The 113,523-nt window shown below is 65.9% G+C and carries 97 protein-coding genes, 1 tRNA gene, 1 rRNA gene and 1 pseudogene (1 of these 100 only partly in view); 50 read left to right on the forward strand and 50 right to left on the reverse strand.

Annotated elements, in window-relative coordinates; all coding sequences use genetic code 11:
* A 5S ribosomal RNA gene (rrf, locus tag ACN0V4_RS05745) occupies positions 1–80 on the forward strand; the annotation flags it as partial.
* A 113-nt stretch (positions 81–193) separates the two neighbouring features.
* Here the strand turns inward: rrf and lpxK are convergent.
* The 6 genes from lpxK to ACN0V4_RS05775 form a co-directional block, all read right to left on the reverse strand.
* The gene (gene lpxK, locus ACN0V4_RS05750) at positions 194–1,195 is read right to left on the reverse strand and encodes a tetraacyldisaccharide 4'-kinase (protein WP_417673935.1); all 1,002 of its coding nucleotides are present in this window, start codon (positions 1,193–1,195) and stop codon (positions 194–196) included.
* Complete coding sequence (locus ACN0V4_RS05755; RefSeq protein WP_417673937.1) at positions 1,182–2,432, reverse strand: 3-deoxy-D-manno-octulosonic acid transferase; 1,251 nt, start codon at positions 2,430–2,432, stop codon at positions 1,182–1,184. The genes lpxK and ACN0V4_RS05755 overlap by 14 nt, the downstream gene beginning before the upstream one ends.
* 4 nt (positions 2,433–2,436) lie before the next feature.
* Entirely contained in the window at positions 2,437–2,679 is a 243-nt protein-coding gene (locus ACN0V4_RS05760; protein WP_417673939.1) for a DUF4170 domain-containing protein, read from the reverse strand.
* Positions 2,680–2,746: 67 nt separating this feature from the next.
* A complete protein-coding gene (locus ACN0V4_RS05765) occupies positions 2,747–3,562 on the reverse strand; it encodes an inositol monophosphatase family protein (protein WP_417673941.1) in 816 nt (271 codons plus the stop codon).
* Positions 3,549–4,895: a TldD/PmbA family protein gene (locus ACN0V4_RS05770; protein ID WP_417673943.1), complete on the reverse strand. Its 1,347-nt coding sequence runs from the start codon at positions 4,893–4,895 to the stop codon at positions 3,549–3,551. The genes ACN0V4_RS05765 and ACN0V4_RS05770 overlap by 14 nt, the downstream gene beginning before the upstream one ends.
* 151 nt (positions 4,896–5,046) lie before the next feature.
* Complete coding sequence (locus ACN0V4_RS05775; RefSeq protein ID WP_417673945.1) at positions 5,047–6,561, reverse strand: DUF2125 domain-containing protein; 1,515 nt, start codon at positions 6,559–6,561, stop codon at positions 5,047–5,049.
* A gap of 152 nt (positions 6,562–6,713) precedes the next feature.
* On the opposite strand from ACN0V4_RS05775, the gene ACN0V4_RS05780 reads away from it, so the two are divergent.
* Positions 6,714–7,463 (forward strand): SDR family oxidoreductase, encoded by a 750-nt coding sequence (locus tag ACN0V4_RS05780; protein WP_417673947.1) that lies wholly within the window; start codon positions 6,714–6,716, stop codon positions 7,461–7,463.
* Positions 7,460–8,074, forward strand: coding sequence for an enoyl-CoA hydratase/isomerase family protein (locus tag ACN0V4_RS05785; protein ID WP_417673948.1), 615 nt, complete (start codon positions 7,460–7,462; stop codon positions 8,072–8,074). The genes ACN0V4_RS05780 and ACN0V4_RS05785 overlap by 4 nt, the downstream gene beginning before the upstream one ends.
* A gap of 92 nt (positions 8,075–8,166) precedes the next feature.
* Here the strand turns inward: ACN0V4_RS05785 and ACN0V4_RS05790 are convergent.
* Positions 8,167–8,457 (reverse strand): annotated as a pseudogene (locus ACN0V4_RS05790) (HNH endonuclease); the annotation flags it as partial.
* A 25-nt stretch (positions 8,458–8,482) separates the two neighbouring features.
* On the opposite strand from ACN0V4_RS05790, the gene ACN0V4_RS05795 reads away from it, so the two are divergent.
* Positions 8,483–9,694 (forward strand): TIGR03862 family flavoprotein, encoded by a 1,212-nt coding sequence (locus ACN0V4_RS05795; RefSeq protein ID WP_417673949.1) that lies wholly within the window; start codon positions 8,483–8,485, stop codon positions 9,692–9,694.
* On the opposite strand, the gene ACN0V4_RS05800 is transcribed toward ACN0V4_RS05795, so the two are convergent.
* Positions 9,691–10,281, reverse strand: a complete 591-nt coding sequence (locus tag ACN0V4_RS05800) for a glutathione S-transferase family protein (RefSeq protein WP_417673950.1) — start codon at positions 10,279–10,281, stop codon at positions 9,691–9,693. The genes ACN0V4_RS05795 and ACN0V4_RS05800 overlap by 4 nt on opposite strands.
* Before the next feature lie 140 nt (positions 10,282–10,421).
* On the opposite strand from ACN0V4_RS05800, the gene ACN0V4_RS05805 reads away from it, so the two are divergent.
* A complete protein-coding gene (locus ACN0V4_RS05805; protein ID WP_417673952.1) occupies positions 10,422–11,513 on the forward strand; it encodes an Acg family FMN-binding oxidoreductase in 1,092 nt (363 codons plus the stop codon).
* 15 nt (positions 11,514–11,528) lie between these two features.
* On the opposite strand, the gene holA is transcribed toward ACN0V4_RS05805, so the two are convergent.
* The 4 genes from holA to ACN0V4_RS05825 all read right to left on the reverse strand — a co-directional run bounded on the left by holA (position 11,529) and on the right by ACN0V4_RS05825 (position 16,118).
* Positions 11,529–12,554, reverse strand: coding sequence for a DNA polymerase III subunit delta (holA, locus tag ACN0V4_RS05810; protein ID WP_417673954.1), 1,026 nt, complete (start codon positions 12,552–12,554; stop codon positions 11,529–11,531).
* Positions 12,551–13,042, reverse strand: a complete 492-nt coding sequence (gene lptE / locus ACN0V4_RS05815) for an LPS assembly lipoprotein LptE (protein WP_417673956.1) — start codon at positions 13,040–13,042, stop codon at positions 12,551–12,553. The genes holA and lptE overlap by 4 nt, the downstream gene beginning before the upstream one ends.
* Complete coding sequence (gene leuS, locus ACN0V4_RS05820; protein WP_417673958.1) at positions 13,029–15,575, reverse strand: leucine--tRNA ligase; 2,547 nt, start codon at positions 15,573–15,575, stop codon at positions 13,029–13,031. The genes lptE and leuS overlap by 14 nt, the downstream gene beginning before the upstream one ends.
* Positions 15,576–15,647: 72 nt before the next feature.
* Entirely contained in the window at positions 15,648–16,118 is a 471-nt protein-coding gene (locus ACN0V4_RS05825) for a DUF3576 domain-containing protein (protein ID WP_417673960.1), read from the reverse strand.
* A gap of 339 nt (positions 16,119–16,457) precedes the next feature.
* Between ACN0V4_RS05825 and ACN0V4_RS05830 the strand changes: the two genes are divergently transcribed.
* Together ACN0V4_RS05830 and ACN0V4_RS05835 are read left to right on the forward strand one after the other, a co-directional pair.
* Positions 16,458–17,513 carry a porin gene (locus ACN0V4_RS05830; protein WP_417673962.1) on the forward strand — a complete coding sequence of 352 codons (1,056 nt, stop codon included), beginning with the start codon at positions 16,458–16,460 and terminating at the stop codon, positions 17,511–17,513.
* Positions 17,514–17,645: 132 nt separating this feature from the next.
* Positions 17,646–18,302 carry a YggS family pyridoxal phosphate-dependent enzyme gene (locus ACN0V4_RS05835; protein ID WP_417673964.1) on the forward strand — a complete coding sequence of 219 codons (657 nt, stop codon included), beginning with the start codon at positions 17,646–17,648 and terminating at the stop codon, positions 18,300–18,302.
* A 59-nt stretch (positions 18,303–18,361) separates the two neighbouring features.
* On the opposite strand, the gene ACN0V4_RS05840 is transcribed toward ACN0V4_RS05835, so the two are convergent.
* Both ACN0V4_RS05840 and ribA read right to left on the reverse strand, forming a co-directional pair.
* Entirely contained in the window at positions 18,362–18,862 is a 501-nt protein-coding gene (locus ACN0V4_RS05840) for a L,D-transpeptidase family protein (protein ID WP_417673966.1), read from the reverse strand.
* On the reverse strand, positions 18,859–19,947 hold the full coding sequence (gene ribA / locus ACN0V4_RS05845; RefSeq protein WP_417673968.1) for a GTP cyclohydrolase II: 1,089 nt from the start codon (positions 19,945–19,947) through the stop codon (positions 18,859–18,861). The genes ACN0V4_RS05840 and ribA overlap by 4 nt, the downstream gene beginning before the upstream one ends.
* Before the next feature lie 161 nt (positions 19,948–20,108).
* Between ribA and ACN0V4_RS05850 the strand changes: the two genes are divergently transcribed.
* Positions 20,109–20,795, forward strand: a complete 687-nt coding sequence (locus ACN0V4_RS05850; RefSeq protein ID WP_417673970.1) for a response regulator transcription factor — start codon at positions 20,109–20,111, stop codon at positions 20,793–20,795.
* A gap of 192 nt (positions 20,796–20,987) precedes the next feature.
* Here ACN0V4_RS05850 and ACN0V4_RS05855 read toward each other — a convergent pair whose 3' ends face one another.
* Positions 20,988–21,503: a hypothetical protein gene (locus tag ACN0V4_RS05855; protein ID WP_417673972.1), complete on the reverse strand. Its 516-nt coding sequence runs from the start codon at positions 21,501–21,503 to the stop codon at positions 20,988–20,990.
* A gap of 133 nt (positions 21,504–21,636) precedes the next feature.
* Between ACN0V4_RS05855 and ACN0V4_RS05860 the strand changes: the two genes are divergently transcribed.
* A complete protein-coding gene (locus tag ACN0V4_RS05860) occupies positions 21,637–22,425 on the forward strand; it encodes an exodeoxyribonuclease III (protein WP_417673974.1) in 789 nt (262 codons plus the stop codon).
* A gap of 25 nt (positions 22,426–22,450) precedes the next feature.
* On the opposite strand, the gene ACN0V4_RS05865 is transcribed toward ACN0V4_RS05860, so the two are convergent.
* Positions 22,451–23,293 carry a transglutaminase-like domain-containing protein gene (locus ACN0V4_RS05865; protein ID WP_417673976.1) on the reverse strand — a complete coding sequence of 281 codons (843 nt, stop codon included), beginning with the start codon at positions 23,291–23,293 and terminating at the stop codon, positions 22,451–22,453.
* A gap of 244 nt (positions 23,294–23,537) precedes the next feature.
* On the opposite strand from ACN0V4_RS05865, the gene ACN0V4_RS05870 reads away from it, so the two are divergent.
* From ACN0V4_RS05870 to ACN0V4_RS05885, 4 genes are all read left to right on the forward strand, one after another.
* Positions 23,538–24,458 carry a tetratricopeptide repeat protein gene (locus ACN0V4_RS05870; protein ID WP_417673978.1) on the forward strand — a complete coding sequence of 307 codons (921 nt, stop codon included), beginning with the start codon at positions 23,538–23,540 and terminating at the stop codon, positions 24,456–24,458.
* 27 nt (positions 24,459–24,485) lie between these two features.
* A complete protein-coding gene (locus tag ACN0V4_RS05875) occupies positions 24,486–25,127 on the forward strand; it encodes an LON peptidase substrate-binding domain-containing protein (protein WP_417673980.1) in 642 nt (213 codons plus the stop codon).
* A 5-nt stretch (positions 25,128–25,132) separates the two neighbouring features.
* Positions 25,133–25,342, forward strand: coding sequence for a Trm112 family protein (locus ACN0V4_RS05880; protein ID WP_417674826.1), 210 nt, complete (start codon positions 25,133–25,135; stop codon positions 25,340–25,342).
* Between the two features lie 195 nt (positions 25,343–25,537).
* Positions 25,538–25,714: a hypothetical protein gene (locus ACN0V4_RS05885; protein ID WP_417673982.1), complete on the forward strand. Its 177-nt coding sequence runs from the start codon at positions 25,538–25,540 to the stop codon at positions 25,712–25,714.
* Between the two features lie 138 nt (positions 25,715–25,852).
* On the opposite strand, the gene ACN0V4_RS05890 is transcribed toward ACN0V4_RS05885, so the two are convergent.
* Both ACN0V4_RS05890 and ACN0V4_RS05895 read right to left on the reverse strand, forming a co-directional pair.
* Entirely contained in the window at positions 25,853–27,061 is a 1,209-nt protein-coding gene (locus tag ACN0V4_RS05890) for a winged helix-turn-helix domain-containing protein (protein WP_417673984.1), read from the reverse strand.
* Between the two features lies 1 nt (position 27,062).
* Positions 27,063–28,088, reverse strand: a complete 1,026-nt coding sequence (locus ACN0V4_RS05895) for a LacI family DNA-binding transcriptional regulator (protein WP_417673986.1) — start codon at positions 28,086–28,088, stop codon at positions 27,063–27,065.
* Between the two features lie 124 nt (positions 28,089–28,212).
* Between ACN0V4_RS05895 and ACN0V4_RS05900 the strand changes: the two genes are divergently transcribed.
* A tRNA-Arg gene (locus tag ACN0V4_RS05900) sits at positions 28,213–28,289 on the forward strand.
* Between the two features lie 147 nt (positions 28,290–28,436).
* Here the strand turns inward: ACN0V4_RS05900 and ACN0V4_RS05905 are convergent.
* From ACN0V4_RS05905 to ACN0V4_RS05915, 3 genes are all read right to left on the reverse strand, one after another.
* Complete coding sequence (locus tag ACN0V4_RS05905; RefSeq protein WP_417673988.1) at positions 28,437–30,317, reverse strand: TniQ family protein; 1,881 nt, start codon at positions 30,315–30,317, stop codon at positions 28,437–28,439.
* A 566-nt stretch (positions 30,318–30,883) separates the two neighbouring features.
* Positions 30,884–32,176 (reverse strand): DUF6882 domain-containing protein, encoded by a 1,293-nt coding sequence (locus ACN0V4_RS05910; protein WP_417673990.1) that lies wholly within the window; start codon positions 32,174–32,176, stop codon positions 30,884–30,886.
* A 539-nt stretch (positions 32,177–32,715) separates the two neighbouring features.
* Entirely contained in the window at positions 32,716–34,014 is a 1,299-nt protein-coding gene (locus ACN0V4_RS05915) for a hypothetical protein (protein ID WP_417673992.1), read from the reverse strand.
* Positions 34,015–34,369: 355 nt separating this feature from the next.
* Here ACN0V4_RS05915 and ACN0V4_RS05920 point away from each other — a divergent pair, with 355 nt between their 5' ends.
* Positions 34,370–34,987 carry a GNAT family N-acetyltransferase gene (locus ACN0V4_RS05920; protein ID WP_417673994.1) on the forward strand — a complete coding sequence of 206 codons (618 nt, stop codon included), beginning with the start codon at positions 34,370–34,372 and terminating at the stop codon, positions 34,985–34,987.
* 164 nt (positions 34,988–35,151) lie between these two features.
* On the opposite strand, the gene ACN0V4_RS05925 is transcribed toward ACN0V4_RS05920, so the two are convergent.
* Positions 35,152–36,615, reverse strand: coding sequence for a caspase family protein (locus tag ACN0V4_RS05925; RefSeq protein WP_417673996.1), 1,464 nt, complete (start codon positions 36,613–36,615; stop codon positions 35,152–35,154).
* Between the two features lie 781 nt (positions 36,616–37,396).
* On the opposite strand from ACN0V4_RS05925, the gene ACN0V4_RS05930 reads away from it, so the two are divergent.
* The 4 genes from ACN0V4_RS05930 (at position 37,397) to ACN0V4_RS05945 (ending at position 42,891) form a co-directional block, all read left to right on the forward strand.
* Entirely contained in the window at positions 37,397–38,518 is a 1,122-nt protein-coding gene (locus tag ACN0V4_RS05930) for an AAA family ATPase (RefSeq protein ID WP_417673998.1), read from the forward strand.
* Positions 38,519–39,063: 545 nt separating this feature from the next.
* Complete coding sequence (locus ACN0V4_RS05935; protein ID WP_417674000.1) at positions 39,064–39,648, forward strand: hypothetical protein; 585 nt, start codon at positions 39,064–39,066, stop codon at positions 39,646–39,648.
* A complete protein-coding gene (locus ACN0V4_RS05940; protein ID WP_417674002.1) occupies positions 39,645–41,966 on the forward strand; it encodes a hypothetical protein in 2,322 nt (773 codons plus the stop codon). The genes ACN0V4_RS05935 and ACN0V4_RS05940 overlap by 4 nt, the downstream gene beginning before the upstream one ends.
* On the forward strand, positions 41,881–42,891 hold the full coding sequence (locus ACN0V4_RS05945; RefSeq protein WP_417674004.1) for an ATP-binding protein: 1,011 nt from the start codon (positions 41,881–41,883) through the stop codon (positions 42,889–42,891). The genes ACN0V4_RS05940 and ACN0V4_RS05945 overlap by 86 nt, the downstream gene beginning before the upstream one ends.
* Before the next feature lie 316 nt (positions 42,892–43,207).
* Here the strand turns inward: ACN0V4_RS05945 and ACN0V4_RS05950 are convergent, their stop codons facing one another.
* The 3 genes from ACN0V4_RS05950 to ACN0V4_RS05960 all read right to left on the reverse strand — a co-directional run bounded on the left by ACN0V4_RS05950 (position 43,208) and on the right by ACN0V4_RS05960 (position 47,084).
* Positions 43,208–44,104, reverse strand: a complete 897-nt coding sequence (locus tag ACN0V4_RS05950; RefSeq protein WP_417674006.1) for a DMT family transporter — start codon at positions 44,102–44,104, stop codon at positions 43,208–43,210.
* Positions 44,105–44,184: 80 nt separating this feature from the next.
* Positions 44,185–44,976, reverse strand: coding sequence for an AraC family ligand binding domain-containing protein (locus ACN0V4_RS05955; RefSeq protein WP_417674008.1), 792 nt, complete (start codon positions 44,974–44,976; stop codon positions 44,185–44,187).
* 83 nt (positions 44,977–45,059) lie between these two features.
* Positions 45,060–47,084: a bifunctional DedA family/phosphatase PAP2 family protein gene (locus tag ACN0V4_RS05960; RefSeq protein ID WP_417674010.1), complete on the reverse strand. Its 2,025-nt coding sequence runs from the start codon at positions 47,082–47,084 to the stop codon at positions 45,060–45,062.
* 348 nt (positions 47,085–47,432) lie between these two features.
* On the opposite strand from ACN0V4_RS05960, the gene mprF reads away from it, so the two are divergent.
* A complete protein-coding gene (gene mprF / locus ACN0V4_RS05965) occupies positions 47,433–49,850 on the forward strand; it encodes a bifunctional lysylphosphatidylglycerol flippase/synthetase MprF (protein WP_417674012.1) in 2,418 nt (805 codons plus the stop codon).
* Complete coding sequence (locus ACN0V4_RS05970; RefSeq protein ID WP_417674828.1) at positions 49,774–50,010, forward strand: phosphatidylglycerol lysyltransferase domain-containing protein; 237 nt, start codon at positions 49,774–49,776, stop codon at positions 50,008–50,010. The genes mprF and ACN0V4_RS05970 overlap by 77 nt, the downstream gene beginning before the upstream one ends.
* A 139-nt stretch (positions 50,011–50,149) precedes the next feature.
* Here ACN0V4_RS05970 and ACN0V4_RS05975 read toward each other — a convergent pair whose 3' ends face one another.
* From ACN0V4_RS05975 to ACN0V4_RS06020, 10 genes are read right to left on the reverse strand one after another with little or no spacing between them, the layout of a single operon-like run.
* Positions 50,150–53,614 (reverse strand): indolepyruvate ferredoxin oxidoreductase family protein, encoded by a 3,465-nt coding sequence (locus ACN0V4_RS05975; protein ID WP_417674014.1) that lies wholly within the window; start codon positions 53,612–53,614, stop codon positions 50,150–50,152.
* Entirely contained in the window at positions 53,608–55,215 is a 1,608-nt protein-coding gene (locus ACN0V4_RS05980) for an AMP-binding protein (protein ID WP_417674016.1), read from the reverse strand. The genes ACN0V4_RS05975 and ACN0V4_RS05980 overlap by 7 nt, the downstream gene beginning before the upstream one ends.
* Before the next feature lie 57 nt (positions 55,216–55,272).
* Positions 55,273–56,427, reverse strand: coding sequence for an ABC transporter substrate-binding protein (locus ACN0V4_RS05985; protein ID WP_417674018.1), 1,155 nt, complete (start codon positions 56,425–56,427; stop codon positions 55,273–55,275).
* Between the two features lie 22 nt (positions 56,428–56,449).
* Positions 56,450–57,610, reverse strand: a complete 1,161-nt coding sequence (locus ACN0V4_RS05990) for a CaiB/BaiF CoA transferase family protein (RefSeq protein WP_417674020.1) — start codon at positions 57,608–57,610, stop codon at positions 56,450–56,452.
* A gap of 10 nt (positions 57,611–57,620) precedes the next feature.
* Positions 57,621–58,757 carry an acyl-CoA dehydrogenase family protein gene (locus tag ACN0V4_RS05995; protein ID WP_417674022.1) on the reverse strand — a complete coding sequence of 379 codons (1,137 nt, stop codon included), beginning with the start codon at positions 58,755–58,757 and terminating at the stop codon, positions 57,621–57,623.
* 15 nt (positions 58,758–58,772) lie between these two features.
* Positions 58,773–59,957, reverse strand: coding sequence for a CaiB/BaiF CoA transferase family protein (locus ACN0V4_RS06000; RefSeq protein ID WP_417674024.1), 1,185 nt, complete (start codon positions 59,955–59,957; stop codon positions 58,773–58,775).
* Between the two features lies 1 nt (position 59,958).
* On the reverse strand, positions 59,959–61,494 hold the full coding sequence (locus tag ACN0V4_RS06005) for an ATP-binding cassette domain-containing protein (protein WP_417674026.1): 1,536 nt from the start codon (positions 61,492–61,494) through the stop codon (positions 59,959–59,961).
* Positions 61,491–62,435, reverse strand: coding sequence for a branched-chain amino acid ABC transporter permease (locus tag ACN0V4_RS06010; RefSeq protein ID WP_417674028.1), 945 nt, complete (start codon positions 62,433–62,435; stop codon positions 61,491–61,493). The genes ACN0V4_RS06005 and ACN0V4_RS06010 overlap by 4 nt, the downstream gene beginning before the upstream one ends.
* Positions 62,432–63,283, reverse strand: a complete 852-nt coding sequence (locus ACN0V4_RS06015; protein WP_417674030.1) for a branched-chain amino acid ABC transporter permease — start codon at positions 63,281–63,283, stop codon at positions 62,432–62,434. The genes ACN0V4_RS06010 and ACN0V4_RS06015 overlap by 4 nt, the downstream gene beginning before the upstream one ends.
* A 4-nt stretch (positions 63,284–63,287) precedes the next feature.
* On the reverse strand, positions 63,288–64,325 hold the full coding sequence (locus ACN0V4_RS06020; protein ID WP_417674032.1) for a glycoside hydrolase family 88 protein: 1,038 nt from the start codon (positions 64,323–64,325) through the stop codon (positions 63,288–63,290).
* A gap of 214 nt (positions 64,326–64,539) precedes the next feature.
* On the opposite strand from ACN0V4_RS06020, the gene ACN0V4_RS06025 reads away from it, so the two are divergent.
* The gene (locus tag ACN0V4_RS06025; RefSeq protein WP_417674034.1) at positions 64,540–65,175 is read left to right on the forward strand and encodes a TetR/AcrR family transcriptional regulator; all 636 of its coding nucleotides are present in this window, start codon (positions 64,540–64,542) and stop codon (positions 65,173–65,175) included.
* Between the two features lie 67 nt (positions 65,176–65,242).
* Here ACN0V4_RS06025 and ACN0V4_RS06030 read toward each other — a convergent pair whose 3' ends face one another.
* The 3 genes from ACN0V4_RS06030 to ACN0V4_RS06040 all read right to left on the reverse strand — a co-directional run bounded on the left by ACN0V4_RS06030 (position 65,243) and on the right by ACN0V4_RS06040 (position 68,353).
* Positions 65,243–65,569 carry a hypothetical protein gene (locus ACN0V4_RS06030; RefSeq protein WP_417674036.1) on the reverse strand — a complete coding sequence of 109 codons (327 nt, stop codon included), beginning with the start codon at positions 65,567–65,569 and terminating at the stop codon, positions 65,243–65,245.
* Positions 65,570–65,774: 205 nt separating this feature from the next.
* A complete protein-coding gene (gene dmdD / locus ACN0V4_RS06035) occupies positions 65,775–66,581 on the reverse strand; it encodes a methylthioacryloyl-CoA hydratase (RefSeq protein WP_417674038.1) in 807 nt (268 codons plus the stop codon).
* Between the two features lie 26 nt (positions 66,582–66,607).
* Positions 66,608–68,353 (reverse strand): acyl-CoA dehydrogenase, encoded by a 1,746-nt coding sequence (locus tag ACN0V4_RS06040; RefSeq protein WP_417674040.1) that lies wholly within the window; start codon positions 68,351–68,353, stop codon positions 66,608–66,610.
* Between the two features lie 118 nt (positions 68,354–68,471).
* Here ACN0V4_RS06040 and ACN0V4_RS06045 point away from each other — a divergent pair, with 118 nt between their 5' ends.
* Both ACN0V4_RS06045 and ACN0V4_RS06050 read left to right on the forward strand, forming a co-directional pair.
* Positions 68,472–69,521, forward strand: coding sequence for an AraC family transcriptional regulator ligand-binding domain-containing protein (locus ACN0V4_RS06045; protein WP_417674042.1), 1,050 nt, complete (start codon positions 68,472–68,474; stop codon positions 69,519–69,521).
* Between the two features lie 143 nt (positions 69,522–69,664).
* Positions 69,665–70,957: an NAD(P)/FAD-dependent oxidoreductase gene (locus ACN0V4_RS06050; RefSeq protein ID WP_417674045.1), complete on the forward strand. Its 1,293-nt coding sequence runs from the start codon at positions 69,665–69,667 to the stop codon at positions 70,955–70,957.
* A gap of 7 nt (positions 70,958–70,964) precedes the next feature.
* On the opposite strand, the gene ACN0V4_RS06055 is transcribed toward ACN0V4_RS06050, so the two are convergent.
* Positions 70,965–71,864, reverse strand: coding sequence for a LysR substrate-binding domain-containing protein (locus tag ACN0V4_RS06055; RefSeq protein WP_417674047.1), 900 nt, complete (start codon positions 71,862–71,864; stop codon positions 70,965–70,967).
* A gap of 112 nt (positions 71,865–71,976) precedes the next feature.
* Here ACN0V4_RS06055 and ACN0V4_RS06060 point away from each other — a divergent pair, with 112 nt between their 5' ends.
* The gene (locus ACN0V4_RS06060; RefSeq protein ID WP_417674049.1) at positions 71,977–72,624 is read left to right on the forward strand and encodes a peroxiredoxin; all 648 of its coding nucleotides are present in this window, start codon (positions 71,977–71,979) and stop codon (positions 72,622–72,624) included.
* Between the two features lie 69 nt (positions 72,625–72,693).
* Positions 72,694–73,566 (forward strand): MBL fold metallo-hydrolase, encoded by an 873-nt coding sequence (locus ACN0V4_RS06065; protein ID WP_417674051.1) that lies wholly within the window; start codon positions 72,694–72,696, stop codon positions 73,564–73,566.
* Between the two features lie 58 nt (positions 73,567–73,624).
* Here the strand turns inward: ACN0V4_RS06065 and ACN0V4_RS06070 are convergent, their stop codons facing one another.
* The gene (locus tag ACN0V4_RS06070) at positions 73,625–73,852 is read right to left on the reverse strand and encodes a DUF1674 domain-containing protein (protein ID WP_417674053.1); all 228 of its coding nucleotides are present in this window, start codon (positions 73,850–73,852) and stop codon (positions 73,625–73,627) included.
* A gap of 87 nt (positions 73,853–73,939) precedes the next feature.
* Here ACN0V4_RS06070 and ACN0V4_RS06075 point away from each other — a divergent pair, with 87 nt between their 5' ends.
* From ACN0V4_RS06075 to ACN0V4_RS06105, 7 genes are all read left to right on the forward strand, one after another.
* Positions 73,940–75,205 carry an RsmB/NOP family class I SAM-dependent RNA methyltransferase gene (locus ACN0V4_RS06075; RefSeq protein WP_417674055.1) on the forward strand — a complete coding sequence of 422 codons (1,266 nt, stop codon included), beginning with the start codon at positions 73,940–73,942 and terminating at the stop codon, positions 75,203–75,205.
* An 83-nt stretch (positions 75,206–75,288) separates the two neighbouring features.
* Complete coding sequence (locus ACN0V4_RS06080) at positions 75,289–77,034, forward strand: heparinase II/III family protein (RefSeq protein ID WP_417674057.1); 1,746 nt, start codon at positions 75,289–75,291, stop codon at positions 77,032–77,034.
* Between the two features lie 131 nt (positions 77,035–77,165).
* Positions 77,166–78,755, forward strand: coding sequence for a bifunctional phosphoribosylaminoimidazolecarboxamide formyltransferase/IMP cyclohydrolase (purH, locus tag ACN0V4_RS06085; protein WP_417674059.1), 1,590 nt, complete (start codon positions 77,166–77,168; stop codon positions 78,753–78,755).
* 6 nt (positions 78,756–78,761) lie between these two features.
* Positions 78,762–79,253 (forward strand): signal peptidase II, encoded by a 492-nt coding sequence (gene lspA, locus ACN0V4_RS06090; protein WP_417674061.1) that lies wholly within the window; start codon positions 78,762–78,764, stop codon positions 79,251–79,253.
* Positions 79,254–79,379: 126 nt separating this feature from the next.
* Positions 79,380–79,817 (forward strand): DUF3035 domain-containing protein, encoded by a 438-nt coding sequence (locus ACN0V4_RS06095; RefSeq protein WP_417674063.1) that lies wholly within the window; start codon positions 79,380–79,382, stop codon positions 79,815–79,817.
* Positions 79,818–79,949: 132 nt separating this feature from the next.
* Positions 79,950–81,356: a M16 family metallopeptidase gene (locus ACN0V4_RS06100; protein ID WP_417674065.1), complete on the forward strand. Its 1,407-nt coding sequence runs from the start codon at positions 79,950–79,952 to the stop codon at positions 81,354–81,356.
* Positions 81,353–82,666 (forward strand): M16 family metallopeptidase, encoded by a 1,314-nt coding sequence (locus ACN0V4_RS06105; RefSeq protein WP_417674067.1) that lies wholly within the window; start codon positions 81,353–81,355, stop codon positions 82,664–82,666. The genes ACN0V4_RS06100 and ACN0V4_RS06105 overlap by 4 nt, the downstream gene beginning before the upstream one ends.
* Before the next feature lie 28 nt (positions 82,667–82,694).
* On the opposite strand, the gene ACN0V4_RS06110 is transcribed toward ACN0V4_RS06105, so the two are convergent.
* The 6 genes from ACN0V4_RS06110 to ACN0V4_RS06135 all read right to left on the reverse strand — a co-directional run bounded on the left by ACN0V4_RS06110 (position 82,695) and on the right by ACN0V4_RS06135 (position 90,223).
* Positions 82,695–83,570, reverse strand: a complete 876-nt coding sequence (locus ACN0V4_RS06110; protein ID WP_417674069.1) for a glycosyltransferase family 2 protein — start codon at positions 83,568–83,570, stop codon at positions 82,695–82,697.
* Positions 83,567–84,268 (reverse strand): polysaccharide deacetylase family protein, encoded by a 702-nt coding sequence (locus tag ACN0V4_RS06115; RefSeq protein ID WP_417674071.1) that lies wholly within the window; start codon positions 84,266–84,268, stop codon positions 83,567–83,569. Before ACN0V4_RS06115 ends, ACN0V4_RS06110 begins: the two co-directional genes overlap by 4 nt.
* Positions 84,269–84,398: 130 nt before the next feature.
* A complete protein-coding gene (locus tag ACN0V4_RS06120) occupies positions 84,399–86,741 on the reverse strand; it encodes an aldehyde dehydrogenase family protein (protein WP_417674073.1) in 2,343 nt (780 codons plus the stop codon).
* A 51-nt stretch (positions 86,742–86,792) separates the two neighbouring features.
* Positions 86,793–87,782, reverse strand: a complete 990-nt coding sequence (gene deoC / locus ACN0V4_RS06125; RefSeq protein ID WP_417674075.1) for a deoxyribose-phosphate aldolase — start codon at positions 87,780–87,782, stop codon at positions 86,793–86,795.
* A gap of 190 nt (positions 87,783–87,972) precedes the next feature.
* Positions 87,973–88,527, reverse strand: coding sequence for a hypothetical protein (locus ACN0V4_RS06130; protein WP_417674077.1), 555 nt, complete (start codon positions 88,525–88,527; stop codon positions 87,973–87,975).
* A gap of 208 nt (positions 88,528–88,735) precedes the next feature.
* Positions 88,736–90,223 (reverse strand): ABC transporter substrate-binding protein, encoded by a 1,488-nt coding sequence (locus ACN0V4_RS06135; RefSeq protein WP_417674079.1) that lies wholly within the window; start codon positions 90,221–90,223, stop codon positions 88,736–88,738.
* 223 nt (positions 90,224–90,446) lie between these two features.
* On the opposite strand from ACN0V4_RS06135, the gene panB reads away from it, so the two are divergent.
* The 7 genes from panB (at position 90,447) to ACN0V4_RS06170 (ending at position 98,952) form a co-directional block, all read left to right on the forward strand.
* Complete coding sequence (gene panB, locus ACN0V4_RS06140) at positions 90,447–91,280, forward strand: 3-methyl-2-oxobutanoate hydroxymethyltransferase (protein ID WP_417674081.1); 834 nt, start codon at positions 90,447–90,449, stop codon at positions 91,278–91,280.
* Complete coding sequence (gene panC, locus ACN0V4_RS06145) at positions 91,277–92,128, forward strand: pantoate--beta-alanine ligase (RefSeq protein ID WP_417674083.1); 852 nt, start codon at positions 91,277–91,279, stop codon at positions 92,126–92,128. The genes panB and panC overlap by 4 nt, the downstream gene beginning before the upstream one ends.
* 83 nt (positions 92,129–92,211) lie before the next feature.
* Positions 92,212–93,708, forward strand: coding sequence for a glycerol kinase GlpK (gene glpK, locus ACN0V4_RS06150; RefSeq protein WP_417674085.1), 1,497 nt, complete (start codon positions 92,212–92,214; stop codon positions 93,706–93,708).
* A gap of 51 nt (positions 93,709–93,759) precedes the next feature.
* On the forward strand, positions 93,760–95,685 hold the full coding sequence (gene mutL, locus ACN0V4_RS06155; RefSeq protein ID WP_417674087.1) for a DNA mismatch repair endonuclease MutL: 1,926 nt from the start codon (positions 93,760–93,762) through the stop codon (positions 95,683–95,685).
* A 78-nt stretch (positions 95,686–95,763) separates the two neighbouring features.
* The gene (gene rmuC / locus ACN0V4_RS06160) at positions 95,764–97,221 is read left to right on the forward strand and encodes a DNA recombination protein RmuC (RefSeq protein WP_417674089.1); all 1,458 of its coding nucleotides are present in this window, start codon (positions 95,764–95,766) and stop codon (positions 97,219–97,221) included.
* A 2-nt stretch (positions 97,222–97,223) separates the two neighbouring features.
* Positions 97,224–98,555 (forward strand): adenylate/guanylate cyclase domain-containing protein, encoded by a 1,332-nt coding sequence (locus tag ACN0V4_RS06165; protein ID WP_417674091.1) that lies wholly within the window; start codon positions 97,224–97,226, stop codon positions 98,553–98,555.
* Positions 98,556–98,637: 82 nt separating this feature from the next.
* Positions 98,638–98,952 carry a DUF3775 domain-containing protein gene (locus ACN0V4_RS06170; protein ID WP_417674093.1) on the forward strand — a complete coding sequence of 105 codons (315 nt, stop codon included), beginning with the start codon at positions 98,638–98,640 and terminating at the stop codon, positions 98,950–98,952.
* 121 nt (positions 98,953–99,073) lie between these two features.
* Here ACN0V4_RS06170 and ACN0V4_RS06175 read toward each other — a convergent pair whose 3' ends face one another.
* From ACN0V4_RS06175 to ACN0V4_RS06185, 3 genes are all read right to left on the reverse strand, one after another.
* On the reverse strand, positions 99,074–99,727 hold the full coding sequence (locus tag ACN0V4_RS06175) for a histidine phosphatase family protein (protein ID WP_417674095.1): 654 nt from the start codon (positions 99,725–99,727) through the stop codon (positions 99,074–99,076).
* A 153-nt stretch (positions 99,728–99,880) separates the two neighbouring features.
* A complete protein-coding gene (locus tag ACN0V4_RS06180) occupies positions 99,881–100,582 on the reverse strand; it encodes a response regulator transcription factor (protein WP_417674097.1) in 702 nt (233 codons plus the stop codon).
* The gene (locus ACN0V4_RS06185; protein ID WP_417674830.1) at positions 100,579–102,450 is read right to left on the reverse strand and encodes a PAS-domain containing protein; all 1,872 of its coding nucleotides are present in this window, start codon (positions 102,448–102,450) and stop codon (positions 100,579–100,581) included. Before ACN0V4_RS06185 ends, ACN0V4_RS06180 begins: the two co-directional genes overlap by 4 nt.
* A 317-nt stretch (positions 102,451–102,767) precedes the next feature.
* On the opposite strand from ACN0V4_RS06185, the gene ACN0V4_RS06190 reads away from it, so the two are divergent.
* From ACN0V4_RS06190 to ACN0V4_RS06225, 8 genes are all read left to right on the forward strand, one after another.
* Positions 102,768–104,708, forward strand: coding sequence for an AMP-binding protein (locus tag ACN0V4_RS06190; RefSeq protein WP_417674832.1), 1,941 nt, complete (start codon positions 102,768–102,770; stop codon positions 104,706–104,708).
* A gap of 75 nt (positions 104,709–104,783) precedes the next feature.
* Complete coding sequence (locus ACN0V4_RS06195; RefSeq protein ID WP_417674099.1) at positions 104,784–105,602, forward strand: ABC transporter ATP-binding protein; 819 nt, start codon at positions 104,784–104,786, stop codon at positions 105,600–105,602.
* Positions 105,603–105,679: 77 nt separating this feature from the next.
* Entirely contained in the window at positions 105,680–106,666 is a 987-nt protein-coding gene (locus ACN0V4_RS06200; RefSeq protein ID WP_417674101.1) for a branched-chain amino acid ABC transporter permease, read from the forward strand.
* A gap of 4 nt (positions 106,667–106,670) precedes the next feature.
* Positions 106,671–106,925, forward strand: coding sequence for a hypothetical protein (locus tag ACN0V4_RS06205; RefSeq protein ID WP_417674103.1), 255 nt, complete (start codon positions 106,671–106,673; stop codon positions 106,923–106,925).
* A 3-nt stretch (positions 106,926–106,928) separates the two neighbouring features.
* Positions 106,929–108,005 carry a branched-chain amino acid ABC transporter permease gene (locus ACN0V4_RS06210; protein WP_417674105.1) on the forward strand — a complete coding sequence of 359 codons (1,077 nt, stop codon included), beginning with the start codon at positions 106,929–106,931 and terminating at the stop codon, positions 108,003–108,005.
* Positions 108,006–108,086: 81 nt separating this feature from the next.
* Positions 108,087–109,370, forward strand: coding sequence for an ABC transporter substrate-binding protein (locus ACN0V4_RS06215; RefSeq protein ID WP_417674107.1), 1,284 nt, complete (start codon positions 108,087–108,089; stop codon positions 109,368–109,370).
* 105 nt (positions 109,371–109,475) lie between these two features.
* A complete protein-coding gene (locus tag ACN0V4_RS06220) occupies positions 109,476–110,300 on the forward strand; it encodes an ABC transporter ATP-binding protein (RefSeq protein WP_417674109.1) in 825 nt (274 codons plus the stop codon).
* A gap of 43 nt (positions 110,301–110,343) precedes the next feature.
* Positions 110,344–111,516, forward strand: coding sequence for a phenylacetate--CoA ligase family protein (locus ACN0V4_RS06225; RefSeq protein WP_417674111.1), 1,173 nt, complete (start codon positions 110,344–110,346; stop codon positions 111,514–111,516).
* Between the two features lie 48 nt (positions 111,517–111,564).
* Here ACN0V4_RS06225 and ACN0V4_RS06230 read toward each other — a convergent pair whose 3' ends face one another.
* The gene (locus ACN0V4_RS06230; protein ID WP_417674113.1) at positions 111,565–112,176 is read right to left on the reverse strand and encodes a LysE family translocator; all 612 of its coding nucleotides are present in this window, start codon (positions 112,174–112,176) and stop codon (positions 111,565–111,567) included.
* A 115-nt stretch (positions 112,177–112,291) separates the two neighbouring features.
* Between ACN0V4_RS06230 and ACN0V4_RS06235 the strand changes: the two genes are divergently transcribed.
* Positions 112,292–113,263, forward strand: a complete 972-nt coding sequence (locus ACN0V4_RS06235) for a cupin domain-containing protein (RefSeq protein WP_417674115.1) — start codon at positions 112,292–112,294, stop codon at positions 113,261–113,263.
* A 33-nt stretch (positions 113,264–113,296) separates the two neighbouring features.
* A protein-coding gene (locus ACN0V4_RS06240; RefSeq protein WP_417674117.1) for an ABC transporter permease crosses the window boundary here: on the forward strand, positions 113,297–113,523 show its 5' portion. The gene runs 1,459 nt beyond the window's last position; only the first 227 of its 1,686 coding nucleotides appear in the window; it begins with the start codon at positions 113,297–113,299; the stop codon falls past the right edge of the window.

Consider the following 113,523-nt stretch of genomic DNA (forward strand, 5'->3'; position numbering starts at 1 on the left):
CATCCCGAACCCGGAAGTTAAGCGCTGTCGCGCCAATGGTACTGCGTCTTAAGACGTGGGAGAGTAGGTCACCGCCAGTCCTAATAAGCGCTCTATTCTCTCTATCACGATCAATCAGAACATTAAGCCCTCGGTCGATAACTTCGACCGGGGTGTACTCGTTCCAAATCCCAGAATGTCAATTAAGTCTGGCTCATGGCGCGGGTCCCGCAGCCTTGAGCAGAAGCTCGCGCAAGCGATCGCCCTCCCTGACCCGAAGCCGCACCGGCAGGGGCGTCACCGAAAGCCGCAAGGCCTCGGGAAGGCGCGCCGCATCCTTTTCGGTGGTGACGAGCTGGGCGTCGAGAGCATGGGCCTCGGCCAGCAGCCGCCGCATCAGCGCCGGGTTGAGCGGTTGGTGATCCGCAAGTGGTTCCGCGCGGACCAGATCGGCGCCGAGGCTGCGCAGGGTTGCGAAGAATTTTTCCGGATAGCCAATCCCGGCGAAGGCGAGCACCCGCGCGCCATGCCAGTCCATCCCGGTTTCGAGCGGTTCGAGGCTGGCGGTGAAATGCGGCAGCTTATGCCCGGTGCCCCAACCGGCGCGGAAGCTCTTCTGCGCGGGCTCATCGCCCAGGGATAGCAGCACATCGGCGCGGCGGAGGCCGGTGGCCACCGGTTCGCGCAGCGGGCCCGCGGGAAGACAGCGGCCATTGCCCCAGCCACGGGACGCATCGACCACGACGATGGAGAGATCCTTTTTCAGGGCGGGGTTCTGGAACCCGTCGTCCAGCACGATGACGCTGGCGCCGGCCGCAACGGCGGCATGGGCACCGGCGGCGCGATCGCGCGCGACCCAGACCGGGGCGAAGGCGGCAAGCAGCAGGGGTTCATCGCCCACCTCGGCGGCGCTGTGCCGGCCGGGGGTCACCTGCACCGGGCCGGTCAGGCTGCCGCCATGGCCGCGGCTAACCAGATGCGGGCGGTGTCCGGCGGCGCGCAGGGTTTCGACCACCCAGATGGCGGTCGGGGTCTTGCCGGTGCCGCCGGCATTCAGATTGCCGATGCAGATCACCGGCACGCCGGCAGAGATGCCGGGATCGCGGGCCAGCCGGCGGGCGGTGGCGCGGGCATAGAGCGCCCCGAGCGGCGCCAATAGCCGTGCCTGCCAGCCGGGGCGATCGGGCGGGTTCGACCAGAACTCAGGCGCGCGCATGGGCGGCGGCCTCGCGTTGGTCAAGCCGGTCCTGGATCATCTCGATGAGATGGTCGGTGAGCGCGGCGCTTTCGGTCACCGTTTCCCAGCCGGCCAGCGCCATGGCAGCGGCATGATCGGGGGCGGAGAGCTGGATCACCGCCGCCGCGAGGCTGGCGGTATCGCGGACGCAACGGGCGGCGCCGGCCTCGGCCAGTCGGGCATAGGCGGCGGCATGATCGGCCACATGGGGACCGTAGAGAAGCGCCGAGCCGAGCGCCGTCGCCTCATAGGGGGTATTGCCGCGGGCGGTGGGGCGCAACGAGCCGCCGATGAAGGTCAGGGGCGCCATCCGATACCAGAGGCCAAGATCGCCGCTGTCGTCGCAGATCAGAATCTGGGTCTCTTCGCCGATCGGATCGCCGCCATGCCAGTCGGCAGAGCGCAACCCGTTGTCGCGGGCGGTGGCGATCAGGTTTGCGGTGTCATCGGCATCGGCCGGCACCGCCACCAGCAGCAGCCGGTGCTGGAACCTGAGCGCATCGCGATGGGCCGCGAGCACCGGCGCGATCTCGTCGTGATCCAGCAGGGCGGCGAGCCAGAGCGGCCGGGCGGCAAGCAACTGGGTGGCGGCATTCAGCGCGGTGTCGGGGCAGGGCGGCGGGCTGGCGCCGGTGCTGAGCCGCCCCATCGCGGCGATCCGACGTCCCGGCAGGCCAAGGCGGCGCAGATGGGTCGCGGTCTCGGCGGTGTCGGTGAGGATGGCGTCAAAGCGCATCAGGCAGGGACCGGTGACGTCTGACAGCCAGCCGCCGCGTCGCCGCGGCAGACTGGCGGCATTGACGTCGGCCAGGATCATCTCGGTGCCTTGCTCCGCGGCCATGCAGATCAGATTGGGCATCAGATCGCCGCCGGTCCAGAGGCAGATATCCGGCCGCCAGTGATTGAGAAAATCGCGGATCAGCCCGGGATGATCCGATGTCAGCGCCAGCACCGGACCAACCCGCCCCGAGGCGGTGTGCAGCGCGGCCGGTTCGGTCGGCGCGACCGCCGCATTGACGGTGAGCAGCAGGTTTACGCCCTGTCGCTGGGCGCAGAGCCGCTGGCCCAGATCGGCCAGCGCGGCAAGTCGTTCGGCACTGGTGGCATGCAGCCAGAGCAAGGCACCCTCGGGGCGGGGCGCGGACGGTTCCTGCGCCGGCTGGGCGGCCCGCCAGGACAGCGCGCGATAGGCAGCGAGCCCCAACGGCAACCGCAAGGGATCAGCCCAGTTCTTCGGTCGAGGAGGCCTCGCGCTCTTCATCGCGCAGGCGGTGGATATGGGCGATGTAATAGCGCATGTGGGCATCGTCGACGGTGCGTTGCGCCTCGGCCTTCCAGGCGGCATAGGCCGAGGCGTAATCGGGATACATGCCGACAATGTGAATCTTGTCGACGTCCTTGAACGCGCTCTTCGACGGATCGACCAGCTCGCCTCCGAAGACGAGATGCAGACGTTGGACCATGGCAGTTTCCTTTCCGCTTGTCAGCCGGTCTGAGGCTGGGCGCACCCTACGCCTTGGGCGCCGGGGGTCAAGATGCCGGGTGGGTGGCTCCGGGCAGCACCAGCTCGGGGGCCAGTGCGGCGGCAATCCTGTCGTGCAAGAGCGGGCCGGCCGCGACCACGCCGTTGATCTGCGGATGCGGGTTGTTGAACCGCAGCGGTGCGCCGCTGCGATCGGTGCAGCGTGCCCCGGCCTCGCGCAGGATCAGATCGCCGGCGGCGATATCCCACTCCCAACTGGGTCTGAGCGTCAGCATGCCGTCGAAGCGCCCCTGCGCCACCAGGGCCATCCGATAGGCGAGAGAGGAGCGGTAGGCGCTTTTGAAACCGGGAAAGACGCCACCGCGCCAGTGCTGCGGGTCGAGATGGGGGCGGGTGGCCAGAATGGTGGCGCGGGCCAGATCGGCGGCATCCTCGGCCCGGATCGCCTCGCCATTGAGGCGCGCGCCCATGCCCCGCGCGGCGGAATAGAGCAGATCGCGCATCGGCAGGTAGATCACCGCCGCGGTCACCTCGCCGGCCTCGATCACGGCCAGGGCATGGGCCCAGTTCCGATCCCCCTCGGCAAAGCTGCGGGTGCCGTCGATCGGATCGACGATGAAGACACGCTCGCGCGTCAGGCGCTCGGTGCTATCCTCGCTTTCCTCGGACAGCCAGCCATAGTCGGGCCGTGCCCGGCGCAGCCGATCCTCCAGCATCTCGTTCACCGCCAGGTCGGCCTCGGTCACCGGGCCGGCGCCGCCGGGTTTTTCCCAGCGCTTGGCCTCGGGGCCGGAATAGCGGGTGGCGATGTCTCCCGCGGCGCGGGCGGTTTCGATCAGCAGGGGCAGGTCAGTTGCCGGCAAGCGTCATTCCTTCGATCAGCAAAGAGGGGACCACGCGCGACAGATAGGTGCGCGCATCATTGGCGGGAATGATCCGCATCAACATGTCGCGCAGATTGCCGGCAATGGTGCATTCGTTGACCGGATAGGCGATCTCGCCCGCCTCGACCCAGAAGCCGGCGGCGCCGCGGGAATAATCGCCGGTATTGGGGTTGATGGTCGATCCGATCATCGAGGTGACCAGCAGCCCGGTGCCCATGTCGCGGATCAGGTCGTCGCGGCTGGCGCGGCCCTGGGTCAGGGCCAGGTTCCAGTTCACCGGCGAGGGGCCCGAGGAGACGCCGCGCGCCGCATTGCCGGTGGGGGTCATGCCCAGCTTGCGCGCGCTGGCCAGATCGAGCGTCCAGCCGGTCAGCCTGCCGTTCTCGATGATGGCGCGCCGCGCGGTCGGCAGCCCCTCGGCATCGAAGGGGCGAGAGCCGGCGATGCGCGGGCGGAACGGATCCTCGATCACCGAAAGGGTCTCGGGCAGCACCTGCTGGCCCAGGCTGTCCTTCAGCCAGGACGACCCGCGCGCCACCGCGGCGCCATTGGCGGCGGCGAGCAGATGGCCGATCAGCGAGGCGGCGATGCGTTCGTCGAAAAGCACGGGATAGCTGCCGGTGACCGGCTTGCGCGGGGCGAGCCGTTCGATGGCGCGTTCGCCGGCACAGCGGCCGATATCCTCGGGGCGTCTCAGATCGCTTTGGAAGGTGCGGCTGTCGCCGTCATAGTCGCGCTCCATCCCGGTGCCGGTGCCGGCGATCGCCACGCAAGACGTGGATCGGCTGGTGCGCTCGTAGCCGCCGGAAAACCCGTTGGTGGCGGCTAGATGCACCCGGCTGCGGCCATAGCCGGCGCCGGCGGCCTGCACCTGGGCGACGCCGTCGATGGCCAGCGCCGCGGCCTCGGCCGCCAGCGCATCGGCCTGCAAGGCCTGCGGATCGGGTTCGGGCGCGGGGTCGGAAAGTTCGAGCGCGGCCAGATCCCAGCCGGTCGCAAGCTGGTCGGGATCGGCCAGCCCGGTATAGGGATCCTCGGGCGCCTCGCGGGCCATGAAAACGGCACGCTCGGCCATCGCCGCCAGTGTTTCCGCCCGCACGTCCGAGGCGGAGACGATCGCCTGCCGCTTGCCGACGAAGACGCGCAGCCCCAGATCGGTGCTTTCCGATCGCTCGGCCTTTTCCAGGGCGCCGGCGCGGATGTCGATTTCGACCGAACTGCTCTGGGCCACGATGGTATCGGCGCTTTCGGCCCCCGCAGCGCGGGCGGCGCTCAGCAGCGCATGGCAAAGCTCTTCCGGGGACTGGGTCATGGGGGCTCCTGCGTGCGGATGAACGGGGCGGGTCCCGATCGGGACCGCATCAGGAGGTAGCCCCGGAACCACGCCACCGCAAGGGAGGCGGGGGATTTAAGACAGGTGGCAGGGCGGGGCCGGCGCTGACCGGCCCCGTCAGGGTCAGGCCTTATTTCAGGCGCTGGCCATTGGCAAAGATCTGGCCCGAGGGCTTCACCTCGATATGCGAATTCAGCGTGTCGTCGCCCTCGCCCGGGGTGCCGAGCATGCCCATCATCATCCGCGCGCCCATCGCGTCCTGGTCCGAAATCAGGCCCATCGCGATCAGCTTGTCGACCAGGCCGTTGCCACCGACCAGTTGGATGTCGGCGGCGCCATCCGGCGCGGGCATGCCGTCAAAGGTGGTCGTGTCGCTGTTGTCGAAGGTGAAATCCCCCTTGCCGGTCAGGCTGGTGCCGGCCGCCGAAAGCTGCAGATCCTTGATCGTCAGGCCGGTCAGCTCGGCCGGGGTATCAAGGCTCTCGGCATAGTTCGGGTCGAAGATATTGGCCAATACCTTCACCGTGCCGGTCAGATCCAGCATCGCCGTGGCCGGATCGCGCGGCAGGACCTTGCTCGGATCGAAGATGCCCCAAAGCTCTTCGGGCATGGTGAAATCGGCCAGGGTCAGGCCGAAGGCAAAGGACTGATCGGCGTCCGACTTGAGCAGGGGAATGTCCAGCTTGAAGCCGACTTCCTTGCTGGCCAGCGCGATCGGGAAGGGCAGGTCATTGGTTTGCAGCATGATTTCGGTGTCGGTCTGCGACACGTCATAAGACAGCTTGCCGTCCTTCATGCCGCTGGCGAGGTTGCCGCCGGTCGACGTCGAGGTCATCATGAAGTCCTGATCCTCGGCCTTGCCGGTGAGCCGCGAGCTGCCGCCGCTGTATCCGATGCGCCCGGTATAGCCGACCCCCTTTTGCAGCATCTGCGAATAATCGAAGGCCGCGATCGCATTGGGAATCGTGCTCTGGCCTTTGAAGGTCAGATTGCGCAACGAGGTGGTATAGAACATCTCGTCGGTGTTCTTGGGATCGTTGAAGAACAGGTCGATCCCCATCTCTCCCATGCTGCCGGACTGATCATAGGTGCGGTTCTGATCGTCCTTCAGGCTGTGGAAGGTGGTGACGAGCTCCTTCAGCGCGAGGGTGGCGCGCAGGGCGTCGGCCGGCATCGGTTCGCCATTCACCGACAGGCTGGAATAGGAGACGACCGTCTCGCCCGAACGATAGCTCTGGGTGATGTCCTGGGGCGAGCCGGTGAAGACCATGCTGGCGCCCGATTGGGTCACGGTGACCTGAAGGTCGATGTTGTCCTCGCCGCCCTTGGTCTGGACGTGCAGGGGCATCACATGAGGCATGTCCAGCGATACGCTGCCGTCGCCATTGTCGCGGAACACCAGCGTGCCGAGCCCGATGATGACAGAGCCTTCGCCGCCGGGGCGTTCCATCACGGCGGAAAGGTCGCTGACGGTCAGCGAATTGCCCGAAATCGTTTCTTTCGCATTCAGCTCATAGCCAAGAGTCGTCAGATAGTTCTGCCAGTCCGACCACACGTCCTGAGGGGCCAGATCGGCCAGCGCAACCTGGGCTGAGCAGGACAGGATCAGCGCCGCGGCGGTTCCCTGCAAAAGACGTGTTCTCATGAAAATGATCCTCCTGGAAATTTCGGCTCATGCTCCGCTCTGGGTGGCGGGGCGTCAAGGGGAAGTCAAGTGTCGACCAGAGGCCGGGGGCTGGACCAGCGCCGCGCCGCACAGTACCACGGTCAGGGACCGGGACAGTGGGGAATTTCGCAATGGATATGACAGGTAAGACGGTTTTGATCACCGGGGCGAGCCGTGGCATCGGGGCCGAGGCGGGGCGGGTTTTCGCCGCGGCCGGGGCCAATGTGGTGCTGCTGGCGCGCAGCGCCGCGGCGGTCGAGGCGCTGGCGGCCGAGATCGGGCCGAAGGCGCTGGCGCTGAGCGCCGATGTCAGCCGGTTCGCGGATATGGAGGCAGCCGTCGCCCGTGCGGTCGAGACCTTCGGCGGGCTCGACGTGCTGATCGGCAACGCCGGGGTGATCGAGCCGATCGCCCGGCTGGGGGAGGCCGATCCCGAGGCCTGGGGCCGGCTGATCGACATCAACCTGAAGGGGGTCTTCAACGGCATGCGCGCGGCGCTGCCGGTGATGCGCGCGGCCGGCGGCGGCACCGTGCTGACGATCAGTTCCGGCGCGGCGCATCGCCCGCTGGAGGGCTGGAGCGCCTATTGCGCCTCGAAGGCCGGGGCGGCGATGCTGACCGCGGCGCTTGATCTCGAAGAGCGCGGCAACGGCATTCGCGCCCTGGGGCTGAGCCCGGGAACGGTGGCGACCCAGATGCAGCGCGAGATCAAGGCGAGCGGTCTCAATCCGGTCAGCGCGCTGGACTGGTCCGACCATATCCCAGCCGATTGGCCGGCGCGGACGCTGCTGTGGATGTGTTCGGCCGCGGCCGAGGAATTCGTTGGACAGGAAATCTCGCTGCGTGAGACGGCGATCCGGGAGAAGGTGGGGCTGCAATGATCAGACTGGAGCAGGAAGATGGGCTGTGGATCGTCACGATCGACCGTCAGGACAAGGCCAATTCGCTGACCGAGGCGATGCTGGACGAGCTGGTCAGCATCGCCGAGAGCGCCGGAGAGGCCCGGGCGCTGATCCTGACCGGGGCCGGCAAGGTGTTCAGCGCCGGTGCCGATCTCGAGGCGGCGCGGGCCGGGCTGGCGACCTCGGATCTGTGGGAACGGCTGTCGGGCGCCATTGCGGCCTTGCCGGGGCTGACCGTGGCGGCGCTGAACGGCACGCTGGCGGGGGGCGCCTCGGGCATGGCGCTGGCCTGTGATCTCAGGATCGCGGTGCCCTCGGCCAAGTTCTTCTATCCGGTGATGAAGCTCGGGTTCCTGCCGCAGCCCTCCGACCCGAAGCGGATGGCGGCGCTGATCGGACCGGCGCGTACCAAGCTGATCCTGATGGGTGGCCAGAAGATCACCGCGGAAGAGGCGCTGGCCTTTGGCCTGATCGACCGCATCGTCGCGCCTGAGGCGCTGATCGAGACCGCCCGGGCGTTGGTCGCCGACAGCTGCGCCGCCGATCCCGATCTGGTCCGCCGGATCGGCGAGATGTGCAGCGGCGCCTGATCCTGCGACCGGTGGGGCCGCTCCGGTCGGGGGAGCCTCCGGCGGGAGTATTTTGGCAGAAAAGAAGGCGCGGGCGCGGTGCCGGTTCTCTCGCGCAGGCGCCGGTTACCCGGCACTTTCGAGCGGAAGCCGGGCGGGCGTCTTTGCACCCAGGTGATGAATTTCGCCAGCCGCGGGTGGCCGCGCAACGCGGCAAGAGTGTTGAACTCCCGTGCCAGCTGGGCCTCGGTCAGGGTGGCGTGGATTTCGCGGTGGCAGATATCGTGGAGCAGCACAGTGGGCCCGCTCTTGCCGCCTTTGAGTTTCGGGATCAGGTGATGCAGGCTTTGCGGCGCCTCAGGCGGGATCGGCCGCAGGCAGAGCGGAGCGTCGGTATCAGGCATCGGTGCGGCCGCGGATGACAATGGAGTGGCAAGGGTGACGGAACTGGCGGCAGAGGACAATCCCCGGGCGGTGGTGATCGGCGGCGGCCCGGCCGGGCTGATGGCGGCCGAGATGCTGGGCCGGGCCGGGGTGCCCAGCCTCATCGCCGAGGCCAAGCCCTCGCTGGGGCGCAAGCTTTTGATGGCGGGGAAATCCGGGCTGAACCTGACCAAGGACGAGCCTTTCGAGCCGTTTCTGGCGGCCTATGGTGGGTCGGCCGGCTGGCTGGCGCCGATGCTGCGCGCGTTCGGTCCGGAGCAGGTGCAGGATTGGGCGCGCGGACTGGGGCAGATGGTGTTCACCGGATCGACCGGCCGGGTGTTTCCCGAGGCGATGAAGGCCTCCCCCCTGCTCAGGGCCTGGCTGGCGCGGCTGGAGGGGCTGGGGGTGACCTGGCGGACCCGCTGGCGCTGGACCGGCTGGCAGGGGGAGGCGCTGGCTTTCGACACGCCTGAGGGGGCGGTGAACCTGCGTCCGGAGGTGGTGGTGCTGGCCCTGGGCGGGGCGAGCTGGTCGCGGCTCGGCTCCGATGGGGCCTGGGCTGGGCAACTGGCGGCGCAGGAGGTGGCGCTTGCGCCTTTCGCGGCCTCGAACGTCGGGCTGCGGGTGGATTGGTCGGCGATGATGCGGGCGCGCTATGGCTCCCCGATCAAGGGGGTGCGGTTCAGCGCGGGTGGGCTGTCGTCGCGCGGCGAAGCGGTGATCTCTGATCGCGGGCTGGAGGGGGGCGGGCTCTATCCGCTGACCCCGGCGCTGCGGTCGGGGGCACCGCTCACCGTCGATCTGTTGCCCGATCTGTCGCTTGAGGTGGTGGCGGAGCGGCTGGCGCGGCCGCGCGGCAAGACCAGCCTGTCGAACCATCTGCGCAAGGCGCTGAAGCTCGATCCGGTCCGCATGGCGCTGGTGATGGAATTCGGCCGGCCATTGCCCGAAAGTGCTGTGGCGCTGGCGCGCAGGCTGAAGGCGCTGCCGATCCACCATTCCGGGCTGCGGCCGATGGAGGAGGCGATCTCGACCGCCGGCGGGGTGCGGCGGGCTGCGCTCGATGCCGATCTGATGCTGACGGCGCTGCCCGGCGTCTATTGCGCCGGCGAGATGCTGGATTGGGAGGCGCCGACCGGTGGCTATCTGCTGACCGGCTGTCTGGCGACGGGGCGTTGGGCGGGCCGCGCGGCGGCGGCCCGTCTGGTCGATTAGGCCATCTGCGCCATGGTGCGCTTGTAGGCGTCGCGGTCGCGCAGCCTCTTGGCGTAGGTCATCATCACCTCGTTGTCGGTGGGGAAGCCGGCGCTTTTGGCCCAGCCCAGGCAATGAACGCAGAGGATATCGGCGATGGTCATCTTGTCGCCCTGCAGGAAGGGGCCGACGAACCGCTTGGCGAGCCGTTCGAGATTGCGTTCGAATTCCCACTTCAGGCTGTCGGAGATGCCCGGCATCCGGAGTTCTTCCGGCAGGAAGGCGCGATGGCGCGCGGCGGTCCAGAGCACGGCGTCGAATTCATCCAGCAGCGTGTGGATCAGTGCATCCTGATGCGCCCGTTCGATGGTGCCGGCCGGATAGGTGAGCGCGTGATGCTTGTCGGCGAGATAGGTCATGATCGCCACCGAATCGGTGAGCACGGCGTCGCCCTCGACCAGCGCGGGGATCTTGCCCGAGGGGTTCAGCGCCAGCGCCTCGGGGCTGTGCGGCTTGACCTGAAAAAGCTCATAGGGTTGGCCGATTTCCTCGAGCAGCCAGATGACGCGGAGGGCGCGGCTGGCGACGGCGCCATAGACTTTATACATCGTTGGGTCCCATTTGTTGTTGGTTGCGCGCAGTCTCGGTTGCGGCGCGGGCGGCCGCAAGGGGCGGTTTGCGGCAGGTTAGCCCAATGTCACTCTCGACGGCTATGATGCGGGGGCGGCAGGGCAAAGGACGGAGGGTTATGGTGAGATGGACAAGGCGCGCCGCGCTGATCGGCGGGGGAGGCGTTATCGCCGGTCTGGGCGTGGATACGGCGCTGCAGATGCGGCGGGGCGGTTATGACGCGGCGCTGGCGCGAATGGGGCGCCCCTTGCCGCAACGGCCCGATCTGGCCGATCTGGTGCGCTATGCGACATTGGCCGCGAATGGGCACAATACCCAGCCCTGGCGGTTCGTGGCGCAGACCGGTGGCCTGGTGCTGCGGCCCGATCTCAGCCGGCGCACGGCGGTGGTCGATCCGGACGATCATCATCTGTTCGCGAGCCTTGGCTGCGCCGTCGAGAACCTGTCGATCGCGGCGCAGGCGCGGGGGCTTGGCGGTGCGGTTCAGGCAGAGGGGCCGGAGGATGGGCTGCAGGTGGAGCTGCGGCCCGGCGCCGAGGTGCCGCAGCCCCTGCTGGCGGCGATCCCCGAACGGCAGAGCACCCGGGGCCTCTATGACGGCAGCCGGTTGAGCCCGGAGGAGGTGCGACGGCTGGAGCAGGTCGCCACGGCGCAAGGGGTGGAGATGATCTATGTCGATGCGCCGGAGCGGGTCGCGCAAGTTCTGGCGCTGGTGATCGAGGGAAACACCCGCCAGGTGACCGATCCCGCCTTTGTGGCCGAGCTGAAGGCATGGCTTCGGTTCAATCCGGTGCAGGCGGCGCGGCACGGCGATGGGCTGTTCACCGGCGCCTCGGGAAATCCGTCGCTGCCCGGCTGGCTTGGGCCGCGGCTTTTCGATCTGGTTTTCACCGCTACGGGCGAGAACGACAAATACGCGGCTCAGGTCCGCTCCTCCGCTGGGCTGATCGTGCTGGTCGCGCCAGAGAACGCGCCGCGCGGTTGGGTGGCCGCAGGGCGCGCAGCGCAGCGGCTGATGCTGCAGGCGACGGTGGAGGGGCTGAAATGCGCCTTCCTCAATCAGGCGGTCGAGGTGGCGGAGGTTCGGGCCGAATTGCGCGGCCTGCTGGGGCTGGGGGACCGGCGGCCGGATCTGGTGCTGCGGGTGGGGCGGGGGGCGACGCTGCCCAGATCGTTGCGCCGTCCGGTGGCCGAGGTGCTGGAGGTCTGAGCGCGACCGGGCCGTTCAGCGCCGGCCAAGCATCGCCAGGCGGATCAGCGTGCGCTCCATCAGCGCCATCGCCGGTGCCGTCTGCTGGGCCGAGCGCAACAGAAGGTCGGTGTCGGTGAGGATGGTCAGCGCCGATTCCAGCCGCATCGCGCCCCAGCTCTGCGCCTGCCTGACGATCTTGTCGCGGCGCTTGCCATAGACCGGCGGGCGCAGCCGGCCAACGCCCGAGGCCGGGCCGCCGGGATCGGCGGCGGCGGTATAGAGGGTGCGGAAATGCCGGGTCGCTCCGATGCAGAGCGAGACCGCGTTGGTTCCCTGTGCCTGCAGGCGGCGCAGCAGCGGGCCGATCTCTTGGCTGCGGCCCTCGGCCACCACGTCGAACATGTCGTCGAGCGCGGCCTCGGTCGAGCGCGGCGCGCAGGCGGCGATATCCTCGAGGCTGAGCGGGGTCTGATCCTGAAACTTGTAGAGCGCGATCTTCTCGGTCAGCCGGGCGAAATCCCCGGGGCCGAGATCATTGGCCAGGTCGGTCAGCGCCGCCATGGAATCGCGCGGCACCTCGCGGATGCCGGCATCGGTCAGGGTACGTTCGATCTCCTCCCGGCTGGGAGGATCGTCGTAAAGACCCACCGCATAGGCGTTCGGGTGCAGCTCGAAGGCCTTGCGCAGTTTCGACGTCGCCTTGAGCGCGCCGGCGCTCACCACGATCTGGGCATCGCCCGGCGCCCAGTCGTCGAGCGCGGTGTCGATCGGGCCGGCGACGGTATCGGTGGCGTCTTCGACAAAGACCGCACGGGCGCCCGGGAAAAAGCCCACCGCCTTCACCGCGTCGAGAAGCTGGGCCGGATCCTTGCGCAGGTCGCCGCCCTGCAGGCGGGTCAGGCGCATTTCCTCTTCGGCGCCGGGGCCGAGCAGAGCCTTGAGCATCTGTTGGCGCTTCAACGCCACCCGCATGGTATCGGCGCCATAGATCAGCAGGCCGGCGCGCCCCGCCTCAGGCTTGGCGAAATAGCGCTCGGCCTCGCGGGGGGAGAGTTTCATTTCGCCAGAGCCGGCGTCGAATAGAGCCGGGTGACGATCTGATCGGCGAGGATGACCATCAGCCGCTTGGCCGCGTCGCGTTCGCCCGCCAGCGTTTCGACGGTGGAGCCGGTGGCGGAATAGCCGGTGAAATTCTCCACCTGGCCGGAGGCGACGATCTGGCCGGTGTCCCGCGCGGTCAGCGTGTAATCGACCTGACCCACCCGGCTGTAGCGGGTGGTTTCATTGGTGACGGTCAGGGCCTGGCCTTCGGTCCTGACCGTCAGCTTGAAGGCCAGATCGTACCGCGCGGCGGCGTCGGCGCGGCCCAGGCGATCTTCGAGCGTGCGCACCAGCAGGTATTCGTCGGGCGAGTCGGGTTCCTGCACCCGGACCCGGTTGCGCAGGGCGGTGCCGACACCGCCCGGGCCATAGACAGGGGTAAAGCCGCAGGCGGCGAGCGCCGCCAGCGGCAGGATCAACAGGCTTCTGCGGTCAAGCGACGACATTGACGATCCGTCCGGGGACGACGATCACCTTCTTCGGCGCCGCCCCGTCCAGCGCCTTCTGCACAGCCTTCACTGCCAGCGCGATTTTTTCAACCTCTGCCTTGTCCATATCCTTCGGCACGGTGATTTCCGCCCGCCGCTTGCCGTTGACCTGGATCGGCAGGGTGACGGTATCGTCGACCAGCATGGCCGGATCCGGCTGCGGCCAGGGCGCGGTGGCGATCAGCCCCTCGCCCTTGAGCAGGCCCCAGATCTCTTCCGACAGGTGCGGGGTCATCGGCGCCATCAGTTGCGCCAGCGCCAGCGCCGCCTGCCGTTTCGCCGCGCCGCCGGCCTTGGATTTGGCGAGCGTGTTAGTGAAGGCATAGAGCTTGGCGATGGCGGCATTGAAGCCGAAGCTTTCCACCCCGCCGGTCACGTCATTGATGCATTTGTGCATCTCGCGCAGCAGCGCGGTGTCTTCGTCGGTGGCGGGCGCCTCAACGTCGATCTCGGCAGCCAGGCGATGGACGCGGCTGAGGTGCTTGAACGCGGCCTCGGCGCCGGCGGCGGTCCATTCGACGTCGCGTTCCGGGGGGCTGTCGGACAGCACGAACCAGCGCGCGGTATCGGCACCGAACTGGCTGATGATCGACACGGGGTCGACCACGTTCTTCTTCGATTTCGACATCTTGGCCGAAGGGATGATCTCGACCGCCTCGCCGGTGGCCTTCAGCTTGCCGGCTTCGACCTCTTCGGGCAGGTGATAGACCGGGCGGCCGTTGGCGTCGCGGGTCTGATAGATCTCATGCGTCACCATGCCCTGGGTGAACAGCGCGTCGAAGGGTTCGATCGCCTTCTTCGGCAGGTGGCCGGTGATATGCATGGCACGGGCGAAGAAGCGCGAATAGAGCAGGTGCAGAATCGCGTGTTCGATGCCGCCGATGTACTGATCGACGTTCATCCAATACTCGGCCTCTTCCGCCACGGTCGGCGTGGTCGCATGCGGCGCGGTGAAGCGGGCATAGTACCAGGACGAATCGACGAAAGTGTCCATCGTGTCGGTTTCGCGCTTTGCCGGCTTGCCGCAGGACGGGCAGGCGCAATCGCGCCAGGTCGGGTGACGGACCAGCGGGTTGCCGGGGATCGAGAAGTCGATCGGCTTGCCGCCCTCGTCATAGGGCAGCAGGACCGGCAGGTTTTCCTTTTTCTCCGGCACCACGCCGCAATCGGCGCAATGCACCACCGGAATCGGGCAGCCCCAATAGCGCTGGCGGGACAGGCCCCAGTCGCGCAGGCGGAACTTGGTGACGCCCTGGCCCCAGCCCTCGGCCTCGGCCTTGTCGACAGCGGCGTTCACCGCCTCTTCGCCGGTCTGCAGCTCTGCGCCAGCGAAGCCCGCGACATAGCGCACCTTCTCGGCCTTGGTCGGGGTGAAGGCGGCTTTCAGCTCGGCCCTTCCATCGACGGGTTCGAAAGTCGCCTTGATCGGCAGGCCGTACTTGGTGGCGAAATCGAAGTCGCGCTGGTCATGCGCCGGGCAGCCGAAGATGGCGCCGGTGCCGTAATCCATCAGGATGAAGTTGGCGATCCAGACCGGCAGTTCCCAGTTGGGATCAAGCGGATGCTTGACCCGGATGCCGGTGTCGAAGCCCAGCTTCTCACCGGTCTCGATGGCCTCTTCAGTGGTGCCGCCCTTGCGGCATTCGGCCACAAATTCAGCCACTTGCGCGTCATTGGCCTCAAGCGCCTTGGCGATCGGGTGATCCGGCGAGATGCCGACAAAGCTGGCGCCCATCAGGGTGTCGGGGCGGGTGGTATAGACCTCGATCGGCTCGCCGCCATCGGTGCGGGTGAAGGAGAATTGCAGGCCGCGCGACTTGCCGATCCAGTTCTCCTGCATCAGCCGCACCTTGGCCGGCCAGTTGTCCAGCCCGTCGAGCGCGTCGAGCAGTTCCTCGGCCATGTCGGAGATCTTGAAGAACCACTGGGTCAGCTCGCGCCGCTCGACCTCGGCCCCCGACCGCCAGCCTTTGCCGTCGATCACCTGTTCGTTGGCCAGCACGGTCATGTCGACCGGATCCCAGTTCACCACGGCGTTCTTGCGATAGACCAGCCCGGCGGCGAGCATGTCGAGGAACAGCGCCTGCTGCTGGCCGTAATATTCCGGATCGCAGGTGGCGAATTCCCGGCTCCAGTCGATCGACAGGCCCAGCGGCTTCATCTGGCCGCGCATGTCGGCGATGTTGCTATAGGTCCAGTCCTTGGGATGGCCGCCGGAGGCCATCGCGGCATTCTCCGCCGGCATGCCGAAGGCGTCCCAGCCCATCGGATGCAGCACGTTGTGGCCGGTCGCCAGCTTATAGCGCGCGATCACATCGCCCATGGTGTAGTTGCGCACATGCCCCATGTGAATCCGCCCCGAGGGGTAGGGGAACATCTCAAGCACGTAATACTTCGGCTTGTCTGCGCTGCGTTTGGCTGTGAAAATTCCGGCCTTGTCCCAGGCCTGCTGCCATTTCGCTTCGATTTCAGCGGCAGAGTAACGCGACATCGCTGCGGTCCTTTAGAATGAAAACGCCGGGCGCGAACCCGGCGTGGTGTTACTGTGGTTTCGAACGGCTTGCTAGAGCTTCTTGTCGCGCACGCGCAACTGCCGGGCGCGGGTCAGGATCGCATCCTCGATCGCGCGGGCGGTGGCGGGGGCGACGGCATGACCGCCCTGCGATTGCAGCGACACGTTCAGCGACCGGGCATCCAGCGCCGGATCGCTGATGTGCACCACGGCACGATAGGCGCGGCCGCCGCCCGGCGGGGTGCCATAGCCGGTGATGATCACCCCGGTGAAGGGGTCGACCGATTGCACCGGCAGGAAGTTGAGCACGTCGAGCGAGGCGGCCCAGAGGTATTTGTTGACCTTGACCGTCTGTTCCGTCTTGTTCGGGCCGAAGACGTCCCAGATCGAGGATTTGTCAGTCCTGCCAGCGTTTTCCGGGTTGTTGGCGATGGGGTCGAAATTCGAGGCAGTGGCCCCTTTCCCGCGCGGACCGCAGGCCGAGACCCCGGCGCAGAGCGCTAAAACCACTGTCAATTTCATGCAATCTTGCAGGTTCATCGTCATTCCCGGCGCTAGGCTGTCGATGAGAAGTCCTATCCAAGCTGCCGATCTGGAGCAAGGCCTTAGTTCCTTACGCATCCTTACGCGCGCCCACGCGCAAGGGGGCGCCGGCCTCTGGTTCCGCCGCATGGGCGCGCCGGGGGGGGGCGGGGCGGGGAGTGTCATCTCACTGTGGCAAAGCTGCACCATCCGGCGCGACTTTGAGCGCTCAACCCTCGCGAGCCTTGCCAAAATGGTCCCGAAAGAGCGAAACCCCTTTCCATACCCACACCGGATTCCCCGGTTTGGGCGTATGAATCGAAAAACCGAGGGAAAATTATGAAAAAGATTCTCTTCGCTACGACCGCGCTGGTTGCGACTGCCGGCATGGCCGCTGCCGATGTGAAAATCAGCGGTTATGGCCGTTTCGGTCTGGATTACAACAACGTCCACTCCGACGACAAAACCGACGCCAAGTACGACGGTGTGAGCTCGACCAACATCACCAGCCGTCTGCGTCTGCAGTTCGACATGTCGACCGAAACCGACGGCGGTGTGGGCTTCAACGCTCGTATGCGCATGCAGTCGGAAAACCGTGATGGCGCTCCCAAGACCGGTGCTTGGAACGGCGCTCGCTTCGGCGTGACCTATGGCGGCCTGACCGTCAACGTCGGCAACATCATCGGCGCTGTCGAAAACATGCCCGGCCTGTACACCACCGGCATCTCGTCCGGCACCGGTATCGACGGCATGGGCTTCTACTCGCTGGTCGTCCAAGGCGCGTCGTGGGATGCTTACTCCTCGGCTGGCGTTGGCGCGAACGGTGTTGAAGCCCTGTACACCTTTGGCGGCTTCACCGGTCACATTTCGTACTCGAGCAACAACGACACCCTGGCGAAGGCCGCGACTCCCTACTCGCCCGCCGTTCTCCCCGCAGTGGGTGAAGACCGCACCGCTCTGATGCTGACCTACAACTTCGGCGATTACTATGTCGCTGGTGCTTACCAGTGGTCGTCGAACGGCCCGGTTGCTGACACCGGCGAAGAGCTGAACGACGGCGTGGGCCTGGTTGCCTTCGGTGGCGACTTCGGCCAATTCGGTGGTAAGCTGGCCTACGGCACGACCGAAGCTGCTAACACCGTGACCCTGGAAGGCTATGCCAACATCGGCGCCGCCAGCACCATCATGGCGTGGGTGTCGAACCTCGACAGCCAAAACCTGACCCAAGGCGGCACCTCGATCTTCCTCGACAAGAACGGTGCAGCTGCTGACGGCACCAGCTGGGGCCTGAACTACCAGTACGACCTGGGCGGCGGCGCCACCCTGGTTGCCGGCTATGTCGACAGCTATGACGACATCCAGCAGTTCCAAGCCGGTGTGTACTTCAAGTTCTAATACTTGAAGTCATTCCGCAGGGAATGCGAGGGGCAGGTCTTCGGACCTGCCCTTTTCCGTTCCGACCCTTCCCTTTTGTCGCCAACTGGTGTTTTCCTGCCTCCGACCCGCGTGCCGGAACAGGAGGCCCCCATGTCGTTGCAAGAGATCAAGACCCGTATCGCCAAGGCCGAGCAGGAGGCCGGGCGCGCACCGGGATCGGTGACGCTGATCGCGGTATCCAAGGTGCAGCCGCTGGAGCGGGTCGAGGCGGTGCTTGAAGAGGGGCAGCGCATCTTCGGCGAGAACCGCGTGCAGGAAGCGGCCGGAAAATGGCCCGCCTTCATGGAGCGGTTCGATGGGGTCGAGCTGCATCTGATCGGGCCCTTGCAGACCAACAAGGCGCGTCAGGCGATGGACCTGTTCGACGCGATCCATTCGGTTGACCGGCCCAAGCTGGCCACCGCGTTGGCGCGGCTGGCCCAGGAAGAGGGCAAGTGCCCCGAGCTGTTCATCCAGGTCAATACCGGGGAAGAGGCGCAGAAGGCCGGCATCCTGCCCGCCGAGGCCGACGCCTTCATCGCCGAATGCCGCGGGCTCGACCTGCCGGTGAAGGGGCTGATGTGCATCCCCCCGGTCGAGGAGGAGCCGAGCCTGCATTTCGCCCTGCTCGCCAAGATCGCCGAGCGCAACGGGCTTGCTGGCCTCTCCATGGGGATGAGCGGCGATTTCGAGACCGCCATCGCGCTGGGCGCCACCCATGTGCGGGTGGGCTCCGCCATCTTCGGGGATCGCAGCTACGCCGCCTGAGGCGGGGGCCAAATTTCTTCGAAGAAATTTGCCCGGAAAATTCGAATTTTCCGGTTTGCTCAGCGGGCGGGGATGATCACCCGCGTGCCGGGCATGACCCGCGCGGCGAGCCAGCGTAAATCTGCGCGGGACAAGGCGATGCAGCCCTCGGTCGGATATCCGGGCCGGCGCCGCTGGTGCAGGAAGATCGCCGAGCCACGTCCCGGCTCGGCCTCGGGCCAGTTCCAGTCGGTCACCAGCACCAGATCATAAAGCGGATCGGCCCGCCGCAGCCTTTCGTGGCTGGGGCCATAGGGGGCGCGGACCCAGTGGTTATAGGCGGGATCGCCGCTGGCGTCGGACCACAGATCGCCCGGCCCGATCGGGATCGCCCAGGGCGCCGGCATCGCCATCCGGTCCGGGCGGTAGAACAGGCCGACGATCCGGTGCACCCCGGCCGGCGTCGCCCCGTCGCCCTCACGCTTGTCGCGGGTGACGCCGCCGCGCCCGATCGAACAGGGCAGCCGCCGACCATGGAACCGCACGCCCTGCGGGGTCAGGACGATGTCGGCGGGGCTCACAGCAGGTGCCCCGATTTCTTCGCCTTGGTCGCCAGATACTGACGATTGAACGCGGTCTCGCCCACCTTCAGCGGCACCCGTTCGGCCACCGCGATGCCGGTCTTCTCCATCATCGCGATCTTCTTCGGATTGTTGGTCAGCAGCCGAACCGAGGAGAAGCCCAGGGCGCGCAGGATGTCGGCGCCAAGGCGGAAATCGCGCTCGTCATCCTCGAAGCCGAGGCGGTGATTGGCCTCCACGGTATCAAAGCCCTGATCCTGCAGCGAATAGGCGCGCATCTTGTTGGCAAGTCCGATGCCGCGCCCCTCCTGATTGAGGTAGAGCAGCACACCGGCGCCCTCGGCCCCCATCTGCTCCAGCGCGGCATGAAGCTGCGGGCCGCAGTCGCATTTCAGGCTGCCCATCACGTCGCCGGTGAAACAGGCCGAATGCAGCCGCGCCAGCACCGGTTTAGACCGGTCGGGACGGCCGATCTCGACGGCATAATGTTCTTCCGCGCCATCCTCGGGGCGATAGATATGCAGCCGCCCGGCTTCGGAGGCTGCCATCGGCAGCCGGGCATGGACCACCTCGTTGATCGGACTGCGCTCGCCCAGATGCGGCACCGCTTGCGCATGGTTGATCCGGGTCAGCCCGTGGTCGGCCGCGAACCGCGCCGCATCGCCAACCGGCACCAGCACCACCGCCGGCAACAGCCTTGCGCTTTTCGCCAGGGCGATGCCCAGCCGCGCCAGCGCCGCAGAGCCGCCCCGCTGGCTGTTGAGCGGCCCCTTCATCGGCGCGATCAGATCGTCGGCTGGGTCGGCAAGGGCACGGATCCAGGCCAGGTCGGCATCCTTCGGGATCACCACCCGGGCGACATCGCCGTCATAGGGGCGCGCCTTGAGCGTCTGGGCCCGCCAGGCGGTGATGGCGATCACCGGATCGCCCAGGGCGCGCAGATCGTCCAGCCGCTCGGCCGTCAGGGCCTCGGCCGCCACGGCCAGCATCGCCTCGGTCTCGCCCTCCAGCACCAGGGGTACGCCCATGCGCAGATCAGCCCGAGCGCGGGCGAGGAGTTCGTTTATGTCAGGTAGCAGGCTCATGAGACGGGTCCGGATGATACGCCCCGATGTATCTAAGCACTTTTGTCGAAATGTGAAACAAAAGCCGCGCCTGAGACACGACAGCGTGAGGGTTTTGCAGCAATACTTGCCCCACGCGCCAGTCACACGCATTTGAAATCCCAACAGACAGGAGAGCCAATATGCCGCAAACCAAGAAAATCTTGCTGGTGGACGACGACGAGGATCTGCGTGATGCGCTGGGCGAACAGCTCATCATGACGGAAGACTTCGAGGTGACCGAAGCCGGCGATGGCCATGCCGCCATGGAGAAGGTGAAGGGAAACCTGTTTGACCTGGTGATCCTCGATGTCGGTCTGCCCGACACCGACGGGCGGGAACTGTGCCGGCTGATGCGCAAGCAGGGCGTCAAGGCGCCGATCCTGATGCTGACCGGCCACGACACCGATGCCGACACCATCCTCGGGCTCGATGCCGGGGCGAACGATTATGTCGCCAAACCCTTCAAGTTTCCGGTGCTGCTGGCCCGCATCCGGGCCCAGTTGCGCCAGCACGAGCAATCGGAGGACGCGGTCTTCCAGCTCGGGCCCTATACTTTCAAGCCGGCGATGAAGATGCTGATCACCGGCGACGACCGCAAGATCCGGCTGACCGAGAAGGAAACCAATATCCTGAAATACCTCTACCGCGCCCCTGAAAGCGTGGTTCCGCGCGATATCCTGCTGCACGAGGTCTGGGGCTATAACGCGGGGGTTACAACTCACACGCTCGAGACCCATATCTATCGTCTGCGGCAGAAGATCGAGCCCGATCCGTCAAATGCGCGGATTCTGGTGACCGAGGCGGGCGGATATCGCCTGGTTGCATAAGGGGCAGAAAGGATCTACCATAAGATGACTTGACGCAGATCAAAGCGGACCTGGGGTCAAGTCGCTAGCCATACACCATCCCGCGCATGTCCGGGTTATGACATGCACCTCCCTGTTGGACCTGGGCCGGGCTATGTGCCCGGTCTTTTTTTGTCCGGTCATCTCGCCTGCGCCGATCGGGCGCGGCGGTCATCATTCCGTCGGCAAGACCGCCTCGAAACTGCCGTCGATCTGGATGGTGCGCAGCTTGTCCGTCAGACGCAGGTTGATCTGCTCGCTGAAACCGGCCCGGGCGGTGAATGTGCCGGCAAGATGCAACCCGTCTGCCTGGGTCTCGGCACGGGTCACCGTGATGTGGGTCAGGCCGTCCTCGACCGCCAGATAGCCGCTCTTGTCGCCGTTCTGCAGGTATTGCAGCGTGGCATCGGCCGCCTTGGGCGTCTGCCCGATGGTGATCAGACTGAAGTGGAGCCGCAGCGCGCCGACGGGCGTGGCCGGATCGGCGGCCGAGACCGCCCCCCAGAGCAAGATATCGTCCAGGCCGTTCATCACCACCCGGGCGGCATTGCGCGGGCTGCCGGTTTCGTTGATCAGAACCCAGTCGTGTCGGTTGCCGTCGACCATGGCGGTGATCCGGCCGACCTCAGCCGCCGATGCCTGGGCGGGAAGCAACAGAACCAGGATCATTGCGCGTGCAAGTCGTTTCACCGAAGCGCTCCTTTGCAGCGGGGGCATCCCGCGACCTGCAGCAAGCTATCATCCCGATCGGTCAGGACAAGCCCCGGGTTGAGCCCCGCCGCCCGAGCGCCTAGGGTACCGCCACCCTGTCAGGAGAGACGAAATGCCCTTCACCCTCGCCACCTGGAACATCAACTCGATCCGCCTGCGCGAACCCATCGTGCTGAAGCTTCTGCAGGAGGAGGCGCCCGATGTGCTCTGCCTGCAGGAATGCAAGAGCCCGGTCGAGAAGATCCCGGTCGAGGGGTTCCGCGCGCTGGGCTACAGCCACATGATCGCGCGGGGGCAGAAGGGCTATAACGGCGTGGCGATCCTGTCGAAACTGCCGATCGAGGATGTCGGCGACATGGATTTCGCCGATCTGGGCCATGCCCGCCATGTCGCCGGGCGGCTGGAGAACGGGGTGGTGATCCACAATTTCTATGTCCCGGCCGGCGGCGATGTGCCCGACCGCGCGGTGAACGAGAAATTCGGCCAGAAGCTCGATTACCTGTCCGAGATGCGCGACTGGTTCCAGGCCGAACAGTTCGGCAAGTCGATCCTGGTGGGCGATCTGAACATCGCCCCGCGCGAGGATGACGTCTGGGACCACAAGAAGCTGTTGAAGATCGTCAGCCATACGCCGGTCGAGGTCGAGGCGCTGGGGGCTGTGATGGAGGCGGGCAAATGGGTCGATGTCACCCGCGCCGATATCCCCGAGGGCAAGCTCTATTCCTGGTGGTCCTATCGCGCCAAGGACTGGGACGAGGCCGACAAGGGGCGCCGGCTGGATCACGTCTGGGCAACGCCCGATATCGCGCCCGCCGCCCATGGCAGCCGCATCCTGCGCGCCGCCCGCGGCTGGGAGCAGCCCAGCGATCACACGCCGGTCTTCGCCAGCTTCGATCTATAGGCGTCGCCTTGCGGGCTCGCCGCGGTCACACGGGGCGATCCGGTGACTGCGGCGGGCTGGTGTCCCCGATTTCCTCGATCCACACCTCGAACCCCTTGAGCTGGTGGCGACCGAAGCTGTGGGCCAGCGGGACATCGGCGGCATCGCGGCCGCGGGCGATCAACACGCGGCCAAAGCGGATGTCGTTATTGCGCGGGTCGAAGACCCACCACCGATCGTTCAGATAGACCTCCATCCAGGCGGCGAAATCCATCGGCGCATAGGGCGGCGGCTGGCCGATGTCGCTGATATAGCCGGTGCAGTAGCGCGCCGGGATGTTCAGGCTTCGGCAAAGGGCGATGGCAAGATGGGTAAAGTCGCGGCAGACGCCGATACCTTCGTTCAGCGTCTCGACGGCGGTCCGGGTGGGGCGCGAGTGCTCGTATCCGAACCGCACATGATGGTGCACGAAGTCGCAGACCGCCTGCACCCGTTGCCAACCCTGCGGGGCGAGGTTGAATGTCTGCCAGGCGAAGTCGGACAGGACGTCGCTTTCGCAATAGCGGCTTGGCAGCAGAAAGCCGAGCACCTCGCTCGGCAGGTGTTCGACCGGGTGCTGTCGGGCCGATTGGTCGACTGGATCGGACAGCCCCGCGTCGCGGATGATCCCCTCGGTCGAGAGGGTCAATATGCCGGCCGGCGCCATCAGCCTGTTGCACCAGTTCCCGAAGCCATCGCGATAGGCCTCGATGGTGACTGCGGGGTCGGTCACCAGCAGGTCTGGTCGTTCGAGATCGCTTGCCCGTGAATAGTGCACGTTGAGCAGAAGGATCATTGGCGTCGGCGCCGGCAGGTCGAAGGACAGCCGGCACCCCAGTCGCATACGCATCATCGCTCTCCGGAAGGTTTCTGATCTCCAGCCTAGGGGAAAGCCTCGCAAATAGCGAACGCTGTGGCCGGTGTGCTTCAAGATTCTGCGACGTGATGGTCGATCCCGGCAGGTCAGGGGCGGGCCGAGCGGTTCCGGCCTGTGCTGCATCGGGGGATTCTGCTCCGGAGCGCGCCATTCCTCCCTTGGTTTTTCCGGCCCGTCCCATCATATAGAAACCCAAGCTGAACGCGGAGAGGACAGAATGATGGATATACTCTCGGGCAAATCCCCGGCCCCAGGGGCCGAACTGGTCAAGGATATCACCGAGGCCACCTTCATGGCCGATGTGGTCGACGCCTCGAACGAGGTGCCGGTGATCGTCGATTTCTGGGCGCCCTGGTGCGGGCCCTGCAAGACCCTCGGGCCGATCCTGGAACAGGAAGTCAAGGCCGCCAAGGGTGCGGTACGCATGGTCAAGGTCAACGTCGATGAAGCGCAGATGATCGCGGCGCAGCTGCGCATCCAGTCGATCCCGACGGTCTATGCCTTTTATCAGGGCCAGCCGATCGACGGTTTCCAGGGCGCTCTGCCCGGATCCGAGGTCAAGGCCTTCATCGACCGGGTGATCCAGGCCGCCGGCGGCGAGGCCCCCGGTGCCGGCCTGGACGAGGCCGTGGCCGCAGCCGAGGAAATGCTGGCGGAAGGCGCTGCTGCCGATGCGGCGCAGACCTTTGCCGCCATTCTGGGCGAGGACCCCAACCATGCCGCCGCCTATGGCGGTCTGGTGCGGGCCCATATTGCGGCGGGCGAGCTTGATCAGGCCGAGGCGGTGCTGAACGGTGCCCCGGTCGAGATCGCCCACAGCCCCCAGCTTGAGGCGGCGCATGCGCAGCTCGAACTCGCCCGTCAGGCCGCCGATGCCGGTCCCGTGGCCGAACTCGAGGCCGCGGTAGAGGCCGATCCCAGCGATCCGCAAGCCCGCTTCGATCTGGCGCAGGCGCTCTATGCCGCCGGCAAGGTGCAAGAGGCGGTCGATCAGCTGCTGGAACTGTTCCGCCGCGATCGGGACTGGAACGAAGGCGCTGCCAAGACCCAGCTCTTCACCATTTTCGACTCGCTGAAAGCCAATGATCCCATCGTGTTGCATGGCCGGCGCAAGCTCAGCTCGATGATATTTGCCTGATCGGCTTTCAGGACTAGATTCTCCGCCATGATGCAAGCTGCCGATCTGCCGGAGACCATTGCCGTCTTTCCCTTGCCCGGGGCGCTTTTGCTGCCCCGGTCACGGTTGCCGCTGCATATCTTCGAGCCGCGCTATCTGCAGATGCTGGAAGATGCGCTGAAGACCTCGCAACGGTTGATCGGCATGGTGCAGCCCTGCCCGCAGCCGCGCCGCGCAGATGCGCTCTATGCGATCGGTTGCGCCGGGCGGGTCACCCAATTCTCGGAGACCGAGGATGGGCGCTATCTGATCACGCTGACGGGGATCAGCCGGTTCCGCATCCAGCAGGAGGTCGAGGGCTTCGCCCCCTACCGCCGCTGCACCGTCTCCTGGGACGGCTTCGGCCGCGATCTGGGCGGGGCGGAGACGGATGTCTGTTTCGACCGTCGCCGTTTTCTGGACGTGCTCGGCCGATTCTTCGCCTCCCGCCATCTGCAGACGGATTGGAGCGCGTTGAAGGAGGCGGAGGATGAATTGCTGATCAATTCGCTGTCCATGCTGCTGGATTTCAGCCCCGAAGACAAACAGGCGCTGCTGGAGGCGCCGTCGCTGCAGACGCGGCGCGAAACCCTGATCACGCTGATCGAATTCCAGATGCGCGGCGGATCGGGAGAGGAGACTTTGCAATGACCGAGATGACCGAAACGGTGCCCGAAATGGGCGTGGCGCCCCAGGCGGCCTTTGACCGCCGTATGCTCGAGGCGCTGATCTGCCCGCAGACTCACGGCTCGCTCGACTACGATGCGGAACGGCAAGAGCTGGTCTCAAAGGCCGCCGGTCTCGCCTTTCCGATCCGCAATGGCATCCCCATCATGCTGGTGGACGAGGCGCGCAAGCTGGACTGAGCCGGCGCCGCTGCCCAGCTTGCAGGCAAAACCCTTCCCGGTCCGGGGCATGGCAGGCTCAGTCAGCCGGGATTTTCGATCCCGGCCCATAGTGGTTTTGCATGATGGGGTCATTTTGTGCTAGGTTGAGATCTAGTCGCAGTCGCATCATTAGGGCTGTGTCCCCGTCGAAGCCACGCTAGCCAGAGCCGCGCCATGAATATCAACCGGTCCAAGGCGGAAACGCCGCGTCTGAATGCCCTGTCGGTCGAGATTTCCCAGCTGAACGGCCCCTGTGTCGGCTGTTCGGATTGCCTCGGTCTGTGCATGGCGCTGATCGACGCGCTGACCCTGCCCGAGGTGGTGCTGCGCAAGAAGCGCGACGGCGTCTGAAGCCGGGCAGGTTCGGCGGACGAAGGATGGGGCTGTCTGCCTCCATTTGGCCTGTGTCGGGCCAAGTCCCTTTGAGAGTATTTTCGCAGAGATGACGGGCAGGGCGCGGTCTTGCCGAAGGGCGTCGCTTTAGGGCTGTCAGCCGGGCGCGCGCAGCCAGTCATTGGCAAAGCTCACCTCTGACACGCCGGCAAGCCGGGTGAGGCGGGCCAGTTCCGCCTCGAGCCGGGCCTGGCGCGGCGCGGTCCAGCGGATGCCCGGTTCGGGCCAGAGCGCGGTGACCCTCAGAAGATCGGCGGCGCGGTCGGCCTTCATGTCGATGCGCCCGACGATCCTCTCGCCCTCGAGCAGCGGAAAGACGTAATAGCCGTATTTGCGCTTTGGCGCGGGGACGAAGACCTCGATCCGATAGTCGAAGCCGAAGAGGCGGAGCGCCCGGGCCCGGTCGCGCAGCGCCGGGTCGAAGGGGCTGAGCGCGCGCAGCCGCCCCGGTGCCGGCGGCAGGGCGGCGGCCTCTGCCAGCACATCGGGTCGGGCAAAGGCCCGGCGGGGGCTGCCGTCCTGGCCTTCCACCTCGATCTCGATGATCTCGCCCCGGGCGAGGGCGCTGGCGGCCCAGTCGCGCGCCTCGGCCAGCGTGGCGATGTCCCAGAAGCCGGCCAGTTCCTTGGCGGAGGCAAACCCCAGCCGGTCGAGCGCGGCAGAGGCGGCCCAGGCCAGGGTCTCCTCTGCCGGGGGCGTGCTCTGGCGCAGGGTTTCGTCGATCACCCGTTCGGTCAGGTCATAGCGTTTCTGGAACCCCGTCCGCCCGGTCACGCTGAGCGCACCGGTGCGCCAGAGATATTCCAGCGCCGTCTTCGAGGGGTGCCAATCCCACCAGCCGGTGCTGCCCTTCTTCTCGTCGCCGCCGACGTCGGAAGAGGTCACCGGCCCGTGGTCGCGCACATGTCGCAAGACCGGGGCAAAGCGGTCTTCGAAGCCATGGCCCTGCCAGTTGCGCCAGCGCGCCTTCAACCGCTCCGCATCGCGGCGAAAGCGCAGCTGCCAATGCGGAAACTGCGCCACCGGCAGGACGGCGGCGTCATGGGTCCAATGTTCGAACGGCGCCCGGTCGTCTTCATAAAGCCGCTTGAGCGCCGCGGGCCGATAGGCGGGGCGGCGCGAGAACAGGATCAGGTCATGGGCGCGGGCCACGGTATTGATGCTGTCGATCTGCACGAAGCCCAGGTCCTGGATCACCCCCAGAAGATCGGCGCCCTTGCCGGGGCCCGCGGGCGCCTGGCCCAGCCCGTGGCGGTGCAGGAACAGCCGCCGCGCGGCGCGGTGATCAAGGCGGGGCAGGGTCATCTCAGCCTCGCTTCAGCGTATCGCCGTAGCTGATCGTTGGGGTCAGGGTGATCAGGCTCTCGATCTCGCGCGGCGGGGTTTCCAGCCGCGCGGCGATGATCTCGGCCGCCTTGCGCCCGATCTCCAGCCGGCAGGCGTCCATCGTGGCAAGCTGGCGCGGCAGCCCCTGCAACAGCTCCACCCCATTGAAGCCGGCAAGCCCGATCCGACCGGGGATGTCATAGCCCTTATCCAGCAGGTAGAGAAGCCCGCCGGCGCCGATCATGTCATTGGAATAATAGAGGAAATCCAGATCGGGCGAGCGGGCCAGCATGTCCGCCGTCATCTCGCGCCCCTTGGCCAGCGCCGAGCCGCCGGAATAGAAGGCGCGATCCTCGATCTCGATCCCGTGTTTGGCAAGCTTCTCGGTAAAGCCTTCGAACCGTTTCCGCGCCCGGTGGTCCAGTGGCATCTTGGTGCCCATGAAGCCGATCCGGCGATAGCCGGCCTCGACGATGGCGCGGGCCATTTCGCGCCCGGCGCGGCGATGCGAGATGCCGACCATCGCATCGACCGGGGTGCCATCGGTATCCATGATCTCGACCACCGGGATGCCGGCGGCCTTGAGCATGGCGCGAGAGGCGTCTGAATGTTCGAGCCCGGCGATGATGATGCCGGAGGGCCGCCAGGAGAGCATCTCGTAAAGCACGCGCTCTTCTTTTTCCGGCAGATAGTCGGTGACGCCGACCACCGGTTGCAGGGGCGTATCTTCCAGCACCTGGTTGATGCCGGTCAGAACCTCGGGAAAGACCATGTTCGACAGCGAGGGGATGATCACCGCCACCAGGTTCACCCGGTTCGAGGCCAGGGCGCCGGCGATCTTGTTGGGCACATATCCCAGCGCCTTGGCGGCGGCGAGCACCCGGGCCCGGGTCGCCTGCGAGACGTCGCCGCGGTTGCGCAGAACGCGGCTCACCGTCATCTCCGAGACGCCCGAGGCCTCGGAAACATCGCGCAGGGTGAGCGGGCGTTTGTTCTCAGCCGTCACGGTCTGTCCTTTGTGTCGGAATGGCGCGAGGGTACAGCGAAGCGGCAAGCATGTTCAAGCGGCGCAGATAACAGCGCATAGGGCGGTGACAAGCTCGCTGATCCGGTCTAAAGAAGGCCCCGGCGGCCCCGTGGCTCAACTGGATAGAGCGGCCCCCTCCTAAGGGGCAGGTTACAGGTTCAAGTCCTGTCGGGGTCACCAGAAACCCTAAACGTCAATTGTCGTTCGACATCCAAAGGCCGTTTTTTCGACAAAAGACGGGTTTTGCGATCATGGTGCCGTTCTGGCGGCAGGTTGGCCAGTTTTGCCCCCCGCTGGCCGCCTTCTCCCGTGATCAGATGTGTGACGTCAGTCCGCGTCGCTATTTGCGGCCCTTCGCAGAACAGGTTCTGCCTCCTGACGCAGATAAAGGGGGCCGAAATCCGCCCCTCCCGGCGAGAACGGTTCGACGCCGGCGGCGCGCAGCCGGGCCGTGCAGGTCTGGCGGTGGAGCCCGAATTCGCGTTGCATCATCATCGGGGTCAGGAAACGGCGGTGGAATTCGGCGATGTCGTCCGCTGAGACATAGAGGACGGCCCGCCGCGTCACCGGGTGCCGGCTCCAGAATGCGGGGGCATGGCCGGTGTCATGCAGGGCCGGATACCAGCCCCCGCGCTTCATGCCGACGCTATTGGCAAAGACCGAGGCAGGTTGCCCCGCCGCTTCAGCTTCATCGCGACGGCGAATATGCGGCCGCTCACCGGCCATGCTGTCGACCTCGGCTTTCAGAACCATGAATGACCGATAACCCGGCTGATCGGGATCGCGGCCGATCAGCATCCGGCCGCTCCGAATGGCATCCAGCATCATGCCCACGGGCAGGCCGGTGCGCTGTTTCGCGAACTGGAGCCCCTCCCAGCCGGGATCTTCGGCCGGAACGGATTGCGCCAGGGCATCCAGCTCTGCGACCAGTTCCAGCCCGTCGGCAATCCGCCAGGGCGCCTTGACCTTGGGATGGCCGGTCAGGGGGCGCAGGATACCCTCCTCGCGCAGGGTGCGAAGCTGCGCCTCTGTCGCGCCCATGGCCGCCTGCATCTCGCCCGGACCGACCAGCAAGGGGATCTCGGCCAGAAGCCAGGCATATCGGGCAGCATCGAAGGTGCGCAGCACCGGCGGGCGATGATCCTCGGCCGGCAATGCGCCGGCATCTGTCATGATCTGCTCGACCAGCCTCGGGGTGACCCCGGCCTCCTTCGCGGCGGTGGTGGGGCTATGCAACCGGCGCGCGGGCAACGCTTCGCCAAGGACAGTCTCACCGGCTGCGATCGGCCAGGTCTCGAAGATACAGTCCCGCAACAGGGTGCGGAACGGATCGAAGGCGGCATCGGTCAGATAGTCGTCGAGGGCGTCATAGAGCTTTCCGAAGGCCTGCCGCGGCGCGATCTGCGTGCCGGTGCTGCTGCGGGCGAGATCCCGCAAGGCCTGGCGGAAGGCGCGCTCCCCCTGCGACAGCACGGCGAAACCGGTTGCTCGCTCCTCTGCCTCTTGCGTGCCGCCGCGGTCACCTCCGGACAGCCGATGTTGCAGCAGCGCCGAGCCGAAGAGCTCACAGATCGTGGTCGCGGCATATACTCCATGGCCGGCAAGTCCTGTCGGATCGGCGCCGGTCTCCAGCCGCCTGTCGAGCCAGAGATCATAGGCCGTCGGGGCGGATCTCGGGCGATCGAACGCCCCGGCCATGATCCGCGGGGCGAGATCGCGCAGCCGGGCCGCGCTGTCGAACCTTTCGGCGGGCCTGGCGGCGTCCCAGAGCGGCACCAGAGGGTGGTGATGGCGGCAGCAGAGATTGACCGAACGCAACAGCCAATCGCCGCGCATCGCCATCACCCGCTCGGGATGGTCTGGCTCTGCCTGGGCATCCTCCCGCAGACAGAGGGGGCAGCCCCGCATGACCGGATTGCGAAGGGCGCGCGAGACGAAGATCTCGCCCCGGTAGCGCATCCTGACATCGCCCGCCGGAACCCCGGTCCAGGACAGCAGGCCCTCGCGCATCGCGGGCTCCAGCCCCGCCGCCTCGGCCAGCCGGTCAAGCGCCGCCGCGTCGAAGTCCAGGAACCGGCGGATCTGATAACCGAGGTCGATCGAGAAGTCGCTCATCGTTGCAGCGTTCATCGCGGCGAAACGCGAAAGGAAGGAGAGGACGGTTTCACGCGGGGCCGGGATCGGGCGAAGAGGCAGGGGGAAAGGCATGGAATTCCGTATCGGTCTTGTCCTGGAACCATGCGAGAACAGGCGAGGCTGGTCCAGAGCCGATCGGCAGAGCGGCCCCAGAACACGGCGCCGAGGGGTGCGGAAAGTATCCGCAATACCCGACGAGCGGCCGGTGAGCACTCAAGAAGGGGCGCTGCTTGGCTGCTCGTGACGTGGGAAACGTTAATCCCGGCCCAGAGCCGTCATTCGCAGCAACGGCGGGGGGAGCATCGCAAGGTTCGCACTGCGGGCCTTCCCACGTGGCGTGGTGAACAGCCAATTCGATCCTGTGACCCGTCGGTCTTGCTAAGACTAACCCGTCAATCCGTTGAGGATGGGCTGGGAAGTCTGGTGAGATTTTGCAGCGGCGTCAGATCAGGTCGTAGGAAACTGCGTCGGTAACGTCCCGCACGTTCTCTAGGCGCCACATTGTCCCCTCAAGCAGCGGGATCGGGGTCCGGCGCAGCGTGTAGCAAACCCGTCGTCCTGTGGCTCCAGCGAAACCGGCCTTGAACCCCACCGTAACCGCCGCCTCGGCCTCTGCGGTTTCAACCTCGCCGAACCGCTCAATCCGCGCCGGCGCGAGATCGGGGTCGGCGGAAAGCGACGAAGGCGCGCCCCGGCGTGGCCAAGGCCAGCATAAGGTCGACCCATGCCTTGTTGCTGGCCAGTGTCGCTGCCGCGTCGGCCTCGCACAGAACGTGCTCTTCCTGCCGGAACCGTGCTGCAGCCTGACTGCGCGCGAAGGCGGCACGTTCAAAATCGCACAAGGCGGCTATAGCGGTTTTCACCAAGTCTTCGGGCGCAAGGTCTGCCCGCGTGGCGGCAAGCGCAGCAAGCGCGGCGCGCACCTGTGCCTGTTCGTGCTCATTGGCCTGCGCCGCAAAAACCGCGGGCGCGCTCAGGTAGGCCGATTTCAGAAAATGATTCCCCTCGCCCGGCTCCGCCGCCCGCGCCTGCGCCAGCAAAATAAGAACCTTCGGCTCGGGTAGGATCGCCCTTTCGGCAATGGCAAGCGCCGCACGGGCGCCCGACAGATTCCCTAACGCCAGCCGCGCTATCCCCTCGGCAAAATAGACCCAGCCGGTCGGCTCCTGATCGACGGCGTGGTGGCCAAGCTTGGCCTTGATCTGGTCGAGCACGGCAAGGGCCTGCCCTGCATTGCCAGCAATCAGCGCGGCCTGCGCCTTGGCCGCGAGCGGATCGAGCGCGCAGAGCTTGTCGAAGGGCAGCAGGTTTTGCTGCCACTGGTTCAGCGCCAGATCAACGGTGCGACGCAGCGCCGCCAGCTGCTCGGCCACAGTTGGCGCCTTTGGCCGCGTCAGCAGCCGCTTGAGGAACGAGGGCTCGCGGACCGCGCTCAGCCGCGCCTCGCTTAGCACCATCAAAATCAGCCGTCCGCCCGAGCGCGCCGCATAAACTAGGTCGCAGGGTAAACGCTCGGAAGCAAGGCCAAGCAAGGCGATGGCATCGCGGCAAGTGATTTCGACAGCGTCCCGCTGCCCGATCGCAGCCAAATCCTCCGGCAGCAGCCCTCGCAACGCTGCGGCAGGCGAGGTCAGCTCGGCGTGCAACGACGGGTTGGCATCGGCCCAAAGAAACCTCTGCCCGTCATGCGTGCCAAGAAAGGTCACCCGCGCCTCCAGCGTATCGCCGGTGTTCAGCGTTGCCGCAAAACGCCCGTCGTCCTGGTCGACGTTCCAGCTTTCCACCAGTTCGCCATCGAGCGCCTTAGGCCCGCCCTCACCAAGCGCACACAGTCTGCCATAAAGCGGCCCGGTCTGATCAAGCCCATCCACCCCACGAAACAACACCCGCCAGACCGGCGGCAGCAGCCAATCACTCAGCGGATAAGACATGCAAGCCTCCATATTTGCGGTCGGCCAGCTTGGGGGCCTAAAATTCTGGCAATTACGATGGCACGCTACTGGCGCCGCCGGCGGAACACAACGCATGCGTTGCAGCATCCAGCCCCTCGAAAGCAACGGTGAAGCGGCTGGCTGAGAACACGCACCGAACACCATGCGATACTTCGGAAAATGCCTATCCTCAACAAAAATGCCGCGAGCGGATCACGCAGCTTATGTCCGATCCAACGCGTGCGCAGAACCCCGCCGGTGCAGCACCGCGCAACTGCAGCGGGGATGCGTCGGCGGGGTCGGCCCTTTGCCGCCGGTCGAGCATGCATCGCCGCCGCGGTGCAGCTTCCCCGAAGCGGTCGGTCGTGGCATTGTGCAGCAAAATCCGGGGCGAATGTCGCTGATGCGGACCAAGCGGACATCGGACGAACGACCGCTTTCGACCGCCGCTCAAAACTTGTGATTTTTTTTGCACGCCACATCGACGTCATTGGTATCAAGGGCTTATGGCGTGCATAAGCGCGTGCAAATCAACGCAACTATTCCCCTGACGGTTTATCAAGGTGCATGACCTTGTAGATGCAGTTTTGCTGCACGCACCAGGTGCCGTCGTCATCTGTCGGCATAGCCGGGTCGCCGTTCGGTAAGTAGCAGACGGCCATCGCATCGATCCGGCCTTCGACCGGCCCTTTGAGCGTCTTACCGCGCACGTCCAAGGTCACGTCAGCGCGTACTTGGTTAGCTTGAACGACTCTAACCAAATCGAACTCCAGTAGCTCGATGAACTCGCAATCACGGCGCAGTTCCCCCGCTATCGCACCTCGCGACTTGCCCGTCAGATTAACCGCGTGCGCCGCCATCACGCCGTAGTTCTTGGCTTTCCAGCTCGAAAAGAACTGCTGGAACGCGTGGCCTGGTGATCCTGGCTCGAATGGCTGATCGAACGGGGCCGCCAGAACGACAGGCACCCAAGCATCAAGCTTCCGCTTATCCTCCTGCGTCTTGCGTAGCTTCGAGAGTGAACCTAGCAGTGTTTCCTTCCTTTCCGTCTCGTGACGGTCGCGCCGCGCCTCTTCATCAACCTTGTCGCAAGCCCAATCGACCAAAGCGATGAGTAGTAGCCAAGCTTTGCAGCAAACCGCTTTCGAGGCGTAGTTGACTGATCTACCGTGCAGAATTCCATGCCGCATGGGCAGCGAGAGCGCCACGTCAGACGACTTGCGCACCCCTTTGGTCACAAGCTTGATCAGCGTTGGAAGCGACGTCGGATGCCCAGTGATTGAATCGAAGCACGACAGATCAGCATCCTTCTCAAACGGACTGCTGCCAAGAACGTCGGACGCCAGCCCGTCGCAGACGATCAGGATCAGCGGCACCGCTGAGATGTACCGTTCCTCTTTGTAGAGGCTCAGCGCTTCAACCATCTGGCGATAGCGCGCTTGCGCTTTGTTGAAACGCTTGCCTCGCGTGATCGCAAAAAGCCGAATTTTGTCCTCGGTGAACCACGATAGGATTTCGGCTTCAGCAGCTTCGCTGTTGCCTTCCCGTGAATGGGCGAGCGCGTTTCGCATTACTTCTGGCGACAGTGCCCCGGTCGCGATCCAGCCCTGGTTGGCGAACTGTGCGTTGAACTCATCCGGCAGAGTTAGAATGCTGGCCTGATCCCTTAGTTCCTGCGCTGATTGCTGGAGTTCGCTAATAGTCTCAGGGGACATACCGAGAAATTTCAAGAAGCCTGACGCTGCTGCCATGCCATCCACAATGGGGAGCATGGCTGCCAGATTTGCAGTACTTGGGTTGTCTGCGATCTTGTCGCCATCCTTCTTGTTCCCAGCCATAGTACCAATGCCTTATGTTGAGCTATCGAAAACAGATACAGCTATATATAGTGCGACGTTTATTCCGACAACTTGCGCATGCATAATACTGCGTCTAGGCCTCGACATAAACCCCGTGCAAATTTCTTGACTTTTAGACACCTACTTTGAGTGAGCAGACCTTCGCTGCGTACCGACGAATGAGCAAGTTGGGCTCGAAGCGGCCATGCGGCGGCGCGGCGAGCCTTTCTTGGGGGGCAGCGCCGCCGCGTCGACCTGTTCGGCCCAAAGCTGCCGGTCGAGCATGCGTCGTCGCCGCGGTGCTGTTTCCCCGAAGCGGTCGGTCGTGTTCTGGCGCAGTAAGATCAGCAGACGAATGGCAGCAGTGACGGACGAAGCGGCCATACAGGCTTGTCGCGGCGCGCTGCATCGCTATCGTTGTGGGATGATCCAAATGTATCGCCTGCCCGAAAGCCTTGAGACCGATCGCTACAGTCTTCGCCGAGCGAAGATCGAGGACGCGCAGGCTATATTTGCCGCCTATGCGGCCGATCCTGAGGTCACCCGGTTTCTAGGCTGGATGCCCCATCACAGCGTTACGGACACGAACGAATTCTTACAGATCGTGTCCGCGGAATGGGAGGCGGGAAATGGTTTCCCCTTGGTCGCGTTTGATCGCCGACAACCTGCTGAACTTGTCGGGATGTTTCATCCTCAGCTGAACGGGCATAAGGTCAGCTACGGGTATGTCCTGCGGCGATCGGCTTGGGGCAAAGGCTGCGCATCGGAGGTGATGCATCGGCTTGTGGCTCATGCGTTGTCGCATTCTCAAGTCTTCAGGGCCGAAGCCTTCTGTGACGTGGAAAATCCGGCCTCTGCTCGCGTTTTGGAGAAAGCGGGCATGGAGCGAGAGGGTGTAATGCGGCGCTACTTCAGGCATCCCAATATCTCGGATGTTCCTCGCGACTGCTTCCTCTATTCCAAAGTCCGATGAGAGTTTGAAGCGGTCATGCCGCAGCGCGGTGGGCCTTTCTTGAGGCCCGCCCGGCTGTATCGACACGCCCGGCCCTGAGCCGCCATGTGGGGTAAGCATGGTGAATGACCGCTACCTGCCAGCAATGAGTGAACGGTTTCTCTTGGTGCAGAACACGGCTGAGTCTACCCCTGAGAAACACTCCACCCTCGAGGAATATAGAGCACCTCATCTTCCTCGACACTGAAAGGTGAATAGACAACGGTCAGAAGTCGCTCCGGCACAGCCAACTTCTCGGACAGCTGAGAGTTGAACCGCTCGACCGTGGTTCTCGAAAGCGGCGAAATCTTTTCTAAATCATCCCACTCATTCTCAGGAAGTCGGAGCATGTCCAGGCGTTCCAAGAATATTCCATCGACCCTACCTCCATTCTTTGTCTTTTCCAGTTTTACAGTCACTATCGCCTCTCGCCCACTGCCTGGCACCACCTTAAATTCCGCTCCGGCGGCGGTGAGGGAGTCTTCAATAAACTGAAAGCTTTTCTTTAGTTCCTTGTGTTTCTGAAGGTCGAAAACCTCATTGAAGTAACCCTTCTTAATCGCGGGTCTCAGGTTCCCCGTTGAGTCAAAGAATATTTCAAAAAGCATTCCATCAAGCAAGGCCTTACGCTTTGCCGTGGCGAATCCGGCAGTGCGCGTCATGAAGCCGTTGATGAACAGGTCGGCAGCGCCTGACGAACCGCACGCCGCTTGGTAGATATTCCGACCCAAAACAAATAGGTTGTTCACTCCCATCTTGCGAACACTCGTGTCATCGAGTTTATCGAGAGCGGGGCCCTGCTTATACCAGTTGTATGTTTTGAGGCCCGCAATAATCTCATGAGATGGCTTGGATGGATCAAGAGCAAACAATCCGTCGGCCAAGGCTTCTTCTCTATACTCGTCTATGAGGTTATCAATACCGAGATTGAAGAAAAATTCGCCTGAAAGTGAGGTGTGCTCCCACGATGTTTGGCTGCCTCCTGTTGCAGCTGCGACTGTATTCCTTACCCGTTTGAACATCAGCTCCACTGGACAGTCTTTTGTGCCAATGTGTTGCAATAGCGCTGCCGTATACGCTCCATTGCGCCCCACACCACCATCAGATGCAACCTCCCCGGGAGATGTCGCAAAGCCAATGATCGTTCCTTTAGGCGCGTAAACCGAAGCAAGCCCACGTGCTGAGATGTCTCGGTTCCAAGATCGCTCCCAAGGATTGTTTCTGCATGCATCAAGAATCACAATCTTTGTGAGCACGCTTGAGTTATCCATGCAATCAAGTACTTTGTCTAAAGACAAGGAGCTATACTTGACGTAAATTGAAGAGCTGCAATCGGTGTCGATTGCAAGTAAATAATTGGCTCCATCCACTTGTATGCCGTGGCCTGCAAAATAAAAAAGCGCCACATCATAGTCATCTAAACTATCTTTGAAATCTTTAAGCTTCTTTTCCATTTCGAGGGCGGAGCAGTTCTCGCCGTACACCACATCAAACCCGAAGCTCCCAAGCTTCTCTTTCATGTCAGAAGCGTCGTTAGTGGAATTCTTGAGTGCTCCTGCTCCAGTATATGCCCCATTTCCTATCACAAGGGCAATCTGACGTCTTTTCATATAAAATCACCCGATACGATTGGAGAAGTTAGCAGTCATCTATTCTTGCGTATGGGAATCTCGTCAATAGCCCATTTAACGCGAGCTTACTGAACAAATGCTCCTGAAACATCTGCACTACTGGCCAAATTCTCATTTCAAAGATGCACATCACTGTGTAGAAGCAACGCCAAGGTGCGACCAGCATCTCTTGGATGCACCGAACTGCCGCATTCGGGCGTTGCTGCCGCTCGTGATTGGTGCAGCGAAGGTCGGCTTACCGCCCTTCGCGTCGATGCCCGTCCCTACGCAGGGCTTAACTTGCTGGCCATATACCTGCCCGTAAATCGTTTCGGCGTTGGCCCCTCCTGAAGGCGATTCTCTCAATCAGGAACCTTGAGAGGGCGCTCGGGAAGCCCCTCATGGTGTTCTCCTACCGAAATCACCCGTTTGATTGTCGGCCTTCTCAAGACTGAGTTTTCTCGCAGAATCCACAGTCCGGCGCATTTTCTCTCTTACGTTGAATCCGGGAAAAATTGCCGGGTCCGGTTCCGGCCTTGCGCCACTGCATGATTCGACATCCGTGCTTCGGGAAAAATGCAATACTTTGACTTCCTTCGGTTTTTCGCGTTTCCCGCCGGAAACTCGCCCCGTTGACGAGCTTCCCGGCAGCGTGAATGTCTTCGGCCACCGGGACCGGCCGCGGTGATCGCTCCGGCCTGGCACAAACGAAACCACGGCTCATCCTGACGGAGAAACAGCGTTTCTTCGACCGGCGGAGCCTTGTCCGAAGGAACCTTTGATGCCGCGCATCCCATTCATTCACGCCCGCTTTCCCGATCCGAAGGACACCGAACGTGCGCTTGTCGAGCGCCTGCAGGACCACCTGCGTGGGTTGCGCAGCCAGCGGCGACGTCGGCCTGAAGACGGCGCGGACGCCGAGCCCACGGATGCGCCGGCCGGGGACGCTTACAAGCTGGATCTCGATCGAGATATCTGGGGCGAGCTGACGGCTTCCGACCGTGCGCGGATCGACCGCCGCGCGGCGTGCCTGCACAAGGCCCGGATGGCCGCCACCGGCCTCGCCCACCTGAAGAAGGAGGACCGGGAGCGGCTGGCGGTGCTCAAGGACGGGGTCAGGCTGGCCGAGATCGAGACCGAGCATCGGGCCGACGAACTGGCCGCGGCGCTGCATGCCGAGTTCCCCTGGTTTTCAGCGGCGACCGAGCGGGTCTGGCACGCGATGCGGCGCTCGGTGCGCGAGGGCTGGCCGGGGTTGCGCCTGCCGCCGCTGCTTCTGGACGGCGCGCCTGGGATCGGCAAATCCGCCTGGGCCCGGGAGTTGGGCACGTTGATCGGCGCGCCCTCCATGGTGGTCGAGGCCACAAACGAAGGCGCGAGCTTTGGCATTATCGGGTCTCAGAGGGGCTGGAGCAATGCCGCCCCGGGCCGTGTTTTGCAGACGATCCTGCAGAGCCGCGTGGGAAATCCGCTCGTCATCATCGACGAGGTGGAGAAGGCAGGATCGGTACATTCGAGCAACGGGCGCAGCTTCGATCTGACCACGTCGCTGCTGCCGCTGCTGGAACCGGCGACGGCGAGGGACTGGAGCTGCCCATTTTTTGAGGTCCGGTTCGACATGGGCTGGATCGGCTGGGTGATGACCACGAATGATGCCCGCCTGCTGCCCGAGCCGCTCCTCAGCCGCTGCCCGCCGCTCCGGCTGCGCGACCCGTCGCTGGAGGAGCTGATCGGCTTCGCCCAGCGGCAGGGTTCCAAGCGCGGTCTGTCGGAGGCGTCGATCGAGGCGGTGGTCGAGGCCCTGCGACGGGCGTCATGCCACGCGCGCCGACTGAGCCTGCGGACGGTGATCCGGATGCTCGACCTCGCCGAACGGCTCGAGGCGGGGCCGGTGAAGCAGTAGGTGCGGCCCAACTTCCCGAGCGGGAGAATAAATATATCTCTATATATCAGTACCGTGCATGGATTCCGTGAAGAAATTCCATTGCCTTACGGAGGCTTGCGACTACGTCGCGAACGCCGCGTAGAAATCCGGGTATCGGCGCGTCAAGAGGATCGGACGACCTGTGAGCCTTCCCGGGCGCAGATCATTCGATCGAAAGAAAAAAGCGCACCCCGTAATGGGATGCGCATGAGGTTCGGGCGAGATCCGCCCCTTGATCATCGCCAAACTAAGGACCGCAAGCGTCCGTGGCAACCAGGATCTCCCCGACGAACGAAAATGTCATCAGGCCGGAAGCCGTCAGGTCCGGCAACGGAGAAGTCATGCCTGAGATCCAATCCACAATCGGAACAGCCCCTACGGGATCACGGGGGAACCCCAGCCATCGGATTTCGCGGATCGGTCCGCCCGCGCCGGCGGATCCGGAAGCCCCTTTCCGGGTCCGTCGGTCTCATCTGCAGAAGATGGAACTCGGAAAGTCACGTGGCAGTTCCCGGCTCTCCTTCGTGACGCGCCTGCACCGCAGGGCCGTGATGCAGGAGTTCTGGTGCGCCTCGATGGAAGAGGCCGAGGTGAAGAAGAACCTCGCGGCCCATCCCGGCGTGCTGAACTTCAAGGAGCAATTCACGCGTGTCGACTTCGTGGATCTGGACGGGGACGAGAGCTACACCAAGATTGACACCCACGTTCTGCTGGCCTCCGGTGAAGAGGTCCTGGTCTCGGTCAAATACGACGAGAAGGCCCGGCGCCCGTCCTATCTGGCCGAGGTCGCGAACATCGCGTCCCAGTGCTCGCGGGATGTCGCCGATCGGTTCGTGGTGCTGTCGCGCTATTCGTTCCACCCGGCGTGGCGGGACTGCGCCGAGAAAATTCACCTCGCACGGCGGGGCTGGGACCCGGAAGCCGATCGGATCGTCCTGGAGGCGGCGAACGACCTGCCGCCCCGGTTCACGCTGGATCGGTTGATCGAGGCCTCCCGGCTCGACAATCGGGCGTGGCGTGCGGCCGTCCGGCTCATCGGGGATGGCGACATTCGCAAACACCCGCTCGACCGGTTCGAGAGCGGCCTTGTCTGCGAGGTGGCGGCATGACCTATTTCGCGAGCATCAAGACAACGGATCGGGTCACCTTCAACGGGGCCGAGGTCAGCAGGATCAACCCGGTCAAGGATCGCGGCAGCGAGAGCGTCACGCATTATCTGCTGTCGGTTCAGAACCCTGACCATGGCGTGGATATCCGCAGGTTCCGGGCGGATGAGATTCCCCATCTGCTCGACAGCGAACTGCTGATCGTCGAGCGTGGCTATTACAGCCCGGCGCAGCAGATGGATCGGGCGATGTTCGGCACGGACGAGATGTTCGGTGCCACGAAGAAACGGCGGTCCCGCGTTGACCTGATCATGTTCCTGTGTCGGCGGATGGCTCACTACCGCGCGCGCGGCATGATCCTGACGCGCGACGGGGTTCAAGCCAGGCGTGCGGAGTTGGATCAAGAATACAAGATCTATCAGGCGCGTCGGGATTATGTGACAGAAACTGCGAATGCGACGCAGCGCCTGAAGCCGCTTCCCAGCAATGATGTTCTGCTTGAATACTATCGCAAGTTCCGAAAGGGCGATCAGAAGGCGGGGGTGTTTTGCCCTCCGCGCGCTCGATCGGTGGATTTGGGCGAGCAGGCGGTTGAAGATCAGAACTTCGTCCTGCGGTGCCTGCAACTGTATCTGAATCCGGCATTCTCCAAATCAGAAGTGGCGACAAATACCGTCTCGGAAGTCGAGAAGGAAAACGAGCGTCGCCGCGCCGCAGGCTTCCAGGTGCTGATCGACGTGAAGTCGGCCAGGACCTACGAGCGGTGGATCGACAAATACCTGGACCCGTTCACGGTCGCCGTCAAACGCGAGGGGCTGGCGAAGGCAAAGGCGAAATTCCGCAGCGTCGAGCAGGGCCTGACAGCCAGCTTTCCGGGGGAGTTGGTCATCTTCGACGCGTGGCAGGTTCATGTCCTGTCGCTGAACGTGTCGCGAGCGGCCTGGAACCGAATGACGCCCGAGCAGCGTGCCAAGGTGAAGCGCGTCCGCCGCTGGGTCGTCGTTGCGATCGATGTCGCCACGCGCATGATCCTGGGTTTCGCCTTCTGCCCTGCGCCGAACCAGGAAGCCTCGCTTGCCTGCCTGCGCATGTGCTTTGCGGACAAGACGCCGCTCCTCAGGGAGGTGGGGCTCAGCAAGTCTTCGTGGGACAACAGGGCCTATGTCCACATGGTCTCGACCGATTCGGGAAGCGAGTTCGGAAAAAGCCCTTTCGGTGGATCAAGGTTCGTCGAGGCGGTTCGGATCCTGTCCGGCTCTCTTCTGAATGCCGTGACCGGCGTGGCCGAGCTTCGCGCTCATATCGAGCGCCTGTTTCGTACATTCGAATTGAAATGGGCGCGGCATTTGCCGGGCTGGACGGCCGGGGCGGTCCATCTTCGAAACGATCGAAAACCTGGCGCCGAAGCCTGCCTCACGGATGACGACCTCCAACGCCTGTTCGTCGAATTCGTGGCCGACTACAACGCATCGCCCCACCGCGGCCTCGGAGGAGCGACACCATCCGGGACATGGGCGAAGCTGTCGAAACACGAGCAGTTCGATCTCTCCGCGCTGCCTGGGCCGCAGGCACTGCGTGAGGCCTGCGGCCGTTCCCATGCAGCTGGCGTCTCGGAAGCGGGCATCCGGTTCGAGGGGCTGACCTATTCGAACGAATTCATCCGCAACCAGCGCAGGGCGCCGGGCGTCGACAGGATCGCCCAGCCGGGTGAAAAGCTGGAGATCGTCGTCGACCCCGTGAACCTCGGGGCAATCTCGGTCGTTGCCAAGGACGAGCTGATCTCTGTTCCCTGCCTCGACGAGACCATGCGTGGCAAGTCCCTCGCCTGGTGGAAGGCGGAAAAGGCCCGGCGCAAGGCTGAAGCTGCGCCTGACGTCGCCGATCACGCCGAAGCCCGGTCGGAAGCCCGGGAGAGATGGCGCGGGGAGGCAAAAGCCATCGCGGATTCGGCCGGCATCACCATGGACGGTCGTAGCGACGAGGAGGTGGCGTGTCTTCGCAAGGAGTTGGAGTTCGGCAAGGGCGCGCATGAAGAGCCCTTTGTCGGCCGCGACGAGTATGTCGATCCGCTGCAGACCGGCTACGCGACCGGTTTCGATGAAAGCTCCACCGCATCCGTGCCCTCGCCCCCATCCGGGGACGATCCGCCGAACGCTCCGGTGGAGCCAATTCCCTCGATCGCTTCCGCTCGAACGGCGCGCGCCGCCGCCCGAAATCCTGACCCGGAGACATTCCATGACCACCAACGAAGCTCTGAGCGTGATGGAAAAAATCCGCGCCAATGCGGTCGCAACCACTGCCTTGGATACCTTCTTCTGTGAAACCGAGACCTACCGCATGATCCGCGAGCGGGTGTTCGGCGTCCTCGAGGCGCGGGAGATCCGGCTGGCGCGAGGGCTCTACGAACAGAAGGGGGCCGCCTTGATCGGCCCGGCCGGTAGCGGGAAGTCGACCATGATGGCACGGGTGATCCGTGAGTATGAGGAGGCGGCGGTCGCAACTGGCGGCCGCGCCTTCGGCCACAGGATCGTCAGTGCCATCGTGCCTGGCAAGGCGAGCGTGAAGGACACATGCTGCGCCATCCTCAGAGAAATCGGTTACCCAACCCGCAGCAACCGGACGGAGGACTACCTGATCGACTGTCTGCGGACACAGCTTCAGCATCATCGTATCGCGGCCATTCACCTCGATGAGGTCCAGGACGCAGGGCGTTATGCGACCGAGGAGACGATGTCTGCCTTCGCGAAGCGGTTCCGCAACCTGATGCAGGTCGGACCGTGGCCGGTCTCACTGATCATGACGGCGACGTTGGAGGCGAAGAAACTTATCAATCACGATCCGACACTGTCGCGGCGACTGCGCCCCGTCGAGATCCTGGCGATGACGCCCACAACCGATGGATCCGCTCTTCGAGGTGCCATGACAGAGCTCCTGAGGCGATCCGGCCTGACCGACGATGGCATGTTCAATCACGCAGAGTTCACGCCGCTCATGATGCACGCCGCAGCCTATCGGTTCGGTCTGGCCGTCGAGATCACGATCGAAGCGCTCTCGGAGGCCGTGGAAATGGCGGATGCTCGGGTCACTCTCGATCATTTCGCCGAGGCCTATTACGTCCGGACCAACTGCGACGACGAACTCAACCCCTTCCTGTCCGATCACTGGCGCGGGATCGATACGACCCGCGCCATGGATCGTTTCTATGAGGAGAAGAATGACGCGAAGAAGCCGCGCAAACGGAAGTAGTCAGCTTCCTTCCCCCTCAATCCGCTTGAAGGTCGCCCCCTGGGCGGCCTTTTTCTTTGCCTGCTCGCCGCGGGGGCATCAGGGCAGGTCGGGAAAACGATGTCGAAAGACGGGTTTTTTATGTTGGCAGGACGACATTTGGGATGTCGGATAAGATTCAATGCATTGACTATAAACAATATTATTTTGATCCAGAACAGCCTTTGGATGTCGAACGATAGTCAATGTACCATAAGTTTGCACGTTTTGGCGGTTTTCATGTGCCCCCTGTCAAGGGCGATCATTTCATCCTGCCTTGCCTAGGCCCATTTGGCGATTAGCGCCGCCGCTCGGCAGCGAGGCCGAGAAAGGTGCCGCTGACGATCAGCCCGGCGCCGATCAACGTGGCCGGTGCCGCGGCCTCGGCCAGCAGCATCCAGGACAGCGCGAAACCGAACAGCGGCTCGGTCCCCATCAGGAAGCTCACCCGCGTCGGGCTGCTGCGCCGCACTGCCGCATTCTGGATGTAGAAGGCCGTGATCGTGCAGAAAAGCGACAGGAAGGCCACCGCGCCCCAGAATCCCGCCCCTGCGGTGACAACCAGGCCGCCCGCCCCCTGCCGCGTGAGCAACAGCACCAGCGTCAGCCCGGTCACGGTGATTGCCTGCACTGCGGTCAGCGCGGCCGAGGACAGCGCGCGCCCCTCCATCAGCCGCTTGGTCGACACCACCATGATGGCGCGCAGGATCGCGGCGCCCAGCACCAGCAGATCGCCCGGCCCGGGCAGGGTCAGGCCGCCGGCAAGCAGGGCCACGCCGGCCACGGCAAGTCCGGCGCCCAGGACCACCGCCGCCGGCGGGAGCCGCCCCTGCAGTCCGAATTCCAGAAAGGGTGTGAAGATCGTGCAGAGCGAGATGATCAGCGCAGTGTTCGTCGCCGTGGTCAGGGCCACGCCCGAGGTCTCGGCCAGGAAGATCGCGCAGAGGATACCGCCCAGCACCGCGCCGGCCAGCAGATCGCGCCGGGGCGCCGCCGCCAGATCGCGCCAGGCGATCGCCGTCATCACCAGCGCCGTGACCAGGAAGCGGTAGAAGATCAGCAGCAGCACCGGCGCATCGGCCAGCGCCCCCTTGGCGACCGGATAGCTTGCCCCCCAGACGACCGCCACGCCCAATACGGCGAGATCGGCCCAGAGTGCCAGCCGTGCCGCTGAAATCCTCTCTGACGTTGCCATATCCCTGCCTTTGCGACGGCTCCCGTGTCGCTGCGGCCTAGGTCATCCGCCGCGCGGCGGGATAGAACGAAAGTGCGGTCTCAGCCGCGGGCATAAGCCGCGGGGGTGACGCCGACGATGGCGGCGAAATGGCGCCCCATGTGGCTCTGGTCGGCAAAGCCCGTCTCGGCGGCGGCCAAGGCTGGCGGCATGCCGTCGCGCAGCAGGTGCTTTACCCGCTCGATCCTTCGCTGGAGATGCCAGGCGTGGGGCGGCAGCCCGGTGGCCCGGTGGAAGGCGGCGATGGTCTGCCGGCGCCGCAACCCGGTGACGGCGCAGAGCTCGGCCAGTGTCACATTGTCGTCGAGCCGGCTGTCGAGATAGTCCAGCGCATCGGCGATGCGCCCGGTTGGCCCGGTGGTCGGCAGTGTCGCCTGTGGCATCAGGTGCCGCAGCAGCGCCCCCAGCAGGGTATCCAGGGCGACGTCCCGCGCCAGCGGCTGCGGCGCGTCATGCAGAACGCCGTGCAGGGTGGCGATCTGCCGCGCAAGTTCAGGGCGGCGATGGAAGGCGGCGCGGAAATCCAGCGTGCCGCGAGGCTCGCGATCAAGGATGTCGGACAGCAGCGCCCGCATCCCGGCCTCGGGGACATAGATCATCCGCTGCCGCCAGCCGGCTTCGCTGCCGGCGCCGCCGTGATGCACGTCACCCGGCCGCATGGTGACGACCGAGCCCTGCGGCACGCGGTTCATCTCTCCCCGGCACCAGACGGCATGCACGCCGCCGTCGATCACCCCGAGCAGATAGTCGTCATGCGCATGCGGCTTGAAGCTCTGCCGCAGGTAACGCGCGGCAAGCGTCTCGATGCCGTAAAGCTCGGGCAGGCGGCGCATCGTCGCCCGATCCTTTGCGTCACGCCGATCCGCCTGATCCGATCCCGCGTTTCGGCCTGGTCGATTGGCTGGGGGGCTCGGCATCATTCGTGGCCTGCTCCCGGGGGTGTGGCGATATCGGATTTTAACAGGATCAGCGGCCCTGCCGCTCCGCTGCGGTCGGAGGTGCCGGCCGACGGGGCGGGGGACAGCCGGTCGCGCGGACCCGGGAAGGGGGCAAGCGCCGCCGTCGTTGCCGCCTCGGCCGACCAGGTGCGGCTGCGCACCTCGGGTGCGACCGCCCAGGCGACGATCGGCGCCGCCGTCGCATCCTGCCCGGCCTCCCACAGCCGCAGGACGGTGTTCTGCCCCGGCGCGTGCAGCGTTGCATCGGCGGGGCGCGAGGCGCGGAAGCCCGCCGGGGCGGTGGCGCCGGCGTTCGGATGGCCGGTCAGATCCTGACGCAGCGCCGCCACCACCGAGACCACATCCGGGGCCGGAACCCTGAGCCAGCCATTTGCGATCAGCCGATCCGCGATCTGCGCCACGCTGAGGCCGGCAGAGACGGCGGAGACCGGCGGCAGCGCATCGCCGCCAAGGGTAACGACCTCGAGCGGGAGCCTGTCGGTGCCGATGGCGGCGGGCAGATCGGCGATCGCGGCCGGCGGCTCCAGGCTGCGTTCGGCCGGGCTCGGGCGGTGGTGGACGGCGACCCAGCCGGCGGCGCCGAAACAGGCGATCATCACCGCGATGCCGGTGACATGGCGCGCCGTGCCGACCGCGGGGCCGCGCCGCCGCACGCCTTCGGCGATGGCCAGGCCGATCACCATCCAGATGGTTCCGACGATCCAGCCGTTCAGCACGTCGGAGAGGTAATGTTCGATCAGGTAGATGCGTGTCAGGCCGATTCCGATGGCCAGGCCGACGCCGCCGACGATGGCGGTGGTCGGGCCGATCAGCCTTTCGCGCCAGAGCATCAGCGCCAGGCTGCCATAAAGCGCGACCGAGATCGCGGCGTGGCCGGAGGGGAAGCTGTTCGAGGTTTCGAGGAAATAGGCGAGCTCGGGCCGTTCACGGCCGAAGGCCAGCTTGAGCAGCGTCACGGTGAGCGAATTGCCCAGCACGGCGCCGGCCAGCCCGAATGCCGCCGCGCGCCGGCCAAAGAGCGCGAGGCCGGTGACCGTCCCCACCGCCACCAGCGCCGCCACCGGCACCCGCCCCAATTGGGTGACCCAGGCCGCCACCTCCAGCCCCAGGGGCGACCAATAGGCATGGGCAAGGTTCGAGACCCGCTGGTCAAGCTCTCCGGTGGCCGGCACCAGGGCCAGATCCAGTGTCCCATCGACCAGCAGGGCAATCAGATAGATCAGCAGGATGGCGATGCCGGTGGCGAGCAGGCCGCCGCCATGGCCGGGATCGAGCCTGTCGGCGATGAAATTCGCCGTTCGCGGATGCGCCATGCCGAAGCGCACCACCGGCGGCCAGGTGGCGACGCGCTGGCGCAGGGCGGTCAGCGTGGCGCGCAGCAAGGGCGCGCCACGGCGTGCCTGCCGGGTGATCGCCCAGGTCACCAGGATCACCGCCGCCAGCAGCCCGAGCGGCGGAATGAGCCGCGGCAGATAGGGGGTGAGCCGGGCCAGCACATCGCCGACCAGATAGCCGATCGCGACATGGACCAGCGCATAGACGATGCCGCTGATGATGTTCCAGATCACGAACCGGCGGCGATCCATTCCCGACAGGGCGGCGGCGAGGGCGGCCAGGCTCGCCACCGGGCCGAGAAACCGGCCGATCACCAGCGCCAGCGGCCCATGCCTGCGGATCAGCTCCTCGGCGCGGAAAAAGGCGCGGTTCTGTGGCAGCCGGATGCGGGCGCCCAGCCAGCGGCCGCTGTGCCAGCTCGCCTCGCCGCCCAGCATGGCGCCGATGGCGACGAACCAGGTGAGGTCGAAGAAATCGAGATGCCCCAGCCGGACCAGCGCGCCGCCGGCATCGACGACAAGCGTGCCCGGTGCCATCACCCCGGTGACCCACCAGCCTTCGAGAAAGGCGGCAAGGCCGACGATCCAATAGGACCAGATGCCGAAGGAATCGAGCGCGGGCAGGATATGAGAGGCGAAGGAGGACATCGGGCAGAAGCTCTTGTTCAAGGGGCATCGCTGTGGCGTGGGCACCTGCCCGGGGCGGCACGAGGAGGAGCAACGCCCCACGGCAGGGAGGAAACCTCCGCGTCGAAGGGGTTACAATTGCTCTATAGTTCGGAACAAGCGGTTCGACCACCGGATCGCTCGTGGTGCCGATCACGAAAGCGATGGGCCTGCCCGGCATCGGGGTCACGGGGCCGGCGAGGGCGCCGGCGGTTCCCTCCCGGGGCGCTCCGCGGTGCGCTCTGCCGCAGGTGGGCCCGGCAGCGGCGGAGAGGCATTGATCGCACTGCGGCCCTCGTGGCATTCCACGGGGAAATGGAGGACCGAGCATTGAGCAAGACCACCACCCGCGCCCGGGCAAGGCTGTTGCTGCCCTATCTTGTGACCGCGGCGCTTTTCTCGCTGGGGGCCTGGTCGCTCTATCGGCTGCTGGCGCCGGTGCATCTGGATGAGGTGATGGGGATGATCCGCGCCACCTCGGCCGGGGCCATCGCGCTGGCGCTGCTGTGCACGCTCGGCGGTTATGCGGCGCTGATCGGCTATGACTGGTCGGCGCTGCGCTATATCGGGCGCAAGCTGCCGTTTCCGGTGATCGCCGCCGGCGGCTTCCTGGGCTATGCCGTCGGCAATACGGTGGGCGCCGGACCGGTGACCGGGGGCGCGGTACGCTATCGGATCTATTCGGCGCTGGGCCTTTCGGCGCTGGATATCGCGGGGATTTCCGTCTTCGGTTCGATCGCCTTCGGCGTCGGCGTGATCAGCATCGGGATTGGCGCCCTGGCCTGGCATCCGCATGCGCTGGAGACGCTGATCCCCTGGCCGGCGCCGATGGTGCGCTGGGGCGGTATCGTGTTCCTCGCCACCTGCCTGGGGCTGTTGCTGGCGCTGTCGCTGCGCGGCGGATCGCTGACGGTGCGGGGGCTGACGCTGCGCGCGCCGGCGCCGGGTCTGATGGCGGGGCAATTCGTGTTCACCGCCGCCGAAACCCTGTTCTCGGCGCTCGCGCTCTATCTGCTGCTGCCGTCGGACGGGGTGGGGTTTGCCACCTTCCTCGCGGTCTTCGCGGTTGCGGTGATGGCCGGGGTGGTGTCGCATGTGCCGGGTGGTATCGGCGTCTTTGAAACCGTGATCATCGCCGCGCTGCCCCCCACGGTGCAGGTGGGCGAGGCGGCCGCCGGGCTGCTGTTGTTCCGCCTGATCTATTATCTGGTGCCCTTCGCGCTGGCGCTGATCCTGCTGGCGCTGGCCGAATTGCGGATGGCCTCCGGCCCGGTCCGCGCGATGCTCGCCCCGGTGTTTCGTGCGATCAGCGCGCTCAGCCCGCTGGCGATGGCGGCGATGGTCTTTGCCGCCGGCGCCATGATGATGATCGCCAGTCTGATCCCGCCGACCAATGCCTGGGCCGAACGGCTGGAGCTGGTCCTGCCGCTCACCTTCATCGAGGGCGGCGCATTGATGTCGAGCGCGCTGGGCGCCTGCCTGCTGGTGATCGCGCATGGGTTGCTGGCGCGGCTCGAGGGGGCCTGGTGGCTTTCCATGGTGGTGCTGGTGGCCGGCGCGGTCGCCAGCCTGGCGCATGGGCTCGATTACGACCGGGCGGCGCTCCTCGCGCTTGCCGCCCTGGCGCTGTTGCCGACGCGGCGCGAATTCTACCGGGCGACGCGGTTGACCCGGAATATCCTGAGCCTGCGCTGGAGCCTGCTGTTGCTCTGCCTCGGGGGAACCTTGCTGGCGGTGCTCTTCTTCTCGCACAAGGCGACGCCCTACAGCAACGATCTGTGGTGGCAGTTCGCCTCGGACAAGACGGCGCCGCGGGCGCTCAGGGCGGCGCTGGTGGGGTTGGTGGTGATCGGCCTCTTGCTGCTGCGCTATGCCCTGCGGCCGGCGCGGCTGGCCGAGGTTCTGCCGACGGCGGAGGATCTGGCGCGCGCCGAGACCATCGTGCGGGCCGGAACCGACCCCGAGGCGAATGTGGCGCTGACCGGCGACAAGTCGCTGCTGTTCTCCTCCAGCGGTGAAAGCTTTCTGATGTATCGCGCCCAGGGGCGAAGCTGGGTGGCGCTGCACGAACCCGTCGGTCGGCCTGACGAGATTGCCCCGCTGGCCTGGGAATTCCATGACGCCGCCTATGCCGCCAACGCGCGGCCGGTGTTCTATTCGGTATCGGGTGACAGCGCGCCCATCTGGATCGACATGGGGCTGGTGCTGCACAAGCTGGGAGAAGAGGCGATCGTCGATCTCGGGGCTTTCAGCCTCGAGGGCAGTTCGCACAAGCGGTTGCGGACGACGCATAACCGGGCGCTGCGCGACGGGCTGGGGTTCGAGGTGCTGCAACCACCCCATGCGCCAGAGCTGCTGGTCGAGCTCAAGGCGATCTCGGACGCTTGGCTCGCGGCCAAGTCGGGGGGCGAAAAGGGGTTTTCCGTGGGCGCCTTCGATCCCGACTATCTGAACCGGACGCCGATCGCCCTGATCCGTTACCAGGGCCGGGTCGTCGCCTTCGCCAACCTCTGGGTGACCGACCGCAAGCGGCGCGCCACGATCGACCTGATGCGCCATGTGGACGATGCGCCTTCGGGGGTGATGGAATTCCTGTTCATCGAGCTGTTGCTGCACTTCAAGGCAGAGGGGGCACGCGGAATTCAGCCTGGGCAACGCGCCGCTCTCGGGGCTGGAGGCGCGGCGGGGCGCCCGGCTGAGCACCCAGCTGGGGGCGCTGGTCTATCGCCACGGCGGGCAATTCTATAATTTCGAGGGGCTGCGCGCCTTCAAGGAAAAGTTCGATCCTGAGTGGCAACCGATCTATGTGGCGGTGCCGCCGCGGGCCAATCTGGTGGCGGTGGCCGCCGATCTTGTCGCGCTGATCGGCGGCGGGGTCACCAAAAGCCTGAAGACCCGGCAGGACTAGGCCCCGTCCTCACCGTGCCCGCCCAGGAACTTGGCCCAGGAACTTGGCCAAGGGAATTGACTTGGGGATTTTGGGTGTGGGGGCTGGACCCGTTGCGCCAGCCCCCACACCTTGCAGCGCCTTGCCTGACGGATGCCCGTCAGGTGTCGGCGCGGGGGAGACCCAGTTTGCGTTCCAGCTCGGCCCGCGCATCGGCCTGCGCCGCGATGGTTCGCAGCTTGACCGGGCCGAAGCCGCGGATCGCCTCGGGCAGCTTCAGGAAGGCCAGCCAATCCGCCGCCGTCTCGGGCGTCAGGGTGGTTTCCAGCCGGTCCAACGCGGTTTCATAGTCGCGGATCAGCCTGCGCTCGATCTTGCGGTCCTCGCCCCGCCCGAAGGGGTCGAAGGCGGTGCCGCGCAGCCCCTTCAGCTTGGCCAGAAGGCCGAAGCTGCGCAACATCCAGGGACCGTATTCGCGTTTGCGCGGCTCGCCGGTGACGGGATCGGGTTTCGCCAGCAAGGGTGGCGCCAGATGCACCGTCAGCTTCTTCGGCATCTCGAAGGTTTCGGCCAGCGCCTGCCGGAAGGCTGGATCGGCATAGAGCCGGGCGACCTCGTATTCGTCCTTGTAGGCCAGCAGCTTGGCATAGTTCCAGGCGACCGCCCGGGCCAGATCCTGCTGGCCGGGCAGCAGCTGCGCCTCCAGCGCCCGCACCCGTTCCACCCGGTCGGCATAGCGTTTCGCCAGGGTCGCGTTCTGATAGGCGGTCAGATGGGCCGAGCGATGGGCGACAAGCTGCGCCAGCGTCTGCGGCAGCACCGGCACCGCCGGCTGCTCTGCCGGGCTGGTCAGCGCGGCGATCACCGCGGGCCGTTCGGCGGCGACACGACCCCAGCCGAAGGCGCTCAGGTTCCGGGCGATCGCCACGCCATTCAGCCGGATCGCCTGTTCCAGCGCCTCGCGGTCCAGCGGGATCAGCCCTTTCTGCCAGGCGAATCCCAGCAGGAAGGGGTTGGCATAGATCGCGTCCCCCAAGAGCGCCTCGGCCAGGCGGGACGAAGCAGTGGGCAGCACCGCCTCCTCTCCCAGCATCAGCGACAGCGAGGTCAGCATCGGCTGGCTTTCCTGTTTCTGGTCGGGGTCGAGCGCGAAGCTCGCCAGCGGGGTGAGGTGATCGTTCAGCACCGCACGGGTGCGACCATGGCCGTAAAGCTTCATCGCGTCGGCGCCGGCGGCCACCACCATGTCGCAGCCGATCACCAGATCGGTATGCCCCGCCGGAATGCGGGTGCCGTGCAGCGCCGCGGCATCGGGGCCCAGCCGCACGTGGCTGGTCACCGCGCCGTTCTTCTGCGCCAGCCCGGTCTGGTCGAGCACCGAGGTGCCATAGCCCGACAGATGCGCCGCCATCCCCAGCAGCGCGCCGATGGTCACCACGCCGGTGCCGCCGATGCCGGTGACGAGGATGTTGTAATCTCTGGTCAATGTCGGCAGGGCGGGGTCCGGCAGGCTGGCGAGCGCCTGCTCCAGCGCGCCGCTGGTGTCGGTCTTGGCGGTGTCGGGTTTCTTCGGCTCGGCGCCATGCACCGTCACGAAGCTGGGGCAGAAGCCGTTGACGCAGGAGAAATCCTTGTTGCAGCTCGATTGGTCGATCTGCCGCTTGCGGCCGAACTCGGTTTCCAGCGGGCGCACCGCGACGCAGTTGGATTTCACCCCGCAATCGCCGCAGCCTTCGCAGACGGCGGGGTTGATGAAGATGCGTTTGGCCGGATCGGGAAAGCTGCCGCGCTTGCGCCGGCGCCGCTTCTCGGCCGCACAGGTCTGATCGTAGAGGAGGACCGAGGTGCCCTCGACCTCGCGCAGCTCGCGCTGCACCGCGTCCAGCTCCTCGCGTGGGCGGATGGTCACCCCCTCGGCCCAGGGGGTCGCGGACGGATAGGCCGCGGGGTTATCGCTGACCACGACGATGGTCTTCACGCCTTCGGCCGCGACCTGCCTCGTGATGCCCCAGGGCGTCTGCGGCTTGTCCGAGGGTTGGCCGCCGGTCATCGCCACCGCGTCGTTGAACAGGATCTTGTAGGTGATGTTCACCCCCGCCGCGACGGCGGCGCGGATCGCCAGCGAGCCCGAGTGGCAATAGGTGCCGTCGCCCAGGTTCTGGAACACGTGCTTATCCTTGGAAAACGGCGCCTGGCCGATCCATTGCGCCCCTTCGCCGCCCATCTGGGTAAAGCTTTCGGTGCGCCGGTTCGGCATCAGCAGTGCCATGGTATGGCAGCCGATGCCGGCGAAGGCGCGGCTGCCCTCCGGCACCTTGGTCGAGGTATTATGCGGGCAGCCGGCGCAGAACCAGGGCATCCGCGGCCCGGTGGCCGGGGCGGGCAGCGGCTCGGATTGCAGCGCGCGTTCCAGCCGCACCCGCAGTGCCTCGGGCGCCTCGGTGCGCAGCAGGCCGGCCAGCAGGCGGCCGACCAGCTGCACCGACAGCTCGCCCTCGGCCGGGAACAGCGGCTGGCCGCCGCGGTCGTGCTTGCCGAGGATCTGCGGCCGGTCGTCCTGCTCATAGAGAATGCGGGCGACCTGATCCTCGATCAGCGGGCGTTTCTCCTCGATCACCAGCAGGGTGTCGTGCCCCTTGGCGAAGTCCTTGACCCCCTCGGGTTCCAGCGGCCAGGTCACCGCCGGTTTGAAGATGCTGATCCCCAGCGTGTCGAGCGCGGCGGCATCAAGACCCAACTCGTCCAGCGCCCCCATCAGGTCGGCCCAGGACTTGCCGGCGGCCACGATCCCCAGCCGGCGGGCCGGGGCGGCATGGGTCACCCGGTTCCAGCCGTTGGCGCGGATATAGGCCAGCACGGCGGGCATGCGGATCTGTACCAGCCGCTTTTCCTGATCCAGCGCCCAGTCAGGGTGGCGGATATGCACGCCCTCTTCCGGCAGGGTGAAATCCTGGGGCGCGACAAAGTTCTGCGCCAGCGGGTCGACGGTGACCGAGGCAGAGCCTTCGACGATATCGGTGATGCATTTCATCCCGACCCAGACCCCGGCATAGCGCGACAGCGCGAAGGCCATCAGGCCGAAGTCCAGATATTCCTGGATCGAGGCGGGATCGAACACGGGGATGCCGGCGGCGATCAGCCCCGGTTCGCTTTGATGTGCGATGGTCGAGGATTTGGCGACCGGGTCGTCGCCGAACAGCACCAGAACCCCGCCGTGGGGCGAGGTGCCCGCCAGGTTGCCGTGCTTGAACACATCGCCCGATCGGTCCACCCCCGGCCCCTTGCCGTACCAGATGCCGAAGACGCCATCGTAATCCGATCGTCCGCCCAGGCCGACCTGCTGGGTGCCCCAGATGGCAGTGGCAGCCAGATCCTCGTTCAGCCCGGGCTGGAACTTGATCTGCGCCGCGCTCAGGTGCTTTTCGGCCTTCCACAGCGCCATGTCATAGGTGCCCAGCGGCGAGCCGCGATAACCCGAGATGAAGCCGGCGGTGTTCAGCCCGGCGATCACGTCGCGGTCGCGTTGCAGCATCGGCAGCCGTGCCAGCGCCTGGGCGCCGGTCACGAAGACGCGGCCCCGGTCGAGGGTGTATTTGTCGTCGAGCGTGACGTCCTGCATCAGCATGGTTTGGATTCCTCTCGGTATAGGGTGCGCACCGACAGCCCGGCGGCCTGCCGGTCCCAGACGGGGGGCGGCGCGCCGGCCTCGCGCAATTCGGTCTTGCGGATCTTGTTGGTGTTCGACCGCGGCAGGCTGTCGCGCAGGTCGATGTAGCGGGGGATCATGTAATGCGGCAGCAGCCCGGCCAGATGGCAGAGCAGTTCGACGGGATCGACCGTCGCCCCGGCACGCGGCACGAGGCAGAGCTTGATGTCGTCGTCCCCCTCGAAGCTCGAGGCGACGCCGACGGCGGCGGCCTCGGCCACGCCCGGATGGCGCAGCGCGGCGGCCTCGATCTCGAAAGAGGAGATATTCTCGGCCCGCCGGCGGATGCGGTCCTTGACCCGGTCGGCAAACCACAGGTTGCCGTCCCGATCCAGCCGGCCCATGTCGCCGGTGTGAAGCCACAGGTTGCGCCAGGCGTCGACGGTGGCCTCGGCCATGCCGTGATAGCCTTGGAAGGTGATCCAGGGCAGCCGCGGCCGCACCAGGATCTCGCCAGTGCGGCCCAGGGGCAGCTCTTCGTCGCTGTCGGGATCGGCGATCCGCAGGTCATAGAATTCGCTGACCTTGCCGCAACTGCCGCGCGGGCTGTCGGCATCGGCCCAGGCGACGATGCCGATTTCGGTCATGCCCCAGCATTCCATCCCTTCGAGCCCGAAGCGGGCCTCGAAATCCTCGGCGATCTGGCGCGGGAAGGGGGCGCTCAGCACCCGGCGGACGGTGTTTTGCGCGTCATGGGGCGTGGGCGGGGCGGCATGGATCATCTCGATCATCGGGCCGTGGCCATAGGCCAGCGTGGCGCCGAACTGGCACAGCCGTTCCGACCAGCGCGCCGGGTCGAACTGGCGGTCCAGCACGATGCGGGCGCCGGCGATCAGCGTGCCGTAGATCGCCATGAACTTGCCCGCCATGTGAAAGAGCGGGTGAAAGCAATAGGAGGTGTCCTCGGCCGTCATGCCGAAGCGGCGCACGGTCTCGGTCGCGGTCAGGTAGTTCTGCGCATGGGTCAGGATCACCGGTTTCGCCGGCCCGGTGGTGCCCGAGGTGAAAAGGATCGAGGCCGCATCACGCCCGCGCACCGGCTGCGGCGGGGTGACCAGCGGCGGGGCAGAGAGCAGATCCTGCCAACGGGTTGCGCCGGCGGGGGCCTCGCCCGCCACGATCAGCCGGATGATGCCGGCGGCGGCCAGATCGACCTCGGCCAGCGCCGGCAGATAGGCGGCCTCGACGATCATCACTCGCGCCTCGCAGGCGGTCAGCGCATGGGTCAGCGGCTGGCCGCGATAGGCGGTGTTCAGGCAGACCTCGACCGCGCCGAGATGACCAAGCGCCAGCCAGGCGGTGATCGCCTCGGGCCCGTTGGGCAGCATGACCACCACGCGATCGCCGGGGCCGATGCCTTCGGCCAGCAGGCCGCCGGCGACCCGCTGCGCCAGGTCATGGGCGGCGCCATAGGTCAGGCTGGGGCCGTCCACGAAATCCATGAAGATCCGGTCCGGATCGCTCCCGGCCCGGTCGGCAAGCGCGCGACCGAGGGTCCAGGTATCTTGCTGTGATGTCATCGGGTCATCCACCGCTGGATTGGACAGGGCCGGGGCTGGCGCCCCGGCCCGCAGGGCTCAGGGTCGCATGAACTTGCCGTCGCGGATCACCGCCGGCTGCATCGCCTCGCTGGTCCAGCCCTCGTGGTCGTCGGGGCCATAGCAGCCGAAGCCCTCGGTATAGGCGTCGATCTTGCAGACGGTTTCCAGCGCGTCGCGCAGCGCCGGGCCGGTCAGATCGCCCTCGACCTTCTGCGCGGCGGCGATGATGGCGTGATAGGCATTGGCGGCGATGATCTCGCCAAAGCCCTGCGGCGGGGTGCCGGCGGCGCTCAGCAGATCGGCGAAGCCCTTCAGCTCGGGCGTCGGATCGGCCCAGTTGGCGATCATGATCAGATGCACGCCCTCGCCCGCGGGGCCGGAGGCGTCGATGAAGCTTTGTTGTGCCAGCGCGCCCTGCGCCCAGATCGGTGCCTCAAGCCCGACCTGCTTGGCCGCCCGCACGAAGGAGGCGCCAAGCGCCGGGGCCGAGGCCTGGATCAGCACCACATCGGGTTCGGCGTTGCGGATGCGGGTCGCCTGCGGCGTCACATCGGTGGCCGAGAGCGGCGCCGAGACGGAGGCGACCAGTTCGATCCCCAGCGCGGCGGCGTCATGGTCCAGCCGGTCGTGCATGCCCTTGCCATAGGCGTCTTCCTGATAGAACAGCGCCACCTTCTTGGCGCCGCCGGCCAGCGCGCGCTTCAGGAAGGCCTCGCCGATCAGCGTGTCGCTGGGCAGGGTGCGGAAGACCCAGGGAAAGAACTTCTGGTCCTTCGAGACCACCGCATCGGTGCCGTTGGGGGCCAGCACCGGCACCTGCGCCTGCGCCGCGATCGGGCCGGCGGCCAGCGTGCCGCTGCCGATGGTGGAGCCGATCACCGCCTGCACCTTTTCCTGCATCGTCAGCTGGCGCATGCCGCGGGCGGCCTCGGTCGGGTTGGTGGCATCGTCATAGATGAACAGCTGGACCGGATGGCCGTTCACTCCTCCTTGCGCGTTGGTCTGGGCGGCCAGTGCCAGAACCGCGTCGCGTTCGGGAATGCCGAAGGGCGCCGCCGGGCCGCTGAGGCTGAGCAGCAGGCCGATCTTGAGCGGCGCCTTTTCTTCGGCGGCGAGCGGGCCGGTGGCGATCACTGCGGCCGCCGTGGCGGTGCCGAGCGCGCGCAGCGCCCGGATCAGAGTCTGTTTCATGGGTCTCCTCCCTGAAGAAATGTCACGCTTGGCGCGACGGGTCGTTGTTAAGCCAGTCGAGAATCTCCGCCCGGTCGGCGTCGAGCGCCGGCGGGTCGCGCCGCAGCCGGGCGGGGGTGTCTGACAGGGTCAGCGGGTTGCCCACCAGCCGCACCTGCTCTCCTCCGGGCAGGGTGGCGTCGATCAGCAATCCGTTGGCGGCGATCTGCGGATGCGCCAGCGCCTCGGCCAGGCTTTGCGCCGGGGCGCAGAGCAGATCCTGCGCGGCGACGCGGGCATGCGCCTCGGCCGTGCTCAGGGCGCGGAAGGCATCGCCCAGCAGCGCCCGGATCTCTTCCCGGTGCTGGCGCTGATCCTCCGGCGTCGCCAGATGCGGCGCGGTGCTGGCGTCGGGCAGATCCAGCGCCTGACAGAGCAGCCGCAGCGGGTTCTCGCGGAAGAAGCCCAGCACGGTCAGAAAGCCGTCGCGGGTCTCGAACACGAAGTTCGGCGCCAGATCGAACCATTTGGTGGTGGTCCCATGCATCAGCGTGGTGGCGGCCTCGAGGCTCTGGATCGCCACCGCGGTGTCGAGCAGGTTGATCGCCACCCGTTGGCCCTGGCCGGTCTTCTGTCGGCCGAGAAGCGCCAGCAGGATGCCCTGCACCAGCGTCTGACCCGAGGCATAGTCGATCGCCGGCGGGTTGACGAAATGCGGCAGCCCGTCGGCACCGGCGGATTCGCGCGCCATCCCCGACAGCGACTGGATGATCAGATCCTGACCGCCCGCCTTCGACAAGGGCCCGGTTTCGCCAAAGCCCGAGGCCCAGGCATAGATCAGCCGCGGGTTCAGCGCGCGCAGCGTCTCGTATCCGATCCCCAGCCGCTCGGCCACGCCGGGGCGGAAGTTGTGGATCAGCACGTCGGCGCGGGCCAGCAGGCCCATCAGCATCGCCATATCCTCGGCCGATTTCGCATCGAGCGCGATCGAGCGCTTGTTGCGGTTGGCGGCGGCGAAATGGCTGCTCATCATCCCCTTCTGGACCGAGGCGGGGTCGGAGCTGCGCAATACCTCGCCGCTGCCGGCACGTTCCACCTTGATCACGTCGGCACCGAAATCGCCGAGGATCTGGGCGGCGAGCGGGCCTTGATAGACCTCGCTCATGTCGATGACGAGAAGCCCGTCGAGAACTCCCTTATCCATCCTCACCGCCTCAGTCCGACAGGACATGCTTGGCGACGATCAGCCGCTGGATTTCATTGGTGCCCTCGTAGATCTGGGTGATCTTGGCGTCGCGCATCATCCGCTCGACCGGATAGTCGCGCAGATAACCATAGCCGCCATGCAGCTGCACCGCGTCCACCGCCACCGACATCGCCGCATCGGAACAGGCGGCCTTGGCCATCGAGGCGAGCTGGCGCGCCTCGGGTTGCTCGCGCAGCGAGAAGTCGACCGCGCGATAGAGCAGGGCGCGGGCGCTTTCGACCCGGATGGTCATGTCGCCGATCTTCTCCTGGATCAGCTGATAGCGCGCTAAGGGCTTGCCCATCGACTTGCGTTGCTTGACATAGGCCACCGCCTGATCCAGCGCGCCCTGCGCCACGCCAAGCGCCTGACCGGCGATCACCGGGCGCGAATGGGTCAGCGACCGGCTCATCCGCGCCATGCCGCCGGTCGGCCCGCCGACCACGCGGCCCAGCGGAATGCGGCAATTGTCGAAGATCACATCGGCGGTGGGGGAGCCCTTGAGCCCCATCTTCTGCTCGTTCTCGCCAAAGCTGATGCCGGGATCGTCGCGGTGCACCATGAAGACGCCGAATTCATCGCCCTCGGTACGGGTGACGACCAGATACCAATCGGCCCAGCCGGCATTGGTGATGAACCGCTTGGTGCCGTTCAGCACCCATGTGTCGCCCTCGGCCACCGCGCGGGTGGTCATGCCGGCCATGTCGGTGCCGCCCTGCGGTTCGGTGATGCACCAGGCGGTCTTCAGCTCGCCGGCGGCGACCGGTGGGATGATCTGCCGCTTCAGTTCTTCGGACCCATCGCGGACCAGCGGGTCGAGCGTGCCCCAGCCCAGCGTCATCGTCAGCGCCGAAGACGAGCAGACCCGTCCCATTTCCTCGACCGCGATGACCTGCGCCATCAGATCGCCGCCGCCGCCGCCGTATTCCTCGGGCAGGCCCAGACCCAGCAGGCCGGTGTCGCGGAAGATCGCGAATTGGGCCTCGGGCGGGCCGCCGGTGCGGTCAAGCTCGGCCGCCAGCGGTTCGATCTTGTCGCGCGCGATGCGTCGCACCGTGTCGCGGAACGCTTGGTAGGTATCCCAGTTCTGTGCCATCTCGTTCATCTCTCTCCTCCTCGATCAGACCGTCTTGGCCTTGGGTGTTTGGCTGGCTTTCGGCGCGCGCCGGGGCGGCCATTCCAGACTGCGGGTCCTGGCCTGGGCATTGGCCTCGACCAGGGTGGCGACCTCGGCGGCAGGCAGGCCGGCCTTGGTCAGCACCTCTGCCGTGCGGTCGGCCATGTCGATGGCGGGAAAGGGCGCGCTGTCGCCATCGAACTTCGGGGCCAGCGGCACGGTGGTCGGCGCCTGGCCCAGCCGGTGGCGCGCTTGCGGATCGCTGGCGATCTCCTCGGGGGAGAGCACCGGCGTCACGCAGGCCTCGGCCCCGTCGAAACGCGCGGCCCAGTCGTCGCGGCTGCGGCTGGCGAAGGCGGCGGTCAGCCGTGCCTCGAGCGCGGGCCAGAGATCGGGGTCCATGTGATAGGGCACCGGGTCGTCGAAGCCGAGCACGCGCCACAGGTTGGCGAAGAAGGCAGGCTCCAGCGCGCCCACCGCCATATGGCCGCCATCGGCGCAGGCATAGCAGCGGTAGAAGGGGGCGCCGCCGTCCAGCAGACCCTTGCCGCGCGCCGGCATGAAGTCGCTGCCCCACATGTCGGCGTGCATTCCCATCATCGACAGGCAGCCGTCCATCATCGCCGCATCGACATGGCGGCCGCGTCCGGTCGCCTGGCGCGCCACCAGCGCGGCGAGGATGCCGGCCACCGCGAAGAGGCTGCCACCGGCGAAATCGGCGATCAGGTTCAGCGGCACCGTGGGCGGCGCATCGGCCGGACCCAGCGCCCCCAGCACGCCGGCGGCGGCGAGATAGTTGATGTCATGCCCGGCCTCCTGCGCCCGTGGGCCGTCCTGGCCGTAGCCGGTGAGCGAGCAGTAGACCAGCGCCGGGTTGATCGCCGAGAGTTCGGCATAGCCGGCGCCCAGCCGGTCGGCGACGCCGGGGCGGAAGCCCTCCATCACCACATCGGCGGTTTCGATCAGCCGGTGCAGGGCGCGGCGGCCGCTGTCCTGTTTCAGATCGAGCCGGATCAGCGTCTTGCCGCGGGCGAAGACCGGGGCGACGCCGGCATCGCCACCGGCGCCGACGGTGATCACCTCGGCCCCCATGTCGGCCAGCAGCATGGTGGCATAGGGGCCGGGCGCCAGTCGCGACAGGTCGATGACGCGGATGCCGGTCAGCGGGCGGGGGGAGGATGTCGTCATGTCAGGCAACCTTTTCCTGTTCGTCGTCGGGGCCCAGATAGGCCCGCATCAGCCGGTCCCGATCCGAGAGGATTGCGGGCGCCGCCCTCAGCGACACCTCGCCCTCGGCCAGGACCACCACGTGATCGGCAAGCCGGGCGGCAAAGGCGGCGTTCTGTTCGGCCAGCACCACGCCGATGCCGTGCTCGACGATGCGGCGAATGGTGTCCTCGAGCGTGTCGTAGACCGCCGGCGCCAGGCCCTGTGTCGGCTCGTCCAGCAACAGCACCCGGGGCCGCTGGCTCAGCGCCATGGCCAGCGCCAGCATCTGCTGTTCGCCGCCGCTCAGCATCCGCGCCTCGCTGGCGAGCCGTTCATGCAGCCGCGGGAACATCTCGCGCAGCTCGCCCTGCAGTTCGGCCAGTTGATCACCCGCCAATCGCCGTTGCGCGATTTCGAGGTTTTCCAGAACGCTGAGCGTCGGGAAGATATTGCCGCGGATCTCGGGCACGAAGCAGACGCCCCTTTCCGCCCGGCGATGGGCCGGAAGGCCGTGGATCTCCTCCCCCTCCATGCGGATGGAGCCGGAGGATTTCACCAATCCGCCGATGGCGCCCAGAAGGCTGCTCTTGCCGGCGCCATTGGCGCCCAGCAGGGCCACCACGCCCGAGCGTGGCACGTCGAGGTCGATGCCGAAGCAGACCTGGATGCGGCCGTATTGTGCGGTCAGCCCCTTGCAGCGCATCAGCGGCGCCTCTTCCGGGACGGCCACCGGCCGGCGCGCCGCCCTGGGGGTGTCGGCACCGGTCGAGCCCAGATAGATGCGGATGAAATCCGGCCTGCGGCTGACCTCGGCCGGGGTGCCGTGATCCAGCACCCGGCCATTTTCCAGCACCGTCATCTGGTCGGAGAGGTCCGAGACGAAGCGGAAGTTGTGTTCGACCAGCAGCACGCCCACGCCTTCCGAGGCCAACCGCCTGATCTGCGCCTTGAGCGCGTCCTGCTCGGCATGGGACAGGCCGGCCGCCGGCTCGTCCAGCAGGATGAAGCTGGGCCCGCCCATCACCGCGCGGCCGACGTCGATCAGCCGGACGGTACCCATCGGCAACTCGCCCATGGTATGATGCGCCAGGTCGCCCAGGTTCAGCTCCTCGAGTACCGCATGGGCGCGCTGGTCGATCTCGCGCGCCTCGCGGCGGCCCAGCGGCGTGCCGAGACAGGCATCCCAGAGATGCGAGGAGAGCGACACCACACCGCCGGACTTCATCGCCTCGATCACGCTGGCCTCGGGGTCGATGCGCGGGGTCTGGAAGGTGCGGCAGAGGCCCAGTTGCACCCGCCGGTGCGCCGGCAGGGCCGAGATGTCGCGCCCGTTCAACCGCACGCTGCCGGTCTCGATCGGGGCGAAGCCGGTGATCGCGTTGAACAGGGTCGATTTTCCCGATCCGTTCGATCCGACGACGGCGGCGATCTGCCCCGGCGCCACGCTGACCGATACGCCGTCAAGCGCCTTGATGCCGCCGAAGCGGACCGAGATGTCAGTGGCTTCTAGCTTCATTGCCGGGCCCCCTTGGTTGCGCTGCGGGCGGGCAGCAGGTCACGCAGGCTCATCAACCCCTTGGGGGCGATCAGCAGCACCAGCAGCAGCGCGCCGCCATAGAACATGCCGGCGGATTCCGCGCCCGGCAGCAGGGTGGACAGAAGGGTCAGCACCACGGCGCCGAGGATCGGGCCGAGCACGGTGCTGACACCGCCGACCATGGCCATCAGCAGCACCGAGATGGAGACCGAGGAGCCCAGCGACTCGGGCCCGAGGTAGGAGATGTAATGGGCATAGAGCCAGCCGGCGATCCCGGCGATGCCGGCCGAGAGGCTGAGCGCGGTGCTGCGCGCATGGGCGACGTCGATGCCGTCGGCGGCGGCGCGCAATGCGTCGTTGCGCACCGATTTCAGCCCGGCCCCGTAGGGCGAGCGGTAGAGCTGCGCCAGGATCAGCGCGACCAGCGCGACGATGCCCCAGGCCAGCCCGTGCAGCCAGCCCGCATCCATCGGACCGGGCAGGGGCGGCAGGCCGGACAGGCCGATATAGCCGCCGGTCAGATCGCCGCCCTCGCGGACCAGGATGTCGAACATCGAGCTGAACAGCAGCGTCGCCATCGCCAGGCCGAGGTGGGACATATTGGTGACCAGCCGGGCGAAGGGATAGGCGAAGGCCGCCGGCAGGGCGACGGCGACCACCAGCCCGGCAAGCGGCGGTGCGCCATAGCGGGTGGTGAGGATGGCGGTGCCATAGGCGCCGAGCGCGGCAAAGGCCGCCTGCGCCACCGAGAGGATGCCGCAGAGCCCGAAGGAGACGCCGACCGACAGTGCCATCAGCGCATAGATCGCCATCAGCACCGAGGTGTCGAGCCAGAAGAGATTGCCGGTGACGAAGATGCCGGCGAGCGCCGCCAGCAGGGCGACCGTCAGGGCGGGGGTGAGGCTGCGCCAGATGGTCATGCCCGGCCTCCCGCCACATCGGTGCCACGCAGCGATTTCGTCGCCAGTACCGCGAAGATGAACAAGAGCGGCAGCAGCGTCGCCAGGCTGGAGGAGGCGAAGCCGGCGCTCAGCGATTCGATGACGCCGATGATCAGCCCGCCCCAGAAGGCGTGCAGCGGTTTCTCCAGCCCGAACAGGATCGCCGCGCCGAGCGAGGTGATGGTCAGCGGCACGGCCGAGGAGAACATCAGCCCGGCGCCATGCAGCAGCATCAGCCCGGCCACCCCGGCCAGGGCGCCGCCGAGGATGAAGGTCAGATATTGCACCCGTTTGACCGCGATCCCGGCGATGGCAGCGCCGCGGGCGTTGTCGGCGCCGGCTCGCATCACCCGGCCCAGGGCTGTGCGGTAAAGCACCAGATAGACCGCGCCGGCCAGCGCCACGCCGATCGCCGCCGACAGCAGCGATTGCCGCGACAGCAGGATGCCGCCCAGCTCGACCGGCGCGGCCGAGGTCATCTTGACGAAGGGCGACTTGCCGAAGACGGTCAGCACCAGGCTTTCCAGCAGGATGGCAAAGCCGAAGCTGGCGAGGATGACGATCAGCCGGTCGCCCGCATAGCGCCGCATCAGCAGCAGCGAGGCGAAGCCCACCACCGAAGCGGCGGCCATGGCGGCGAGGATCGCCAATGCCCAGCCCAGCGGCCCGCCCAGGGTGAAGCCGATGGCGGCGGCCAGAACCACATAGGCACCGATCGCCAGATCCACCGTGCCGGTGGTGACGAAGACCAGGCTGATCGGGATGGCGATGACCCCATAGGTCACCCCCAGCAGCAGCCCGCGCAGGACGAATTCCAGAATGTCCATGCGCCTAGTTCCCCGCCGCGCGGCCGGTCAGCTCGTACGCGGCCAGCAGGAAGAACCCCTGGCCAAAGGGGGCCCAGGCAAAGGGCACGCCGGGCCCGCCGGGGGGCACCGCGACACCGGGCACCATGCCGTCCTCGGTCACCGATCCGGCCACCACCTCGAAGGCGCGCCAGGCGCTGGGCAGATAGCTGTCCTCCAGCAGCCCCAGCCGCACCGCCTTGGCCACCGCATAGGCATAGATCAGCGTGGCAGAGGCCTCTTTCCGGCTGCCGGGCCCGTCCAGCACATGGCGGAAATAGCCCGAGCGGTCCTGCAGCTCGGCCATCTTGCGGATGGTGCGCAACCCGGTCTCGGCGATGAAATCGCGGCCCTCGTGCGGGCCCATCATCTCCAGCAGGTCGACGGTGACGGCGATCAACCAGCCATTGCCGCGCGCCCAGAAGGTCGACTGGGGATAGTGGTTGGGCACCTCGCACCAGGCATGGCGGGAAAGGCCGGTGAAGGGATCGACCAGACGCTCGACCGCGACGCGATGCTGTTTCACCGCCTCGTCGAGATAGGCGGGATCGTCCTTGATCTGGCCATAGAGCACCAGGAAGGGGGTCATCAGATAGACCATGTCGATCCACAGCTCGGGCCCTTCGCCACGCGACCAGAAGCCGCCCGCGCTGGTGCGCGGCGTGTTCAGCAGCGCCTGCATCTGCAGATCGGCGGCCTCGAGATAGCGCGGATCGCCGCTGCGTTCATAATAGCGCAGCAGCGGCAGGGCGAGGCTCGAGGTCAGCGGTGCGGTGGGGGTGAAGCTTTTGATGTGCCCCGGCGGCGCGTCATAGGTATCGGCATAGTTCAGGTTGCCGTCGCTGTTCTGGGTGGCGACGGCGCGGTCGATCCACCCCTGCGCCGCCGCGACCGCGGCGGGGTCGTTCCAGGCCAGGATGCCCGACAGCGCCACGGATTTCTCCCACGGGTCGCGTTCGTCGTGATGGTTCAGGGTGAACGCCGTCACACGGCGCACCAGCTCCTCGATCAGATCTGTGTTCATTCGCTCCTCCTGCAGGGTCGAATCCCGTCCTCCCGGGATGCTATGCGTTTGCATACCTACGTGAAGGTATGTATTTGGGGCGCGTCGAACCTGTCAAGCGGCAAAGTCGCGTCCGCCTTGCGGGTCAGCCCGGCTGACGAAACCGCGCAGGCTGTGTATGACTGGGGTCATGCGCCCGACAGAACCGGCCAGAACAAGGGAGGGCCCCGATCGAATGCCGAATGCCAAGCCTCGGAACAAGAAAGAGATTTCGCGTGAGAAAAGTCTGGCGCTGATCAAGGAAACCGCGACGCAGCTTTTCGTCGAGCAGGGCTATAGCAACTGTCACGTCGAGGGGATCGCCCGCGCCAGCGGTTTCACCAAGGGGGCGGTCTATCACTATTTCTCGTCGAAGGACGCCATTCTCGAAGCGATTCTGGAAGAGATCGAGGTCAGTATTTTCGAGAGCACCGAAAAGGCGACCAGCCTGCCCGCCGACAACAGCGCGGGGCGGCTGGTGGCCTTTCTGAACGGTCAGGCGAGCTATGCCATGCGCAACCCGGCGCAGTTCAGCCTGCTGGTGTTCAGTTCGCTCAATTTCGCGAATGCCGAAGGGGTGATCGGCGAAAAGGTCCGGGCGATTTTCGAACGCCTGCAGGGCCAGCTTGAAACCCTGATCGAGGAGGGGCGGGCGCAGGGTGAATTCGCCGAGACCATGGCGACGTCGGATTTCGCCCGGGTCATCGTCGGCTGTTATGTCGGAAACGTCGTCGAATGGCAGCGCAGCGGTTTCGATCCGGACATCGGGCGATCGCTGGTCAAGGGGGTGCGCTACCTGATTCTGAGCGCGCTGTTGCGCGATCAGAAATGATCAGGCGCCAGGGCCGCGGGGAGGGCGCGGCGGGGGCATGACCGCCCCGGCCGGCGGTCCCGGGGGCCTATTCGAAGGTGAAGGTGCCCACCTTGCAGACATCGACGTTTTCCTGCTTCACCTGATCGCCGTCCTCGAAGATGGCGAGAAAGTCGAAGATGCAGTGGCCGGAGGCATCGTCGAAGTTGACGTCGACCGACTGGCCATGCGTCAGCACGTCGCCGCCCAGGATATTCTCTTCCCAGGCGGAGGTGCCGTTGTTCGACCCGTAGAATTCCACCATGGTATAGCCGGTCTTGTTGACGATGGTCACATGACGGTCGGCGGCCAGAAGTGGCGTCGCGGCGAGGGAGGACAGGCTCAGGACGATGCCTGCAATTGCGTTTAATTTCATGGACGTGACTTCTCCGTTTGATTGCCATGGGCGATCTGGGCGCCGGTGGCCGAGGTCTTTGCTTTTCCTCGGGCGCGACCCTTGCAGCCCGTCGCCAGATTGAACAGTGGCGGAGAAGTTAAGCCCAGAAATGATAAGACCGGGGCCTTTCGGGGCCCCGGTCTCTGATGGCATTTCCCCGGCAATTGCCGAGGTCATCGGCGGATCACTCGTTGGGACGGACCCGCGCGGCGCTCTTGTCGGCGAAGGCGGCCAGCCGGGCGCGGGCGTCGGGCTGGGTGTTGACGATGCCCGCCACCACCGATTCCGCATAGGCCGCGTCCAGTGCCGACATATTCTGCACATGGCTGATCGCCGAACAGATGGCGAAGTTGGTCAGCGGCAGGTTTTCCGCCGCGCGCCGCGCCAGTTCCAGCGCCTTGTCGAAGCTGGAGCCTTCGACGATGTATTGCGCCAGCCCCAGATCGACCGCCTCCTGCCCCTGATAGACGCGGCCCATCAGGATCATGTCAATCATCCGCGCCTTGCCGATCAGATCGGCCACCCGGATGGTGGCGCCGCCACCGGTGAACAGGCCCCGCTGGCCTTCGGGCAGGGCGAAATAGGTGGTCTGATCCATCACCCGCACATGGGCCGAGCTGGCCAGTTCCAGCCCGCCGCCGACAACGGCGCCCTGCAGCGCCGCGATCACCGGCACGCCGCCGTATTCCATCTTGTTGAAGGCCTCGTGCCAGCGCAGGCAGACATGCATGAAATCGGCCGGGCTGCGGTCGGCGTCATGATGTTCGATCAGGTCGAGCCCGGCGCAGAAGTGATCCCCGGCGCCGGCCAGAACCACCGCCTTGACCCCCGCGCGGGGTGCGGTGGAAAAGAAGGTGACCAGTTCCTCCACCGTCGCCAGATCGAGCGCGTTGCGCTTTTCGGGCCGGTTCAGGGTGACGATCCAGACGCCGTCCTCCTGCGGGTCGAGCGCGAGGCGGGTGTAATCCTTGGGGTCGATGGTGACGGACATGGGGTCTCCTCTCAGTCTTTGGGCGCTCAGAACGCGGCGGCGAGCAGGCTTTGCGCCCCCTCGGTGATGCGCAGGCGCTGGGCGTCGGTTTCGGGCAGGATGTGATCGGCATAGAAGCGCGCGGTGGCGATCTTGGCGGTCATGAAGGCGGGGTCGCTGTCCATCGCCGCCTCTGCCGCCAGCAGGGCGCGGGCCAGTTGCCAGCCGGCCACCAGATTCCCTGCCAGCATCAGATAGGGCACGCTGCCGGCGAAGGCGGCGTTCGGGTCACCTTCGGTGCAAAGGTAATCGACCGCCGCCTCGAAATCGCCGCGCGCCTTGCTCAGCCGGGTGGCAACCGCCTGGGCGGCGGCGCTGCCGGCGGCAAGCTCGGTTTCCGTCGCGGCGATCATCGCGGCGAGCCGGCGGGCGGTGGCGCCCCGGTCGCGCAGGGTCTTGCGGCCCAGGAGGTCATTGGCCTGAATCGCTGTGGTGCCCTCATAGATCGGCAGGATGCGGGCATCGCGGTAATGCTGGGCGGCGCCGGTTTCCTCGATAAAGCCCATGCCGCCATGCACCTGCACCCCGAGAGAGGCGACCTCGACCCCCGTTTCGGTCGAATAGCCCTTGACCAGCGGCACCAGGAATTCGGCGATCTCGGCAGCGCCCTCGACCTGCCCGTGATGGGTCAGATCATGCCAGCCGGCGGCGCAGGCGGCCAGGGCGCGGCAGCCCTCGGTCAGTGCCTTCATCCGCATCAGCAGCCGGCGCACATCGGGGTGGTGGATGATCGTCACCGCCTCGCGCGCCGATCCGTCGACCGGGCGGCTTTGCACCCGTTCCTTGGCATAGGCGATGGCGCGCTGGGTGGCGCGTTCGGCGATGGCGACGCCTTGCAGCCCCACGGCATAGCGGGCAGCGTTCATCATCACGAACATGTAATCGAGGCCGCAATTCTCTTCGCCCACCAGAAAACCGGTGGCGCCCTCGTATTCCAGAACGGCGGTCGGGCTGGCCTTGATCCCCAGCTTGTGTTCGACGCTGACGCAGCGCACCGCGTTGCGGGCGCCCAGGCTGCCGTCGGCCTCGACCATGAATTTCGGCACCACGAAGAGGCTGATCCCCTTCACTCCGGCCGGCGCGTCGGGCAGGCGGGCCAACACCAGATGGACGGTGTTCTCTGCCATGTCGTGTTCGCCATAGGTGATGAAGATCTTGGTGCCGGTGATGCGATAGCTGCCGTCGCCCGCGCGGTCCGCCCGGGTGCGCAACAGCGCCAGATCGCTGCCCGCCTGCGGTTCGGTCAGGTTCATCGTGCCGGTCCAGCGGCCCGAGGTCAGATGCGGCAGATAGGTCTGCTTCTGCGCCTCCGACCCGGCGGTCAGAAGCGCCTCGATCGCGCCATCGGTCAGCAGCGGGCAGAGCGCAAAGCTCATGTTCGCGGCGTTCAGGATCTCGGTCGCCGCCGCGCCGACCACGCGGGGCAGGCCCTGGCCGCCCCAGGCCTCGGGATGCGGCAGGCTCTGCCAGCCCATTTCGACGAATTGGCCATAGGCCTCGGCGAAGCCTTCGGGCAGCACCACCTTGCCATCGCGGAAATGCGAGGCCGCCTGATCGCCGGGCTGGTTCAGCGGCGCGATCACCTCGGCGCAGAACTTGCCGAACTCCTCCAGCACGGCGCCGGCATCCGACAGGTCGATGCCGGAGTAATCGGGCAGGGCGGTGACCTGATCCCAATGCGACAGATGCGCGATATTGAACAGAAGATCCTGAACCGGGGCTTCGAATGTCATGGGGCGGGCTCCTTCCCTCTGCGCTTCGAGTGACATGTAAAAGGCGTAATACCGGGCGGCTATCTCTGCCATGGACGGAGAATTTGCAAAAAGTGACAAATTGGCGGAAGATCGGGGCATGATCTCGCCGCAACAGACCCTTTCGGTGGCGTCCCCGGTGCCGCCGCCCGTTCTGCCCACGGTCTCCTTCGCCTTTGTCGAGGATTGGCTGACGGCGCTGCGCGCCTATTGCCCGCCAGCGCAGCTTGCCGGTTTCCTCGATCAGACCGGGCTTGCGGTGGCGGAAGGGCAGCCACGGGCGCGGGTGACCCATGATCAGATCGTGCGGCTCTATCAGCTTGTCGCCATCGGCACCGGGGATGAGATGATGGGGCTCTGGAGCCGGCCGACCCGGTCGGGGGCCCTGAAACATCTTTGCGTTTCGGTGCGCGGGGCCGCGTCGCTGGGCGGTGCGCTCTATCGTTTCACCACCTTCTGGAACCTGCTGCTGGACGACTATCGGCTGAGCTTCGAGGCCGAGGGAGAGGCGATGCGCGTCAGCCTGCTGCCGCGCGGCGCGGCGCTGCCGCAGCGGTTCGGGCATATGCTGCTTTTGAAGCTGACCCATGGCATCGCCTCCTGGCTGGCGGGGCGGGAGCTGCCGGTGCGCGCGGTGGGTTTCGTCTTTCCCCGCCCGCCCTTCGCCGAGGATTACCCGATCCTCTTCCCCGCCCGGGTGGATTTCGCGCAGCCCTGTTCCTTCATCGCCTTCGACCGGTCGCTCGGTGCCCTGCCGGTGGCGCGCAGCGAGGCTGAGATGCGGGACTTCCTGCACCGCGCCCCGCGCGACTGGATCTTCACCAGTTCGCGCGAACATGCGCTGTCGCTCAGGGTGCGGCAGATGGTACAGCTTTCCGACCGGATGGGGTTTCACCTGACCGACGCGGCGCGGGCCCTGCATCTGACGCCGCGCACCCTGATGCGGCGGCTGGAGGCCGAGGGCACCTCGTTTCAGGACATCAAGGACGGGTTGCGCCGGGACATCGCGATCCGCGATCTGACCCAGGGTGGCAAGAGCCTCGAGGCGATCTCGCAGGATGTGGGCTTTGCCACGGTGGCGAATTTCCATCGCGCCTTCCGGCGCTGGACCGGGATGACCCCGGGCGCCTATCGCCGCGAGCGGCGCTGACGCCTCGATCTTCAGCGCCTCGATCCTCGCCGTGCTTTTGACGGGGCGGAAATCCGGGGTGTACGCTTGGCGGCGCCCCATGGTGGTGTAGGAAGAAGGGGACAGTGCCGCGAGGGGGCGGCGATCAGGACCTTGGGTGAGACATGACCATCAGCAATGAAATCGGCGCCCTGGCGCAGTCGCTCTGGACCGCGACGGCGCCGGAGCCCGCCGTCTGGCCGGTGTTGGGCGAAGAGCTGAGCGCGGATATCTGCGTCATCGGCGGCGGCATCTCGGGGCTGTCGACCGCACTCCACGCGGCCGAGGCCGGGCAATCCGTGGTGCTGATCGAGGCGGAGACCCCGGGCTGGGGCGCCTCTGGTCGCAACGGTGGGCAGGTGTTGCCGGGGCTGAAGGAAAACCCGCGCGAGGTGGTCACCCATTTCGGCGAGATCGGCAAGCGCATGGTGGCGGTGACCGGGGCGGCGCCCGATCTGGTCTTCGACCTGATCCGCCGCCATGGCATCGATTGCGGCGCCCGGCAGGCGGGCTGGGTCCATGCCGCTGTGGCGCATGGGCTTGAGGGGGCGCGCGACCGGGCGGCGCAATGGCGGGCGCTGGGCGTCGATATCCGCGATCTTTCGGCGGCCGAAACGCGGGAGGTGCTGGGCGGCGGCCAATACGCCGGGGCGCTGCTGGACCCGCGCGGCGGTGGGGTGCAGCCCTTGGCCTATTCGCAGGGGCTGGCGGCGGCGGCGGCCAAGGCCGGGGTGCGGATCTTCGCCGGTACAAGGGCCGAAGCGCTGGCGCAGGGCGTTGACGGCTGGATCGTCGCCACGCCCAAGGGGCGGGTGCGCGCCGGTCAGGTGGTGATCTGCACCAATGGCTATTCCGGCCCGCTTGATGCGCGGGTGATGCGCAACGTGGTGCCGATCCGGTCGATCCAAGTGGCGACCGATCCGCTGCCGGCCGATTTCACCGCCGACATCCTGCCGGGTGGCCAGGTGGTGTCGGACACCCAGAAACATCTGCTCTATTTCCGCCGCGATGCCGATGGGCGGTTCGTCGTGGGCGGCGCCGGCGCCTATGCCGATGCGGCGCTGGAGCGCGCCTTCGACCGGCTCAAGCATCACGCGTTGGAGCTTTATCCGCAGCTCAAGGGGCAGGTGTGGCGTTATCGCTGGGGCGGCAATATCGCGGTGACCGTCGATCACCTGCCGCATCTGGCCGAGCTGGCGCCGGGGCTGCATGCGCTGATCGGGCTGAACGGGCGCGGCGTGGCGGCGGCGACGGCGCTGGGCCGGGTGATGGCCACCCGTCTGGGCGGGGAACGGCCCGAGGCGCTGGATTATCCGGTTCGCGATCTCAAGCTGATCCCGTTCCACCGGTTCCACCGCCATGGGGTCAGGATGGTGATGCTCTGGGCGGCGCTGCAGGACCGGCTGAAGATCGCATAGGCAGGCTCTAACCCGCCAGATCCGCCCGGGTCTGGCGCAGTATCTCGGCCAGCGCCCGGAACACCGGCTTGCGGGCCGAGGTCGGGCGCCAGGCCAGGATCACATGACGCGGGCAGGCCCCGATCAGCGGCGCGATATCCACCTGCTGCCCCGCCAGCACACCGGCGTCGATCGCCAGATCGGGCAAGAGCGTGATCCCCAGCCCTTCGCTGACCATCGAGATCAGCGTCGGCAGGCTGGTCGCGGAAAAGCTTTCGTCCTGCTGGATGTGGTGATCGGGAAAGGCGCGCAGCGCGTGGCGTTGCAGGCAATGGCCCTGTTCGAGCAGCAACAGCCGCGCCCCTTCCAGCGCGCCGCCGTCGACCGGGTTCCCTTTGGCCCGGCCCCAGCCCGGCGGCGCCGCCAGGTGATAGCCGTCGTCGAACAGATCGACATGCTCCGCCGTGCCGATGTCGAAGGGCTGGGCGATCAGCACCACGTCGAGCCGCCCGCTCGCCAACCCCTCGAGCAGCGATTCGGTCTTTTCCTCGCGCAGGAACAGCCGCAGCCTGGGAAAGGCCCTGCGGATTTGCGGCAGCGCCCTGGGGATCAGGAAGGGGCCGATGGTGGGGATCGCGCCCAGCTTCAGGTCGCCTTCCTCCGGCGCCTTGTGGGCGGCGGCCAGATCCTCGATCTCACGCGCCGACAGCAACAGGGCGCGGGCACGTTCGGCGATCTCCAACCCTATGGGGGTCAGCAGGACCGAGCGTTTGCTGCGCTCGGCCAGTTGCACGCCGAGGATTTGCTCCAGCTCCTTCAGCCCGGCGCTGAGCGTCGGCTGGGTGACGAAACAGATCTCCGCCGCGCGGGAAAAGTTCAGCTCATCCGCGAGGGCGACGAGAAAGCGAAGTTGGCGCAGGGTGATCATGCGATCAATATATAGAAAATCTCTATCACTGAAAGATTTATAATCAATTTCACAGATTTATGCCCGACCCCTATCTCTGGCTCATCGCAATGACAGAGATGGAGACACCAAGATGACCGATACCGCGCAAGCCCCGCAAATGCCCCGGTTGAACGAACCGGCCCCGGCCTTTGACGCCCCCACCACCGACGGCCGCAAGACGCTGGCGGACTACAAGGGCAAATGGCTGGTGCTGTTCTCGCACCCGGCGGATTTCACCCCGGTCTGTACCACCGAATTCATCGGTTTCGCCAAGCGGCAGGACGAGTTCGCGGCAATGAACACGGCGCTTCTGGGCCTGTCGATCGACAGCGTGCACAGCCACATCGCCTGGATGCTGAACATCAAGCAGAACTTCGGGGTCGAGATCGGCTTTCCGATCATTGCCGACCTGAGCATGAAGGTGGCGCAATCCTATGGCATGATCCAGCCGGGCGCCTCGGACACGGCGGCGGTGCGGGCGACCTTCATCATCGACCCCGAGGGCGTGCTGCGCGCGATGGTCTATTATCCGATGAACGCGGGCCGGTCGGTCGATGAAATCTATCGCCTGCTGGTCGCGCTGCAGACAGCGGACCAGAACAAATGCGCCATGCCCGAGAACTGGAAGCCTGGCGATCAGGTGATCGTGCCGCCGCCCGCCACGCCGGAGGCCGCCAAGGCGCGCGCCGGCGAGGGGTATAATACCGTCGACTGGTACTTCTCGACCCGGTCGCTGTGACCCATCTTTGAGAGCAAGAGCCCCGGCGTATTGGCGCCGGGGCCGACCATAAAGACCGGAGGATACCCGATGACCAAAGCCCCTGTTGTGAAACCCTTTTGGGACGAACCGACCGGCAGTTGGCAATATGTGTTCCACGATCCCGCGACGATGCAGGGCGCCATCGTGGACCCGGTGATGAACTATGATCCCAACGCCGGCGCCATCCGCATGACCAGCGCGCAGGAAATCCTGGACTATGTCCGCGCCACGGGGATCGAGGTGGTCTGGCTCCTCGACACCCACCCGCATGCCGATCACTTCTCGGCCGCGCCCTGGCTCAAGGACCAGCTCGGCGCACCCACTGCCATTGGCGAGCATGTGACCGAGGTGCAGGCACTGTGGAAGGAGATCTATAACCTGCCGCAAGATTTCCCCACCGACGGGCGGCAATGGGACAAGCTGTTCTATGACGGTGAGGAGTTCATGGTGGGCGAGATCCCGGTTCGGGTGATCTTCTGTCCCGGCCATACCCTGGCCTCGATCACCTATGTCGCGGGCGATGCGGCCTTTGTGCATGACACGCTGATGATGCCTGACAGCGGCACCAGCCGGGCGGATTTCCCCGGCGGATCGTCCAGGGTGCTCTATGCCTCGATCCAGAAGATCCTGGCGCTGCCCGACGACACCCGGGTCTTTGTCGGCCACGACTATGCCCCCGGGCGGGCGGCCGCCTGCGAGGCCAGGGTGGCAGACCACAAGGCCGGCAACATCCACCTGAAGGGCGGGGTGAGCGAGGCTGAGTTCTGCGCCATCCGCGACGCCCGCGATGCGACGCTGCCCCTGCCCAGGCTGATGCTGGCGGCGCTGCAGATCAACATTCGCGGCGGGCGCAAGCCGGAGGCGGAGGATAACGGGCGGTCCTATCTCAAGATCCCGCTCGATTATTTCGAACCGCGCTGAGGGCGCGGTTCAGGGGCTGGGGGCCGGGGCATCTGTCCCGGCTTCCTTCTGCGCGGGGTCAGAAATCGATCGCGATGCCCTTCTTCTCCCAATCGCCATAGCGCACGGGTTCCGGGCCATCACGGCCGCCCAGTTCCTTGGGCATCGGATTGGCCGCGGCCTCGGCAGCGGCCTGGCGGCGGCGTTCGGCGGCCTCGGCCAGCGCCCGGCGGGCGGCGGGCGGAAGATCGGCGGGGATATCGTCAGGGATCTCCGGGGCGGTCCCGGGAAGGGCCTTGTCACTCATGGCGGGTTCCTTTGTGCTTGCGTCATGATATACGCCCCTGTCGGCCCCGGACAAGGCGGGGAGACGCAGACAGCGGGACGGATCATCATGGACGACAGTGGCACGGCAGCGCGACGCAGCGCGATCTATCTGCTTGATCAGGTGCTGGGCGAGGGGCGGCTGATGTCCGAATGCCTGGGCGCCGGGGCGCTGGACCGGCTGGAGCCGGCCGATCGCGCCCGTGCCCAGCGGCTGGCGCTGGACACGCTGCGCGGGCTGGAACGCGCCGACCGGCTGCTGTCGAAACATCTCAAGCGGATGCCGGCGCTGACCGTGCGCAATGCGCTCAGGCTCGGCACGGTCGAACTGTGCCACGGCGCTGCCGCCCATGGTGTCGTCAACGCGATGGTCGAGATCGTCGGCAAGAACCGGCATCTCGGTCACATGAAGGGGCTGGTCAACGCGGTGTTGCGCAAGATCGCCGCCGAGGGGCCCGAGGCCTGGGCGGCGCTGCGGGCGCCGCGGCTGCCGAAATGGCTGCGCAACCCGCTGGTCGCGGCCTGGGGCAGCCCGGCGGTGGCGGCGATGGAACTGGCGCATCTGGCCGGTGCACCGCTCGACATCACCCCGCGCCCGGGGGCCGTGGTCGATCTGCCGGGCGCGCGGGCGCTGCCGACCGGGTCGCTGCGGCTGGACGATGCCGGGCAGGTCTCGGCCCTGCCGGGGTATGAGGCGGGCACCTGGTGGGTGCAGGATGCCGCCGCCGCCCTGCCGGCCAAGGTTCTGGCGGCCGAGCCCGGCGAAAGGATCCTCGACATGTGCGCCGCCCCCGGCGGCAAGACGCTGCAGATGGCTGCCACTGGGGCCGCTGTCGTCGCGCTTGATATCTCGGACGCGCGGCTGAACCGGCTGCGCGAGAACCTGGCGCGGACCGGGTTGGTGGCCGAGGTCGTGGTCTCGGACGCGCTGGCCCACACGGGCCAATATGACGCCATCCTGCTCGACGCGCCCTGTTCGGCGACCGGCACCATCCGGCGCCACCCTGATCTGCCCTTTGCCAAGGACGGGTCTGAATTCGGCGGGTTGATCGAGCTGCAAAGCCAAATGCTGGCACACGCCTGGGGTCTGTTGAAACCCGGCGGGCGGCTGGTCTATTGCACCTGCTCGCTGCTGCCTGACGAGGGCGAGGTTCAGGTCGAGGAGGCGCTCGAAATCCTGCCGGGCGCCAGCATCGACCGTGACGCCTTGGCCCTGCCCGGCGTCGATCCGGAATGGGTGAGCGAAGAGGGCGGGCTGCGGCTGAGGCCTGATTACTGGGCCGATCTGGGCGGGATGGATGGGTTTTACATCGCCTGTCTGCGCAAATCCCTCTGACCCCCGGGTTTCAGAAGTGACTTGAGGGGCCGGTCCCGCTATGCTCCGCGCAAACGCCAGAGAGCGTGAGAGGCAGAGCGCGCATGTCCAGTCCAGACAGATTCGCCGGCCGCGGCACCAGGGGTCTCAACCGGGTCTATGCCTGGCTGAGCCGGCGCCAACGTGGGGTGACGGCATTCGTCTCCCAACCCGAGCCGCGCACCATCGGCTCCTTCGCCCGGGGCCGGCAGCTCATCGCGGGGAACCTGCTCTTCGCCGGGTATCTGATCGAGTCGCAGGACACCGCGCTGTGGGACGTGCTGGCGCCGAATGCCGCCTTTGACGCCGAACGCCATGGCTTCGCCTGGCTGGACGATCTGGCGGCGGTGGGCGACATGGCGGCGCGGGCCAAGGCGCAGGCCTGGCTCTGGGGCTGGATCGCGGCGCATGGCGACGGTCGCGGCCCGGGCTGGAGCCCTGATCTGACCGGCCGGCGGGTGATCCGCTGGATCAACCACGCCTTCTTTCTGCTGCGCGGTCAGGACAAGGCCGCCAGCGATGCCTTTTATCGCGCGTTGTCGGCGCAGGCCTGGTTCCTGTCGAAGCGCTGGCAAGGCGCCGTTCCCGGCCTGCCCCGGTTCGAGGCGCTGACAGGGTTGATCTATGCAGGCCTGTCGTTGCAGGGGCGGGAGGAGCTGGCCGATCCGGCGGTGCGCGCCCTGGCCAAGGAATGCGAGGCGCAGATCGACGCGCAGGGCGGTCTGCCGACCCGCAATCCGGAAGAGCTGCTCGAGGTCTTCACCCTGCTGACCTGGGCTGCGGCGGTGCTGCATGACGCCGGCCGTGGCGTGCCGCCGGCCCATCAGGCGGCGATCGAGCGGATCGCCCCGAGCCTGCGCACCCTGCGCCATGCCGATGGCGGGCTGGCCAGGTTCCATGGCGGTGGTCGCGGGATGGAGGGGCGTATCGACCATGCGCTGGCCGCCAGCCAGGTCAAGCCGCGCCAGTCCGACGGGCTGGCGATGGGCTATGCCCGCCTGGCCGGGGGGCGCACCACGCTGATCGTCGATGCCAGCGCGCCGCCGACCGGGACGGCCTCCTATAACGCCCATGCCTCGACGCTCGCCTTCGAGCTGACCTCGGGGCGGCGGCCGCTGATCGTCAATTGCGGCTCGGGTGCTTCCTTCGGCATCGAATGGCGCCGGGCCGGGCGGGCGACGCCGTCGCATTCGACACTCTGCCTCGACGGCTATTCCAGCGCGCGACTCAGCGAGCCCGAGCGGGGATCGGGGCGCGAGGCATTGGTCGATGGGCCGCGCCGGGTGCCGATCGAAATCACGCAGATGGACGATGGTATCAAGTTTCAGGGTGGTCACGACGGTTATGTCGCCGACTTCGGCCTGACCCATGCCCGCAGCCTCGAGATGACCTTCGACGGTCGCGGGCTGGCGGCGGAGGATATGCTGCTGGCGGTGGAGGCGGCCGACAAGCGCCGGTTCGACAAGGCGATGGATGCCTCTGTCCTCTCCGGCATCGGTTTCGACATCCGCCTGCATCTGCATCCCGAAGTCGATGCCACCGTCGATCTGGGCGGTTCCGCGGTCTCTATGGCCTTGAAAAGCGGGGAAATCTGGGTCTTTCGTCATGATGGCATCTGCGCGCTCACCCTGGAGCCCAGCGTCTATCTGGAGAAGAGCCGCCTGAAGCCGCGGGCAAGCCAGCAGATCGTCTTGTCGGGTCGCGCGCTTGGCTATCATACCCGGGTGCGCTGGTCCCTGAGCAAGGCGCATGAGACCGCCGTCGCGGTGCGCGACCTGCACCGCGACGAGATCGACTATTTCGACACCTGACGTCGGTTTGGGGGCAGATCGTGGTCCGAAACCTCGTAATATCCTGCAATTGCCACAAAACGGGTGGTTCTATCCCGCCGGCATATGGATTATGCCGCGCTCAGGAATTCACCGAGATCAAGGACTGACTCATGACTGACCTGTACCCCGTCCGCCGCGCTCTGCTTTCCGTGTCCGACAAAACCGGCCTGATCGACTTGGGCCGCGCACTTGCCGCGCGCGGGGTCGAACTGATCAGCACCGGGGGCACCGCACGCACGCTGCGCGACGCCGGGCTCGAGGTGCGGGACGTCTCCGAGATCACCGGGTTCCCCGAGATGATGGACGGTCGGGTCAAGACGCTGCACCCGATGGTGCATGGCGGCCTGCTGGCGCTGCGCGACGATGCCGGCCATGTGGCGGCGATGGAAACCCATCTGATCGCGCCGATCGACCTGCTGGTCGTCAACCTCTATCCCTTCGAGGAAACCGTCGCCAAGGGCGCCGATTACGCCACCTGCATCGAGAACATCGACATCGGCGGCCCGGCGATGATCCGCGCGGCGTCGAAGAACCACCTGTTTGTCAACGTGGTGGTGGACGTGCAGGATTACGACGCGCTGCTGGCCGAGCTTGAGGCCAACGACGGCCACACCACCTATGCCTTCCGCCAGAACCTGGCGCTGACCGCCTATTCGCGCACCGCCGCCTATGACGCCGCCGTTTCGGCCTGGATGGCCAAGGCGCTGAAGGAAGAGGCGCCGCGTCGCCGCGCCTTTGCCGGGACGCTGGCGCAGACGCTCCGCTATGGCGAGAACCCGCACCAGAACGCGGCCTTCTATGTCGACGGGTCGAACCGCCCCGGGGTCGCGACCGCGGTCCAGCATCAGGGCAAGGAGCTGTCCTACAACAACATCAACGACACCGACGCGGCGTTCGAGCTGGTGGCGGAGTTCTCGCCGGAAGAGTCGGCGGCCTGCGCCATCATCAAGCACGCCAACCCCTGCGGTGTGGCCAAGGGCGCGACCCTGCTTGAAGCTTACAAGGCCGCGTTCGACTGCGACCGGACCTCGGCCTTCGGCGGGATCGTGGCGCTGAACAAGCCGCTCGACGCCGAGACCGCCGAGGAGATCACCGGCATCTTCACCGAGGTGGTGATCGCGCCGGGTGCCTCGGAAGAGGCCAAGGAAATCTTTGCCAAGAAGAAGAACCTGCGCCTGCTGACCACCGAAGGGCTGCCGGACGTGATGGCGGCGGGGCTGACCTTCCGTCAGGTCGCCGGCGGCTTCCTGGTGCAGGACAAGGACAATGGCTTCATCGGCATGGACGATCTGAAGGTCGTCACCAAGAAGGCCCCGACCGCAGAGCAGATGCGCGACCTGCTGTTCGCCTGGAAGGTGGCCAAGCACGTCAAGTCGAATGCCATCGTCTATGTCAAGGATCAGGCCACCGTCGGCGTTGGCGCCGGTCAGATGAGCCGGGTGGATTCGGCGTTGATCGCCGCCAAGAAGGCCGAACGCATGGCCGAGGCGCTGGGCCTGGCGGAACCGCTGACCATCGGGTCGGCCGTCGCCTCCGACGCCTTCTTCCCCTTCCCCGACGGGCTGCTTGAGGCCGCCGCAGCCGGTGCCACCTGTGTCATCCAGCCGGGCGGGTCGATGCGCGACAACGAGGTGATCGCTGCCGCCGACGAGGCCGGGCTCGCCATGGTCTTCACCGGCATGCGCCACTTCCGGCACTGATCGCATATGGGGGTTTCTCGTCTGTTCTGGGCCGGTTTCTGGGCTTTCCTGCTGGATCAGGCCAGCAAATATCTGGTCGTTCACTGGATGGGCTTGGCGCGGCTGCACAGCATTGATGTGCTGCCGCCGCTGCTGAACTTCCGCTATGGCGAGAATCGCGGCATCAACTTCGGCCTGCTCGACAACAACTCCCTGCTGGCGCGCTGGGTGTTGATCGGCTTTTCCGTCGCTGTCTGCGTGACCGTGCTGACCTGGGTCATGCGCAGTCAGCCGACGCGGCGGATGCAGCTCTCGGCCGGGTTGCTGGTTGGCGGTGCGCTGGGCAATGTCGTCGACCGGCTGCTTTACGGCTATGTTCTGGACTTTCTGAACATGTCCTGCTGCGGTTTCGATAATCCCTTTGTTTTCAACGTTGGCGACGTGTTTATCTTCATGGGAGCGGCGGGGCTGATCCTGTTTGAGGGGCAGAGCAGCCGACAACGGAAAAAGGCCCCGTGACCTCCAGTGGCAAATGCGCTAAAAACCCCTGAAACAGTCGGGAGACAGACGGCCATGCGGCGCCCTCTGGGGATCATCATTATGGTTGCGGCGGTCGCTCTCGCCGGGTGTTCGAAAAAGGGGCTGATGGACATCCGTGCCACCGGCAATGGCCCGGACGAGTTTCTGATTCTCCCGGCCAAGCCGCTGACCCCGCCATCGGACTATACCAAATTGCCGGCGCCGACGCCGGGAGGCAGCAATCTGACCGACCTCAATCCCACCGCTGACGCGATGGCGGCGCTCGGTGGTCGTGACAGCGGCGGCATCCCCGCCGCCGACGGGGCCCTGATTACTGCCGCCAGCCGCAACGGGGTCGACCCCGAGGTGCGCACGACGCTTGCCGCCGAAGACGCCAAGTTCCGCAAGCGCCAGTCGCGGATGACCAGTTTGAAGCTGTTCCCGGTCGATCGCTATGGTCAGGCCTATCGCCGGCAGGCGATCAACCCCTTCAAGGTCGATGAAGAATATCGTCGCGCCGGGGTCGGAACGCCCAGCTCGCCGCCCGAAGCCCAGCAAAAGTAAGCGCAATCGGTTCGCGCCCGGTCCGGGGCGCGGCGGAGAGTGGTCTCACTTTTCCGATATCCGGGTTGAACCCACTTCCTGCGCGCGTAGGTTGGCCCCTATGCGAATATGCGCAGAAATTGGGAGTTGCGGATGATCAGACAAATCGCCCTTGCGGGGGCCCTCGCCGGCAGCATGGTCTTGCCAGCCTTCGCCGCGCAGGAGGAGACGGCCTCCGATCCCGTGACCTCGTTCACTCTGGACAACGGTATGCAGGTGGTGGTGATCGAGGATCACCGCGCGCCGGTGGTCGAACATATGGTCTGGTACAAGATCGGATCGGCGGACGAGCCGGTGGGATCCTCGGGCGTGGCGCATTTTCTGGAACATCTGATGTTCAAGGATACCGACAACATGAAGTCGGGCGAGCTGTCGGCGACGGTGGCGGCCAATGGCGGCCAGGACAACGCCTTTACCAGCTATGATTACACCGCCTATTTCCAGCGCGTCGCCGCCGACCGGCTGGGACTGATGATGAAGATGGAAGCCGACCGGATGACCCATCTTCGTCTGACCGAGGACGATATCGCCACCGAACGCGATGTGATCCTGGAAGAGCGCAACATGCGCACCGACAATAATCCGCGCGCGCTGTTCACCGAGCAGATGAATGCGGTGCAATACCTCAATCATCGCTATGGCGTGCCGGTGATCGGCTGGAAGCACGAGATGGAAGAGCTGGATCGCGCCGATGCGCTGTCCTTCTATCACACCTATTACGCGCCGAATAACGCGGTGCTGGTGGTGGCGGGCGATGTCTCCCCCGACCAGGTGAAGACGCTGGCGAACCAGTATTACGGCGTGATCCCGGCGAACAAGAACCTGCCGCCGCGCATTCGCGCGCAAGAGCCGCCGCAGATCGCCGCGCGCCGGCTGACCTATAAGGACGCGCGGGTGGCGCAGCCCTATGTCAGCCGCTCCTACCTGGCGCCCGAACGCAATCACGACGATCAGAAGACCGCCGCGGCGCTGTACCTGCTGGCGCAGATCCTCGGCGGTGGCCAGACCTCCTACCTGGCGCAGAAGCTGCAGTTCGACAGCCGCGTCGCGGTCTATAGCGGCGCGTTTTATGACGGGGTGTCGCTGGACGAGACCACCTTCAACGTTGCGGTGGTGCCGGTCGATGGAGTCAGCCTGGCCGATGCCGAGGCGGCGCTGGACGAGGCCCTGGCGCAATTCATGCAGGATGGGGTCGATCCCGAGCAGCTCGACCGGATCAAGCTGCAGCTGCGCGCGGCGCAGATCTATGAACGCGACAATGTCGGCGGCATCGCCAACCGCTATGGTCAGGCGCTGACCACCAGCCTGACGGTCGAGGACGTGCAGGCCTGGCCCGAGGTGCTGCAATCCATCACCGCCGATGACATCATGGCGGCCGCGGCCCAGGTGCTGCGGCCCGAACCCTCGGTCACCGGCTGGTTGATGCGCGGCGAGGCGCCCGAGGGCGCCCAGGTGCAGCCGGTGGCGCAATTGCCGATCCAACAGGAGGTGACCCAATGAGGGCGCTGCTTTCGTTTCTGCTGCTGATCGTCTTTGCCCTGCCGGCGATGGCCGGCGTCAAGGTGCAGGAGATCACCAGCCCGGGCGGCATCAAGGCCTGGCTGGTCGAGGATCATTCGATCCCCTTCGCCGCGCTTGATCTGCGGTTCCGTGGCGGCACCTCGCTGGATGCGCCGGGCAAGCGCGGCGCGGTCAACCTGATGACCGGCCTGCTTGAAGAAGGCGCCGGCGATCTCGACGCCCAGGCCTATGCCCGCAAGCTGGAAGGCTTGGCGGCCAGCTTCGATTTCGGGGCAGATCCCGATACCGTGTCGATCTCGGCGCAGGTCCTGACCGAGAACCGCGATCAGGCGATGGAGCTGCTGCGCCAGACCCTGCTGGCACCGCGCTTTGATCCGGCCGCGATCGAACGGGTGCGGGCTCAGGTGCTGTCCGGCCTGCGGTCGGATGCCAAGAACCCCAATGCCATCGCCGGAGAGGGGTTCCGCAAGCTGGCCTATGGCGATCAGCCCTATGGCAGCGACGGGTCGGGCACCGAGGACAGCGTCGGCGATCTGACCCGCGACGATCTGATCGCCGCCCATGCCGCCGTCTTCGCGCGTGACCGGATGTATGTTTCCGTGGTCGGTGACGTCACCCCCGAGGCATTGGGGCAGATGCTCGATACGTTGCTGGGCGAATTGCCCGCGACCGGGGCGCCGATGCCCGAGAAGGCCAAGGTGACGATCACCGGCGGCACCACCGTGATCCCCTTCGAGACGCCGCAGTCCGTGGCGATCTTCGGCCAGCCGGGGATCAAGCGCGACGATCCGGATTTCTTCGCCGCCTATATCCTGAACACCATCCTGGGCGGTGGCAGCTTCGAAAGCCGGCTGATGAAGGAAGTGCGGGTCAAGCGCGGGCTGACCTATGGGGTCTATTCCTATCTGGTGCCGCGTGACCTGGCGGCGGTCTATATGGGCAACGTCGCCTCGTCGAATGACAAGATCGCCGAGGCGGTGCAGGTGATCCGCGACGTCTGGGCCGACACCCAGGCCCATGGGGTCACCGAGAAGGAGCTGGAGGATGCCAAGACCTATCTGACCGGCGCCTATCCGCTGCGCTTCGATGGCAATGAGCAGATCTCCTCGATCCTGGTGGGGATGCAGATGGATGCGCTGCCGATCGACTATATCGCCACCCGCAACGACAAGATCAACGCGGTGACGCTGGCGGATGTGAACCGGGTGGCGGCCAGCCTGCTGAAGCCCGATCAGTTGCACTTCGTCGTGGTGGGCGAGCCCGAGGGGCTGGAAAGCAGCACCAACTGAGGCGCCAACCGAGCTTGGCGGCGACGGCTCAACCGTCGTCGCCGCGTCCCCTTTCCCACCGATGGCGGTTGGCGAAAAGCGGGGTCTGGACCAGCAGCGCCACCCCGGCATAGACGGCGAAGCCCAGCGGATCGCAGATCAGCAGCCGCAGCTTGTGCAGCCCGTCCGGCGCGGTCCGTTCACCGTTGGCGCGCAGCTCGGGAAGCTGTTCGGCCAGCGCGCGCAGCCCCTGATCCTGCCGCCGGCGCACCCGCACCAGCCGCGTCAGCCCTTCGGCGATGGGCCAGGAATAGGTATCGGGGACGGCAATGCGCTCTTCGGGGGTAAAATGGCTGCGCACGAAGATATCGTCGGCCGTCACCTCGGGGATCTGATCCCAGCGCGCCCGGCCCGGGCCGTTGACCGCATAGACGCCGCAGCCCGGAACGCCGCTGGCCATGAATGGCAGTCTTTGCCAGAAACGCGCATATTGCCGTGACACCCAGCTTTTCGCCCGGCGGATGCGCGGTCGGCCACTGGCATAGCAGGGCTCCGGCCGGTCCAGCACCCGGGCAAGCGCGGCGAGCAGCCCGGGGGAGACATGGATATCCGCATCAATGAAGATTTGGGTTGGATAGCGGGCGCGGGCGCTGCCGGCATTCAGCGCGCGGGTCTTGCTGCCTTCGGGCAGCGCCAGGATCTCGAGCATCCAGCCGCGTCGGGCGAAGTCCGCGCTCAGCTCCTGCACCTCGGCCACGGTGGCGTCACGGCAGCCATTGGCGACGACGATCACCTCGACCGGCAGATCATCGGATGGATCATGGGATGGGGAAACTGGTGTGGAGGTGTCAGATCGCAGTATCAGCCGCAGCGTCTCCCCGATGAAACCTTCTTCGTTATAGGCGGGGATGATGACGCTGATCATGCGGCCGGCCCTCCCGGTAGCAACCGCTTGCGGGCCAGCCCCAGCAGCCGCCGCGGCTGCCGAGTCAGCCGCACATGACCGTCGAGTGCGGCGCTGAGCGCCCTGTCGTCCATCGTCGCGTCGATGCAATTGCGCGGCCGCAGGAAGCGCCGACCCGAAGCGCGCCCCCAGTCGCTGGTATAGAGCGCCTCGAATCCCTCGGCGATCAGGGTCTTGGTGACCTGCCGGTCGTAAAGCCCGAAGGGGGCGGCGGCGAGGGTGATGGGCTGGCCGGACAGATCGGCCAGCCGCCTGCGGGCCTCGCGGAACTCCTGCTGGCGACCCTCTGGGTCCAGCCGTCGCCAATCGCGATGGGCATGCCCATGCAGCCCGATGGTCTGCCCGGCCTCGGCCAGCGCCTTGACGTCGGCCTGGCTGAGCGATCCGGGGTGATCAAGCCGCCCCACCAGGAGGAAGAAGGCGGCGCTCAGCCCGCGGGCGGCGAGTTCGGGCAGGGCGATTTCGATATCCGAGGCATTGCCGTCGTCGAAGGTGATCTGCGGGGCATCGGCCCCCATCCGGGCGATCCGGTCGAGCAGGGCGCAGAACGGATCGCGACCCAGCCAGAAAGGGGCCTCACCCGGCTCGAGCTTGCGCTGAGGGGGGCCGAGGCCATGAAAGATCAAAACCGAATGTTTTTCAGCCGGGGTGCGAAACACGAAACCATCTGGAATATATAGGTCATGGCTTCGGGAGTAGCCGAAGATTACGCGACGTCACAAGAAAAAACCGGCCGCGCCCCATGCTCTCACCAGAGTTTGAGGCCGCTGAAGGCAAAGCCGTCAGGCTTCAAGCGCCATAGGGCAGCCAGATGGTCTTGACCTCGCTCGCCTGCTCCAGGAAGGGGCGCAGATCGGGATCGTGCCAGTCGCGCGCCTGAGCGTTGTTCACCCAGGTGCGTTTCAGGTTGCCGGCGGCCGCGCGCTCGATCCCGGCCGAGAGGTCGGTCGAGGAAAAACTCCAGACCGCGTCGACCCCCAGATGCGCGGCGAGCGGTGCGGCCAGATCGGCATGCGGCCCGGTCAGGATATTGACCACACCGGCCGGCACGTCCGAGGTGTCGAGGATCTGATAGAAATCGGTCGCCGCCAGCGGGAAGGGCTCGGAGGCCGCCAGCACCACCCGGTTTCCAAGCGCGATAGCCGGCGCCATGACGGTGACCAGCCCCAACAGTGGCGCCTCGTCAGCACAAAGCGCGCCGATGATGCCCACGGGTTCCTTCAGTGCCACCGCCATGCCGCGCAGCGGCACATTGGCGGTGCGCCCGTCCCATTTGTCGGCCCAGGCGGCGGCGGTGAACAGATGCCGGATCGCGGTGTCGACCTCGGCCGCGCCCTGACGCTTGCCGGTCATGGCGTCGATGCGGCGGGTGAAATCCTCGGCCCGGGCCGAGAGGTTTTCGGCGATGTAATAGAGGATCTGCGCCCTGAGATGCCCGGTGGTGCCGGCCCAGCCCGCAGCCCCCTGCGCGGCTTCGACCGCGTTGCGCACATCCTTGCGCCCGGCGATCGGCGCATGGCCCAGCAGCGCGCCGGATTTCGACCAGATCGCCTGGGAATAGCCGCCATCGGGCCGCGCCTGCTTGCCGCCGATATAGAGCTTGGGCGTGCGGTCGATCGGATCGGCCGGCCCGCCACCGCCCGCCGGCATCGCGGCCACCGCCGCCAACGGCTTGGGTTTCGATCTGGGCTGGGTATAGGCCGCAAGCCCCTCCCACCCGCCTTCGCGACCGAAACCGCTTTCGCGCACCCCGCCGAAGGGCGCGGCGGCGTCGAACAGGTTGGCGGCATTCACCCAGACCACGCCGGCGGCCAGTTTCGGCGCGATGTCGAGCGCGGTGTTGATATTCTCGCTCCAGACGGTGGCGGCCAGCCCATAGCGGCTGTTGTTGGCCAGTTGCACCGCCTCTGCCGGCGTGCGGAAGGTGGTGGAGACCAGCACCGGGCCAAAGATCTCCTCCTGCATCAGCGGGTCGGAGGGGGCGAGGCCGGTGATCAGCGTCGGCGGATAGAAACAGCCCGCGGCCGGCATGTCGCAGGCGGCGCGGTGGGTGGTGCCGGCACTGTTGGCGGCGACCATGCCGGTGACCCGGGACAGCTGTTCAGCGCTGACCAGCGCGCCGACATCGGTGCATTTGTCCAAGGGGTCACCCACACGCAGCTTGTCCATCCGCGCGCGCAGCTTCACGTGAAACCGCTCTGCCACCGATTCCTGCACCAACAGGCGCGAGCCGGCGCAGCAGACCTGACCCTGGTTGAACCAGATGGCGTCCACCAGCCCCTCGACGGCGGAATCCAGATCGGCGTCGTCAAAGACGACATAGGGCGACTTGCCGCCCAGCTCCAGCGTCAGCGATTTGCCCGATCCGGCGGTCGCCACGCGGATCCGGCGCCCCACCTCGGTCGAGCCGGTGAAGGCGATCTTGTCGACACCCGGATGGCTCGCGATCGCCTCGCCCACCGCGCCGTCGCCGGTGACGATATTGACCACGCCCTTCGGCAGCCCGGCCTGATGGCAGATATCGGCGAAAAGGAGCGCGGTGAGAGAGGTCTGTTCCGCCGGCTTCAGCACCACCGTGTTGCCGGCGGCGAGCGCGGGGGCGATTTTCCACGCCAGCATCAGCAGCGGGAAGTTCCAGGGGATGATCTGGCCGCAGACGCCAAGCGCGCGCTGCTCGGGCAGCTCGACCTCCATCAACTGGGCGAGGCCGGCGTGATAATAGAAATGCCGCTGCGCCAAGGGCACGTCGATATCGCGCGCCTCGCGGATCGGCTTGCCGCTGTCCAGCGTCTCCAGCACGGCGAAGAGACGCGCGTGTTTCTGCAACAGCCGCGCCAGCGCATAGAGGTATGTCGCCCGGCCGGGGCCCCCCAGCCCTTCCCACTTCGGTTGCGCTCTGCGCGCGGCGGCGACGGCGGCGTCGACATCCTCGGCGGTGGCCTGGGTCAGATGCGCCAGAACCTCTCCCGTCGCGGGGTTGATTGCGTCAAAGCTCGCGCCGGGCGCGGTGAACCGGCCGTCGATGAATGGACCGAAACAATCGCCCTGATCGACCAGCCAGCTCAGGGCCTCGACGGCGCTTTCGGGGGCGGGGCCGTATTCCATCGTCTCGAAGATCTCTTTGACGGTCATGGCTTCTTCTCTGTTCAAATACTCAACTGTCCGACGGACGCCGCGCCCGCCTCAGCCCGCCGCATGGCGATAGCCGGCGGAATAGGCGCCGGTCACATGGTGTTCCAGCTGCCGTTCGATATCGCCCAGCAGCGAGGAGGCGCCGAAGCGGAACAGATCGGGCTGCAGCCAGCGATTGCCCAGCTCCTCCTTGATCAGCGACAGATAGACCAGCGCATCCTTGGCCTTGGAAATCCCGCCGGCGGGTTTGTAGCCGATGCGGATGCCGGTGCGGTCGTAATAGTCGCGGATCGCCCGGATCATCACCAGCGACACCGGCAGGGTGGCGTTCACCGCCTCCTTCCCGGTCGAGGTCTTGATGAAATCCGCCCCCGCCATCATGCAGACCAGCGAGGCGCGGGCGACGTTCTTCAGCGTCCCCAGTTCCCCCGTCGCCAGGATCGCCTTCACATGCGCCTCGCCGCAGGCCTCGCGGAACAGCCGCATCTCGTCGTAAAGCGCCTGCCAATTGCCCTCGAGCACGTGGCGGCGCGAAATCACGATGTCGATCTCCTCGGCCCCGGCGGCGACGCTTTCGCCGATCTCGGCCAGTCGCAGCGCGAAGGGCGACAGCCCGGCGGGAAAGCCGGTGGAGACGGCGGCGACCGGGATGCCCGAGCCCCTGAGCGCGGCGACGGCGGGCGCCACCATCTCGTGATAGACGCAGACCGCGCCGGTATGGAGGCTGTCGAAGCCGAGTGCGGCCAGCAGATCGGGGCGCAGCGGCTGGCGCGCCTTGGCGCACAGCCGGCGGACCCGTTCGGCGGTGTCGTCGCCGGCGAGCGTGGTCAGGTCGATGCAGGTGATCGCCTTCAGCAGCCAGGCGGCCTGATAGTCCTTCTTGACGCTGCGCCGCGCCGGCAGGCTGGCACAGCGGCGTTCGATGGCGGACCGGTTGGCGGTAGCGGCCCGCACCCAGCCCAGGTCCAGCGCCAGGCCGGGATTGCGCGGCTCGGTCAGCCTGGGCAAGGGGGCGGTGCGGGCGATATCGGTGGTCTGCATGCGCGGGCGATCCGGTTATTCAATCGCCACCAAGCTGGCACGGGGCCGCCGGCTTGGCAAGCTGGGGTGGGGGCAGGCGGAGGGCTGGGCTTGGCGGGGGATGGTTCTGAGGGGGGGCATGAGATGCTCAAGCTGCGAAAGGCCGCTTGGAGCCCAAAGCGACGGGCGCTGCGCTTCAAACGAAAGGCAGCTAGTAGGTTCGACGCGAAAGGAAATTCTCGTAGTCTTCAATCCAACGCCGCTCACACCACGCGTTCTCTCCAAATTTCTTGATCTGCAAAAGTTCACCTTCTTCCGACAGTGATTCTGTCCACGGCAGGACGCGTTCGATGACAATTGTACGAAGCTTCTTAAGACGCTCGCTGAGTTGTCTTGGATCTAAGTCAGCATAATTGATGTCGTGAATCCGCCATCGTCCAGAGTTTTCAGGTTGGTAGTTTCGAGGACGGCGGAACCATCTATCAAAATCGTCAAACGTGAATTTCCTTGGGCAATCCTCAACGTATATTGACTTCTTCGCGGGGTCATCACTTTCGATTGGCCGCAAGAATGTGTGACGGAAGCAGATCACTGACCGAGCCATCCCTTGTCGCGCCAACCGTCCGCCTTGCCTCAAAATGAGGAGTTCGCGGGTATCATCGGTATGACGCATCGAATTTCCACGCCCAACCATTTGAAAGCCGTGCTCAATTAGAGGTTCGGCAAACTCGGTTATGAAAAGACTATTGAATTCGTTGCTTTGCATGCCGCCACACTAAGAAGCTTGAGAGCGTCTTGCCAACTTCGAATCTCCCAGCGTTCGCTAGAAAGCATCCGTTGGAGCAATCGCAGCGAATTCACCCTTTGTCCGTACAACCGACATTCCGGCCATACCATCGCGCCCCCTCCCGCCTCGCCCCCCGAAATGCAAAAGGGCCCCCGGAGGGGCCCCTTTCTCAGGATCGGAAGGGGGATCACTCCGCCCAGCTCACCGCCGTCAGGTCGATCGCCTGGGTCGGTGCGTTGGCCCAGAGGCCTTGCACCCCGGCCTTGGCGACGGTCAGCGCCGGCAGCTGGAACAGGTATCCGTTGACGTAATCATCGGCGATGATCTTCTGCGCCTGTTGCAGCAGCTCGGTCCGTTTCGCCGGATCGGTGGTGGCGGCCAGGGTCTTCATCAGCTCCTGGAACGCCGGGTTGTCATAGCCGAAATAGTAATCCGGCCGGGCATAGATGCCGATGTCCATCGGTTCGGTATGGCTGATGATGGTCAGGCCGAAATCCTTGCCCTTGAACACGGTTTCCAGCCATTGCGCCCATTCGACGTTGACGATCTGCGCCTTGATGCCGACGGCGGCCAGTTGGGCCGCCACGATCTCGCCGCCGCGCCGGGCATAGGAGGGCGGCGGCAGGTGCAGCGTGGTCGTGAAGCCGTCGGGCAGCCCGGCCTCGGCCAGCAGCTTTTTCGACAGCGCCGGGTCAAAGGACGATTCCGCCGTCAGATCGACATAGGCCGGGTTGTGCGGCGCGAAATGGGTGCCGATGGGGGTGCCATAGCCGAACATGGCCCCGTCGATCAGCGCCTTGCGGTCGATCGCATGGGCCACCGCCTCGCGCACCAGCTTGTTGTCGAAGGGTGCGCGCTTGTTGTTCATCGCCAGGATGGTTTCGCCCTCGGTCGAGCCGACCAGCACCTGGAACCGCGGATCGGCCTCGAACATCGGCAGGTTCTCGGGCGCCGGGAAGGCGGAGAAGACATCGACATCCTCGGCCATCATCGCGGCGAAGGCGGCGGTCGGGTCGGAGATGAACTTGAAGGTCACCTCGTCCAGCTTGGCGGGCGTGCCCCAGTAATCGGGGTTCTTGTCCAGCACGATCTTATCGCCCTGCACCCATTCCTTGAACGCGAAGGCGCCGGTGCCGACCGGGTGCTGCTTGATGTCTTCGATGCTTTCGGGCGCGACGATGACGGCATCGCCCCAGGCCATGTTGAACAGGAAGCTGCCGTTCGGTTCGGCCAGGGTGACCTTGACGGTCAGCGGGTCGACGGCCTCGACCTCGGCGATATCGGCGAAGAGCGCCTTTTGCGCATTGGCGCTGTCCGCTGCCCGGGCACGATCAAGGCTGAATTTCACGTCCTCGGCATCCATCGTGGTGCCGTCGTGGAACTTGACCCCGTCATGCAGGTGGAAGGTATAGGTCTTGCCGTCCTCGGAGATGTCCCAGCTTTCGGCCAGCCCCGGCACGATCGAGCCATCGCCCATGAACCGGGTCAGCCCTTCGAACACATTGGAATAGACCACCTGGTCGATGGCGCCGGCGGCGGCACTGGTCGGATCCAGGTGCGGCGGCTCAAGCTGCATGGCGACCGTCAGGTCGGCGGCCAGCGCCGGGCCGGCGCCCAGTGCCGCAGCAAAGGCGAAGGCCGAGGCCAGGCCGCGCGGGTGGCGGAAAATCTTCATTCAGACGTCTCCCTGTCATTGTCCGGCCCTGAGCCGGAGAGGATGGGCGGAGTGTTCCCGCAAGCGCGTCGGCAATCAAGGGGGTCTCGGGGACATGTTCGCGGGATGTTGGTCGGATGTTGGCGCAACCAGACTGGAAGAGTCGCCCTTGGGTTGATATCTCCGGCCCACTTTGCCGCGAGGGAAGGCTTTACCGGCGGCTTTGTCGAAAGTTGGGAGGACAATGAGCGTAACCAAACCGATCTCGGCCATCAGTGCCGGGGATATCCGTGCCCGCAAGGGCGGCGATCCCGTGGTGAGCCTGACCTGCTACACCACCCCCATGGCCCGGCTGATGGACGCGCAGTGCGATTTCGTCCTGGTCGGTGACAGCCTCGGCATGGTGCTGCATGGTCTGCCCTCGACCCTTGGCGTGACGATGGAGATGATGATCCTGCACGCCCAGGCGGTGGCGCGCGGGCTGAGCCATGCGCTGATGGTGGTCGACATGCCCTTCGGAAGCTACGAGCAAGGCCCGCAGCAGGCCTTTGCCAATGCGGCGCGGATCATGGCGGAAACCGGCGCCGGCGCCGTCAAGCTGGAAGGCGGGTGTCGGATGGCCGAGACGATCGCCTTTCTGGTGGCACGCGGCATTCCGGTGATGGGCCATGTCGGGCTGACGCCGCAATCGGTGAACGCGCTCGGCGGCTACAAGGTGCAGGGCCGTGACGATCAGGCCGAGGTGGTGCTGGCCGATGCCCGTGCGGTTGCCGATGCCGGCGCCTTCGCCGTGGTGCTTGAGAAGGTGCCCGCCGCCCTGGCCGACCGGATCACCGCCGAGGTTGCGATTCCCACCATCGGCATCGGTGCCTCGGCCGGCTGCGACGGGCAGGTGCTGGTGGTCGACGACATGCTGGGGCTGTTCGACGCCTTCAAGCCGAAGTTCGTCAAACGCTATGCCGATCTGGCCGATCAGGCCCGGGCGGCCATTGCCGACTATGCCGCCGAGGTGCGCGCCCGTCGGTTTCCGGGGCCCGAACACGTCTTTGCCGATCAAACCGAAAAGGGCGCGAAATGACCGCACCGATCATCCGTAAACTGTCCGAGATTCGCGCACTGACCGCTGGCTGGAAGGCGGCCGGCGCGCGGATCGGCGTGGTGCCGACCATGGGGGCGCTGCATGCCGGCCACATGTCGCTGGTCGAGGCCGCCAAGGCCGACTGCGACCGGGTCATCGTCTGGATCTTCGTGAATCCCAAGCAGTTCAACAACCCCGAGGATCTGGCGAACTACCCCCGCACCGAACAGGACGATGCGGAGAAACTGGCGCCCCATGCGGTCGATGTCGTCTATGCGCCCGATGTCGATCAGGTCTATCCCGAGGGCTTCGCGACCATGGTCTCGGTCTCCGGTCTGACTGACGTTCTGTGTGGCGCGCACCGGCCCGGGCATTTCGACGGGGTCGCCACGGTGGTGTCGAAAATCTTCCTGCAGACCGGGGCGGATCGCGCCTATTTCGGCGAAAAGGACTTCCAGCAATTGCAGGTGGTCCGCCGCATGGCCCGCGATCTGGATATCCCGATCGAGGTGGTGGCCTGCCCGACGGTGCGCGAAGCCTCTGGCCTGGCGCTGTCGTCGCGCAATCTGCGGCTGTCGCCCGAGGGGCTGGAGACGGCGGCGCGGCTTTACCCGATCCTGCGCGATATGGCCGAGGAGCTGGAGCAGGGCAATCGGTTTCCTCCGCTCGAGCTCCGCGCCCGCGCCCGCCTGGCCGAGGCGGGTTTTGGCGAGGTGGAATATCTGGAACTGCGCAGCGAAGCGGGGCTCGCGGCGCTCGATCACGCCTCTGTCCCGGCGCGTCTGTTCGTGGCGGCCTGGCTGGACGGGGTACGGTTGATCGACAATGTTCCTGTACGCCCTGCCTGATACGGCGCCGGCCCGCTTGCCGCGGGCTGGCGATCCGGGGCCGGGCTGATAGGGTGCGGCACAGACCGCAGGAGGATCCCCGCATGAGCTTCATTCTCGCCATCGACCAGGGCACTACGTCGAGCCGCGCCATTCTGTTCGATGCGGCGATGCAGGTGGTCGGTGTGGCGCAGCGCGAGTTTCGCCAGATCTTCCCGCAAGGGGGGTGGGTCGAACATGACGCTGAAGAGATCTGGCAGACCACCCTGTCGGTCTGCCGGTCGGTTCTGGCCGATCACGGCGTCACGCCGCAGCAGTTGGCCGGCATCGGCATCACCAACCAGCGCGAAACCACGGTGATCTGGGATCGTGCCAGTGGCGCGCCGATCCATAACGCCATCGTCTGGCAGGATCGCCGCACCGCCGATCTGTGCGCGGCCTTGGAGGCCGAGGGCGCCGAGCCGCTGGTCGAGGCGGTGACCGGCCTGCGGCTCGATCCCTATTTCTCGGGCACCAAGGTGAAATGGCTGCTCGACACCCTGCCGGGCGCGCGGGCGCGGGCGATGCGGGGGGAGCTGGCCTTTGGCACCATCGACAGTTTCCTGATCTGGCGGCTGACCGGTGGGCGGGTGCATGCGACGGATGCGACCAATGCGGCGCGGACGCTGCTGTTCGACATCCACCAGGGTGTCTGGAGCGCGGAGATCTGTGCGCTCCTCGACGTGCCGATGGACATGCTGCCCGAGGTCCAGGACAGCGCCGCCGATTTCGGGCTGACCGATCCGGCGCTTCTGGGCGCGGCGGTGCCGATCCTGGGCGTGGCGGGAGACCAGCAGGCGGCGACCATCGGCCAGGCCTGTTTCGCGCCTGGCATGATGAAATCGACCTATGGCACGGGATGTTTCGCGCTGCTGAACACCGGGGATCGTCCGGTCGCCTCGGGTCACCGGATGCTGACGACGATCGCCTATCAGCTTGATGGCAAGCGGACTTACGCGCTGGAAGGCTCGATCTTCATCGCCGGCGCTGCGGTGCAATGGCTGCGCGATGGCTTGGGGATCATCTCCAGCGCGGCGCAATCGGGGGAACTGGCGCAGCAGGCCGACCCGAGCCAGCAGGTGACGCTGGTGCCGGCCTTCACCGGCCTTGGCGCACCCTATTGGAACCCTGACTGCCGTGGTGCCGTCTTCGGGCTGACGCGCAATTCGGGGCCGGCGGAATTCGCCAAGGCGACACTCGACAGCGTGGCGTTCCAGACTCGCGACCTGTGGGAGGCGATGCGGGCCGACTGGCTGGAGGCGCATGGCGCCAGCCCCGAGGTGGTCTTGCGCGTCGATGGCGGGATGAGCGCCAGCGATTACACCATGCAGGGGCTGTCCGATATCCTTGGCGCGCCGGTCGACCGGCCGGTGATGCAGGAGACTACGGCGCTGGGCGCCGCCTGGCTGGCCGGGATGCGCGCCGGGCTTTACCCGGGGATGGAGGGCTTCGCCGCCAATTGGGCGCTGGACCGGCGGTTCGAACCGCAGATGGAGATGGGCGCGCGAGAGGCGGCCTATGCCCGCTGGAAACGCGCCGTGGCGGCGGCGATGACCGTCTGACCCAGCGCTTGCCGCTGGAAGAATCGCCCCAACAGGTCTAGATTTAGGGGCATGTCCATGACCGACCCCCAGATCAACGAAGCCCACCGCCCCGTCATCCGCCAGCTTGACGAGGCGGCGATCAACCGGATTGCCGCCGGCGAGGTGGTCGAACGACCCGCCTCTGCCGTCAAGGAGCTGGTGGAGAACGCCATCGACGCCGGCGCCACCCGGATCGGGATCGAGATCGCGGACGGCGGCAAGACGCTGATCCGGGTCACCGACAACGGTTGCGGCATCCCCCCGGACGAGCTGCCGCTGGCGATGTCGCGGCATGCGACCTCGAAGATCGACGGATCGGATCTGCTGAACATCCATACCTTCGGCTTCCGCGGCGAGGCGTTGCCCTCGCTCGGCGCCGTGGGGCGTTTGACCATCACCAGCCGGACCGAGGGGGCGGAGGCCGCCAGCATCCGCGTCGCCGGTGGCAAGATGGACCCGGTCCGCCCCGCCGCCCTGCGCGCCGGCACGGTGGTCGAGCTGCGCGATCTCTTCTATGCCACGCCCGCACGGCTGAAATTCATGCGCTCCGACCGTGCCGAATCGCAGGCGATCACCGATATCGTCAAGCGGCTGGCGATGGCGGAACCCTCGGTCGGTTTCACCCTGCGCGATGTCTCCGGCGGCGGTGAGGGGCGGGTGAGCTTTCGCGCCGATGCGGAAACCGGTGATCTGTTCGATGCGCTGGGGGCCCGGCTGGGGCAGGTGATGGGGCGCGACTTCGTCGAAAACGCCCTGCCGATCGACGCCACCCGTGACGGTATCCGCCTGTTCGGCTATGCGGCGCTTCCGACCTATTCACGCGGTGCGGCGGTGGCGCAGTATCTTTTCGTCAACGCCCGGCCGGTGCGTGACAAGATGCTGACCGGCGCGTTGCGCGCGGCCTATTTCGATTTCCTCAGCCGCGACCGGCATCCGGCGGCGGCGCTGTTCGTCGACTGCGACCCCACGCTGGTCGACGTCAACGTCCACCCGGCCAAGTCCGAGGTGCGGTTTCGCGATCCCGGCGTGCCGCGTGGGCTGATCGTCTCTGCCCTGCGCCATGCGCTGGCCGAGGCGGGGCACCGCGCCTCCTCCACCGTGGCTTCGGCGACGCTGGGGGCGATGCGGCCCGAACCCCTGGGCGAGGCGCCGCGCATCTATCAGATGGATCGCCCCTCGCTCGGCGCGCGGATCGCGGCCTATCGGGCGCAAAGCCCCGAAGGCATGGTGCCGGCGCCGGCCTATGGCATGCCTGCGCCCGGGTATGACGCGCCAGCGCGGGCGGAACCCGGTTTCGCCGAATTCTCCGCCGCCTATAGCGGTCGGGTGGTCGAGCAGCCGGAGGAACACCTGCCCGATCAGGTTCCGCTGGAAGCCCTCCCCCTTGGCGCCGCGCGCGGGCAGGTGCACGAGAATTACATCATCGCCCAGACCGAGCGGGGCATGGTGATCGTCGATCAGCACGCGGCGCATGAACGGCTGGTCTATGAGAAGCTGAAAAAGCAGATGGCGGAAAACGGCGTCGCCGCCCAGGCGCTGCTGATCCCCGAGATCGTCGAACTCTCGGCCGGCGATTGCGCCCGGCTGCTGGAGGTGGCGGAAGAGCTGGAGCGGTTCGGTCTGGGGATCGAGGCCTTCGGCGGCTCCGCCGTGGCGGTGCGGGAAACCCCGGCGATCCTGGGCGAAGTGAATGCTGAGGCGATGCTGCGCGATATCCTCGATGAACTGGACGACGATGGCGAATCCAATCTGGTGCAGGCCAAGATCGAGGCGATCCTGTCCCGCGTCGCCTGCCATGGCTCGATCCGCTCGGGCCGTCGCATGCGGGCGGAAGAGATGAACGCCCTGCTGCGCGAGATGGAGGCGACGCCGCATTCCGGCCAGTGCAACCATGGCCGGCCCACCTATGTCGAACTCAAGCTGTCGGATATCGAGCGGTTGTTCGGGCGCACCTGATCCGCGCCAAGCTTGCTTTTTCCCTCCGCGTGGTTCAACTGGAAGGCATTAGAACCAAACGGGAACGAGGCGGCGCGCATGACGATGGATGAACTCTTGGCCAGCCTGCGGGCGCTGCCGCCGCAACAGATTCTGGTTTGGGCCGCCGCTGCCGTTGCGCTGTTGCTGATCCTGCTGCTGACGCGCCTTGCTGCGCTGCGCCGCCTGCGGGCGGAGCTTGCCGCGGTCCGGGCCGAGCTGGAGCGCACCGGGGCCGAGGGGCAGGCGCTGCGCGAGACATTGGCGGAACAGCGCGCGCAGGCGGGACGCATCCCGGAACTCATGCAGTCGGTCGAGACGATGCAGGTGCTGCATCGCGAGGAGCAGGACCGCCGCATCAGCGCCGAGACCGAGCTGAAGACGCTCAAGACCGAACACGCCGCCCGGCTGGAAGAGCTGCGCGGCATGAAGAAGGAAATGGAGGATCGGTTTTCCACCCTGGCCGCCGGCGTATTGCGGCAGAACTCCGAATCCTTCCTCAAACTCGCCTCCGAACGCTTCAAGTCGCATGAGGTGACGGCGACCGAGGATCTGGAAAAGCGCAAGCTTGCCATCGAGAATCTGGTCAAGCCGCTGAACGAAAAGCTGACCGTCTTCGACAGCCGGATTCAGGAGATCGAGAAGGCCCGGAACGAGGCCTATGGCGCCATCCAGCAGCAGGTGCGCCTGCTGGCCGAGGGGCAGACGACGCTGGGGACCGAGACCCGCAAGCTGGTGCAGGCGCTGCGCGCGCCCAAGACCCGCGGCCGCTGGGGCGAGATGCAGCTGAGGCAGGTGTTCGACATGGCCGGCATGGCCGAACATGTCGATTATACGCTGGAACATCACATGCAGACCGATGCCGGCGTCCGCCGCCCGGACGCCATCGTCAAGATCCCCGGCGGCAAGAGCATCGTGGTCGACGCCAAGACCCCGCTCGAGGCCTATCTCGACGCGCTGGAAAGCGAGACGCCCGAACTGCAACAGACCAACCTGACCCGTCATGCCCGGCATGTGCGCGATCATGTGAAGCTGTTGTCGTCGAAGGCCTATCAGGACCAGATCCCGACGACGCCGGATTTCGTGGTGATGTTCATCCCCGGCGAAACCTTTGTCTCGGCGGCGGTGGAGGCCGATCCCGAGCTGATCGAATACGCCTTTGAACGCAAGGTGCTGATCGCCACGCCGACCACGTTGATGGCGCTGGTCAAGGCGATCGCCTATGGCTGGCAGCAAGAGAAGATGGCCGAGAACGCGGTCGAGGTGCAGAAGGTCGCGAAGGAGCTTTATGACCGGCTGAATGTCTTTGGCGGTCACCTCGACAAGGTCGGCAAGGCGCTGAGCCAGTCGGTGAACTCCTACAACCGCGCGGTGGGCTCGATGGAAAGCCGGGTGTTGCCCTCGGCCCGCAAGTTCGAGGCGATGGGCGTGGTGACCCAAGGGTCGGAAATCGAGACGCCGGCGCTGGTCGACACCGAGGCGCGCGGGTTGATCGTCCCGGTCGGCGACGGGGAGTGACGATGGCGCGGGCGCCGCTGCCGGTTGATACCGTCCGGCTGTTTCATCAGGCCGAGCTGAGGGCCGAGGCGCTGGTCGGCCTGCTGCGGATGCTGGCGGTGCTGGCGCTGGGGCTGTCCTTCGCGCTGGTGACCCACCGCGAAACCCTGCCCGAAGAGGCGGAGTTTCTGGCCCGGCAAAGGCTTTATGCGCTGACGATGATGCTGGGCTATTTCAGCCTGGGCGCCTTTTCGCTGCTGGGCTATCGGCGGGGCTGGCTCAGGATCTGGATGATCTGGCCGGCGGCGGCGGCGGACTGTCTCTATTTCCTCTATGGCGTCTGGATGAGCATGCTCAGCTCGGGTCTGCCGGGCAGCCATGCCTTCATCTTTCCGGCGGTCTGGCTGGCGCCGCTGGTGCTGGCCTTCGGGGTGCTCAGGTTCAACCCGGGGCTTCAGGGCTTCATCGCGGTGCTGACGATCGGCGGGCTCGCCTGGCTGGCCAGCCAGCCGGCGGGGCCGGGGTTTCACCCGGCCAATGGCGCCGCAGCGCCGTTTCTGGGCTTTGCGCCCAATGCGATGCGGGTGGCGATGCTGGCCTTGGCGGCCGGCGCGCTGGTGGTGGCCGCGGTGCGCACCCGCTGGCTGCTGCTGCGCTCGATCACCGAGGCGCAGAAGGCGTTGAACCTGACCCGCTATCTGCCGGCGCAGCTGGCGCCGCGGCTGGCCGCCGGTGGGCTGGAGGAGCTGCGCCGGGGCCGCTGGCACCAGGCGGGCGTGCTGTTCATCGACCTGCGCGGGTTCACCGCGCTGAGCCAGAGCATGGCGGCCGAGGACCTGTCGGCGTTTTCGACCGAATTTCGCCGCAGGGTGGCGGTGGTGGCGACAGGGACAGGCGGCATCATCGACAAGTTCATGGGCGATGCGGCGATGATCGTCTTCGAGGATGACGGCGATCCGCAGAAGGCGGCGGCGGCCTGCATCGATTGCGCCTTTGCCCTGCAGCGCGAGATCGCCGATTGGTCGGCGCAGCGCCTGGCGCGCGGGGTGCCGCCGCTGCGCGCGGGCGTCGGGGCGCATTGGGGCGCGGTCTTCAGCGGTGTCGTGGGGCCGGGGGAGCGGCTGGAATATTCCGTCTTCGGCGATACCGTGAATGCCGCGGCGCGGCTGGAGGAGGAGACAAAACGGTTCAATGTCTCTATCCTGGTCTCCTGCGACCTGCTGCGGGTCGCCGGCGGTGATCCGGAGGGGCCGCCCTGGGATGTCGCTGCCGAGACCGAGCTGCGCGGACGCGATGGCGCTCTGGCCCTGCGCGGTTGGCGCGGTGACCGGACGGGGGACGGAAACCGGGGCTAGCGCGGCGCGCCAAATCCCGCTAAGCCGCAGTAAACGCGCAGATTGCGCAGGATCGTGAACGCCCCGATAAGGAGGATGACGGATGGAGATTTCCCCGCGCAAGGTGGCGCAAGTGGCGATGATGGCGCGCGAACTGGACCGCGCCGAGGACGAGCTGCGCGCCTTCATCGACCGGATGAGCGAAGACGAGCAGGCCGAGCTGGTGGCGATCATGTGGATCGGCCGCGAGAGCTTCGATGCCGAGGATTTCGATGAGGCGGTGGGAACCGCCCGGGCCGAGGCCTCGACGCCCTGCGCGGATTACCTGATCGGCACGCCGCATCTGGCCGACCACCTGGAAAACGGGCTCGACGCGCTGGGCATCTCCGCCGAGGACGAGGAAAACGATCTGATGTGATCGGCGCCCGAGGTCGACGGGTTTCGCGACCCGGAGCCTTGCGCAACTCCCGGCGGAAGCCGGCTGAGCCGTGACAGGAAAGGGGGCCTCGGCCCCCTGTTTCGTCTCCGGATCCTGCGGATCACATATGGGTCTGGGCGAATTGCCGCTCCGGCGTTTCCAGATGCGGCACCGCGTTGAACAGCACCGGGCTCAGCCGGTTGCCGATCGGGAACAGCCGGTGCAGCGAGGTGTTCATGATCGCCAGCGCCATTTGCGCCATCGCCGGGATGTCGAGCCCGAGATGCTGCCGCATCACCATCGAGATCAACCCGCCCGAGGTCACCACCAGCGCCGGGCCGGGGCCGGCGGCGATATCGGTGATCGCACCGCGCACGCGGGCCTCGAACTCGGCAAAGCTCTCGGGTGCGCCCTCCAATTCGTCACGTTGCCAGGCGCCGAAGACCTGCGGCATGTGATCGGCAAAGCTGACCCGGGGGCCGGGAAACGGAATGCCGTGCTGCTGCTCCAGCAATTGGGCCAGGGTGAAATATTGCAGCTCGTTCAGCCGCGGGTCGATGGTGACGTCGTCGCCAAGGCCCATGGACTGGGCGGTTTCCAGATGTCGGATCAGCGACCCGCAATAGACCCGCCCCTGAACTGCGCCGGAGGCACGAAGATGATCGCCCAGCCAGGCAGCCTGTTGATGGCCCAGCGGGCTCAGCTTGTCATAGTCGGCTTCGTCCCGGGCCTCGGTATTGGCCTGGCCATGACGGATCAGGGTGATATTCGACATCTCTCGGCTCCTGCTTTGCGCCCGTCTTAAGCGAGCGTCGCGCAGGGGAAAAGGGGCAGTGATATAGCGATGAAATTTCCGTCGGGGCCTGCGGCGGGCGCCCTGCTGCTTCTTCTTTGCAAAAATACTCTCGCCGAAGGCGCTGTGCCGGCCTCAATCCCAGCGCACATCGCCCAGAAAGATATAGCCGGCGCCATAGATCGTCTTGATCAGCCGCGGGTTCTTCGGATCCTCGCGCAGCTTGGTCCTGAGCCGCGAGATGCGCACATCCATCGCCCGGTCAAAGCTTTCGCCGGCGCCGCCGCCCAGGCTGTCCTGCATCTGGGTGCGGGTGATCAGCCGCTTGGGACTGTCGAGAAACAGCCGCAGCACCTCACCCTCGGCATGGGAGAACGGCGTTTCGTCGCCGGCCTCGTCCTCCAGCATGTAGCGGTCGAAATGGGCGGTCCAGCCGTTGAAACGGGCGGTCTGGCCGGATTGCGGCGCGATCTTGCCGCCGCGCAGCCGGGCGCGGATGCGGGCGACCACCTCGGCCGGGTCGAAGGGTTTGGTGATGTAATCGTCGGCGCCCAGCTCCAGCCCGGTGACCCGGTCCTGCACCTGCGCCCGGCCCGAGATGATGATCACCTTGGCGCCCTGTTCCAGTGCCAGCCGGTGCACCAGGGCCAGCCCGTCGGTATCGGGCAGTGACAGATCGACCAGGCAGACATCCGGCGTCACCCGTTTCAGCGCCGCCTCGAATTCGCGGGCGCGGCCAAAGCACTGGGTGCGAAAGCCGGCCTCCTCCAGCGCCTCGGTCAGGATGCCGCGGATCGCCGGCTCGTCGTCCAGGATGGTGACCAGTGGCGCGTTCATTGGGCGGTCTCCCGGGCGATCAGCGCGGCGAGCTGGCGGCGCGAGAAGGGTTTGCGCAGAACCGGCGCCCGGGTCAGGGCGCTGCGATACAGCGGATCGGAGGGCGGCAGTGAGGTCATCAGCACGCAGGATAGCCCGCGACCGGCGATCCGGTCCAGCAGATCGAGCCCGGTGGCCGCCCCGGCCAGCCGGATATCGGAGAGCACCAGCCGGACCTCGTCGAGATCGTCGAGCAGCGCGACCGCCTCCTCGACCGAGGCGGCCTCGATCACCGCATGGCCGAGGGTTACCAGCATGTCGCGGACGGTTTCGCGCAGATCGACGCTGTCCTCGACCAGCAGGGTCAGCCCGCCCGCCGCCCTTGGCGCGGCGCGATAGGGCAGCCGCAGGGTGACGCAGGCGCCACTGGTGGTATTGCTGAGCCTGAGATCGCCGCCGGTCAGCTTCACCATGTCATAGACCATCGGCAGGCCAAGGCCTGAGCCTTCCTCTCCCTTGGTGGTGAAGAACGGCTCAAGCGCCTTCTCCAGCGCTTCCGCCGAAAAGCCGGGTCCGGTGTCGCTCACCGCGATCTCGATCCAGATGTCGCCGACCGCATGGGCGCTGACGGTGATCTGGCCAGAGCTTCCGCAGGCGTCGCGGGCGTTCAGCACGAGGTTCAGCAGCGCATCCTGCAACATGCCGGGATCGAGCACTAGCGGACCGTCTGGCGCGTGGTCGAGCACGCTGAGCCCGACGCCTTGCGGCAGGCTGGGCGTGGCAAGGATATGCAGATCGCGCAGCAGCGCATGCAGATCGGTGGCCTGCGGCATGAACTGGCGCTTGCCGGTCATATCGGCGATCCGGTCCAGCAGGCGGCCGCCGCGCCGGGCCGTGGCCTGGGTGGCGGCGATCAACTCGCGCGCCTCGTCCGGCAGTTCCATCTTGGCCAGCTTTCCCTGCATCCCGAGAATGATGGTCAGCAGATTGGAAAAGTCATGCGCCAGCCCGCTGGTCATCTGCGCCGCCAGCGCCCGCCGGCGGGTCTGCTGCAGCGCGACGCGGGCCTGGGTTTCTTCGGTCACATCGGTCGACAGCAGATAGACGCCGCCCTGGCCGTCCGGCGTCATGGCGACGCGGATACGGCGGGAATCGTGATCCTCGGTAAATTCGAACACCGGGCTGCCACCCTCGTAGGCGGCGCGGAGATAGGGTTCCACCCGGGCAAAACTTCTTGGCCCCAGCGCCTCGGACATATGCATGCCGAGGATCTCGGACGGCCGGCCCGGCAGTACGGTGTTCAACTTGCGGTTGGAATAGACATAGCGCGCCTCGGCATCGACATGGGCGATATGGGCCGGCATCATCTCGGTCGTCATGCGAGTGCGGGCCTCGATCACGGTGAGCTGTCGCTTGGCCTCCTCCAGGGCGGTGATGGTGGCGGCAAGTTCGCGGTTGGCGGCGGACAGCTCCTCGGCATGGGTCAGCACCTGATCGGAGAGTTCCTCCGAGCGGGCGCGCAGCAGCTGTTCCGAGCGCTTGGCGCGGGTGATGTCGGTATAGACGGTGACCCAGCCGCCCTGCGGCAACGGCGAGCCCTCGACCGAGATGGTGCGACCGTTGGCGCGGGTCCGTTCCATATAATGCGGCTCGAAGGCGCAGGCCTGTTCCACCTTGTTGGCCACATAGGCTTCGACATCGTCGATCGGGCCATATTCGCCGGTTTCGGCCAGATAGCGGATGGTGTCGTCGAACCGGGTGCCGGGGGTCACCAGCCAGTCGGGCAGGCTGAACATTTCCTGATAGCGGCTGTTGGCGACGGCAAGGCGAAGATCGCGGTCGTAGATCGACAGCGCCTGGGCAATCAGATTGAGCCCGGCCTTGGTCATGTCGCGGATCTGCTGGTCGTGGTCCTCCACCCTCGTCTCCCTGCTCCCTGGGGCTATGGCTAGCATCGTGGCGCGGTTTCGCAAAGGGGCTGGTTCCGCGGGCCCCTCGGCCGGGCGCTTGCCGCGCCCCCTTGGGGGGAGCGGGCGCGTGTAACAATTCGTAAGGATTGGGCAATGATCACGTAAAAGTTGACCGCTTGTATGGCCCCTGTCCTAATCGGACCAGCACCGTTGGGAGGCGGTCAGGTGCCGGCGTTGGTGCCGGACAGGGAGGAGAATATACATTGGCTCAGACGCAGTCTGGCGCCGCGGGGCTCATGTCGCTCCCCGCGCTGCTACATCGTAATGCCACCCGTTTCGGGACGGCGCCCGCCTATCGGGAAAAGGAATTCGGCATCTGGCAGAGCTGGACCTGGGCCGAGACCGAGAAGGAGATCGAGGCGCTGGCGCTGGGGTTGATCAACCTCGGCGTCAATGAGGGCGATTTCATCGCCATCATCGGGCGCAACCGGCCGTATCTTTACTGGTCGATGGTGGCGGCGCAGGCGGTCGGGGCGATTCCGGTGCCGCTCTATCAGGACGCGGTGGCCGAGGAGATGGCCTATGTGCTGGGCCATTGCGGCGCGCGCTTCGTCATCGCCGGCGATCAGGAGCAGGTCGACAAGGTGATCGAGGTGCAGGATCAACTGCATCAGTTCGAACATCTGATCTATCTCGACCCGCGGGGGATGCGGAAATACGAGCATTCGCATCTGCATCAATACTCCCACGTGCAGGAGCAGGGACGCGCCGCCCGTGAGGAGTTCATCAACGAGCTGAAGCGGCGGCAGGCCGGGATCGGCTATGACGACATCTGCGTGATGCTCTACACCTCGGGCACCACCGGCAAGCCCAAGGGCGTGGTGCTGTCCAACCGCAATGTGATCGAAACCGCCAAGAACGCGTCGGAATTCGACCATCTGCGCCGGGACGAGGACATTCTGTCCTATCTGCCGATGGCCTGGGTCGGCGATTTCATCTTCTCGGTCGGCCAGGCCTATTGGTGCGGCTTCTGCGTCAACTGCCCGGAAAGCCCCGAGACCATGATGACCGATCTGCGCGAGATCGGGCCGACCTATTTCTTCGCGCCGCCGCGGGTGTTCGAGACCCAGCTGACCAATGTGATGATCCGGATGGAGGATGCGGGCGCGCTGAAGCGGCGGATGTTCCACCACTATCTGGCCCATGCCAAGAAGGTCGGTGGCCGCATCCTGGACGGCAAGCCGGTGGGCCTGATCGACCGGATCAAATATGCCATCGGCAACGCGCTGGTCTATGGGCCCTTGAAGGACACGCTGGGGCTGGGCCGGGTGCGCGTCGGCTATACCGCCGGCGAGGCGATCGGCCCGGAGATCTTCGATTTCTATCGCTCGCTCGGCATCAACCTGAAGCAGCTCTATGGCCAGACCGAGGCGACGGTGTTCATCACCGTGCAGCCCGACGGCGAGGTGCGCGCCGATACCGTCGGCGTGCCGGCCCCGGATGTGGAGATCAAGATCGCCGACAATGGCGAGATCTTTTATCGTTCGCCCGGGACCTTCGTGGAATATTACAAGAACCCCGAAAGCACCGCCTCGACCAAGGATCCGGAAGGGTGGGTGGCCACCGGCGACGCTGGTTTCTTCGAGGAAAGCAGCGGCCATCTGCGCATCATCGACCGCGCCAAGGATGTCGGCAAGCTTTCGGACGGGGCGATGTTCGCGCCCAAATATGTCGAGAACAAGCTGAAGTTCTATCCCGACATCCTCGAGGCGGTGCTGTTCGGCAATGGCCGCGATCATTGCGTCGCCTTCATCAACATCGACCTGGCGGCAGTCGGCAATTGGGCCGAGCGCAACAATATCGCCTATGCCTCCTATCAGGAGCTGGCCGGGCACTCGAAGGTGCTGGGCGCGATCCAGAGCCATGTCGAGGCGGTCAACCGCTCGGTGGCCGAGGATGCGATGCTGTCGGGTTGCCAGGTGCACCGCTTCGTCGTGCTGCACAAGGAGCTGGACGCGGACGATGGCGAGATGACCCGCACCCGCAAGGTCCGTCGGCGCATCGTCGAAGAGAAATACGCCGATATCATCACCGCGCTCTATGACGGCTCGCCGCGGATCTCGACCCGGACCGAGGTAACCTATGAGGACGGCCGCAAGGGCTACATCAACGCGACGCTGGAGATCCGGGACGCCGCGGTGGTGCCGGTGCCGGCGCCCCGGATGGCGGCGGAATGACCGGCGCGGAGTGCGGCGTCGGGACCGGGACCGCCTCCGGCGGGAGTATTTGGGCAGAGAAGAAGGAGGGGGCGCATGCTTGATCAGGCCGAAGGCTATGTCACCGCGGACGGGCGCCGGATCGGCGGCGTGGTGATGGAGATGAAGAACATCACCCTGAGGTTCGGCGGTGTGGTGGCGATCAAGGACATCTCCTTCGACATCCGCGAAGGCGAGATCCGGGCGATCATCGGCCCGAACGGGGCTGGCAAATCCTCGATGCTGAACGTGATCTCGGGGTTCTACACGCCCTCGGAAGGGGAGGTTTGGTTCCGCGGTGAAAAGCGGCCACCGATGCGCCCCTATGAGGTGGCGCGCCAGGGCATTGCGCGGACGTTTCAGAACATCGCGCTGTTCGACGGGATGAGCGTTCTGGACAATGTGATGACCGGCCGGCTGACCCAGATGAAGACGGGGCTGTTTTCGCAGGCGCTGTGGAAGGGCAAGGCCGAGGCGGAGGAGATCGCCAACCGCGAGATCGTCGAGAAGGTGATCGACTTTCTTGAAATCCAGCACATCCGCAAGACGCCGGTGTCGCGGCTGCCCTATGGGTTGAAGAAGCGGGTGGAACTGGCGCGCGCCCTGGCGGCGCAGCCGAAGCTTTTGTTGCTGGACGAGCCGATGGCCGGGATGAACGTCGAGGAAAAAGAGGACATGTGCCGCTTCATCCTCGATGTGAACGACGAATTCGGCACCACCATCGCGCTGATCGAACACGACATGGGCGTGGTGATGGATCTCTCCGACCGCGTCGTGGTGATGGATTACGGCAAGAAGATCGGCGACGGGCCGCCCGATGAGGTGCGCAACAATCCCGATGTGATCGACGCCTATCTGGGGGTGGCACATGACTGAGGGTTGCGGGCGGGAGCCAAGAAAATTCGAATTTTCTTGGCAAAAGTCTTCGAAGACTTTTGCCGGAGGGGGGAGCGATGTCTGATCAACTTCTTTTCGCCATGGAGGTCACGCTGAACGGTCTGATGGCCGGCGTGCTCTATGCGCTGGTCGCGCTGGGGTTCGTGCTGATCTACAAGGCTTCTGGCATTTTCAACTATGCCCAGGGGGTGATGGCGCTGTTCGCCGCCATGACCCTGGTGGGGATCATGGACGGGCAGGTGCCGTTCTCGCATCTGATCAACGCCGTCTTTGGCACGGATATCCATCATTTCGGCTGGCATCTGCCGGCGCTCCTGGCGATCCTGCTCACCATGGTGGTGATGGCGGCGCTGGCCTGGTGCGTGCAGCAATTCGTGATGCGCCATCTGATCGGCCAGGCGCCGATCATCCTGTTCATGGCGACCATCGGTTTGGCCTATTTCCTGGAAGGGCTGGCCGATCTGATGTGGGGCTCGGAGATCCGCAAGCTCGACGTCGGTCTGCCGCAGGGGTTGAACGAGACCATCGACAACGTCACCTTTGGCCTGTTCGGATATGGGTTCTTCATCGACAATCTCGATGTCGTGGCGACCGTGATCGCGGCGCTGCTGGTGATCGCACTGGTGATCTTCAGCCAGTATACCAAGCAGGGCCGTGCCATGCGGGCGGTGGCGGATGATCACCAGGCCGCGCTGTCGGTGGGGATTTCGCTGAACTTCATCTGGGTGATGGTCTGGTCGGTGGCCGGGTTCGTCGCGCTGGTCGCGGGCATCATGTGGGGCACCAAGTCTGGGGTGCAGTTCAGCCTGTCGCTGATCGCGCTGAAGGCCTTGCCGGTGCTGATGCTGGGCGGCTTCACCTCGATTCCCGGGGCCATCGTCGGCGGGCTGATCATCGGGGTGGGCGAAAAGCTGTTCGACTTCATGTTCGGCCCGATGCTGGGCGGCGCGACCGAGAACTGGTTCGCCTATGTGCTGGCGCTGCTGTTCCTGGTGTTCCGGCCGCAGGGCCTGTTCGGTGACCGCATCATCGAGAGGGTCTGAGCCGATGAAGCAGCTGATCGCCATTCTCGCAGTGATCTCCTGGGCCGGTTTCTGGGCCTTCGGATATATCGCGCTGGGCGTCGAGGGCTTGTCGGAGCGGCAATTGGTGATTGCCTCCGCGCTCGCCTTCGCCGGCTTCCTGACCGGGGTGCTGGCCTATCTGAAACTCTGCCGAGCCTCGGAGGAGGCCGGGTTGGAGCGCCGCCGCCAGATGGATCCGGCACGGCGCGAGCAGGCGCAAACCCAAGGGGGGAACTGAACCGTGTTTTACCGTGAAGCGGGGGATTTCAAGACCTCCTATCTGCAGGACAACCAGACCTTTCCGATCCGGTTCGACCGCTATCGCTACTATGCGGTGCTGGCGGTGGCCTTTCTGGTGGTGCCCTTCATCATCAACGATTACTGGGCCAATGCGATCCTGCTGCCCTTTCTGATCTATGCGATTGCCGCGATCGGGCTGAACATCCTGACCGGCTATTGCGGCCAGGTCAGCCTGGGGACCGGTGGCTTCATGGCGGTGGGGGCCTATGCCTGCTACAAGCTGATGACCGCCTTTCCCGAGGTCAGCATGTTCATCCACGTGATCCTGGCCGGCGGCATCACCGCTGTGGTTGGGGTGCTGTTCGGCCTGCCCAGCCTGCGCATCAAGGGGTTCTATCTGGCGGTGGCGACACTGGCGGCGCAGTTCTTCCTGGTCTGGTTGTTCAACCGGGTGCCGTGGTTCTACAACTATTCCGCCTCGGGTCAGATTTCCGCACCCGAGCGCAGCGTTTTCGGTGTCATGATCACCGGGTCGAACGCACCGTCCTGGGCGACCTATCTGTTCTGCCTGATCTTCCTGACGCTGGCCGGTATCATCGCCCGCAACCTGACCCGCGGCACCGTGGGCCGGACCTGGATGGCGATCCGCGACATGGACATCGCGGCCGAGATCATCGGGGTGAACCCGCTCAGGGCCAAGATGACGGCCTTCGCGGTCAGCTCGTTCTTCGTGGGGATCTCGGGGGCGCTGTTCTTCTCGATCTACCTCGGCGCGGTCGAGGTCGGCGAGGCCTTCGGCATCCAGAAGTCGTTCCTTGTGCTCTTCATGGTGATCATCGGCGGGCTGGGCTCGATCTTCGGATCGCTGGCGGGGGCGGCCTTTCTGGTGGTGCTGCCGGTGGTGCTGAAGCTGCTGGGCGTCGACATGATGGGCTGGCCCACCGATATCGTCGCGCATTTCCAGCTGGTGATCGTCGGCGCGCTGATCATCACCTTCCTGGTGCTGGAGCCGCATGGCATCGCCCAGCTCTGGCGGGTGATCAAGGAAAAGCTGAGACTTTGGCCCTTCCCGCACTGAGCGGGGGGGCAGGGCACCCCGTCCGGTGGGTGCGCACGATATGTGGAGAACATCGGACAAACCAATGGGAGGAGGAACCCGATGAAGACGAAACTGACTGCGCTGGCCCTGGGGGCGCTGATGACGGCGGGGCCGGCCTTGGCCGATCTGACGATCGTCGACACCAGCTATCGCACTGGGCCCTATGCGGCGAACGGCATCCCGTTCTCGGACGGCTATCAGGATTATTTCACCCTGCTGAACGAACGCGATGGCGGCATCGGCGGCGAGCATATCAAGATCGTCGAATGCGAGACCGGCTATAACACCGAAAAGGGCGTCGAATGCTATGAGGGGACCAAGGGCGACGAGCCGCTGGTCTATGAGCCGCTGTCGACCGGGATCACCTATCAGCTGATCCCCAAGGTGACGGCTGACGGCTTCCCGATGCATACGCTGGGCTATGGCCGCACCTCGGCCAAGAACGGCGCGGTGTTCCGCAACATCTTCAACTATCCCGCCAACTATTGGGACGGCGCCTCGGTCGCGATCGAGCATATCCTCGATCAGGAGGGCGGCGACATCAAAGGCAAGAAGATCGCGCTGGTCTATCACAACTCCGCCTATGGCAAGGAGCCGATCCGCACGCTCGAGGAACTGGCGAAAAAGCACGGCTATGAGCTGACCCTGCTGCCGGTCGATCACCCGGGCCAGGAACAGAAGAGCCAATGGCTGCAGATCCGTCGTGAAAAGCCGGATTACGTGATCATGTGGGGCTGGGGCGTGATGAACCAGGTCGCCATTCAGGAGGCGGTGAACATCCGCTATCCGATGGATCACTTCATCGGCATCTGGTGGTCGGGTTCGGAAAACGACGTGCTGCCGGCGGGCAAGGGCGCCAATGGCTATAAGGCGCTGACCTTCCACAACATCGGTTCGGACTATCCGATCTATGACGACATGAAGAAATATGTGGTCGGCGCCGGCAAGGCGGCGGGCGCGGGCGATCAGCTTGGCACCACGCTTTACAACCGCGGCATGTATGCCGCGATGCTGGCGGCCGAGGCGATCAAGACCGCGCAGCAGATCGCCGGCACCTCGAAGATCACGCCGGCGCAGATGCGCGATGGCATGGAAGCGCTGGAAATGACCGAAGAGAAGATGGCCGCTCTGGGCCTGCCGCACTTCGGGCCGGCCTTCAAGGTGACCTGCAAGAACCACGGTGGTGACGGCTATGCCGCGGTGACCCAGTGGGATGCCGAGGCCGGCACCTACAAGATGATCACCGGTTACATGCAGTCCGATCAGGAGGTGCTTCAGCCGCTGATCGAGGAGGATTCCATGGCCTATGCCAAGGAAAACGGCATCACCCCGGATTGCAACTGATCCCTGCAGCGAAACGAGGGCGGCGGTACACCGCCGTCCTCTCCCCCAACCGAACCCGTTCCAACCTCCGCGACGATCGCGGCAGAGGCAGAGAAGGACAGTCAGATGCTGGACGCCGGACAGACCCGGGAGACCCTTTTGGAAGTCAACAATATCGAGGTGATCTATAATCACGTGATCCTCGTGCTGAAAGGGGTCAGCCTGAACGTGCCAAGGGGCGGCATTACCGCGCTGCTCGGCGGTAACGGCGCCGGCAAGACCACCACGCTCAAGGCGATCTCGAGCCTGCTGCAGTCCGAGCGCGGCGAGGTGACCAAGGGGTCCATCAAGTATCGCGGCGAGTCGGTCGAGGGCTCCGACCCGGCGGATCTGGTGCGCAAGGGCGTGATCCAGGTGATGGAGGGGCGGCATTGCTTCGAGCATCTGACGGTCGAGGAAAACCTGCTCACCGGCTATTACACCCGCAAGGAGGGCAAGGCCGGGATGCTGCGCGATCTCGACATGGTCTATACTTATTTCCCCCGTCTGAAGGAACGCCGGCGCAGCCAGGCCGGTTACACCTCCGGGGGCGAACAGCAGATGGTGGCGATCGGCCGCGCGATGATGGCGAAACCCGAGACCATTTTGCTGGACGAACCCAGCATGGGACTGGCGCCGCAGCTGGTCGAAGAGATTTTTGGCATCGTCAAAGAACTGAACGAGAAAGAGGGCGTCTCCTTCCTGCTGGCCGAGCAGAACACCAACGTGGCGCTGCGCTATGCCCATTACGGCTATATCCTGGAAAGCGGCCGGGTGGTGATGGATGGTCCGGCGGCCGAGCTGCGCGAGAACCCCGATGTGAAGGAATTCTACCTTGGTGTCTCGGAGGAGGGTCGCAAGAGCTTCCGCGAGGTGCGCAGCTATCGTCGTCGCAAGCGGTGGCTGAGCTGAGAGCCATGGGACCAGAGGGCAGCAAGGATAAGGACAAAGAGTGATGACCGCCTATTTCGACGATCTGGAGACCCGCTCGGCCGATGCCCGCGCGGCGGCGCAACTGGAGGCGCTGAACGCCAATCTGGCGCGCAACGGGATGGCGCCCCTGGCCGATCTGGCCGATCTGGCGGCGCTTCCGGTGCTGCGCAAATCCGAGCTGAGCGCGCGGCAGAAGGCCAATCCGCCCTTTGGCGGGCTGCCGGTGGTCAATGCCGTCCATATCTTCCAGTCGCCGGGGCCGATCTATGAGCCGGGCGGGATCAGCCATGACTGGTGGCGGATGGGCCGTTTCCTGAACGCCGCCGGCATCGGCAAGGGCGATATCGTGCAGAACTGCTTCGGCTATCACCTGACGCCCGCCGGCATGATCTTTGAAAACGGCGCCCGCGCCGTCGGCGCCGCCGTGGTGCCCGCCGGGACCGGGCAGACCGAGCTGCAGGCCCGCGCTGCCCATGACATCGGGGTGACCGCCTATGCCGGCACGCCCGATTACCTCAAGATCATCCTCGACAAGGCCGAGGCGATGGGGTTGGCGCTGAAGATCACCAAGGCGGCGGTGGGCGGCGGGGCGTTGTTCCCGTCGCTGCGCCAAGAATATGCCGATCGCGGCATCGCCTGTCTGCAAAGCTATGCCACTGCCGATCTGGGCAATATCGCCTATGAAAGCGCGGCGATGGAGGGGATGATCGTCGACGAACAGGTGATCGTCGAGATCGTCACCCCCGGCACCGGCACGCCGGTGGCGCCGGGCGAGGTGGGCGAAGTGGTGGTGACCACGCTCAATCCCGATTACCCGCTTGTCCGCTTCGCGACCGGGGATCTGTCGGCGGTGCTGCCGGGGCAATCGCCCTGCGGGCGCACCAACATGCGGATCAAGGGCTGGATGGGCCGGGCCGATCAGACCACCAAGATCAAGGGCATGTTCGTGCGGCCCGAGCAGGTGGCGCAGCTGGTCGAGGCACATAGCGAGATCGTCAGGGCCCGCGTCATCGCCACCCGTGACGGCGAGATGGACGCGATGACCGTGCGGATCGAGGCAACCGGCGGCGATGCCGGCGCCTATGCCCGCAGTGTGTCGGATTTGCTCAAGCTGAAGGGCGCGATCGAAGTGGTGGCGCCGGGCAGCCTGCCGAAGGACGGTCTGGTGATCGAGGATCAGCGCAAATACGACTGACCCAGCCGCCGGGCCGGTCGATGATCGACCATGGCCCGGCTGCCCGTCTCACTGCGACAGCGACAGGAGCGCGGGGATCATCGACACCACGAGCAGGATCGCCATCGCGACATTGAAGGCCGCGATCCGGCGCTCCTTCGCCAGAACCCTCCGCAATCCGTGCCCGGACAGGGCCCAGATGCTGATCGACGGGATGTTCACCGCGGCGAAGATCGCGATCAATACCAGCAGTTGCCCCACCCCGGCCTCCGGCGCCAGATAGGCGACGGTGACGATCAGCGCGACGGTCCAGGCCTTGGGGTTCAAGAGCTGCAGACTCGCGGCCTGGATGAAGGAGAACGGCGTTTCAAGCTGCTCTGCGCCGGCCTTGCCCAGTGACCGGCTTTGCGAAATCTTCCAAGCCAGCCATAGAACATAGGCGGCGCAGGCCAGCCGCAGCAGTTTGCCGATCAGCGGATAGCTCTCCAGCACGGCGCCGAGCCCGAGCCCGATGGCGAAGACCATGCTGAGAAAGCCGAAGCTGATCCCCAGCACCAGCGGGATCGAGCGCGCAAAGCCGAAATTGGCGCCCGATGTCAGCAGCAGGAAATTCCCCGGACCGGGAGAGATCGACATCACGAAGGCAAAGCCGATCAGGGCGGCGAGAGATTCAAGGGACATGGCAAGCTCCATCACGCAGTGGGTGAGTGAGGGATAAGGGCTGTCGGCAGGTCAAACGATGCCTGATCATCGGAATGAATTTGCAGATCGTCCGAAATTTTGTCAGCCTGGGCGCATGGATCTGCTGTCTGACATCTGTTCCAGCCTGCGCCTGCGGGCCGAACTCTACTTCCGGGCGGAGCTTGACGCGCCCTTCGCCGTCGCCCTGCCGGAGGAGGCGGAGCATATCCGATTTCACTGCCTGCTTGAGGGCGTGGCGACGGTTTCGGTGCCCGGCGCCGCGCCGGTCACCCTGGCCGCCGGCGATCTGGTGCTGGTGCCGGGGGGCGCGGCGCAGACCCTGTCATCGGGCGATGAGGGGCCGGCGACGGCTTTGGACACCATTCTCGCCCAGGTCCCGGTCGTGGACGGCTGCTTGCGTGTCGGCAGCGGCGACCCCGATTGCCGGATTCTTTGCGGATATCTCGAGTTTGATCCGACCCTGCGTCACCCGCTTCTGTCGGTTTTGCCTAAGGTGATCGTGATCCGCCGCGACGATGCCGTCTGCGGTTCGGCCCTGCGTCTGTTGCGGGACGAGGCGGGGCAGGCCGGTGGCAGCGCCTCCTTCGTGTTGCATCGCGTCGTGGAAATCCTGCTGATCCAGAGCCTCAGGCGCGCCGCGGCCGAAACCTCCGATCATCCCTTCATGGCGGCCCTCAATGACCCGCATCTGTCCCGCTGCCTGTCGGCGATCCATGCCGATCCGGGCCGGGACTGGTCGGTGGCCAGCCTTGCCCGTCAGGCGGGACTGTCGCGTTCGATCCTCTCGGCGCGCTTCGCGACCCATCTGAACATGGGGCCCTCGGCCTATGTGACATTGTGGCGGATGGGACGGGCGCGGGAGCTGCTGGCCGATACCGCCCTGCCGATCGAGGATATCGCCGAGCGTTGCGGCTATGCCTCGCTTCCGGCGTTCAGCCGACGGTTCGCCGCGACCTTCGGCATGGGCCCCGGGCAATGGCGACGGCAGGCAGGGCGGGGCGTCAGGCGGGTGCCGGCTGTTTCGTCTTTAAATGACTCTGGAAATCCGACTGTTAAGCTAGGATAAGAGATCGATCGAAGCCAATTGGAGCCGACACCGTTGTCCCAGAACGCCTGCGCCTACGCCGAAACCGAGCTTGCCGCCGGCGGCACCCGCCGCAAGGCCCGCGGCACCCGCGCCCTGGCGCTGGTGGCCTCGCTGGTGGCGGCGGCCTGTCTGTTGCCGATGCTGGCGGTGGCGCTGGCGGCGGTCACCGGTGGCACCGATACGGTGGAACATCTGATCTCGACCGTTCTGCCGGGATATGCCTGGACCACGCTGGTGCT

Source organism: Pseudodonghicola sp. (assembly GCF_048268305.1).
In the GTDB taxonomy this organism is placed as follows: domain Bacteria; phylum Pseudomonadota; class Alphaproteobacteria; order Rhodobacterales; family Rhodobacteraceae; genus Pseudodonghicola.

What these genes read in the sequence shown, in the direction of transcription:
- lpxK (WP_417673935.1), bottom strand. Translation starts at nt 1,195, where the DNA reads ATGCGCGCGCCTGAGTTCTGGTCGAACCCGCCCGATCGCCCCGGCTGG.
- ACN0V4_RS05760 (WP_417673939.1), bottom strand. Translation starts at nt 2,679, where the DNA reads ATGGTCCAACGTCTGCATCTCGTCTTCGGAGGCGAGCTGGTCGATCCG.
- ACN0V4_RS05770 (WP_417673943.1), bottom strand. Translation starts at nt 4,895, where the DNA reads ATGACCCAGTCCCCGGAAGAGCTTTGCCATGCGCTGCTGAGCGCCGCC.
- ACN0V4_RS05775 (WP_417673945.1), bottom strand. Translation starts at nt 6,561, where the DNA reads ATGAGAACACGTCTTTTGCAGGGAACCGCCGCGGCGCTGATCCTGTCC.
- ACN0V4_RS05780 (WP_417673947.1), top strand. Translation starts at nt 6,714, where the DNA reads ATGGATATGACAGGTAAGACGGTTTTGATCACCGGGGCGAGCCGTGGC.
- ACN0V4_RS05785 (WP_417673948.1), top strand. Translation starts at nt 7,460, where the DNA reads ATGATCAGACTGGAGCAGGAAGATGGGCTGTGGATCGTCACGATCGAC.
- ACN0V4_RS05800 (WP_417673950.1), bottom strand. Translation starts at nt 10,281, where the DNA reads ATGTATAAAGTCTATGGCGCCGTCGCCAGCCGCGCCCTCCGCGTCATC.
- ACN0V4_RS05805 (WP_417673952.1), top strand. Translation starts at nt 10,422, where the DNA reads ATGGTGAGATGGACAAGGCGCGCCGCGCTGATCGGCGGGGGAGGCGTT.
- holA (WP_417673954.1), bottom strand. Translation starts at nt 12,554, where the DNA reads ATGAAACTCTCCCCCCGCGAGGCCGAGCGCTATTTCGCCAAGCCTGAG.
- lptE (WP_417673956.1), bottom strand. Translation starts at nt 13,042, where the DNA reads ATGTCGTCGCTTGACCGCAGAAGCCTGTTGATCCTGCCGCTGGCGGCG.
- leuS (WP_417673958.1), bottom strand. Translation starts at nt 15,575, where the DNA reads ATGTCGCGTTACTCTGCCGCTGAAATCGAAGCGAAATGGCAGCAGGCC.
- ACN0V4_RS05825 (WP_417673960.1), bottom strand. Translation starts at nt 16,118, where the DNA reads ATGAAATTGACAGTGGTTTTAGCGCTCTGCGCCGGGGTCTCGGCCTGC.
- ACN0V4_RS05830 (WP_417673962.1), top strand. Translation starts at nt 16,458, where the DNA reads ATGAAAAAGATTCTCTTCGCTACGACCGCGCTGGTTGCGACTGCCGGC.
- ACN0V4_RS05835 (WP_417673964.1), top strand. Translation starts at nt 17,646, where the DNA reads ATGTCGTTGCAAGAGATCAAGACCCGTATCGCCAAGGCCGAGCAGGAG.
- ribA (WP_417673968.1), bottom strand. Translation starts at nt 19,947, where the DNA reads ATGAGCCTGCTACCTGACATAAACGAACTCCTCGCCCGCGCTCGGGCT.
- ACN0V4_RS05850 (WP_417673970.1), top strand. Translation starts at nt 20,109, where the DNA reads ATGCCGCAAACCAAGAAAATCTTGCTGGTGGACGACGACGAGGATCTG.
- ACN0V4_RS05860 (WP_417673974.1), top strand. Translation starts at nt 21,637, where the DNA reads ATGCCCTTCACCCTCGCCACCTGGAACATCAACTCGATCCGCCTGCGC.
- ACN0V4_RS05865 (WP_417673976.1), bottom strand. Translation starts at nt 23,293, where the DNA reads ATGCGTATGCGACTGGGGTGCCGGCTGTCCTTCGACCTGCCGGCGCCG.
- ACN0V4_RS05870 (WP_417673978.1), top strand. Translation starts at nt 23,538, where the DNA reads ATGATGGATATACTCTCGGGCAAATCCCCGGCCCCAGGGGCCGAACTG.
- ACN0V4_RS05875 (WP_417673980.1), top strand. Translation starts at nt 24,486, where the DNA reads ATGATGCAAGCTGCCGATCTGCCGGAGACCATTGCCGTCTTTCCCTTG.
- ACN0V4_RS05880 (WP_417674826.1), top strand. Translation starts at nt 25,133, where the DNA reads ATGACCGAAACGGTGCCCGAAATGGGCGTGGCGCCCCAGGCGGCCTTT.
- ACN0V4_RS05885 (WP_417673982.1), top strand. Translation starts at nt 25,538, where the DNA reads ATGAATATCAACCGGTCCAAGGCGGAAACGCCGCGTCTGAATGCCCTG.
- ACN0V4_RS05890 (WP_417673984.1), bottom strand. Translation starts at nt 27,061, where the DNA reads ATGACCCTGCCCCGCCTTGATCACCGCGCCGCGCGGCGGCTGTTCCTG.
- ACN0V4_RS05905 (WP_417673988.1), bottom strand. Translation starts at nt 30,317, where the DNA reads ATGCCTTTCCCCCTGCCTCTTCGCCCGATCCCGGCCCCGCGTGAAACC.
- ACN0V4_RS05910 (WP_417673990.1), bottom strand. Translation starts at nt 32,176, where the DNA reads ATGTCTTATCCGCTGAGTGATTGGCTGCTGCCGCCGGTCTGGCGGGTG.
- ACN0V4_RS05915 (WP_417673992.1), bottom strand. Translation starts at nt 34,014, where the DNA reads ATGGCTGGGAACAAGAAGGATGGCGACAAGATCGCAGACAACCCAAGT.
- ACN0V4_RS05920 (WP_417673994.1), top strand. Translation starts at nt 34,370, where the DNA reads ATGGCAGCAGTGACGGACGAAGCGGCCATACAGGCTTGTCGCGGCGCG.
- ACN0V4_RS05925 (WP_417673996.1), bottom strand. Translation starts at nt 36,615, where the DNA reads ATGAAAAGACGTCAGATTGCCCTTGTGATAGGAAATGGGGCATATACT.
- ACN0V4_RS05930 (WP_417673998.1), top strand. Translation starts at nt 37,397, where the DNA reads ATGCCGCGCATCCCATTCATTCACGCCCGCTTTCCCGATCCGAAGGAC.
- ACN0V4_RS05940 (WP_417674002.1), top strand. Translation starts at nt 39,645, where the DNA reads ATGACCTATTTCGCGAGCATCAAGACAACGGATCGGGTCACCTTCAAC.
- ACN0V4_RS05945 (WP_417674004.1), top strand. Translation starts at nt 41,881, where the DNA reads ATGACCACCAACGAAGCTCTGAGCGTGATGGAAAAAATCCGCGCCAAT.
- ACN0V4_RS05950 (WP_417674006.1), bottom strand. Translation starts at nt 44,104, where the DNA reads ATGGCAACGTCAGAGAGGATTTCAGCGGCACGGCTGGCACTCTGGGCC.
- ACN0V4_RS05955 (WP_417674008.1), bottom strand. Translation starts at nt 44,976, where the DNA reads ATGCGCCGCCTGCCCGAGCTTTACGGCATCGAGACGCTTGCCGCGCGT.
- ACN0V4_RS05960 (WP_417674010.1), bottom strand. Translation starts at nt 47,084, where the DNA reads ATGTCCTCCTTCGCCTCTCATATCCTGCCCGCGCTCGATTCCTTCGGC.
- ACN0V4_RS05975 (WP_417674014.1), bottom strand. Translation starts at nt 53,614, where the DNA reads ATGCTGATGCAGGACGTCACGCTCGACGACAAATACACCCTCGACCGG.
- ACN0V4_RS05980 (WP_417674016.1), bottom strand. Translation starts at nt 55,215, where the DNA reads ATGACATCACAGCAAGATACCTGGACCCTCGGTCGCGCGCTTGCCGAC.
- ACN0V4_RS05985 (WP_417674018.1), bottom strand. Translation starts at nt 56,427, where the DNA reads ATGAAACAGACTCTGATCCGGGCGCTGCGCGCGCTCGGCACCGCCACG.
- ACN0V4_RS05990 (WP_417674020.1), bottom strand. Translation starts at nt 57,610, where the DNA reads ATGGATAAGGGAGTTCTCGACGGGCTTCTCGTCATCGACATGAGCGAG.
- ACN0V4_RS05995 (WP_417674022.1), bottom strand. Translation starts at nt 58,757, where the DNA reads ATGAACGAGATGGCACAGAACTGGGATACCTACCAAGCGTTCCGCGAC.
- ACN0V4_RS06000 (WP_417674024.1), bottom strand. Translation starts at nt 59,957, where the DNA reads ATGACGACATCCTCCCCCCGCCCGCTGACCGGCATCCGCGTCATCGAC.
- ACN0V4_RS06005 (WP_417674026.1), bottom strand. Translation starts at nt 61,494, where the DNA reads ATGAAGCTAGAAGCCACTGACATCTCGGTCCGCTTCGGCGGCATCAAG.
- ACN0V4_RS06010 (WP_417674028.1), bottom strand. Translation starts at nt 62,435, where the DNA reads ATGACCATCTGGCGCAGCCTCACCCCCGCCCTGACGGTCGCCCTGCTG.
- ACN0V4_RS06015 (WP_417674030.1), bottom strand. Translation starts at nt 63,283, where the DNA reads ATGGACATTCTGGAATTCGTCCTGCGCGGGCTGCTGCTGGGGGTGACC.
- ACN0V4_RS06020 (WP_417674032.1), bottom strand. Translation starts at nt 64,325, where the DNA reads ATGAACACAGATCTGATCGAGGAGCTGGTGCGCCGTGTGACGGCGTTC.
- ACN0V4_RS06025 (WP_417674034.1), top strand. Translation starts at nt 64,540, where the DNA reads ATGCCGAATGCCAAGCCTCGGAACAAGAAAGAGATTTCGCGTGAGAAA.
- ACN0V4_RS06030 (WP_417674036.1), bottom strand. Translation starts at nt 65,569, where the DNA reads ATGAAATTAAACGCAATTGCAGGCATCGTCCTGAGCCTGTCCTCCCTC.
- dmdD (WP_417674038.1), bottom strand. Translation starts at nt 66,581, where the DNA reads ATGTCCGTCACCATCGACCCCAAGGATTACACCCGCCTCGCGCTCGAC.
- ACN0V4_RS06040 (WP_417674040.1), bottom strand. Translation starts at nt 68,353, where the DNA reads ATGACATTCGAAGCCCCGGTTCAGGATCTTCTGTTCAATATCGCGCAT.
- ACN0V4_RS06045 (WP_417674042.1), top strand. Translation starts at nt 68,472, where the DNA reads ATGATCTCGCCGCAACAGACCCTTTCGGTGGCGTCCCCGGTGCCGCCG.
- ACN0V4_RS06050 (WP_417674045.1), top strand. Translation starts at nt 69,665, where the DNA reads ATGACCATCAGCAATGAAATCGGCGCCCTGGCGCAGTCGCTCTGGACC.
- ACN0V4_RS06055 (WP_417674047.1), bottom strand. Translation starts at nt 71,864, where the DNA reads ATGATCACCCTGCGCCAACTTCGCTTTCTCGTCGCCCTCGCGGATGAG.
- ACN0V4_RS06060 (WP_417674049.1), top strand. Translation starts at nt 71,977, where the DNA reads ATGACCGATACCGCGCAAGCCCCGCAAATGCCCCGGTTGAACGAACCG.
- ACN0V4_RS06065 (WP_417674051.1), top strand. Translation starts at nt 72,694, where the DNA reads ATGACCAAAGCCCCTGTTGTGAAACCCTTTTGGGACGAACCGACCGGC.
- ACN0V4_RS06070 (WP_417674053.1), bottom strand. Translation starts at nt 73,852, where the DNA reads ATGAGTGACAAGGCCCTTCCCGGGACCGCCCCGGAGATCCCTGACGAT.
- ACN0V4_RS06075 (WP_417674055.1), top strand. Translation starts at nt 73,940, where the DNA reads ATGGACGACAGTGGCACGGCAGCGCGACGCAGCGCGATCTATCTGCTT.
- ACN0V4_RS06080 (WP_417674057.1), top strand. Translation starts at nt 75,289, where the DNA reads ATGTCCAGTCCAGACAGATTCGCCGGCCGCGGCACCAGGGGTCTCAAC.
- purH (WP_417674059.1), top strand. Translation starts at nt 77,166, where the DNA reads ATGACTGACCTGTACCCCGTCCGCCGCGCTCTGCTTTCCGTGTCCGAC.
- lspA (WP_417674061.1), top strand. Translation starts at nt 78,762, where the DNA reads ATGGGGGTTTCTCGTCTGTTCTGGGCCGGTTTCTGGGCTTTCCTGCTG.
- ACN0V4_RS06095 (WP_417674063.1), top strand. Translation starts at nt 79,380, where the DNA reads ATGGACATCCGTGCCACCGGCAATGGCCCGGACGAGTTTCTGATTCTC.
- ACN0V4_RS06100 (WP_417674065.1), top strand. Translation starts at nt 79,950, where the DNA reads ATGATCAGACAAATCGCCCTTGCGGGGGCCCTCGCCGGCAGCATGGTC.
- ACN0V4_RS06105 (WP_417674067.1), top strand. Translation starts at nt 81,353, where the DNA reads ATGAGGGCGCTGCTTTCGTTTCTGCTGCTGATCGTCTTTGCCCTGCCG.
- ACN0V4_RS06110 (WP_417674069.1), bottom strand. Translation starts at nt 83,570, where the DNA reads ATGATCAGCGTCATCATCCCCGCCTATAACGAAGAAGGTTTCATCGGG.
- ACN0V4_RS06120 (WP_417674073.1), bottom strand. Translation starts at nt 86,741, where the DNA reads ATGACCGTCAAAGAGATCTTCGAGACGATGGAATACGGCCCCGCCCCC.
- deoC (WP_417674075.1), bottom strand. Translation starts at nt 87,782, where the DNA reads ATGCAGACCACCGATATCGCCCGCACCGCCCCCTTGCCCAGGCTGACC.
- ACN0V4_RS06130 (WP_417674077.1), bottom strand. Translation starts at nt 88,527, where the DNA reads ATGCAAAGCAACGAATTCAATAGTCTTTTCATAACCGAGTTTGCCGAA.
- ACN0V4_RS06135 (WP_417674079.1), bottom strand. Translation starts at nt 90,223, where the DNA reads ATGAAGATTTTCCGCCACCCGCGCGGCCTGGCCTCGGCCTTCGCCTTT.
- panB (WP_417674081.1), top strand. Translation starts at nt 90,447, where the DNA reads ATGAGCGTAACCAAACCGATCTCGGCCATCAGTGCCGGGGATATCCGT.
- panC (WP_417674083.1), top strand. Translation starts at nt 91,277, where the DNA reads ATGACCGCACCGATCATCCGTAAACTGTCCGAGATTCGCGCACTGACC.
- glpK (WP_417674085.1), top strand. Translation starts at nt 92,212, where the DNA reads ATGAGCTTCATTCTCGCCATCGACCAGGGCACTACGTCGAGCCGCGCC.
- mutL (WP_417674087.1), top strand. Translation starts at nt 93,760, where the DNA reads ATGTCCATGACCGACCCCCAGATCAACGAAGCCCACCGCCCCGTCATC.
- rmuC (WP_417674089.1), top strand. Translation starts at nt 95,764, where the DNA reads ATGACGATGGATGAACTCTTGGCCAGCCTGCGGGCGCTGCCGCCGCAA.
- ACN0V4_RS06165 (WP_417674091.1), top strand. Translation starts at nt 97,224, where the DNA reads ATGGCGCGGGCGCCGCTGCCGGTTGATACCGTCCGGCTGTTTCATCAG.
- ACN0V4_RS06170 (WP_417674093.1), top strand. Translation starts at nt 98,638, where the DNA reads ATGGAGATTTCCCCGCGCAAGGTGGCGCAAGTGGCGATGATGGCGCGC.
- ACN0V4_RS06175 (WP_417674095.1), bottom strand. Translation starts at nt 99,727, where the DNA reads ATGTCGAATATCACCCTGATCCGTCATGGCCAGGCCAATACCGAGGCC.
- ACN0V4_RS06180 (WP_417674097.1), bottom strand. Translation starts at nt 100,582, where the DNA reads ATGAACGCGCCACTGGTCACCATCCTGGACGACGAGCCGGCGATCCGC.
- ACN0V4_RS06185 (WP_417674830.1), bottom strand. Translation starts at nt 102,450, where the DNA reads ATGACCAAGGCCGGGCTCAATCTGATTGCCCAGGCGCTGTCGATCTAC.
- ACN0V4_RS06190 (WP_417674832.1), top strand. Translation starts at nt 102,768, where the DNA reads ATGTCGCTCCCCGCGCTGCTACATCGTAATGCCACCCGTTTCGGGACG.
- ACN0V4_RS06195 (WP_417674099.1), top strand. Translation starts at nt 104,784, where the DNA reads ATGCTTGATCAGGCCGAAGGCTATGTCACCGCGGACGGGCGCCGGATC.
- ACN0V4_RS06200 (WP_417674101.1), top strand. Translation starts at nt 105,680, where the DNA reads ATGTCTGATCAACTTCTTTTCGCCATGGAGGTCACGCTGAACGGTCTG.
- ACN0V4_RS06205 (WP_417674103.1), top strand. Translation starts at nt 106,671, where the DNA reads ATGAAGCAGCTGATCGCCATTCTCGCAGTGATCTCCTGGGCCGGTTTC.
- ACN0V4_RS06215 (WP_417674107.1), top strand. Translation starts at nt 108,087, where the DNA reads ATGAAGACGAAACTGACTGCGCTGGCCCTGGGGGCGCTGATGACGGCG.
- ACN0V4_RS06220 (WP_417674109.1), top strand. Translation starts at nt 109,476, where the DNA reads ATGCTGGACGCCGGACAGACCCGGGAGACCCTTTTGGAAGTCAACAAT.
- ACN0V4_RS06225 (WP_417674111.1), top strand. Translation starts at nt 110,344, where the DNA reads ATGACCGCCTATTTCGACGATCTGGAGACCCGCTCGGCCGATGCCCGC.
- ACN0V4_RS06230 (WP_417674113.1), bottom strand. Translation starts at nt 112,176, where the DNA reads ATGTCCCTTGAATCTCTCGCCGCCCTGATCGGCTTTGCCTTCGTGATG.
- ACN0V4_RS06235 (WP_417674115.1), top strand. Translation starts at nt 112,292, where the DNA reads ATGGATCTGCTGTCTGACATCTGTTCCAGCCTGCGCCTGCGGGCCGAA.